This is a genomic window from Psychrobacter sp. AT9 (assembly GCF_047272965.1).
Classification (GTDB): domain Bacteria; phylum Pseudomonadota; class Gammaproteobacteria; order Pseudomonadales; family Moraxellaceae; genus Psychrobacter; species Psychrobacter glaciei.
Genome location: NZ_JBKOTW010000001.1, coordinates 3,344,403 through 3,428,510 on the forward strand (window position 1 = coordinate 3,344,403; position 84,108 = coordinate 3,428,510).

Genomic DNA, 84,108 nt, shown 5'->3' on the forward strand with positions numbered 1-84,108 from the left:
GAATTCTTGCTGACCGAATGCCATCTATAAGGAGGTGATCCAGCCGCAGGTTCCCCTACGGCTACCTTGTTACGACTTCACCCCAGTCATCAACCACACCGTGGTGAACGCCTCCCCGAAGGTTAAGCTATCCACTTCTGGTGCAATCAACTCCCATGGTGTGACGGGCGGTGTGTACAAGGCCCGGGAACGTATTCACCGCGGCATTCTGATCCGCGATTACTAGCGATTCCTACTTCATGGAGTCGAGTTGCAGACTCCAATCTGGACTACGATAGGCTTTTTGAGATTCGCATCACATCGCTGTGTAGCTGCCCTCTGTACCTACCATTGTAGCACGTGTGTAGCCCTGGTCGTAAGGGCCATGATGACTTGACGTCGTCCCCGCCTTCCTCCAGTTTGTCACTGGCAGTATCCTTAGAGTTCCCGGCTTAACCCGCTGGTAACTAAGGACAAGGGTTGCGCTCGTTGCGGGACTTAACCCAACATCTCACGACACGAGCTGACGACAGCCATGCAGCACCTGTATTCTAATTCCCGAAGGCACTCCCGCATCTCTGCAGGATTCTAGATATGTCAAGACCAGGTAAGGTTCTTCGCGTTGCATCGAATTAAACCACATGCTCCACCGCTTGTGCGGGCCCCCGTCAATTCATTTGAGTTTTAACCTTGCGGCCGTACTCCCCAGGCGGTCTACTTATTGCGTTAGCTGCGTCACTAAGTCCTCAAGGGACCCAACGACTAGTAGACATCGTTTACGGCGTGGACTACCAGGGTATCTAATCCTGTTTGCTACCCACGCTTTCGAGCCTCAGTGTCAGTATTATGCCAGAAGGCTGCCTTCGCCATCGGTATTCCTCCAGATCTCTACGCATTTCACCGCTACACCTGGAATTCTACCTTCCTCTCACATACTCTAGCTCAACAGTATCAGATGCAGTTCCCAGGTTGAGCCCGGGGATTTCACATCTGACTTATCGAGCCACCTACGCTCCCTTTACGCCCAGTAATTCCGATTAACGCTTGCACCCTCTGTATTACCGCGGCTGCTGGCACAGAGTTAGCCGGTGCTTATTCTGCAGCTAATGTCATCGTCCGTGGGTATTAACCACGGAGTCTTCTTCACTGCTTAAAGTGCTTTACAACCAAAAGGCCTTCTTCACACACGCGGCATGGCTGGATCAGGGTTTCCCCCATTGTCCAATATTCCCCACTGCTGCCTCCCGTAGGAGTCCGGGCCGTGTCTCAGTCCCGGTGTGGCTGATCATCCTCTCAGACCAGCTACAGATCGTCGCCATGGTAGGCCTTTACCCCACCATCTAGCTAATCCGACTTAGGCTCATCTAATAGCGAGAGCAGTAAACTGCCCCCTTTCTCCCGTAGGTCGTATGCGGTATTAATACGAGTTTCCCCGTGCTATCCCCCACTACTAGGTAGATTCCTAAGTATTACTCACCCGTCCGCCGCTCGACGCCTGATAGCAAGCTATCATCGTTTCCGCTCGACTTGCATGTGTTAAGCCTGCCGCCAGCGTTCAATCTGAGCCATGATCAAACTCTTCAGTTTAATCTTGCTATGAAGTCCTTTAAAGAGACTTCTAAACTTGGCTCATCTAATCTGGCAAAATCGCTAAAAATTATGTTCGTAATGAATTAACTTTGAGTTTTTCTGCTGTCTTAAATGATAATTTTTATAGTTAGAATGAACTCCGAAAAGGAGCTAAAACCAACTTTATTTTTTAGCATTCTGAATCAGCAAAAATCCACACAAGTTGTTCTTTAGTTATGCTTTTAAATAGTGCTCAATCACTGTCGTCCAGTAACTGATATATTGGGTATCTCTCTTGCTGTTTAGTCTCAAACCCTTGCGGGTTAAGCTATCTAGCGAGCCGACTATCTTATCATAATGATTGGGATTGTCAAGCTTTTTTATAATTTGTTTCATCAGGTTAACTGGGTTATTAATGTGTAATCTACACACTAGTTACTTCCAGCTCGTCTTGATGAGGGCGTATTATAGACGCTTTAAATTCTGTGTCAACCATTTTACTGAAGGTTTTTAAATTAATTTTTCGATACCTATAATACTTTATATATTTCAATTATTTAGCTAAAAATTATTAAAAGTTGAAGTTAGATTCTAAACATAGTCTTTGGCGTTTAGCTCCTGTCTATTATAGATAAGCTAAGCCTACTTATAAATAAGCTCAGTCTGCCCCTCAAAAACTGTGAATCATTTTATTACGCTATGAAATATACAGTTCATCTGTAGCTACGGATCACCCCTATATTCATCACTCTTGATATTGATCACAGCGCACCTATATATAGAAGCTGACCTAATCCCTTGCTATCTAGTGTTTATAGACGGTTTTTGCTATAATAGCCGCTTTTATAACATTGCTTAAGAGCAGTTCTGCTTAACCTTAATATAGAAGGCAGCTTGTTTTCTATTATCGTGACGCGATTATATGTCTGCGCTTTTAAGTAATGCCTATCTCTTACAACATATCACAGTGGTTGGATATAATTGACGCAGTCTTACGGTTACATGATTGATTGTTGCAATCATCACTGCCAACGGACGCAAAAAGGTGAATAGATTATGGTAGCGATTACTTTACCCGATGGTAGCGTAAAACAGTTTGAAGGCAACACGACTGTCATGGAAGTGGCGCAAAGTATTGGTGCAGGACTTGCCAAAGCGACGGTTGCGGGACGTGTAGATGGTCAGTTGGTTGATGCCTCTGATCCAATTACCCGTGATGCCAAGGTGGAAATCGTTACCCCAAAAGATGCTGATGGTGTCGATATCATTCGTCACTCGGCGGCCCATCTATTAGGGCACGCAGTCAAGCAGCTCTATCCTGATGTAAAAATGGTCATCGGTCCAGTAATCGAAGACGGCTTTTATTATGACATTTATAGTGAGACGCCATTCACACCTGAGAATATGGAAGCCATAGAAAAACGTATGGTGCAGTTGATAAAGCAAGACTATGACGTCATAAAGAAGATAACGCCACGTGCTGAAGTGATTAAGATTTTTGAAGAGCGCGGCGAAGACTATAAGCTCAAGCTGATTAATGATATGCCCGGTGAAGAAGCTTTCGGTCTATATCATCATCAAGAATACGTCGATATGTGCCGTGGCCCTCACGTGCCAAACACGCGATTCTTGAAAGTATTTAAATTGACGAAAATGTCTGGTGCTTATTGGCGCGGCGATGCTAAGAATGAGCAGCTGCAACGTATCTATGGTACAGCATGGGCGGATAAGAAAGATCTAAAAGCGTATATCCAGCGTATTGAAGAGGCTGAAAAACGCGACCATCGTAAGATTGGTAAAGCGCTTAATTTGTTTCATATGCAAGAGCAAGCACCCGGCATGGTGTTCTGGCATGCCAATGGCTGGACGATCTATCAAGTACTTGAGCAATATATGCGCAAAGTACAATACGATAATGGCTACGAAGAAATCAAAACGCCACAAATTGTTGATCGTAGCTTGTGGGAGCGTTCTGGACATTGGGGTAACTATGCAACCAATATGTTTACAACCTCAAGTGAAAACCGTGATTATGCAGTGAAGCCAATGAACTGCCCTTGCCACGTACAAGTCTTTAACCAAGGTCTAAAGTCTTACCGTGACTTGCCTTTACGTATGGCAGAGTTTGGCTCATGTCACCGCAACGAGCCATCAGGCTCATTGCATGGTTTGATGCGTGTTCGTGGTTTTACCCAAGATGACGCGCATATCTTCTGTACGCAAGCGCAGATTCAGCAAGAAGTCGCTGATTTCATTAAGCTAACACTTGCTGTCTACGAAGATTTCGGCTTCGATAACATTATTATGAAACTCTCGACACGTCCTGAAAAACGCGTCGGTAGCGATGAGTCTTGGGACTTTGCAGAAAAAGCTTTGGCCGATGCACTTGATAATTCAGGGCTTGATTGGGATTATCTGCCAGGTGAAGGCGCGTTTTATGGTCCGAAGATTGAATTCAGTCTCAAGGATTCCTTAGGTCGCGTGTGGCAGTGCGGTACCATTCAGGTTGATCCGAATATGCCAGAGCGCCTCGATGCGGAATTCGTTAACGAGCAAAATGAGCGCGAAGTACCTATTATGCTACACCGTGCAATCTTGGGTTCGTTCGAGCGTTTTATCGGTATCTTGATTGAGAATTATGCTGGTTGGATGCCAGTATGGTTGGCACCACAGCAAGTTGTGGTCATGAATATCACAGATAAACAAGCTGATACCTGCGAAAATGTGGTCAGCGAGCTAAAAAATGCAGGTTTGCGCGCCATTAGTGACTTGCGTAACGAAAAGATTGGATTTAAGATACGAGAGAAAACATTAGAACGTATTCCCTATATGCTAGTATTAGGGGATAAAGAAGTCGAATCGGGCAGTGTTAATGTCCGTACTCGCGAAGGTGAAAACCTTGGCGTGATGAGCGTTCCTGAATTTATTGCATTAGTACAGACAGCTGTCGCTGAGAAAGGTCGACAGAACCCAAAAACAGATGAGGAGTAATACCTATTAAACAGTCCAACCGTTTGAACATCAACGAAGATATCAGTGCCAAAGAAGTCCGTCTGGTCAAAGAAGACGGTGAACAAATGGGCGTGGTCGATATCGACACCGCGATGAAAGCGGCACGTGAAGACAGTCTAGATTTGGTTGAATTGGTTCCTGAAGCTAAGCCGCCAGTATGTAAAATCATGGATTATAAGCATTTCCTCTATGATCAAAAGCAAAAGGCAAAAGAAGCCAAGAAAAACCAGAAGCAGACTCAGCTCAAAGAGATGAAGCTACGTCCAAGTACCGAAGAGGCCGATTATCAGGTTAAACTGAGAAAAATCGTTAGCTTTTTGGAAGATCAAGACAAAGTTAAAATTAGCATCCGTTTCCGCGGACGTGAAATGGCGCACCAAGATATTGGTCGCAAACAACTTGATCGTATCATTGAAGATACCGCTGATATCTCAAACGTCGAGCAGTACCCTAAGATGGAAGGTCGTCAAATGGGTATGCTGCTTGGACCAACTAAGAAAAAGTAATCTATTCGTTAGATGACTGTTAGTGGTGGCTGTGAGTTGACATAGTTGTAAGTCGACGTAGATATTTATAATCTTAACCATCAATATGCTGCGGGATATTGGTGGTTTTTTATTATTTAACCTTACAAATAATAGTGTCATAGATGGTTTCATAGATATATTAAACTGACCGTGATTTACAAAATCTGTCTTCTCAGTCTTTTAATTACAAGGTAGTCTAAAGGTCTGTTGTATATCCATTTCTTCCTATGCAAGAAACCTTGTGCAAATAAAAATTATTAAATGTATAGAGATACCGTGTACCACGACTATTAACGTTGTTGGCAAAAAACACTGCCTCTCTCAGATATTATAGGAAACTTCATGCAAGAATTGACCCCACCCGAAAACGCCTCTACGCCAAGTATCTCTCTAACACCACCTGAACCGGTCAAAGAAATACAAAAAAGTGAAGCTGATCAGATGGTCAAGTTGGATGAAAACCAAATCCCAGAACTTGATGCCAAGGTCGATGCGTTCGTTGATCATGTACTGAATAACTCTGTACGTAGCGCTGAGTTTCAACAAAACGTGCAATCTATTCATAATTTAGGCAATAAAGAAATCCGCGAATCAGCACAAATATCCAATCGTATGTTAGCGTTGCCTGCAAAAAGCCTCAATGACAGCTTGTTCGATAACTCCCCTATTGCAAAATCATTGACTGAGTTACGCGGTATCGTCGAAGATTTGGATCCGAGCAAAAAAGAGCTGACCAGCTCGCGCAAGCTGTTTGGTCTCATTCCATTTGGTAATAAAGTACAAGATTACTTCCGCCAATATGAATCAGCACAATCACATATTAACGCGGTGGTCACCAGTCTATATAATGGTAAAGATGAGCTACTCAAAGACAATGCAATGATTGAGCAAGAAAAAGTCAATATGTGGGAATTGATGCAATCTATCCGTCAATATGTCTACGTCGGCAAAAAAATTGATGAACAGCTAGAGCAAAAAGTCTATGCAATCGAAGCAGCTGATCCTGAAAAAGCTCGTATTATTAAAGAAGAAATGCTGTTTTATGTACGTCAAAAAAATACGGACTTTTTAACCCAGTTGGCGGTTAATGTCCAAGGTTATCTGGCGCTTGATACCATTCGTAGAAACAATCTAGAGTTGATTAAAGGTGTAGATCGGGCAACCACAACCACCGTATCTGCGCTACGTACGGCTGTCGTCGTTGCACAAGCGATGACCAATCAGAAACTAGTACTTGATCAAATTACTGCTTTAAACAAAACGACAAGCAGCTTAATTGAGTCAACCTCAGCCATGCTCAAACGCCAGTCTGGTGAAATTCATGAGCAAGCAACCAGTAGCACTATTGAGCTTGATAAACTACAAAATGCCTTTAATAATGTCTATGATACGATGGATATGATCAGTAATTACAAAATTGAAGCGCTAGAAAATATGAAGCAGACGGTCAATACCTTGACCACTGAAGTCGATAAAGCACAAAAATATTTGGATAAGTCTAATCAAACGACAGTATTAGAAGTATCGAAAGAGATAGACAGTAAAAAGATAACCAATAAATCAGGTACAGTCGATATCGACATTTGATTTTTTGATAGTTGTTGCCGATTAAAGATGACAACTTCCTGCTACCGAATACACTTAAGACAATTGACGCAAGATATTGCCATGTCGTTCGTGTTAAGATAGCCATTATTAATAATTTTAAAAATAGATACGGTAATTTATGAGTTGGAACGATCCAAACGCCTCAAGTGAGGCAAAAAAATATGACAATCCCATTCCTAGTCGCGAGCTGATACTCGGCACGATTAATGAGCATGGCGAAGTCACGCATCAACAATTGGCAAAAGCCTTTAATATTGATGATCCTGATCAGTTTGACGCTTTAGGCAATCGTCTAAAAGCAATGGCACGCGATGGACAAGTAAACCGAGAAGGTCGTCCTTATCGCTACCGCACAGTGACCAAGCAAGATATCGTAACGGGTACAGTATCCGCGCATCCAAAAGGTTTTGGTTTCGTGTTGCTAAGCGACATGCCAGACCTATTCTTGCATGAAAAGCAAATGCGCTGGGTCTTTAATGGCGATACCGTTGAAGCGGTTGGTACCTCAACGGATAACCGTGGTCGTACCGAAGGGCGTATCGTCGATGTCGTCGAGCGTCGTCAAAATAATTTCATCGGTACGCTTGCGCGTGATGAAGATGGCTACTGTGTCGAGCTTGGCAGTCCCAATAACCATCAGCCGATTACAGTGACTGAAGAGAATGTGCAGGCTCTCGAAGTTAAGCAAGGCGCACCAGTCAAAGTAGATATCATCGACTGGCCAAATCAGCATGAGTTTGCTACTGGTAAAATCACTGAAGTCTTATCTGATGATAACGATCGTGAATTAATCATCGAGACTACCCTGCTCAACTACGACATTCCGTCTGATTTCAGCGAAGCGACGCTCAAACAGGCCAATGACTATAAAGAGCCGACTGAAAAAGATATAAAAGGTCGTACAGACTTGCGTGATTTGCCCCTCATTACTATCGATGGTGAAGATGCGCGTGACTTTGATGATGCCGTATTCGCTGAAAAGCGCTCTGGTGGTAACTACCGTGTCTTGGTAGCGATTGCTGATGTGAGTCATTACGTCACCCCAAATTCGCCACTTGATCAAGATGCTTATGAGCGTGGGACGTCAGTATATTTCCCACATCGCGTGATCCCGATGCTTCCTGAAGTACTGTCTAACGGTCTATGCTCATTGAACCCAGACCTTGATCGTCTATGTATGGTTGCTGATATCAAGATATCTCGGGCAGGCAAGGTCACCGGTTATGATTTTTATCCTGGAGTGATTCATTCACAAGCGCGCTTGACTTATAACCAAGTGAATGCTTATCTTGAGGATCCAAAAGATCCTAGTATCCCTGATTCATTAACAGGCAATAAAGCAGTCAAAAAATCTGTCGATACTCTGCATCAATTGTATGAGCTACTGCTGCAAAAGCGTGAAGAGCGTCATGCAATGGAGTTTGAGACGGTTGAAACTTATATCAAGTTCAATGAAAAAGGTGGTATCGCAGCCATCTTGCCGCGTACTCGTGGTGATGCACATAAGCTTATTGAAGAGTGTATGCTGCTCGCCAATACCTGTGCTGCCAATTTTGCGCTAAAAAATGAGCTACCGGTCTTATATCGTAACCATGATAAACCTGATGGCGAAAAATCGTTACGTGTCCATGAATATGCGAAAAACTTTGGTTTAAGCTTCCCAGAAGAAAACCCGACGCAAGCGGATTATCAGCGGATTATCGAAGCCACCAAAGAGAGACCCGATGCGATTAGTATCCACAGCATGCTATTGCGCTCAATGATGCAAGCGAATTATTCGCCTGACAATATTGGTCACTTTGGTTTGGCTTATGACGAGTATAGCCACTTTACCTCGCCGATTCGCCGTTATCCTGACCTCATGCTGCATCGCGCGATTAAAGCAAAAGTGACTAAAAGTCAGCAGCCAGTAATGGACTTCTCTTTAGAAGGTGCTGGCACACAGACTTCAGATACTGAACGCCGTGCTGAGAAAGCATCACGCTACGTAGAGTCTTGGCTCAAGTGTCATTATATGAAAGATCACGTCGGTGAAGAGTTCGACGGTGTGGTGACAACGGTTACTAGCTTCGGTTTATTTGTGACCTTAACCGACCTATATATCGATGGCTTGGTTCATATCTCTAATGTCGGCGATGACTTCTTTGTCTATGATGAGCAGCAACAGCAACTCATTGGTAAAGATAAAGGTACGTTATTTGGCTTGGGCGATTTGGTCAAAGTAAAAGTAGCTGGGGTCAATATGGATCTGCTACAAATCGACTTTGATCTTAAAGCTAAGCTGCAATCTAGCGAGATGAATCAAACGAAAAAAGATCAGCCAAAGAAGAGCACCGCTAGAAAAAGCAGTAGCCGAAACAATAAAGGTGCAAGCAAAAAAAGCTAACTCTCAATAAGAACTGAACGTAATAAAAAAGGCTAAAGTTTATCTTTAGCCTTTTTTTTGTGCGCGATGAATAAGTGATAACTGGTGAACTACTGCGCAGCACTCATCTGCTCTACGCGCTCTTGATTGACCTGCTCGGCTTGCTCTATTTGGGCAGTGGCATTATCGAGAATGGCTTTAGGCTGCTTACCAAGAGGCTGGCTTGCGATATCGGTGTTGGTGTTCACGGTATCTTCAGAGCTGATAGCAGTAGCCGGCGATGTGGTGCTACTGGTCGCCGCCGCTATCCGACTCTCGTGGCGATTGCTATTAAACATGTTAAAACCAATTAAGAGAACAATACCAGCTAGGGCGAATATAATCAGATGCTTCATTTGCATAAAAATGTCTCGTATATTTTATATGATAACTGTCTTATACGTTTCACTGCATTTTTTATGCCTAGTTTTGAGGTTGCTTAGATATTTACTCTTGCGGACTATTATTACTCAACAAATCGGTCTCATCTGAACTTTCAGCAATTTCTTGTTCGACTTTTTCCATTAACTTTTCGTCAGGACGGGCGCTCAACACCTCTTCAGCACTACGTCCTTGCAGAATATATTTAGCGCGGGCTTTGGCTTGTTTTTTGTCTTTGTCATCAGCACTGCTATTATCGACTTTATTAATATCTATAGATTCGGGTGTCGTCGGTGTAATCGTCATATCAGCATTAGTCCCATTAGCTTGGTTAGAGCGGTTATTGCCTTGCAGATGCTCCAAGGCTTTTTCTAACTCATCATTAAAGCGTAGACGATATATGGGTTCAGGGAGACTAAATCCTTCGTTTTCTAAGGCGTGCTTGGTTTCGCGTATGGCAATACTACGTGCTTTGGCAAAATCTGTTTCTGATTGATCCACCCAGATCTGAAACTCTAGAATAATATTGGAGTCGCCAACATTGGTAATGACCGCAATGGCTTTGGGTTCATCTAAGACAAAATCCAGCTGACATATCGCATCGATACCAACTTTAATGGCCGCAAGTGGGTCGTCATTGGCATCGACACCCAACTCAAAGGTAAAGCGCCGTTCAGGGTTTTTGGTGTAATTTAGAATAGTGCCTTTAAAGACCTCCGCATTTGGGATACGTAGCTGATTGCCATCTAAAGTCATCAGAATCGTCGCGCGTGACGTCAAACGCACCACAATGCCTTCTTGCCCGTTGATGACAATCTGATCACGAGCGCGAAACGGCTGACGAATACTCAGCATCAAAGAGGCAATATAGTTTTCAATGGTATCTTTGACCGCAAAACCAACTGCGATACCGATGACCCCAGCACCGCCAAGTAGCGTACCTAAGATCGTCTCTGCCCCTATCAAACTTAACGCTAGAATCAAACCAAAAATGATGAATATCACCTTGACGGTTTGTGCCAACAGCTCAGCGACGAAAGGATTGGGCGTGAGCCGTTGCCACATTTTTTTTCGATTGGAGAACCAACTACCAAACCATGTGACCAAGCCAAAGATAACAATACCAACCAACAGTAAGGGCACGGCTTTGACTAAGTTCTTAACTTGTGCTTTAAGACCTTGATAAACCGTCGTGACATTATCCTGAACATCCAGCGTTCGATTGATATTGTCCTCGACGGTGACCACATCCGTCAAACGGTTGGTCAAATTAATGGCTTGTTGCGCCTTTTTTTCGTTGGGAGTTTCTCCTGCTAACGTCACAACGCCTTGAGTAACGCTGACACTGACCGCCTGCAGCCCTTCTATTTCAGAAAAAATACCGTTGATACGTTGACGAATGTCATTGTCTTTTAGAGGGGTAGGTGTGGTTTCGATTTGAGCATTGTTGGTACTCTCGCCACTAATCACAGGTGGGTCGGCAGGAGGTGGCAAACTTTGTGAGTCGGCTTCTACAGAGGTCTCGCCTTCTGTGGCAACAGGATTAGGCACTTCTTCTAGCGTACTCTCTATACCCAAGGCCGTCGTGACACTGGCTATATCTTCACCAGCAGCATAAGCGGGTAAAGTAAAAACGAGGCTTAGTAGTAACAGCAGCTGACCCCATACCGTTAAAAACTTGCGTGTCATTAGGCGGTCAAGATAAGCGGCCATAAGCATCCTTCGCTCAGTGTTTTTGCTGGGTAATATTACGATTAAAAACTAGCGAGTGTTCTCAATCTAAACGTGAAGAACTTAATGGGAGAGACTAAATGGGCTAAAAATGAATATAGCCCATCATTGATCATTTAAACTCATTAGCTGTCTGAATCAATTAACTGTCTAAATAACGTTGTGCTTCCGCTAAGTCCAACGTGCCTTCATAGATAGCGCGGCCGGTAATAATGCCTTCAATACAATCACCATAAGGCTTAAGCAATTCGATATCTTGCATATTGGTCACACCACCCGAAGCAATCACTGGCAAGCCACCTTCGCGCGCCAAATTGACTGTCTGCTCGACATTGACACCCTGCATCATGCCGTCACGGGCAATATCAGTATAAACGATTGAAGACACGCCTACATCGGCAAAGCGTTTGGCAAGCTCGGTGGCTTTGGTGTCTGTCACATTCGCCCAGCCATGAGTCGCAACCATGCCGTCTTTGGCATCAATACCTACGATAATATGTCCAGCAAACTCGCGGCAAGCCTCGGTCACAAAATCAGGATCTTCAACCGCTTTAGTGCCAATAATAATATAGGTCAGTCCAGCAGTGATGTACTGCTCAATGGTGTTCATATTACGCACACCGCCGCCCAATTGAATAGGCAGCTGCGGAAAAGCTTTGGCGATGTCGTTGACGACTTGCTTATGTACTGGCACTCCATCAAATGCGCCGTTCAAATCGACCAGATGTAACCGGCGCGCGCCCTCATTTACCCAACGTGCTGCTACAGCGACAGGGTCATCTGAAAACACCGTATCATCTTCCATACGGCCTTGTTTTAAGCGCACACATTTACCATCTTTTAAATCAATAGCGGGGATAATGACAGGGACAGCACACATATAGCATTCCTTATAAAACGTAATATTAAAAAATAAGAATAAACGGCAAAGTAAAACAATAAATCAGTTAAACAGTGATAAGCAAGCCTCATTCAACAAATGATCTGATAGAAATTGGCTCTCAAAATCGACTCACGATTATCTTAAAAACTTTATGATCGTGTAGTATGAATAAATAAAAATATCGACAACCATAACCATAAGTTTGAGCACTCGAAGGTACTAGCAACATTAGGTAAATTCAATTACTAACTGGCAATTTTAGGTCAATTTAGCGTATAATCCTAGGTAAATTTGTATTTGTTTCTAAGTGATAGCAACCATGTACTGTGCATTTTTATTCACTCATAAGTGAGCCAATGCAGCATGGCGGTCAGGATGAATCGAACAACAGCCAAATGTGTTTGTAGATAATTGGCTGATATATTGTTGAACGGATGATATTAGAACCCTAAACAGGCAACCTGCGATAGATTGACCTGCGCCATTACGCTCTAAATGACTATCTCGCTTGAATGATACTTTGCATTCATCGGTTATTTATTTGATTCACTCTTGTTTCTAAGCCCATCACTCTGGATGTACAAATTTTAAGATTTTAATAAATCGTATGGCAAAACTGTCTTTTTTAAAGCAATTGCTTTTAGCAACCAGCTTTGACAATAGACTTTGATTGGATGATTTTGCCATACACCTTGGTAGCCAGTCGCCACTTTGGTAATTCGAATAAGACATTAACGTGTTGTTAAGGAGTCTAAGGTCAGCGTTAATACTCTTACTAGTAGTTATGATCAAGCGTTATATTTAAGCACTTTGTCTTCGCCTTGCTATGGGAAGAGATACATGAGGGCTTTATTAAATGACGCAGATGTTCATGCTACCGATATACCAAACAGGACGTCTGGTATCGTTTTAGACTATGGACTAAGTTTTCGCTTATGATTACCATCAAAAAAGGTTTGGATTTGCCCATCACTGGTGAACCCTCCCGCGAGATATCTGAGCACAGACCTGCCCATGTGGCACTCGTTGGCTATGATTATGTGGGTATGAAGCCCACAATGAATGTCAAAGAAGGTGACACCGTAGCAAAAGGTCAGCCCGTTTTTGAAGATAAAAAGCGGGTTGGCGTTATCTATACGGCACCTGCTGCGGGTAAAGTTATCGCGATCAAACGCGGTGAGCGTCGTGTGTTCGAGAGTCTTGTCATTGCGGTCGATCCCAATGGTGAGGAAATAGACTTTCAGCGCTATGACTCCCAGCAACTGGCTGACCTAGACTCAGAAACCGTTGAAACCCAACTGCTCGCCTCTGGCGAATGGACGGCGTTTCGTACGCGTCCCTATAGCCGCGCTCCCGAAATCGGTGCTCGTCCGCATGCCATCTTTGTCACCGCGATGGATACCAATCCATTAGCGTTTGACCCGATGCTGCTGATTAATGAGCAACTGCAAGCATTCAATGACGGACTTGCGGTACTATCGACGCTCAGCCCAAAGACCTTTGTCTGCCATCATGGTGATGCCCAGTTGACGCCAGTTGCGAAAACCGCGGCTAATAATGTCACTGAGTATCATAGCTTTGCGGGCAAACATCCAGCAGGTCTGGCTGGCACGCACATTCACTTCTTGCATCCAATTATGCGCGGCGTGAGCGTCTGGACGATTGGCTATCAAGACGTGATTGCGATTGGTAAATTATTTACCACTGGTCGCTTATATACACGTCGTATGCTTAGCTTAGCAGGCCCTGCGGTCAAAAATCCGCACCTAATCGCAACTGAACGTGGTGCTGATATCACAGCCTTGACGAAAGGTCAGCTGATCGATGGCGAGAACCGTATTATTTCAGGTTCAGTGCTATCGGGTCGCCAGTCATTCTCGAATAGTGCCTATGTTGGTCGTTTCCATGACCAGATCAGCGCTTTACCTGAAGGTCATGAGCGTCCAGCATTTCACTTCTTTAGTCCAGGTGCAAACCGTTTCTCAAAACTGCCTATCTATATTTCGCAGTTTTTTGGTGGCAAAAAGTATAACTTTACCACCACGAGTAACGGCTCACCGCGAGCGATGGTGCCTATCGGGGTTTACGAAGAGGTCATGCCACAAGACTATCTGCCAACGCAACTATTGCGCGCGTTAATCGTTGAAGACATTATCACGGCAGTAGACTTGGGCGTACTTGAATTGGACGAAGAAGATTTAGCATTATGCACCTTCGTTTCTCCTGGCAAATATGAATTCGGTGATATTTTGCGTGATAACTTGACGCGCATTGAACTGGAGGGCTAACCACGATGAAATTTTTACACAATATGTTCGATCGTATGGAGCCGTCTTTCACCAAAGGTGGCAAACATGAAAAATACTATGCCATCTTTGAGATGTTTGATACTTTTTTGCGTCAACCAAGCTCAACGGCATACGCATCCTCACACGTGCGCGACGGTATTGATCTAAAACGCATTATGATTACCGTATGGCTATGTACTTTCCCAGCAATGTTTTGGGGTATGTACAACATCGGTCATCAAGCACTAACTGCTATCACTCAGCTTGGCTTACAACCTGAAGGCTGGCGTACCATTATTACCAGCATGGCAGGCTATAACCCAGACAGTATCTGGGCAAGTTTTGTCTATGGTGCGATGCAGTTTTTGCCAATCTACCTTGTGACCTTTGGTGTTGGTATTCTCTGTGAGATTATCTTTGCCGTCGTGCGCGGGCATGAAGTCAATGAAGGCTTCTTTGTGACCTCGGTACTATTTGCACTATGTCTACCACCAGATATTCCTTTATGGCAAGTAGCCCTAGGTATTATCTTTGGTGTGGTCGTGGCAAAAGAAGTATTCGGTGGTACGGGCAAAAACTTCTTGAACCCTGCCCTATCGGGTCGTGCGTTCCTATACTTTGCGTATCCTGCTTACATGTCAGGCGACTCAGTATGGACAGCAGTTGATGGCTTCTCAGGAGCGACACCACTTGGCCTAGCGGCACTTGGTGTAGTACCTCAGGATTTCGTCGATGTCTATGGTAATGCAATCACTTGGAGTGATGCGTTCTTAGGCAACATGCAAGGCAGTATCGGTGAAGTATCGACGCTGGCTATCCTAATGGGTGCCGCAGTTCTACTATGGACGCGTATTGCCTCATGGCGCATCATGGCAGGTTGTGTGGTCGGGCTGATTGCTACGTCTCTTGTATTCAATATGATTGGCTCTAAAGACAATATGATGATGAGCTTGCCTTTTTACTGGCATCTAGTCATTGGTGGCTTTGCATTCGGTGCAGTCTTTATGGCGACCGATCCTGTCTCAGCTGCGCATACCAATAAAGGCCGCTGGGCTTATGGTATTTTGATTGGTTTTATGACGGTATTGATTCGTGTCATTAACCCAGCTTTCCCAGAAGGCATCATGCTGGCCATTCTATTTGCCAACTTATTTGCTCCATTGTTTGATTATTTTGTGACTCAAGCAAACATCAAACGCCAAACCGCTCGGAGGGTTCGCTATGTCCAAGCCCAAAAGTAACAACGCGAAAACCATCAGCGTAGCGTTGACGCTATGTTTGGTGTGTTCCGTATTGGTCTCAGCAGTCGCGGTGGGTCTAAAACCAGCGCAAGTCGAAAATGCGCGCTTAGACCGCAACAAAAACATTTTAGTCGCAGCCGATATGTATGATGCTGAATCTGATACTGCTGACGACGTTGCTGAGCGATTCAAAGATTTTGAAGTAAAAATCATTGATTTGAATAAAGGCAATTATGTAGATGACGCCGCACTAAAAGCGGCAGGCATCCCTGATCGTAACGCTTATGACGCCAGCCAAGCCACCAAAAACAAAGCACTAAGCGATGACCTAGGTGATAACGATCCAGCCAGTATTGGTCGTAAACCTAAATACGCCAAAGTCTATGTCAAAAACGATGACGCGGGTAAGCCTGAGATGGTTGTACTGCCGATTCAAGGCTATGGCCTATGGGGTACGATTTATGGTTTCTTAACGCTCGAAAGTGACATGAATACCATCAAAGGTATCAGCTTTTATGAGCATAAAGAAACCCCAGGTCTTGGCGCTCGCATCGAAGAGCCAAAATGGCGCGCGATGTGGACTGGTATCCACTCATATGACGAAAACGGTGACGTGGCAACGGGTGTGACCAAAGCAGGCAATCCAAAAGACAACTGGGTTGATGGTATCAGCGGTGCGACGCTAACCAGTCGCGGTGTGAGCAACATGATTCAGTTTTGGTTAGGTGAGCAAGGTTATAAGCCTTACCTAGATTTGCTACGTGAACAGAACGGTCAAACGCTTGATAGCGTTGATGCCCAAGCGAGCCAGTCGACACAACCAGACAATAAGAGCGCTCAACCGACAACCGAACTGGCAGCGACTCTACCAGTAGCAAACGGCAAGGAGGCATAACATGGCTGACACTAAAAGTATTTTAACCTCGCCTATCTTTGATAATAACCCCATTGCCCTACAGATCTTAGGTATCTGTTCGGCATTGGCGGTGACGACCAGCATGGCCAATGCGTTGGTGATGTGTGTGGCGTTGACACTGGTAACGGCGTTTTCGAGCTTCTTTATCTCTATTATTCGTAAGCAAATCCCATCAAGTATTCGTATTATTGTACAGATGACCATCATTGCCTCACTGGTTATCTTGGTCGATCAGGTGCTAAAAGCCGTCGCTTATGATGTCAGCAAGGGCTTGTCAGTTTTCGTTGGTCTGATTATCACCAACTGTATCGTGATGGGCCGTGCTGAAGCATTTGCGATGAGCAATCCACCCGTACCCAGCTTTTTAGATGGTATTGGTAATGGTCTTGGTTACTCTGCGGTACTGTTGTTTGTCGCGACCATCCGTGAGCTTCTTGGCTCAGGTACATGGTTTGGTATCACTATCCTACAGCCTGTCACTGATGGCGGTTGGTATATTCCAAACGGTCTATTACTGTTGCCACCGTCAGCATTCTTTATCATTGGATTATTCATTGCCATTGTTCGTATTTGGAAACCAGAGCAGGTTGAAGAAGCCGAGTTTGTAATGAAGCCGCAGTCTAAAGGCATGGCACATGGAGGCGGTCACTAATGGGACATTATGTTAGTTTATTTATAACCTCAGTCTTTATTGAGAATATGGCGCTTGCCTACTTCCTAGGTATGTGTACTTTCTTGGCAGTATCAAAGAAAGTTTCAACCGCTATCGGCTTAGGTGTTGCAGTTGTTGTCGTAATGGCCATCACTGTGCCATTAAACAACTTACTATTTCAGTTCATCCTAAAAGACGGTGCGCTGGCATGGGCAGGTTTTCCAGATATTGACTTAAGCTTTTTGGGCTTGCTCAGTTATATTGGTCTAATTGCTGCGACCGTACAGATTCTAGAGATGTTCTTGGATAAGTTCGTTCCGAGTCTGTATAACGCCCTTGGGGTATTCTTACCGCTCATCACTGTCAACTGTGCCATCTTAGGTGGTGTACTATTTATGGTTGAGCGTGACTATAACTTTGGCGAATCGATGGTATATGGCGTAGGCGCAGGTTTCGGTTGGGCATTGGCGATTACCGCATTGGCCGGTATCCGTGAAAAGCTAAAATACTCAGACATTCCAGCACCGCTGCGTGGTCTTGGTATTACCTTTATCACAGTTGGTCTGATGTCACTTGGCTTTATGTCTTTCGGCGGTATGTCAATCTAGACCGCTAAGCTTAAAACCTTATTTAGCGATTTGACCTATTTAATTCATTTATTCGGTAGGGGTTCAGGAAAAACGCAATGACGTTCTTTCGCACCCCTACTCCATAGATTAAGGATACCTACCATGGATTACGCTACGGCGATTGGTGGCGTTGCTATGTTTACCTTGATCATCATGGGCCTTGTCGCCATTATTTTGGCGGCACGCTCAAGACTGGTCAGTTCAGGCGATGTTACCATCCATATCAATGATAATCCCGATAATGACGTCGTGACACCCGCGGGTGGTAAACTGCTGCAAACACTGGCGAGCGAAGGTATTTTCTTATCTTCAGCCTGTGGTGGCGGTGGTACTTGTGCGCAGTGTCGTTGCCGCGTTATTGAAGGCGGCGGTTCTATCTTGCCGACTGAAGAAGGCTATTTTACTCAAGGCGAAATCCGCAATCACATGCGCTTAGCTTGTCAGGTAGCTGTTAAGCAAGACATGAAAATCGAGATCGATCCTGAATTCTTTGATGTACAAAAATGGGAATGCGAGGTTGTCTCTAACGATAACGTTGCTACCTTTATTAAAGAGCTGGTACTCAAAATTCCAGAAGGCGAAGAAGTTAACTTCCGCGCTGGTGGTTATGTACAGCTAGAAGCGCCACCGCATGAAGTACATTATAAAGACTTCGATGTGGCTGAAGAATATAGAGAAGACTGGGAAAAATTTGGCATTTTCAACTATGTCTCAAAAGTTGATGAGCCAGTTATTCGTGCTTATTCAATGGCCAACTATCCTGAAGAAAAAGGCCTGATTAAGTTTAATATTCGTATCGCTAGTCCACCGCCACGTGGTCCTGACGGTATCCCACCAGGTAAGATGTCTTCTTGGACATTTAGCTTAAAGCCTGGCGATAAAGTAACGGTTTCAGGTCCTTATGGTGAGTTCTTTGCCAAAGATACCGAAACTGAGATGATTTTCGTCGGTGGTGGTGCAGGCATGGCACCAATGCGCTCGCACATTTTTGATCAGCTAAAACGCTTGAACTCTGATCGTAAGATTAGCTTTTGGTACGGTGCGCGCTCAATTCGTGAGATGTTCTATGTTGAAGACTATGATCAACTAGAAGCAGAGTTTGCAAACTTTGAGTGGCATGTTGCCCTATCTGATCCACTTCCTGAAGACAATTGGGATGGCTATACCGGCTTTATCCATAACGTCTTACTAGAAGAGTATCTAAAAGATCATCCAAATCCAGAAGACTGTGAATACTACATGTGCGGGCCACCGATGATGAACGCGGCGGTAATCGACATGTTACATAGCCTTGGTGTTGAAGACGAAAACATCATGCTTGATGACTTTGGTGGTTAAGCCGACTGGTTAGACAAATACGATTAAATTAATACTATAAAAGAGAGTCTCAATTGAGGCTCTTTTTTTGGCCTCGATTAAGTGCCAAGTTCAAATAATAAGACTACAAATCTAAATAGCAGATTGCCTACGCTCTCCTATATGATTGATTATTTATTGCTTTAAGAAAGGATTCTTATGAAAACCAAAGTGAAAGAACTAACCATTTGGATAACCGGTGCTTCTAGCGGTATTGGCGAAGCCTTAGCCATTGCTTTTGCCAAACGCGGTGCTCGGATTATTTTGAGTGGTCGTAATGAGGCAAAATTAGCAGCGGTCAAAAAAAGCTGCAAGCACAGCAAAAAACACATCATCGTGCCTTTTGATATTAGTGATGCCGAGCAAGCGAAAGAAGCCTATGACGCTGCTATCGCACAGACAGGAAAAATCGACTGGCTGATTAATAATGCTGGTGTCAGTCAACGCTCGCTCATTATGGAAACCAGTGAAGATGTCGAACGGCAAATTATGGAGATAGATTACTTTGCGCAAACCCGTCTGACCAGATTGGTGTTGCCTGACATGATCGCGCAAGGCGGCGGCAAAATCGTGATGATATCAAGTGTCGCAGGCTTACTCGGTACGCAATATCGCGGCGCTTATGGGGCAGCCAAAGCCGCCTTGCATATGTGGGCGAACAGTTTGCGTGCGGAATTGCATGACCAAGGCATAGAAGTTGCGACGATATTTCCAGGATTTATCCAAACCAACGTTTCTATTAACGCGCTGACAGGAGATGGTAGCGCGCAAGGCACGATGGATGAGGCGACCAGTAAAGGACTGAGCGCGACTGAGTTTGCTAAACAGGTCGTGAAGGCGCTTGGTAATAATAAAGAATACATCATCGTTGGTGGCAAACAAGAAAAACTGGCCACTAGGGTCAATCGAGTATCACCGCCAAAACTCTATAAACTTATCCGTGAGTCACAAGTAAAATAAGCTGCTCAACCGAACGAATTGTCATTGAATAGTGCCTTCATTGGTATTTTTGGGCTCAAGGGGTGTAAAATAAGCATGGCTTGTTTTACACCCTACTCATTTTTGCGCCATACCGAAAATATTATGAATAATACCAAATACAGCTCATCTTCTAAAAAAACTATGAATCTTGCCCTATTTGGCATCATTGGTCTTGTCGGCACTTTAATTATTAGTGCCTGCCAGCAAACACCAGACTATAATTATCTGAGTGGTGAGACGATGGGCACAAGCTATCATATTAGCTATCAACTGCCCGATGATGCAGATGAAGCTGACATACAAGCAGCGATTGATAATCGTTTGCAGCAGATTAATGACAGCATGTCGACTTACCAGAGTGATTCAACGATATCTAAGTTTAATCAATTGGGTAGAGATATCCCTATTATTATCGATGCTGATTTTAGTCGCGTGCTCAATGTCTCACGTGTCGTTTATGAACAATCTGGCGGTGCTTTTGATCCTACTGTCATGCCATTGGTCGATACGTGGGGATTCGGCAGCACTATGACCGTCGAGCGTCTACAAAGTCCGCCAACAGCACTTGAGATTGCCCAAGCAAAAGCATTGGTAGACTTTGAAAGCATCATAAAAAAAGATAAATCGATCTATAAAAGCAAAGATGGTGTTGGTCTAGATTTTTCTGCCGTTGCCAAGGGTTATGGGGTCGATGTCATCGCTGATGTGCTTAGAGACGATTATCAGATTCGTAATTATATGGTTGAGATCGGCGGCGAAATTGCGACCTCTGGCGTGAATAACCAGCAGCAACCGTGGCAAATTGCGATTGATGCCCCTATTGAAGGCAGCACCGTCAGCGAACGCCAAACGATATCCGCCATTCGTCAACCTATAAACACTACCACTCAAATGCATCTAGCGACGTCTGGCAACTATCGCAACTCGATCGTCTTTGATGGTAAGCACTATAGTCACACGATCGACCCCACCACTGGCGAGCCTATCGTGGGTGGCGCTCCTTCGGTTACGGTTGCTGCAGACTCGGTTGCATTGGCAGATGCATGGGCAACAGCACTGACTGCCATGCCTTATAAAAAGGCACTGAAAGTCGCTAACGAACAAAATCTAGCCGCACTGTTTGTTGTATTAGCTGATGGTATCAAACCCAGTGATTCTTTGGACAGTATTGATGATTGGCAAATAGTACAAACATCGGCAATGAAAAACTTGCGAGCAGATAAACAACCGTAAATTTCTAGGGCGTGTCCTCATTTTAAAAATGAGGACACGCCCTAGTGTGATGCTGTAAAGCACACCATAAGCATCAACGAGCGGCGTAAAAATTTGCTATACTATTAATAGGTTATCCCTATGGATAACTGCCCCATTTTTAAAACGAGGTCTCCTCTATGCTTAGCCAATTGCTTCCCATGCTTGCTATTACCTTTACCGTATTCGTCCTGTTCTTTCTGTTTATGGGCATCGGTTATATGGTCAAAAAAAAGCCGCTTAGAGGATCTTGCGGCGGTGTTGCTAAACTGATGGGTGATGAAAATTGCTCGTTTTGTGGCAATGATCCCAATAAATGCGACTCAATCATCGCAGAGCACCAAGAAAACGCGCTCAGAGCGGCTCAATTAGGCAAATCAGTCTAACAGCCATGTTTGTTACTATACGCTGGTAGTATTTGTGCCGCCTCTATTCTTATAATAGCGTCAAGTCCTTTAAAATCGACTTGGCGCTATTTTTATTGTGCGATGCCATCTTTTATTATCGCCATCCTTTATTATCACTGTTCTAAAGCAGCAACTCGAAGTAACGCTTCAAAACAATGTCTCAAATAAAGTCTCAAATAAAGTTTCGAAGCAACTATACATACAACTTATTAACCTGCCTGCCGATTTAGCAAAGTCAGTCTAGAAAACTCGTATGTTTTACGCTCTATAGTCGATACTAAATAAAATAGGTACACGACATTATGATGCGTGACTGGCACAAACTTTTCTTGCTGTGCCTACGCAGACAGAGGCTACGAAAAATTTATATCAGTCACGCTGTCTCTTTTTTTTATTGACCTGACTATACAACGATCTCTCATTCTGATTTATGCTGTCGATTGCCGTCTAGGTACGTGTCTGGATAAATGCTCTTTGGTGTTATTTTACAAGCGACGATGTTTCGGCGCTGTTTTATAACGTGTTCTTTTTCATTGTCATCGTTGTGCTGCTATGTCTACCTCATCCAATCTATCCTCTTCATCCAACCTACCCTCCTCACGCTTTACTTTTTGGCTCGTCTTATGTGCCATGATTTTGCTCGCCACCAATATGCGTGCACCGATCGTTGCTCTTGGCTCCATTGCGCCAGTGGTGCAAGAGGCGCTCAATATTTCTGAGACGCAGATTGGTTGGCTAGGGGCAGTGCCCATGCTGAGCTTTGCGATGGGCGCACTTATCGCGCCATCCATTGGTAAGCGTTTCGGGCTTGAGAATACGCTCGTTGCGATGATTGGGTTATTAACGGTAGGAATGATTGTCCGTACCGTTATCCCGACTTGGTCTGGGTTTTTAGTTGGTACATTATTGCTGACCTTGGCTATCGGTTTTGCAAATACCTTAGCTGCTCCTGTTATCAAACAGCGCACGCCCAAACATATTCCATTGATAACAGGGCTATTTAGTCTAACGATGACGGTAACGGCAGGTATCGTCGCAGGAATGGTACTGCCATTATCTGAACAAGTGGGCTGGCAATGGGCACTGGGTGGATGGTCGCTATTGGGTATTTTTGCCATCATTATTTGGATATTTTTACGCTTGCGTCTAGGCTCGTCTAGTCATCAAACGATTGTGCTACCTACGTCCGAGTATTCAGAAATATCCATGTGGCGCACCCCTTTTGCTTGGCAGATTGCGGTCTTTATGGGGTTGCAGTCACTATTATTTTATACCGTTGCCAGTTTCTTGCCGTCTATTTGGGTAAATAAAGGGCTATCCGCAGTCCAAGCAGGACAAATGGCTTCGGTGTTCCAGTTTATGGCACCGATCGCTATCTTAAGCCTAACATGGCTGGTAAACCGTGGCCGCCCTATTCAGGCTCTGGCGGTGTTTGCAGCGGTGTTAAATGTCATTGGTATTTTAGGTATCAGTTATTTATCTACTGAACTCGCTTGGCTGTGGTCAGGCCTGATGGGTATTGGCTGCTCCGCTATTTTTACGTTGAGTATGATGCTGTTCTCGTTACGTACTTATACGACCAACCAATCTAGTGAGCTGTCTGGTATGGCGCAATTCGTCGGTTATTTGATTGCGTTTTTTGGTCCACTAGGGACAGGCTGGCTACATGAGGCGACTGGCAGCTGGGATTTGCCGCTATTCATCATGCTCATTTTGATGATTATCAACGTTGTGATTGCTTGGCTGGTGAGTCGCCCAGCGATGGTTGATGGCAAGAAACTTTAAGATAGAATGAATCTATAGTCAGAGTACTTTTAAACCGATACGGTGTTACCCGGCCTAGATGTACTCAGTGTACTATCTGCGGTCGGTCGCCTTGTAGCGATTCTAAAATTCCTTGACTATACTTGCCGTAACTTTAAGCTAATATTGATTATCCTCTTATTTTGCTACACTGGTTCGATTGATTAAGAGATGTATCTATGATGAAAAATAACAACTTCGACCTACTTAAACGACCTGTTTATAGCACAACTATTTACAAGATGAGTATCGGCATATTGACAGTAGGCTTGATGCTAAGTGGCTGTCAAAAATCTCCTGACACAGAAACGACTAACGAGCCACAAACCACTGAAACGGCAACTATAAATGCGCCTGTAGCAGTTGAAGGAACCACAAGTGCTAGTGCTGCCGCGCAACAAGTCAATTCGTCATCGTTGACTATTTTAGCCCTTGGCGACTCCCTGACGGAAGGTCTTGGGGTGGATAAAAATGACAATTACCCTGCTCAGTTAGAAGATCGTCTGCAAGCGATGGGTTACGATAACGCTAAGGTGATCAACTCAGGATTGAGCGGTGAAACCAGTACAGGGTTGGTCAATCGATTGGACTGGGTATCGCAAACCAAACCAGATATTACGATATTGACTATCGGTGCTAACGACGCCATACGTGGTATCGATGTGGCGACAATTGAAGCCAACATTCGTACTGCTGTAAAGCACTTACAAGACAATGGCAGTGTCGTCATCTTGGGCGGCATGTCGATCTATGACAACCTAGGCAGTGACTACGTCGCCTCGTTTTCAGCCATTTATCCTCGTATTGCTAAAGATATGAACCTGACGCTTATTCCATTTTTCTTAGAGGGTGTCGGCGGTGATCCTGAGCTCAATCAAGCGGATGCGATTCATCCGACTAAAGATGGCTACAAAATTATCGTCAATGACAATATTTTGCCTATCTTAGCGCCCAAACTGGAAGCACTAAAAACAGCCAATGCAGACAGTACAACTGAGACGGTTCAAAACGATATAGTCGATACGAAATAAAATAGATATACGACATTATGAGGCGTGACTGGTACAAATTTTTCTTGCTTGCTGTGCAGACAGAGGCGACAAAAAATTTATATCAGTCACGCTGACTCTTTTCATATTGACCTGACTATATGACAAAAAATACGACAAATGAGACCATGTAATGACATCATCACCTTCGATGGCCGCATCAATGCCACAAGCAGATTCTAAAAAAGAAGCCCTACTCACCGCTAATAAACTCAATAAAACTGTGCAAGTCGGTGAGCAAAAGTTATCCATCATTAAAGACGTAGATATGTATGTCAATGCTGGTGAGTTCGTGGTCATCATGGGCAAATCAGGCTCGGGTAAATCTACTCTGCTAGGGTTACTCGCAGCATTAGACTATCCCGATAGCGGTACGGTGTCGCTGGCAGGTCAAATGCTTAGCAGTCTTGACGAAGATGCACTGGCGGTCATTCGTCAGCAGGATATGGGCTTTGTCTTTCAATCATTTCATCTACTGCCAACACTGACCGTCGCCGAAAATATTGCCTTTCCACTCGATATTGCAAGGCGTCCAAATCAAGCGAGAGTAGACGAACTGATAGATGCGGTCGACTTAGGTCATAGACGTAACAGCTTACCCAACCAACTATCTGGTGGTGAGCAGCAACGTACAGCGGTGGCACGAGCACTGGTATCGCACCCAAAGATTGTGTTTGCGGATGAACCTACAGGTAATTTAGATGAGCAAAATGCCGATCAAGTCATGCAACTGTTATTGGACTTAAGACAGCAAGTCGGTTCGGCACTGGTGGTCGTGACCCATGATCCTGCGCTTGCCGAGATGGCAGATCGCGTCATCACCATGCATGACGGCCACATTGTACCTACATGAATAACTGGATTGTATCTTAATGAATAGTAAGCCCACAGACAATAAATCGACCGATACCAGTATGCGTCAAGAGTCCAGTTATCCTAGCGGCATCCTTAGTCAATTATTTACCCGTACCCTAGGTTTTCAAACACTAGGCTCACAAGCACTCAGCCGCAGCTGGTGGCAGCGCTGGGTATATCCTGTGTTGTTTCTACTGACGCTAACTCTATCGCTTGCAACTTATTTGACCCTCGATTCTGTACAGCAGTCTGTCGATAGCTACATCAATGACAATCAGCGCGCGCTCGTTGGTGGGGATTTAATTCTAAACAGTAAACAAGACTGGCCCAGCGAAGTATTGACACAGGTAGAAACTATCGCTGATACCCAGACGGTGTATGACTATCAGTTTAGCGCCATGCTGGTCAATGATGAACAAACCTTGCTTGCCAGCGTCAAAGCGGTATCGCCGTCGTATCCCTTATACGGTACAGCGGAGCTTGCCTCAGGAAAACCGCTGTGGGAGCAGCTGACGTCTGACAGTGTCATCGTCGCGCCAGAAGTGCTCAGTAGTCTACAGGCCAATGTCGGTGACCGTATCACCATTGGCGATGCGCAATTCACGATCGGTGATGTACTGACGAAAGAACCTGATAGACCGCTGACCACATTTGGGTTCGGTGGTCGTGTCTTAATGCATCAAGACTCGCTTGCAGCGACCAACCTATTGGGTCAACGCAGCCGAATAAACTACCGCATTGAGATGGCAGGCGATCCAGAGCTGATAACCACGCAGCGTGACAAGCTCACAGATATCCTGACCAATTATCCAGATATCGAGCTATCTGACGCAGAGTCCGCAGACACTTCGGTCTCGCGTATCTCTGACAATGTCCTGATGTTTTTAAAACTACTGGTCATCGCGGTATTACTACTATCTGCGGTCGCCATGTATGGCGTCATTAGCGCGTTTGTCAGTAAGCAGCAGTCTAATAATGCCATTCGTTTGGCGCTGGGCGAGCCGCTTGGGTCACTCAAACTTAGCTACTATCAGTTGCTCATTATCACGACCGCCATCGCTTGTATCGCAGCGGTTGCTCTTAGTTTGGGCTTACTCAAAATCGGTCAGCCGTATATGGTGGCCATCTTGCCTGCTGACGTTGGTCTAGCCATCAATCCAATCAGCGCCATCAAGACCATTGTGATTGCCTTAGTCCTGACACTACTGATCGCTCAGCGTGGTTTGAGTACGCTGAGCACCACCAAGCCCGCGACCCTACTTAGTCAAGGTGCGAGCACGCAGACGCAAAATCTGCCTTGGTATCGACGCGTGCCATTACTATGGTATGGGCTGATGCTGGCAGGGCTGTATGCTTTCTTTGCTTATGAAGTTGGCTCACTGTCATTAGGCGCACAGCTATTGGGCGGCTTGATTGCTCTAGTGGCGATATTTTGGTTACTGGCTCGTGGGTGGCTCTGGCTGCTTAACAAGTTGGCGACGAAAACCAAGATCAGTTGGATGCAGCGTATCGCTATCCATAACCTTGCGCGTAAAGGCAACCAATCAGCGTTGTTCTTTGTCACCTTATCACTATCGGTGGCAGTGCTGACGCTTATCACCACGCTCAATCACAGTATCAATGCGCAGTTTATCAATGCCTATCCTGAAGACGCGCCTAATCTGTTTTTGCTCGATGTGCAGAGCGATCAACACGACGATATTGATGCGATCATTGAGGCGCCCGTCACTTATTATCCGGTCATTCGTGCGCGTGTGGAGACGGCCAATGATGTGGTGGCAAAAGATATCGTGCCTGCAGATGGGTTTGATGATCCCACGCGTGTCTTTAACTTGAGCTACGCAGATACGGTCATGGAGACCGAATACATCACTGAGTCACTCACAGATGATGCGCTATATACCCCTATCGATGCGACAAATGAACAAGTCAAACCCTTGTCTATATTGGACACCGCTGCCAGTATGCTCAATGTCGGTATGGGCGATCAGGTGCGCTTTAACATTCAGGGTATCGAGATCGTCGGGCAAATCACCAGTATTCGTACACGCTATGAGCGTGGCCCCAGCCCGTATTTTTACTTCTTGTTTGAGCCATCCGTGCTGTCCGCTGCCCCACAGATTCAGTTTGCTACTGCGCACGTGTCAGAGAGTGCCATTCCAGAACTACAAGGCAAACTGGTACGCGAGTTCCCTGCTGTCACCACGATCGATGGCACTGCTATCGCGAAGCAAATCCAAGAGCTGGTAGTACAAATGAGCCGTTTGGTCTATGTGTTTACCTTGCTTGCCCTACTCACTGGCGTCATGGTGCTGATCAGCTCGCTGCTGTCTACCTCACAAGATCGCATGAAGGACAGCGCATCATTTAGACTGCTCGGTATGCAAAAGCGTGACTTGTATATGCTCAATATCCTAGAGCTGGGTGTGCTTGGTATTAGCGCGGCAACATTTGCCGTTGTTATCGCCAGTGTTGGCGCATGGGCGGCCATCACACAATGGTTTAATCTACAATTTAGTGTGCCGTGGACGAGCTTGGCGATTGGCGGTGCGGCATTAATCGTATTGCTGTTTGCCATTGCTATTATTTATGTGCGATTGGTTATTGGACGCGGGATTATGGCGAGAGTTAGGGCGATGGTTTAGCGCGTTTCTTACCTATGTAACCATTCTAAAATCTAGAGATAAAAATTGTCTATTTCATCAGAATAATTACTGCTATCAAGGCTAAACTTCGCGTTCAACTTACGTTGTATTTGATGAGTTAAAAACATAAAACCAAGCAAAGCAATATGTTTTTACTTGATAGCGATAAAAGTATTATTTATGGTAATGTATGCATTGCTTCAAAATTTTTGAGTATCTTTAAGGGTAATTCAAATGGCTATCGAAAAAATGCTTGATAAAGATATACGTCAGGTTGTAAAAAAGAATGTTATCAGAAACCATATTCATGACCCTACTACATTAGTCATAGAAGAATTAGGACTAAATTTTGGTAGAAGCCGTATCGATATCGCGGTTATTAATGGAGAGATACATGGTTACGAACTAAAGAGCGATTCAGATAACTTGTTGAGACTACCTAGACAAGTTGAAGCCTATTCAGCCGTGATGGATAAAGTTACTTTAGTTGTCGGCTCTACTCATGCCGATAAGGCAATCCAACTAATTCCAGACTGGTGGGGAGTAAAAATAGCTACTCAGGGTAGTAGAGGGGGGATTACCTTAAAAACAGAACGCCGAACTAAGAGAAACAAATCCATTGAGCCTTTAGAGCTGATTAAACTAGCATGGAAAGATGAAGTGCTTGAACTTTTGTCACAACGTATATTAGTAGATTGGCGTATTAAGAAACTAAAAAAACAAGAAATCTACCAGCTAGTGGTAGATAGCTTTTCACATGATGAACTGAGAAATCATATAAGAACTATATTGAAATCCCGTGACGACTGGCGTTCTGTTTAGTGGCATACGTTATGTGATGGTTATGTCCAACTTTCACCCAAGTCTCCATATTTCCACAATTTACTAATTTTTGGGCACAGTCGTATAAATACTTATCACCCCAAGAATAGTTAGCACCTAAAAAATGGGGCGTATTAATTATAATTTGTGATATATCGTGAAACTGACCGTAGCCATCAACATGTGTATGAACTGGATGTCCAACGGCATACATATAATCATTTGCTAAGGTATATCTAATTTTAGCATTAGGGTTTACATAGGTTATAGGCTCGCCTTCACCTGGATAAGTTATAGAGTAGTCAGCGAAAACTATGGCTTTAGTGTCTATTGATAGTGAATTTAAAAAATCACAAAATCCTAGCCAATGAATTCGCTGTTTCAAACCATAAGGATTATAATCTGCTCTTATAAACTCTTCAGGAGTAGAAGAGCCAGCTATGATAAATCTATGAATCTGATTTCCAAAATTACTACTAATAGTATTGTAATAAGTAGAAATATAATGAGCGTGAGAGCTAGAACTGGATTTAATATCTGATTTAAAGTCGAGAAGCACATCAATGCATGTATTACCTTCTAACAGTTCACTCAATAAATTTTGTAACTTTATGACTGTACTGTTGTCAAAGGTACTAATGTCGACCCTTATACAACTGCTTAACCCATTTTGAACAATGTGCCTAATAATTCTTTGGTTGGGATGAAGAATATTTATCACAGGTGAATAATCAACACTATTAATATCAAGTTCATTCAATATAAAGTCTACGTAATTCATTCCTTGAATACTAACATTATCGGCTTGGTCTAAATCAATATATATAGGATTACTACCCCATTTAGACTTGATTGTCTTTGCAAGACTCTCTCCTCTCGCGATAGTTTTTTCTTTAGTTAGTATGATTATCGGTTTAACATACTGTTTTATATTATTACTTAAATCACAGAGAGCATTATACTCCCCTCGCTTAGAGTTCAATAAAGGAGTATATAATAATGGCTTATCATTCATGCTTTGATTCCCTTCAAATTGATATTTAATGAATATAGCAACTTTTTAGTTTCACTAAATTCCAGCGTTTCCACACTGTTTATATTTGTTTGATTAAAAAACTTTCAAGTCAAAACTAAATAATAGTTCGTAAAAAAAATTTTAGCCCTGATTGAAACGATATCTTGGCTACAAAACCCTCAACTCCTGAAACTCAAACTTAAGATGCCTTCTATTCATATAGAGGGCGTTTTTTTGCTTCATATTGCGTATAGGTATACAACCCAATATCAGCCATGCTATTTGCTTATTTATTGGGGGGATTACCTAGCCCTCATTTGCTATACTAGCCTAACTTTTATCAATCAGATTCCTTCTTACAACATCCTCCAAAACAGCATGGTAGTCTTATGAAATTCTCAAAGTTCGGTCAAAAATTTACCCAGCCCACTGGCATCTCACAATTGATGGATGATCTGGGCGATGCGCTAAAAAGCGATCAGCCAGTCAACATGCTGGGTGGTGGCAACCCTGCCAAAATTGATGCCGTCAATGAGTTATTTTTAGAGACGTATATAGCGCTAGGTACGGATAACGATACAGGTGAGGCCAATAGTAGCGCGATTATTAGCATGGCGAATTACTCTAATCCGCAAGGTGACTCAGCCTTTATCGATGCCTTGGTTGGCTTCTTTAACCGTCATTATGATTGGAATCTAACGTCAGAAAACATCGCCCTAACCAATGGCTCACAGAATGCGTTTTTCTATCTGTTTAATTTATTTGGCGGCGCTTTCGCTGATGAAAACAGTCAAGATAAAACAAGCGAATCTATCGACAAATCCATTCTACTGCCATTGACCCCTGAGTATATCGGCTATAGCGATGTGCATGTCGAAGGTCAGCATTTCGCAGCAGTATTGCCGCATATCGATGAAGTGACTCATGATGGTGAGGAAGGCTTCTTTAAATATCGTGTCGATTTTGAAGCATTAGAGAACTTGCCAGCGCTAAAGGAAGGCCGTATCGGCGCGATTTGCTGCTCACGCCCGACCAACCCGACTGGCAACGTGCTGACCGATGACGAAATGTCGCATTTGGCCGAGATTGCCAAACGTTATAACATACCCCTTATCATCGATAATGCCTACGGTATGCCCTTCCCTAACATCATCTATTCAGACGCGCATTTGACGTGGGATGACAATACGATTCTGTGCTTTAGCCTATCTAAAATTGGCCTACCCGGTATGCGTACTGGTATTATCGTTGCCGATGCGAAGGTAATTGAAGCGGTCAGCGCGATGAATGCCGTGGTGAATCTAGCGCCTACGCGTTTTGGTGCAGCGATTGCGACGCCATTGGTAGAAAACGATCGTATCAAACAGTTATCTGATAATGAGATTAAGCCGTTTTATCAAAAGCAGGCCACCCTTGCCGTTAAGCTGTTAAAAGAAGCATTGGGTGATTATCCATTGATGATTCATAAGCCTGAAGGCGCCATCTTCTTATGGTTATGGTTTAAAGACTTGCCGATTAGCACGGTTGAGCTGTACGAGATTTTAAAAGAAAAAGGTACGCTCATTGTGCCAAGCGAGTACTTCTTCCCCGGTGTTGACGTTAGCGATTATCAGCATGCACATGAGTGTATTCGTATGAGTATCGCCGCTGACGAGCAGACGCTGACTGATGGTATTGCAGCAATTGGTGAAGTGGTGCGTGAGTTGTATGATGAAGCTAAGAAATAAGATGAGCTGCTAGAATTATAAATTCAAATAGTAAAACGAAAAAAAACGGACTTATTAATAGTCCGTTTTTTTATGCTATGACCGTATGAGAACAGTTTAGCTAAGCTCTTTTAACAAAGCCTTAGCACTGATCTTACCAAATTCATTAGCGGCTAATGGCCCATCACCTGAAATCAGCTTTCTATCTTGATGCGTCTGTCCTGAGGCGAGCTTATTGCTAATCGTGACACCCAAATCTTCCAACTTTTCACCGAAGTACCAAGGCATAGTTCCCGGCAGGTAACCGAGCTTTGGCATTTGCTTATCCATACCAGTGGGGAACGCTACCATCTTATAGCCTTTAAAGATAAAGTCGCTTTCAGACTTATCCGACCCATTAGGACTGTCGAGATTAGCCGCTAATAAAGCCGCAGGGCCATGGCAAATAGCTAAAGTAAATAAATCTCTATTATGACCCCAACGTAGCAATTCACCGAGGTTTTGGTCTTCGGGCAGACCTAACATTGCGCCATGACCACCCGGAATAAAGATTGCTGCATAATCTTCACTATCAGCCATATCGTTTTTAACAAAGTTAGCGATACTTTTTGGGTTATTCAGCGTTGATTCATATTCAGCATAGATTTTTTTGACGTCGTCATCATTGTCTGGCATTGCCCACTGTTCAACTTTCACAGACTCACCTGTAGGGGTGAAAACGTCTACCTTAAAACCTGCTTGCTTAAAATGCAGTAAAGGCACCATCATTTCAACGGGATGATTGCCGGTATCGAATTTTTTACCATTTTCCATGGTCATGTACTGCTCTTCGGTGCAGACCATTAGAATTTTTTTATCACCAGTGTACGGCGCGTCATACTCCGTATGGTCATAGTTAGTTTTACTTGGTGCGGCAAGTTTCAGTGATGATTTAGAAGGAATAAAAATCCCTGCTTCGGTTTCTTGTGCCTCTAAACCTAAAGTATCTTTCGCCTTGTCTAATAAATCTTGGATATTCATAGTTTTTCCTAGTTATTATTAATTATGGAGGATGGATATAGTCGATTCAATTTAAAAGTAGTACAAGGCAACCGAGTGTAGATGTATATGTGATACTTCAAGCGAGGTTAACGCTGTAATGCTTTTATAGTGGAATGACTATACCTAATCAGGCGATATTTAAAGACAATATGCTTAGAATATACGCCGATACCACTACTCTTTAATCTTAAGATAACAAACTGAGAAAGGGTTAAATAGCTAAGACTTTTTATATTTCGTAAGCTTTGTAAAGAGAGCGTGTTTAATCTGTCAAATTACAACCGCTGCAATAGCTACCTACTTGGGCAGAAGCTATTTTAGAAGTCATTTGTGTGAATATTCTTATAGGAGTATTGTTCTTGACGAACAAACGCAAAAGCATGGTATCAAAGTGATTTGGTGAAGTGGTACGCGAGTTATATGATGAAGCCAGAAAATAAGCAATCATAAACTCAAATAGCAAAACAATAAAACGGACTCTAATAGTCCGTTTTTTGATGTCGTTTAATCATAGGTTTAACTTTACTGACTGACTGAAAATTCTTTGTCCATACGGTAAAACCATATAGTACGTAAGACAGCAGACACGTATTGATCAAATCATGAATGCTGGCTTTAAGCTCTGCGCTGCCTATCGCTGAGAGGCCAAGCTCGGTAATCGTCTGGCGATTATCCAAATACTCGCCCAATAAGGCGATAGCTGTCACCATAATTAAAGCAATAAATGCCCTAACGCTGTACCTCTTAAAAATTGGACGCATCAGGATTAAACTTAATAGATAAACGCTGATACCTACATAAATATGTAAAGCATCTTTTTCCAATCCTGTGGCATTCACGACACTATTTTTGAAGATATAAAAATCCACGATTTTTTTCCGTGTATAAGAGATAGAGAATAGCTGAGCGTATCACGAAATAATGACAGCTAAAAAGTGATGCCTGAGCATAAAAAAGGTAGATTATATAATTGATAACCTACCTTCTGCTAAATTAAATATTCACTTCACGTTTATCAACTACTTACACATTCCACTCTACAAAGTTCTTGAGCAGTTGCAAGCCAGCGGTATGGCTCTTTTCTGGATGGAACTGGGTGGCAAATAAATTGTCTTGGATGACGCTGGCACAAAACGGCTGACCATAATCACAGACAGCAGCGACTTGAGCGCTATCAGCAGGCTCGCAGTAGTAGCTATGCACAAAGTAAAAGTGCGCATTGTCCTCGATACCCGTCCACAATGGATGCTCAAAGTTCATACCACTGATCGTATTCCAGCCCATGTGTGGTACTTTAATTGTAGCACCTTGTTTGTCTTTCCACGTAGGGTTAAAGGCTTCTACCGTGCCGTTCAAGATACTAAGACAGTCTGTACCGCCATTTTCAGATGACTGCTCAAACAATGCCTGCATGCCCACACAGATGGCCATAACGGGCTTGTTAAACACTGCATGGCGTATGACATCATCAATCCCTGCATCGTGCATGCCAGCGATACAGTCACGCATAGCACCGACACCGGGGAAGACGATCTTGTCTGCCGCAGCGACGACTTTTGGGTCATTGGTGATAGAGACGTCTGCCCCGACCACTGACAATGCTTTACTGGCGGAATGCAAATTACCCATACCATAATCTAGTAGTGCAATTTTGGTCACTTTAGCCATTAAAATGCCTCTTTGGTCGATGGCAAGGTATTCAACGCACGCTCATCATATTCACAAGCCATGCGTAGCGCACGAGCAAAGGCTTTGAAGGTTGATTCGATTTGGTGATGGCTGTTTTTGCCTTTTAGATTGTCTAAATGCACCGTCATCCATGAGTGATTGACGAACCCATAAAAGAACTCACTAAACAAATCAACATCGAAACGACCCACATGTGAGCGGGTAAAAGGAATGTCCATATGCAGACCTGGACGACCTGATAGATCGACAACCGCACGCGTCAATGCTTCGTCTAGCGGCGCATAAAAGTGCCCATAACGACGAATACCTTTTTTGTCGCCTAGCGCTTTATTAAAAGCTTGCCCAAGCGTAATACCCGTGTCTTCCACGCTATGATGGTCATCAATAAAGGTATCACCGTTACATTTGATATCTAAGTCAAACAAACCGTGACGCTTGATTTGATCAATCATATGATCCAAAAACGGTACGCCAGTATCTACAGTACCTTGACCCGTACCATCAAGGTTGACGGTACAAGTGATTTGCGTTTCAGCAGTGATGCGTTCAACGGTCGCGATACGTTCAGGGCGACCATGTAGATTTAGGTTTTTTGGTGCAGTTTGCTTAGGTGTGTCAGCGGTCGTCGTTGTATTGGCGGTCATAGCTACTCTCTATCAGTTTTTTATCAGTGAAAAGCGGTCAATAAATAGGGCAAAAAAGCGCCTATTTCATTGTTGCTAGTACCTGAATCAGCACTAGCAAAAAATGTATTAGAAAATGATATATACAAAAGATATCAAGGCATTAGGGTTTATACGTACTAAATATTATATAGCCTCATCATAGCAAACCCTAACATTTACCGCCACGGTCAAGCGGTAAACCACGCACAAAATTACCTCATTCTGCTAAAATAGTGTATTCAGTATTATCAATCATGACTCGCACTGACTTTGAGACATTATATTCTATAGCCTACTCTCTATGGCATAGTGCTGTGTCATACTGCTACTTTATACTATAGAAACCCTTTGTTTATAGGAACTGCCATGCCTTTAGAAGCGATCGCCATTAATAGCTTGGATGCCCCACTTATCAAAAAACCTGCTCGCGACAATGAGCTAGCAGAGCGCTTGCAGGCATTGTACGATAGCGATGACGCGCAGCCTGATGGTCTCGAGGTGTTAAATATCGTTGAGCAAGGCTTTAAGCGTGGGCAATACCTATATGTCGGTATGTTCAATGACAAGCCTATCGCTGCCGTTGCCTGTTTTGATGACGGGCAAACTGATGCCAAGCGCTTACAGTATCTTACTGTTCATACCCAAAATCGTGGTCGTGCTATCGATGCCAAGTTTATTAAACTGGTTTATGATGCCGAAGTGAGAAAAGGCGTGCGTGAGTTTGTCCCTGCTGATGCGGATATTCACCGTATCATGAGCGAGTATGAGCTTTTGCGTGTCAAAGATTAGTTTTAGCGTTAAAAAGCGATATTTTGATAAATAAGTCATTTTTTTAATCTTTTATCGCTTATGATGCAAAAACTACTTGACAGTAACGCCTATATTTAGTTTAATAGCGCCTCAACGAAGACGGCTCGATAGCTCAGTCGGTAGAGCAACGGATTGAAAATCCGTGTGTCGGCAGTTCGAACCTGCCTCGAGCCACCATTCGTTTAAGAATTCTAAAAAGCCCTAAACAGCAATGTTTGGGGCTTTTTTTATGCCTGTCATTAATAGCATTTATTGTTTTATCAATAGCATTTGTTATTAGAGTCGCCGACGCAACAACACCTCGCAACGTTCACGCGAGTCTAAATCATAAACCGTCGCACGGTAATCAATACCGTGACGGCCTTCAAAAAACACCACCCGATCGCCCACTGCCAAAAAGCAAGAAGTACGCGCATCATAGATAAAACCATCAATGACGAATGCCAAATCACGATCTATCTCGCGTACCGTATAGGTTTCACCTTGCGGAATCAAACGCTCAAACCATGCGCTATGAGCAGCATTAGTGCTTAGCACACTTATCAGCAGCAGCGCTGATATCATAAAGGCACTTTTTGACGGCGTCGCAAAAGTCGCGCCGGCTAAGCTGATTTTATTTAGGATATTTTTATCAACTGTCATGACCTTAACCTACTCAGACCTGCTCAATAATTGATTCTGTTCGCTACGCTTCTTATGCTAAACGCTTACTGTCACGGTTGCATAACATTTCTGTGCTGTTTTTTAGACGGCAGTGCTCAGTATACTCGATAGCAATGATAATGATAAATAAGACAGATAAATGCTAATAGGGATAAGCGATGAGAGAATTTGATTATGATTTGGATTATAAAAACTTAGACTTGCGGGCGCAGCCTGAGCTGTATCGCGTCGGTCGCGGTGAGCAAGGCGTATTATTGGTAGAGCCTTATAAGTCTGAGATACTGCCGCACTGGCGCTTTGCCACGCCTGATATTGCGACTGAAAGTAGCGAGGCAATTTATCAGATGTTTTTAGGTTATCTGGCAGCTGATGACTTTATCGGTGCGGATATGGCGCGCAAATTTATTCAAATGGGTTATACCCGCGCGCGCCGCTATGCCAATCATAAGGGCGGTAAAAAATATAAAGGGCCAGTGCCCGATGATAAAAAAGGCCAAAGCGGCGCACATGGTCGCGCAGAGTTACCACGGCAAGAGGAAGACCCAATCAAAGCAGAGTCCGCGCGTATTTTTAAACAAAAATGGGATGAGTGCCGCGAGAACAAAGATTATCTAAGAATGAAAAAAGAGCATCGTGAACGTTACAAAGATATCGAGTGACTGCTGATGTTTATGATATTAAGAACAGTAGAACACTAAATTGACTGGTCTCAAAACACTACTGTGCTAAGGTATGGCGCGATATACCAAAAATAATAAATATAACGACTTCCAATAGTGAGGAACAATGGATAAGCAACTTTTAATTTTTGATTTTGATGGCACACTGATCGATAGCGTGCCAGATTTGGCTGATGCGACCAATGCGATGCTAACCACGCTTGGCAAAGAGACTTACCCTATTGACAGCATACGTAATTGGGTCGGCAATGGCTCAAGAATGCTGGTCGAGCGCGCATTGGTGGGTAAGGTAGAAGTGTTAGAAGGTGAGTTGACGGCCGAGGAAGCTGATCATGCCGAGCAGGTGTTTTTTGAGGCTTACAACAATATCAGCGGTAGCAAAACCGTCGCTTACCCAGATGTCGATAACGGATTAAAGAAGCTGAAAGATGCAGGTTATACGCTCGCCTTGGTGACCAATAAACCCATTCGTTTTGTACCGAAGATATTACAGTCATTTGGCTGGCAGGACTTGTTTGCCGAAGTGCTGGGCGGTGATAGTCTAGCTGTTAAGAAACCAGACCCTGCGCCGCTACTACATGTCTGTGAGGCGTTGAATATTGACCCAGCACAAGCAATCATGATTGGTGATTCTAGAAACGATATCTTGGCAGGACAAAACGCCAATATGGATACCCTTGGACTGTCCTATGGTTATAACTACGGGCAAGACATTCGTGAGCTGAATCCTACCGAAGCATTTGATGACTTTGCCGCCTTGGTTGATTATCTTTTATAAGGATAAATGACAAATAGCTGAACATCACGTCAGCTACTTACTTCGATAGCTCAATGCCTCTGACACGTGGGCACTCGTGATATCGGTACTGTCGGCAAGGTCTGCGATGGTACGTGCAACGCGCAAGACTCGATGATAGCCGCGTGCCGATAGATTCAGACGTTGCTGAGCAAGCTGTAATAGCTGCTGCTCGCCCGCGCCTAGCTGAATATATTTATCAATCTCGCTCGGGCTAAGCTCATTATTGACCTTTTTTTGCCGTTTTAATTGATGCTTGTGCGCGGCAGCGACCCGAATCCGCACTTGCTCGGAGGTTTCACCAGCTTGAGCATTTTGCAAGTCGGCAATCGGTAACGCTGGCACGGTAATATGCAAATCAATGCGATCAAGCAGTGGGCCCGACAGCTTATCTTGATAGCGCTTAATCTGCTCGGGACGACAACGACATCTTGCCGAGCCGTCACCATCATAGCCACACGGACACGGGTTCATCGCCGCTACTAGTTGAAAGTTGGCTGGGAAGGTCATTTGTGAATTAGCACGGCTGATGGTAATTTGCTTCGCCTCTAACGGTTGGCGCAGCACCTCTAACACCGTACGATCAAACTCTGGTAATTCATCAAGGAATAACACGCCTTTATTGGCAAGGGTAATCTCGCCCGGTTTGGGACGTGAGCCGCCACCGACCAAAGCCACGGCTGATATGGTGTGATGAACTTGCCGAAATGGCCTTGTCCCATAATCATAATCACTGTCTGCCACCGAATAAGTACTGGCAACTTCTAACGCATCCTCAGCACTCAAATCTGGCAAAATAGTCGGTAGCCGCGAGGCCATCAGTGTTTTACCCGAACCGGGAGGCCCTGTGAACAATAGCGAATGACCACCAGCGGCGGCAATCTCTAGCGCACGCCTCGCATGATGTTGGCCTTTGACATCAGCCAAGTCTACTTTATAACCCGTGTGTTTTTCTATCGCAGCGGGCGGTACAATCTCTAAGCGCTCGTAAGTGGCATTTGGATTGGTCAAAGATTGCAAATGATCGCAAACGGCCTTTAGACTATCCGCCGCCAATATCTCTACACCCTCGACACGGCTAGCCTCGGTACCATTATCGATCGGGACGATTAACTGCGGCGTTTGTGGCTCTTGACCCTGCTCCGTCAATTCCAGTTCATCATTATCTGCTGTCTGTAAGACTTTGGACGCCAACACTTCCGCCTTTATCGCTCGTGCTACTGCCAAGCTACCAGTGACTTGCCGTAAATTCCCGTTGAGCGCTAACTCACCGATAAACTCAAACCCTGATAGTACTTCTGGATCCAACTGATCGCTGGCTGCCAAGATGCCAATGGCAATGGGCAAATCCAGCCTTGCACCATCTTTTGGCAAATCTGCTGGCGCTAAATTAATCGTCAGGCGACGATTGGGAAACTGAAAGCCAGAATTCAGAATCGCTGAGCGCACGCGGTCTTTACTCTCGCGCACAGCAGCTTCTGGTAGACCGACGATGGTCAATGCTGGCAAGCCTTGCGATAAATGCACCTCAATAATGACCTTGGGTGCATGCAAACCGACGACTGAACGGGTATAGACTTGAGCAAACGACATCAGCGTTTCCTAATAAAGGGAGCTTTTGATCATAAAGTATTATGTATCAGTGCGCAAATGTCGTGTATTTTATAATAAAAATGGTTTGGCTACTGCTAACCCTCATTTTCTTGACGTTTTAACGAACCATTATCTATGGGTTTTTTAAATGCCGAGTTATGATTTTAAAGAATAAAAAGCGCTCCTAACTTTTATTTTTATAAGAAAAATAATTTTATTAAACTACTGGTAAAGTTATTTCTTTTAGGTATATGATTGGTGAGTGTTTGTACACTGAAAGCAACAATAGCAATTTATTGACTATTTAGAGCACGACAGATAAAAGGATTATCCGTGCTTTAAATCGTAAAAATTAACCATGGATGGTAAATACAATGAATATATTGATTAAAAATCGGCGAGTGCCCACGCTCACCCTACTCACAATGGCTGTTTCTTTAGCATTATTCGGCTGTTCTGATAGTGATAATAGCTTTAACGATGACGATACTGATACCCCTACCCCTGCATCGACGTATGAAGCTGACATTCAACGTACCGAGTTTGGTATACCTCATATTACCGCAAAGGATTATAAAGGGCTGGGCTATGGTGTCGGCTATGCTTTTGCTGAAGATAACTTCTGCTCGCTGGCGAAAGAAGTTGTGGTCGCTAGTGGTCAGAGCATGCTGTATCTAGGTGACCAAGGTAATGTTAATAGTGATGTATTTTATACTTGGTACAACTCTCCAGAGAGACGAGCTGGATTCTTAGCAGCTCAAGATCCTGAAACTATCGATGCGGTCACAGGCTATGCAGCAGGCTTTAGCCGTTATCTGCGAGATAAAGGTGTGGCGAATATTGATCCTGCTTGTGCTAACGCTGAGTGGGTTCGAGAGATTACTATTGATGACCTACTGACAGTTTATGGTAAAGCCAATCTACGCGGTGGGCTCTCTAACTTTGTCAGCCCCGTTGTAGCGGCAGCTCCTCCTGCAACTACTGGCATTCAAGGTAGCTCTAGAATGAGTAGCGTCGAGCCTACAGTAGAGTCAGATGAAGAGTTTGACATGACGACTATCAATGTACTGAATGGCGGTAGTAACGCTTATGCCTTTGGTAGTGAGGTGACAGGGACAGATAGTGGTGTCCTATATGGTAACCCACATGAGCCATGGAACGGTGTCCAGCGTTTTTATGAGTTTCATACAACGATACCAGGCGAGCTTGACGTGATGGGCGCCGCCCAACAAGGTCAACCTTTTATCAATATTGGCTTTAATAAAGACGTGGCTTGGAGTCATACCGTATCAACTGCCAAACGCTTTACGCTTTACCAGCTTAATCTAGTAGATGGCAACCCTTTGAAATACAAATACACAAATAGCGCGGGTGTGGTTGAGGAACGTGATATCGAAAAAGTCGATGTGACGGTTCAATTGCCAGACAATCAAACGTTGGTTCAACCTATCTATTTGTCTCAATATGGGCCTATGCTCGCGGCTAACTTGCTTAGTGGTCTTTTGCCAACGTGGGGTGCGAACAATCTGGCTTATACGATTCGTGATGCGGCCTCTGAAAATCCAAGAGCACTTAATCAGTGGCGCAGTATGAACATGGCCACTAGCGTTGAGGATCTCGTCGATAGAATGCAGACTACTTTAGGCCTAGGCTTTGTTAATACCATCGCCACCGATCGTAATGGCAAAGCGCTCTATGCTGATATCTCGACCGTGCCTAATGTCACTAGAGAAAAGCTAGAAAGTTGTGGTACTAATGCGGGGATTTTCCTGAATGCTCTGATTGCATCTGACTTGCCCGCACTAGATGGCAGTAAAGCTGCCTGTGAATGGGGCAATGATGCCGACTCACCACAAGCAGGTATTTTTGGCGGTTCAAACTTACCATTCTTAATTCGTGATGATTATGCGCTTAATTCTAATGACTCTTATTGGTTTAGTAATGCAGAACAGCCGTTGACAGGTTTTTCACCGTTATTGAGACGTGGGTTGTTACCGCTTTCTGAAGATGCCGCGCCATTATCTCCACGTACTCGTATGGCCTTTACTCAAATATTTGATCGGTTAAGTAATAAAGATGGTTTAGGCGGAAATACCTTTAATCTTGATAATATGCAACAAGTCGTCTACGGAAATCGCAGTTATGGTGCTGAATTAGTGCTTGATGATATTTTGGCAGATTGCCAAGCTAATCCGACATTACCTTTGACTGACGGTGGGACTATCGATGCCACTCAAGCTTGTACTGTCTTGAGTAACTGGGATCGTCGTAACAATCTTGATAGTAAAGGTGCTCATGTCTTTAGAAAATTCTGGACCAATTTTGGGTTTAGTAGTTATGCAGGATTTAGTGTTCCCTTCGATAAGGCTGACCCTGTTAACACGCCTCGTGACTTAATCATCAATGATAAAACACGTAAAGCTTTGGGCGACTCTATTAGCTATTACAATAGTAAAAATATTGCGCTTGACGCACCGTTAGGTAGCTTACAATTCGTTATTGATGCGGACAAAAACGGTGAAAAAATCCCTATGCATGGTGGCTTCGGTAGTGAGGGCATCTTCAACGTCGCCAGCTCAAGTCAAAACAGCGACGGCACTTATGGTCCAATTACCAATGGTCCAACTTATATGCAATCGGTAACGTTTGATAGCAAAGGTCCGGTCGTGGAAGCGCTGTTAGCTTTCTCGCAAGCTGGTGATACCACACGTCCTTTCCATCGTGATCAAACCCGTCGTTATGCAGACAAAGACTGGATACGTCTGCCTTTTAGTGCTGGTGAAGTATCTAAACAAGCAGTTGGTGCGAAAGTTGAGTTAAGAGAATAAAATTCTTCGTTATTTTAATATAAGCAAAAGCCCTCAGATAGACTCTGGGGGTTTTTCTATTTTTAAAACAAAGTAAATCCATAGGCTAAGAGAACTTACCAATCACCCTATTATAAGCAAGGATTTGCTATACTATCCTTTACAAACCAAGTCACTACTATCGCTAAAAGACGCTGATACGTTATCGATTATCACTAGTGTATGAGGTTGCTTTAATAGGCGCAAATAGCATCAAAAAGGAATGCCACATGACAGAACACTCTGAAACAAACACCCAGCAGCCTTATAATCGTGCAGGAGAGCAACCCACCACGGTACGCCCTGTCATGCAGCCGGACAACCCTTACGCCAGTACGCGCGGCAGTATTATGACCAAGCAGCTACCTACATTTGATGAATCGATTATCAATAAATACAATCGTTCAGGGCCACGCTATACCTCTTATCCAACGGCATTAGAGTTTTCACCAATCGCTGATGGCATTGAAACAACCATTCTCCAAAATCGCGAAGCCCGTGCGCCATTATCGCTCTATTTCCACATTCCATTCTGTCGCCATCTCTGCTATTACTGTGCCTGCAATAAAATCATCACCAAAAAAAATAGCGATTCAGGCGATTATTTGCAGTACTTAATCACTGAAATTAGCCACAAGCGCCGTTTATTATCTGCACCCGATGACAGCAGCAAACCACTCGTTAAGCAGCTCCATTTAGGTGGAGGCACGCCGACGTTTTTAAGCGATAAAGAGATGGGTCAACTGTGGGATTTTTTACAGACCCAGTTTGAATTTTTACCCGAAGGTGAAGGCGACTACTCTATTGAGATTGATCCCCGTGAGCTGGGTGACGAGACATTGAAAACGCTACGCAATCTTGGTTTTAATCGCGTCAGCTTAGGTGTGCAAGACTTGGACGAAACAGTACAAATCGCTGTCAATCGTGTGCATTCAGCAGAAATGATCGAGAATGTGCTCAGTGAGGCACGCGAGCTTGGTTTCCGTTCTATCAATATTGACCTGATTTATGGTCTGCCGCATCAAACACCTGCAACCTTGGATAAAACCGTACGCCGCATCATTGAGATGTCACCAGATCGTCTGTCGGTATTTAACTACGCTCATTTGCCAGAACGCTTTAAAGCCCAGCGTCAAATAAAAGACGCAGACCTGCCAGACCCAGCGGCTAAGCTTGCCATGCTCGGCAATACCATCAACACACTGACCGAAGCGGGCTATCAATACATTGGTATTGATCACTTTGCCAAGCCTGATGACGAGCTCGCGGTGGCGCAGCGCGAGGGCAAACTGCATCGTAATTTCCAAGGTTATACCATTATGGGTGACTGCGACTTGCTAGGCTTTGGTGTCTCCTCTATCAGTCAAATTGCCAATGCCAATACACGTTATATTTTGCAGAATGATACTGATTTACAAGCGTATCAGGCCAATATCGCTGCGTCGAAAAACAACCCTACTATCATGCCAGCGGTAAAAGTAATTAAAACGTCGATTAAAGATCGCTTACGTGAATATGTAATTATGAAGCTACTCTGTCACGACTATATCGACTTTAAAGATGTGAATCAGAAATTCGGTGTCGACGCCATTACTTACTTCATTGATGAGATTCAGCAATTGGGCGAGATGCAAGATGACAAGCTCATCGATATGGATGCCGCTGGGATTCGGGTCTTACCAAAAGGTCGCCTACTCGGTCGCAACGTCGCCATGGTATTTGATGAGTACTTGGCAAAGAAGCATCAAAATCGCTTTTCTAAAGTTATCTAAACAGAGTGTTTTTGAGTTAATTATTAGCAATAAAAAAGACCTCAAGCGAGGTCTTTTTTATGATAAATGCGGCGGCGTACCATCCCTCACCTATATCTATTCAGTAGGCATGGCGATGTATAGCCTATTGGCATCTATGATCGTTTTTTCTTTATCGAGATATTTATGTTCAACGGTGCTTTTTGGTTTTTTATTATCCCGCCCTACTATCTCAGTATCTGTCATCGCTGAATCTGTGATAGAAAAATCATCATCGTTTAGCAACCCAAGTGAGCCATCTTGGCGTATCCACAGACCTTCAAGCTTGTCATGCGGATAATCTAGAGTAGCAAGTACATCGACGACTAAGGTTTTCTTAACGGGCATAATATTGATGTTTTCAAGTACCTGCCAGTTATCTTCATCAGCTGCAATAAGCTGCTCGAGCGTTTTTCCTTCGACGGTTAGACCAACATGCTCATCTTGTTTAATCGCCTTTAGCTGGTTAGCAGTACTAATGGTTTCTATGTCTGTTGCCTGAGAGAGGTTAATTTTATAAATATATTTTTTTGCCGACTCATCTTGGAGTGGAAATTTACGATCATGTTCAATGAGATAAAATTCATGATCGCTGAGCGCGACTAACCCTGACACCACATGCTCCGCTACATCAAGACGATATAAGTATTGAGCGATTTGGCCAGATTTTAGGTTAATCGTAATAACCCGTGTCACGCTAGAACCGCGCCCTGATTTATCAGGATTGTCCATTGACGATTCTATGATGCCTACCAGCGTGGTTTGATTTGGCGTAATCGTTAATGCTTCCATGCCACGATTGGCGCGGCGCTTGGTAAACTCCATCGGTAATAAAACTGGCTTGCCATCAATCATCACATTGTTACGCTCATCCCTAGAAAATGGGTTAATACGCTCAATCTCTAACCCATCCGCGTCATAGTGGACGAGATGTGGACCATACTCATCACTAATCCAAAAACTTCCGTCTGTAGGTGCAGCGAGTCCTTCGGGGTCTAATCCATTGATATCAGTCTTGATAGGATTGCTTACTTCATCAAAAGGCAAGTTAGGGTTTACGGTCATCGGCTGACCATCGATATCGTATGGCACCTCATTGGTCCCGCCCAATGCTTTTGGATTTGGTAGCCCAGAGATAGGATTGCCATTGCTGTCTTTTAGCACTATCTCTTTTATCTTGATAATTTTGCCGTCCTCATGTAACTCAAATAGCCCGATAGACGGTATATAATTCGGCACTAAAAACTGTTTACCTTTACCCGCAATCCCATCAAAATCAGCATTGGGACCTCGATCAGTAAGTACATAAAACTGATTGGCATTAATTGGATGTGCCGCTGCGTCTGAGCCGTAGCCACCACCACGAATCTCTAATTTTTGCTCAGGATAGGCGGCATTAATATGTGTCGCATCAAGTACGGTATAAGGTAATGGGCTGCCTTGAGGGAAATTTTCTATTGAGATTATTTCAATATTTGGATTTTGCTTGGTCATTGTTTTTTTCCTTGTATCAGTATTTTTATTATTTGAAAAAAGATGTTTCATGTTTCGCGCTTGAAAAACCAGCAAAAATAGTATGATCAAATTTAAGTCAAAAAAATAGCCAGTGCTTCGCATACTCACTGGCTATTTTTATAAGTTGTAGCTATGTGATCAAAGAACATGTGATCAAAGTACATGTAATCAAAGAACCATTGCTTAAACCTTCAATTTATCACCCACCATACCTTTCACTGTACTGAGGATATCAGCAGGTAGTACCACCATTTTTGCGTTATCAGACTCAGCCAGCTCACGAATCGCCTTGATATACTGCTCACCCAGTAAGTAAACAATCGGCATCTCTTCAGTGCCCATGGCATTGGTAATCAAACGAATAGACTCTTCTGACCCTTTGGCAAGCACTACTTGTGCTTCTGCATCGCGACGTGAGGCTTCCAAACGCCCATCTGCCTCTAAGATAGCGGCTTGCTTTTGACCATCAGCACGCGTCACTGTTGCACGGCGTTGACGTTCAGCAGCTGCCTGCTCTTCCATCGCTGTCTGCATGGTCGCTGACGGGTTGATATCTTGAATTTCTACTGTCTTTAGCGTGATACCCCAATCAGAAATATCTTCTGAGATGGCATGCTTGAGTTTGGCCTTGATCTCGTCGCGGCTAGATAGTGCGCTATCCAGATCCATCTCACCAATGATTGAACGTAGCGATGTTTGTACCAGATTACGAATACCGTATTCATAATCTTCGATACCATATACCGCCTTATCAGGACGCACGATATTAATATAAGCGACAGCGTTCGCTATAATAACGACGTTATCTCTCGTAATAACTTCTTGAGAAGGAATATCGAGCACGATGTCTTTGGTCGTCACTTTATAAGACACATCGTCAACATAAGGAATAATGAGGTTTAGCCCTGGTTCTAGTGTTTGGCTATATTTACCAAGACGCTGCACGACCCATTTATACCCCTGCGGTACGATCCGAACACCTTTAAATACGGTAAACACCACCAGCGCGATCAAGACCACCATTACGATATTGAAACTTCCCATATTTCACCCCTATTATATTTGCACACTTTTATTTATCGCTGCCTGCGATTTCATACTACTGACGACCAATTCATTACCAACGATATCGGTCACGATTACCCTATCACCGACCGCCACTTGCTCTCCTTGCGTGCGGCACATCCACTCAGCCGCTCCCACGATAGGCACACTAAACCGTACCATGCCCGCTCTTTCAGGCTGCGGCGGTACGATAATCATACCAGTCTCACCGATAATGACGCTGCCGCCTAGCCCTGCCTTGGTACGATCCACTGACAGAGGCTTAATAAACTTAAACCATGCCAATAGAAACACCGCAGAAAGTACCAGCCAAATAACAATTTGGACGGCGAGCGAGATAGGTAATAGCCACGACAGTGCCGCGACGATAATAGCAGCAGCACCAAACCAAAGGCTGGCAAATGTCGGAACAAACATCTCGACAATCAGTAGCACAAAGCCTAATACCAGCCAATGCCACGGTTCAATCATCCAGAGCATCTCAATCATTGATATATTCCCTGTCTTTGTCATTCTAACTTTCAATGTAGCACATTTTTAGGTTAATAATGTCTTAAAAATCATTAATATACTGCTGACTTTGCCGAGTGGAGGCAAAAGCCTAATGAGTATTTGTAAATGCCTCAACCAAAAAAAACGACCACATCCGTGATCGTTTTTTTATTAATCTCTTTGCAGTCAGGCTAACTTAGAATTTTACATGAGCACCTAAAGTAACGCCACTTACCTCGAGATCATCCACTTCAGGATAGATGTTATACATAGCTTCTACAGAAGCCATAGGAGTGAGGTTATAGCCCAATCCTAAGCTACCAGCGACACCTGTATCAGAAACGCTAAAGCTCTCACTGTTGCTAGCAATAACTTTATCTGTATAGTCTACATCAATTTCATTTTTCGCAACACCTAGGCGGCCTTTGGCGTATAAACCAGTATTTGGAAAATTGTAATCATAAGTCGCATAGAGACCATATACATCAGCACTATATTCTGACTTTTCAAAGGTGTCATCAAACGCATCTGCATCGTTAGTCGTCAAATATTCAGCTTCCACACCAAATTCCGGAGTGAATTTATAGCCGCCATAAACACCGTATGATACTGCATCATCTTCCACATCATCTGGACTGTACTGACCCACTTTTACACCAGCGTATGGCTGCCCAGCGTAGTTAACTGCTGCTTGCGCACTAATACTCATTAGAGAACCAACTGATAATGCGATCAAAGCTTTTTGTAAAGTATTCATATGTCTTCCTATTAAATAAAACTAAAATATAGCCTGAGTGGACATAGCAGAGCACATAAGTTAGCTGAACTATTGTTGAATTCGAGATTCTAGCAGAAGATTATTTTTAATGCATTCTTTTTTAATGACTTTAACCGTAGCTTTTTTCGTACAAAAAAACGACCGCCGAAGCGATCGTTTCTTATTCTATAATTAACTAGCAATCATTTAGAATTTTAGCTGTGCACCAACCGTCATAAGATCAGCATCGCTACCTAGCTTGTCGTATTCAGCTTCGACGCTGAAGTTAGGATTCACTGAATAACCAAGGCCTACACCACCAGCAAGACTGGTATCACTTTCTGAATAAGTCTCAGTTCTGACTTCAGTGTTGCCGATATTGCGGGTGAAGTCACCTTCTATCTCAGTTTTAGCGACCCCTAGTTTACCTTTGGCGTATAAGCCAGTATTTGGGAACTGGTAACGGTAAGTACCGTATGCGCCATAGCTCTTAGCATCGATATCACCGCCGCGATAATCTGCGTCGTCTGAGCCGACATATTCTGCTTCGACACCGAAGTTAGGATCGAAATTATAGCCACCGTATACACCATAAGCGGTTGGATCATCAGCGCCGTCTACGTCTACGTCAAACTGACCGACTTTGGCACCGATGTACGGCTGCCCAGTATAACCATTGCCATAAGAGACGGCAGCTTGTGCACCCATGCTTACTAAAGAACCAGCGGCTAGTGCAAGTAATGTTTTTTGTAGAATTTTCATTGTGTTCTCCTAATATCGTCTTTTTTTAATTGCTTTTATATGAATTATTGGGGTAAGAAACGACCAGTAGACTGACCATTTCTTGCTTTTATCATGAAACTATCTGAGATTTAGAACTTAAGATGTGCGCCAACGGTTAACAATTTAGCATCGACATCACTGTCCATCATTGAGTATTCAGCCTCAACACCGAAGTCAGGGTTTACTGAATATCCAAGACCGACACCACCAGCGATACCTGTGTCACTAGTAGAGTTTGACACTCTAACTGGACCAACAGTATAGTCACCTTCTACTTCAGTTTTGGCGACACCAAGTTTGCCTTTAGCGTATAGTCCCGTGTTTGGAAAAGCATAACGGTAAGTACCGTAAGCGCCATAAGTCTTGGCATCGAGATCACCGTTTCTGTAATCAGCATCATCTGAACCGACATACTCTGCTTCAACACCGAAGTTAGGATCGAAGTTATAGCCACCGTATACACCATAGGCCGTTGGATCATCAGCGTTATCAACGTCTAGATCGAATTGACCGACTTTAACACCAACGTATGGCTGACCGGTATAACCGTTACCATAAGAGACGGCTGCTTGTGCACTGACCGTTAGTAAAGAACCAGCTGCTAGTGCAAATAGAGTTTTTTGTAGAGTTTTCATTATTAGCTCCTTTAACTTATATGGGCAAGCAAGTTATTCTTAATGGCTTTCTAAGCCTCATCGCCCTGCTTGCTAACGATGAATATATAGTAACAAAGTATTTCATACAGTCTGTCTGTGTTTGATGGCATCAGAGTTAAGATTTGCAAGCGTTTGTCAGCCTATGGGTTACAAAGGTCGAGATATGAAATTTTTTGTTACAAGTAGCCGATTTGTGCAATACTTCCTACTTATCAGGCAGTCAATGAATGCTAAAAAGTCAAAAATAAGATAAAGGAAGACATCAATATGACAAGTGCTATCGTTGTGCAACTGCAAGAATCATTGACGCATATGAAATCTCAACAGCAATACCGCAGTTTACCAAGCTTAGAACATCAAGGACGTTATGTGGTCAGCCAAGGTAAGACACTGCTGAATATCGCCAGTAATGACTATTTAGGCTTGGGTAGCGATACAGAGTTACAAGGCGAGTTTCTCAAGCAAATAGATCGGTTACCAGTGGCGCAACGACCAAAGATGAGTGCCACTTCCTCGCGGTTACTCACAGGCAATGATATACAGTTGCAAGCATTAGAGTCTGAATTGCAAAGCTGGTATCAAAATGCAACTGACAAGCAAGACTTATCCACTTCAAAATCGGTGCTGGTATTAAACAGCGGCTATCATGCCAATCTTGGTATCCTGCCAGCTCTGACGGCGCTACCAGTCAAAACGCTTATTTTGGCTGACAAACTGGTGCATGCCAGTATTATCGATGGGATGCGGCTAAGCCAAAGCAAACTGGTCACCTATCGTCGTTACCGTCACAATGATTACGAGCATTTAGCCAGATTTATCGAGCAAGCAGATGAAACGGTTGAGCGCATCATTATTGTCACTGAGAGTGTTTTTAGTATGGATGGTGACCGTGCTGACTTGCTTCAACTGGTACAATTAAAAGCCAAAGATGCTCGCATTGAGCTATATGTTGACGAGGCTCACGCTGTGGGTGTATTGGGCGATACAGGTTTGGGGCTAGCGGAAGAAACACACACGTTAGCAGACATTGATTATTTGGTGGGGACGTTTGGTAAAGCGTTTGCGTCAGTTGGCGCTTATATCATGTGTGATGAGGTCGTCAAACAATGGCTGATCAATGCCATGCGTCCGCTGATTTTTAGTACTGCATTGCCACCGATCAATCACGCATGGACCCGATTTATTTTAGCAAAAATGCCAAACTTGACCCACCAACGCACACATTTGGCGCAGATCTCTATCAAGCTTAGTCGAGCCATCGACCAACAACACCGCGCATCGCCAACTGCTCAAAATATAAGCTATGATTCACCTATTATCCCCTATATATTAGGCGACAATGCGTGTGCGCTTACTAAAGCGAACCAGTTACAAGCCGCAGGTTTTTACGCGCTGCCCATCAGACCACCCACCGTTCCTGCGAACACCGCGCGTATTCGCTTAGTCATGAATGCCAAACTAACCAACGAAGACTGTGAACGGCTAATACAACAGTTATAATTCCACTATCTAGCAAGGACAATGGTCCTACTATAGTCGATTCAATTTAAAAGTAGTACAAGGCAACCGAACGTAGATGTATATTTAATACTTCAAGCGAGGTTAACGCAGTAATATTTTTATAGTGGAATGACTATATCGATTGATAATTGGCTCAATTGGATGTAATAAGATCTATGGAAATACTCGTTACACCTGATAGTTTTAGCGCTAGAAAACAAACCATCGCTCGCCATTTTGCCAGTGCCAGCGACTATGACCAGCATGCCAGTATTCAGCAGACAGTCTGTCAGTATTTATTAGAAAATATTACTCATACCAAACAAAGCAGTGTATTAGAAGTCGGTGCCGGCACCGGTCAAATGACACGACTACTGGCTGAACATGTTCAAAGCCAGCATTGGCTGATCAATGAATTGTGCGCTGAACAAGCGGCTACCTTGCAATCAATTTTACCAATGGCTGACATAGCGATTGGTGATGCTGAAACCATGGACTTGGAAGGAATACACAGCTTGATAGTCAGTGCCAATGCAGTGCAGTGGTTTGATAATCCGTTGAATTTTGTCACGCAATCAGCACACCGTCTACAGACTGCAGGTCAACTACTCTTCAGCACCTTTACGCCCAATAATTTTTTGCAAATTAAAGCGCTAACGGGTCAAGGCCTTGATTACCCAGATATCACTGAGTGGCAGTCAGCATTGACAAATGCTGATTTTGAGCATATCGAGCTTTCAATTGAGCGTTTCGACTTACCATTTATCAGCCCTTATGCTGTGTTGAAGCATATGAAATTGACGGGTGTCTCAACCAGTCAAACGCAAGTATCGTCAAGGAACACGCAACCTTTTAGATGGACGAAAGCGCGTTTACAACAATTTGAGTCAAATTATTGGCAGCATTTTTCTGCACAAAACGAAGATGGTCAGTCTTGCGTCAATTTGACGTATGAAGTACTGACCGTGAGTGCATTCAAACCCTAAATCAGCCATATAGTCAAAATATCCTAAAAACGCGACGGTATTGCGGATATATCGATATTACTTTTCACTGACTATACCTAATATTACTAACAGAAATTATAGCCATAAAAAAACGCACCCCGAAGGATGCGTTTTTTAATTTAACTGCTTATCGATTTGTATCGATTCTACCATTTTCAAAAACTTGAGTAGACTAAGCGAGTTTGACGCAGCTAATCGCATTTTTGGATTTGGTGCTACTTCTTATCTTCGTCTACTTCAGTAAACTCAGCATCAACCACGTCGTCATCAGCTTGGTTGCCACCAGCAGCATCCGCACCTTCTTGGAATTGGCTTGGATCCATACCTTCAGCGCCAGCACCTGCATCAGCGTAGATTTTTTGGCTGATTGGTAAGAAAGTATTGTCTAATGCTTCAAGCTTGGCTTTGATGTCATCATGGTCATCTTCTTTAGCCGCTGTTTCAAGCTCAGTGATAGCCGTTTCTACTGTTGATTTTTCTTCATCAGTCACTTTATCTGCGGCTTCTTTCAGCGCTTTTTGTACGGCATGGATGCGACCATCTGCTTCGTTGCGTACTTGCGCTAGGTTAGCGAATTTCTCATCTTCAGCAGCATTGGCTTCTGCATCACGAACCATTTGTTCAACTTCTTCGTCCGACAAGCCAGAATCCGCTTTGATCTGGATACTTTGTGCTTTACCAGTGCCTTTATCCGTTGCTGAGATGTTCATGATACCATCAGCGTTGATGTCAAAAGACACTTCAATTTGTGGTAGACCACGTGGTGCTGGTGGAATGTCCGTCAAATCGAAACGACCAAGCTGTTTGTTTTGGTTAGCGATTTTGCGCTCACCTTGATATACCTGAATGGTTACAGCTGGCTGGTTGTCTTCAGCGGTTGAGAATACCTGTGATTTCTTAGTAGGAATCATGGTGTTTTTCTCGATAACTGGCGTCATGACACCGCCCATCGTTTCGATACCAAGGGTCAATGGCGTCACATCAAGTAGCAATACGTCCGTTTTTTCACCAGACAATACCGCGCCTTGAATGGCTGCACCAGCTGCTACTGCTTCGTCAGGGTTCACGTCTTTACGTGGCTCTTGACCGAAGAATTCTTGTACTTTTTGCTGTACCAGTGGCATACGAGTCTGACCACCAACCAAGATAACATCATCGATGTCGCCAATTTTTATGCCAGCATCTTCAAGGGCAATTTTACAAGGGCCCATGGTACGTTGTACTAGCGCTTCCGTTAAGCTCTCTAGTTTTGAGCGGCTGATAGTAACAACCAAATGCTTAGGACCATTGCTATCGGCAGTGATATACGGCAAGTTTACTTCGGTGCTTTGAGCACTTGATAATTCAATTTTCGCTTTTTCTGCCGCTTCTTTTAGACGCTGCATTGCCAATGAGTCACCTTTTAGGTTGACGTCTTGGTCTTTTTTGAACTCGTCTACTAAGAAGTCGATCAATGCTGAGTCAAAGTCTTCGCCACCAAGGAATGTATCACCGTTGGTTGCTAGTACTTCGAACTGCTGCTCGCCATCAACGTCAGCGATTTCGATGATTGATACGTCAAAAGTACCACCACCCAAGTCATATACAGCAACAGTGCTATCGCCTTGCTTTTTGTCCATGCCATAGGCAAGTGCAGCAGCGGTTGGCTCGTTGATGATACGTTTTACATCAAGACCAGCGATTTTACCCGCATCTTTAGTGGCTTGACGCTGTGAGTCATTGAAGTAAGCAGGTACAGTTACGACTGCTTCAGTCACGCTTTCACCAAGATAATCTTCTGCTGTTTTTTTCATTTTTTTCAAGATTTCAGCAGAAACCTGTGGTGGTGCTAGTTTTTTACCGTTGACTTCTACCCATGCATCGCCATTGTCTGCTTTAGCGATTTTGTAAGGCACCATGCCGATGTCTTTTTGCACGACTTTGTCATCAAAACGACGACCGATCAGACGCTTAATCGCAAACAAGGTGTTGTTTGGGTTCGTTACCGCTTGACGCTTGGCTGACTGACCAACCAAAATTTCGTCGTCTTTATAAGCGACGATCGATGGTGTGGTACGCGTACCTTCAGCATTTTCGATGACTTTAACTTTGTCACCTTCCATTACTGCAACACATGAGTTCGTTGTACCTAAATCAATACCAATTACTTTACCCATAATCAAATGCTCCTAATTTATTTTAAATATAAATACTTATATGTTCAGACCATAGTTGGTCACTTGTTGCTATATATCGGTTTGCTTATTAATTTTTTCAAGTCAAAAACCGCGCAAAAACTGTCTTTTGTGTGACTTTTTGTGAAAACCCTTACTAATAATGAGGTTTAGCACAGTTAAAAACTGATTGTTCACCACTTATATAATAAACCGATGACTTAAAGCGTTACTGCTTTAGACGATATCAGCTCAAATATTATTGACCGACACGAACCATCGCTGGGCGCAACAGACGACCATTCAAGCTATAGCCTTTTTGTAGTACCGTACCGACGGTATCTGCTTCGGCGTCTGGATCAATGCCTACCGCTTCATGAAAGTCAGCGTTGAATTTCTCACCTTGAGGTTCAACGACTTCTACGCCATTTTTGGTTAGTAGTGCTAATAGCGCTTTGTGCGTTAATTGAACGCCTTCAGCGACTGGGTCATTGGCATCAGCGTTTTCCATGGCACGCTCTAAATTATCAACGATGTCCAGTAGCTCTTTGGCAAATTTCTGTAGGGCGAATTTTTTGCTTTTATCCGCTTCTTGTTCCATACGTTTTTGCGCGTTATAAGCTTCAGCATTGGCACGGGCGGTGCCTTCTTTAGCTTGCTTCACTTCGCCTTCTAGCTCAGCGATACGGGCTTTAAAAGTGTCAAGATTGATGTCATTTTCGATAGTCATCTCTTCACCTGAGTTATTCTGTGGATCAAACTCTTTCAAGGTTTCTTCTAAAATGCTCTCATCGTGGTCAATATTGTCATGTGACACATTTTGCTCAAGAGATTCTTGGGTCGTATTCTGCTCGCTCATGGTAGCTCCTTAGGATTATTAATATAAATATAATGGTTGGTTTTAAGGCACAACAAACCGACCAAGGGCTGATCATTGTGCTTTTATTAATGGCCTAACTGTTTTTGTTCATTCTTTTTTAAATGCGCTTCAATAGCTGCTTGATAAAGGTGATGACCATAAATTTCAAGCCTAATATGAGGAATTTTTCGCTTTAGCCAGATAAATCATTGCAGAGCATAAGGATTATTGTCAATAACGCAATAAATGCTGCGATAAATAATGGGTAGACATGATTAGGTTTTTGTCATCGAGCCATGCGTCACTTTACCGAGTCAGGCTTTTAAGATAGATCTGAATGTAATATAAACTTTGCGATTAGCTGCTATATTAATCGTTCACTTATAAAGCCGACTAACTTTGTTTAAACATCGATTACAAGAGAGGGTTTATGCCTATTTTACCAGTGCCATCGCTCAATGCTTTATTGACAAAAACAATCAAGACCGTAAAAAAGACAGCCGCTAAAAATGTGCACCAGCATCATGCTTTGCACTATGCGCTAAAAGGGTTGGATAATCTGCCAACGCCGCTACTCGAACGTTTTAATCACCAATTAAAAGCGTCTACAGCGGAGCAATATCCCCTTGCTGACGCCCATCTGCGCCTGATACTTGCTGTCAGTAATAAGCTCAAGCGCCCGTTGGCACTGGATAAGCTGCCCAAACTACGGCAGAAATTTGGTACAGATGCGGTGTCGTTGCAAGCGCCTAGCGTTTGGCAACAAAATGCTGAGGCCTCAGGAAATTCAGAGAATGCCGTCAGCTGGCAAGATAAGACCATTGCCAATGCGGATGGTGGTGACATGACCGTGCGCTGCTACCAACAGTCGAAGCAGAATAACGAGGGAAAAAGTACGGATGAAGTCGCCATGTTGTTTTTTCATGGGGGCGGGTTTTGTATCGGTGATATCGATACGCACCACGAGTTTTGTCATACGGTCTGTGCCCAAACTGGCTGGGCAGTCGTGAGTGTCGACTATCGCATGGCTCCTGAGTATCCAGCGCCAACGGCTCTTAAAGATTGTCTAGCAGCGTATGCTTGGCTGACTAAACATTCTCAGTCACTTGGTGCATTGCCATCGCGCATCGTATTGTCTGGTGATAGTGCAGGTGGTTGCTTGGCAGCACTGGTTGCGCAGCAGGTTATTAAGCCTATCGATGCATTATGGCAAGATAATAATCAAGCTACTGAGACTGATAAAAAAGCCAATAATACCTTTAAAAAATCACTGGCTGACTTGCCGCGACCTTTAGCCCAATTGCCGCTATACCCTGTCACTGATTATGAGGCTGAATATCCGAGTTGGGAGCTTTATGGTGAAGGCTTGCTGCTCGATCACAACGATGCAAATATCTTTAATACTGCCTACACTCAGCACAGTGGTTTAACGCAGTCCCACCCGCTTATATCAGTCATGCAGGGTGACAACACACACCTGTGTCCAAGCTATGTCGTCGTTGCGGAATTAGATATCTTGCGAGATGAAGGACTGGCTTATGCTGAGCTTTTGCAAAAAGAAGGGGTTAAAGTAGAAACCTATACAGTGCTAGGCGCACCGCACGGTTTTATTAACTTGATGAGTGTCCATCAAGGTCTTGGCAATCAGACAAGCTATATTATCAAGTCGTTTGCTTGTTTTGTGCAAAACCTACTGACCAGTGAGGGTGATGAGCCAAATCTCTGAGCGCGAGCCTAGTCGAAACGGAATGCCCCAAAAGCCGTAACCAGATGACACCACAAAGTGACTGTCATTGATGACCTCATAGCCATAGCCCAAGCGGTTGATGGCACTGACAATGAAGTTGGCGGGGAATATCTGACCGTTATGAGTATGCCCAGAGAGCTGCAAATCAATCGGCATTTGACTGTGCTCAGTAATATCACTTGGTCTGTGGTCTAACAATATCAGCGGCTCAGCGCTATTGACCTGCGCCAATAGATCAGTCGTCGGGACGCGCTGACGCTTATGATTGTCGAAGCGTCCCATCAGCCAAAGCGCTTGCCCTTGGTGCGTGAGGCGTATGACTTCGTCATTTAACAACTGCACGCCAGCAGCACGCAACGCTTGGACAATCGGCTGCTCGTGCCCGTATAAGTCATGATTGCCTAAAGTCGCATAGACCCCATAAGGCAAGCTTTTGCATAACTCAGCCAAGTTTTCTGCCATTTTATATTTGGTAAATGCCTGTGTATTGTCATCCATGATATCGCCCGGCATCAGCAATATGTCTGCTTTATGCTGCACAATCAGACGATGCAGCCTATCTATCGCGCCAATGCCAAACAATCTCCCGATATGTAAATCGCTAGCGACCGCAATACGTAGCGGCTTAGCCAAAGGCTTATCAATATCAATAGATAACTCACGTACCACAGGCGCATAAGCGCTATATAGAGCATAAACAAACAACCCGATAAACACTGCCAATGCCAATATGCGCAACCCAAAATCGACGGTAGCCGGTGTAGCCAGCACATTAACAGTTAGCGATGTGATTAACCAATAGCCACCATAAAATAGGCTGGTAACTAAAGCCGTCAATAGCATAAAGTGCATGGCCAACATCCAACCACTGATCCAGCGATAGCTATTGGCAAATGCTCTATTGACACTGAGTAGCAGCAAACCGTTGGTAATAATGAATATGATGACCCATACCGAAGTTTGCAAACCTGCTGTCTGCCAAGGCTGTAACCACCATTGCACGCTTAGAGCTGCGCCGACACTAAACAGCTGCAATAGCACAAAAATGGTAATGAAAAATGCGTAGCGCATAAAGAATCCCTGAGTATGATGGCGTCAATGCAGTATGTTTTTAGCTGACTAGACGAGCAAAGTAGCTATTAGCCAGCCTAACAGCAAATAAAAGCCTCTACCATTTAGATATGGTAGAGGCTTTATCATAAGGATAACATTATTTATTTAAATGGCTCATACACCAGACTGCAACGTAATTATCCAAATCTCAGAACGCGTACCCAGTCTAAATGGTACGGGACCGATGCCATAACCAGAGGTCACCAAAAACTGCGTATCGGCTATTTTTTTGCTGCCATAATTTAGCGGTGTCAACCAATTCATCAATATTGTTAGTGGAAATATCTGCCCGCCATGGGTATGCCCAGACAGATGCAAATCAACTGGCAGGGCGCTGACCTCATCCATCGCGCTAGGACGATGTTCCAAAAATAGCACTGGTTTATCTGTTTCTACTTGCGTTAATAACTCCTCAGCTGACAGTCTGGTACGATCGATATCATCTGAGCGCCCCACCAGCCATACCGAGTCATTTAATAACACACTCTCATTATCAAGCGCTTTGATGCCCGCCTCTTCCACCGCCTGTGTGATCTGTTGGTCATAACCGAAATAATCGTGATTGCCTAAAGTTGCATAGACGCCAAGCGGTGCCTTTAGCTTTGATAGCTGCTCATGCATATTCGTATTATCGTAAGCAATGGTATCGTCATTCATAATGTCACCAGCGATAACCACGACATCGGGATGTTGCGCATCGATAAGGTTTACCATTTTTTTTATCTGTCGATTGCCAAACCATCTACCCAGATGCGTATCAGAGACAAGCGCGATATCCATTGGCTTAGCTAGCGGCTTATCAATCGTAACTGTCAAACGATGTACAACGGGCGAGTAAGCATTAAATACCGCTAAGCTAACAATGGCTATATAAGTCGTGACAGCTAGAGCGCGAATGAATATTGGAAGAGATTTTCGCTTAAAGAGCTGATAAACGAGTAGCGCCACCGCAGCAGTTATCAGACCAGCATAAAGCATAAAACCTTGTAAAATACTAACGACCAGATAGACATGAAAGCGCTCACCCCAAAACTCAGTCAAACCATAAATGAGAGCCACATTATTAATAATAAAGACAGCAGCTATCAGCGCGATTTTAGCAGACGTGGTTTTTGGCTTTACAAACCAGCAGAGAAGAACGCTGGTCATAACAGCTAGCAACTGAGTGAAAATGATAAAGAACCACATAATAAGGTCTCATCAGATAAAGAGGATGCTATCTTACGTGAAAAATTTGATGCTCTGAACATAGCGTCTTTTTTTTCACGAAAACTTCATATGCTTTACCTCTAAAGTGCTGTTGCCACAAAACCAAATAGTGGACAGTAAAAGCACTTTAGCGTTTGTCTGGTGCTATTTTACAGACCCCGTTTTCACAAGCCTGCATCAGCGCTTGACCATAGAGCAACTTGGTCACCCAATTCGGAATTCTATAGCGATTGCGCGCGACATAAGGATAAGCCAAGTCACCCAGTTGTTTGACCACTGGCAAAAACAACAAGGGTGACCATTTCACGCCGCCCGTTCTGTAGAGCAGTCGCACGGCATCCATGTACGTATACCAATTGCCGTAGCTGTCTTGCACACACATATAAGTCATCGCATCCTCACGGCTGAATCCTGCGACGGCCAACTCATCAAGCCCTTCTTCCACAGGAACTAAGCGTATCTTCTCTGGTTGACGTTTTTTCATATTATGCGCCTCGGTGCTGCATATCACACACGCATCATCGTAGTACATGATAATGGATAAACTCGCTTGCTCTCTATAGCTGTTGATATGATTTTGAATAATCATGTTATGACTCCTTTATGAGTGATACCTCAGTATTAAGACTATTAGAATTTTTGTTCATGTTAACTACTGGATACTTATTGACTGGTGCTAAAAAAGGAATGACTGGTTGCTGCGTCCACTGTGGAGCGGTAGCATCTAAACGCTTAGCCAGTGCCGGTAAATGATTGGTCGGCACCGCTGGAAACAGATGATGCTCGATGTGATAAAGCAAGTTAAAGGTTAGCAAATTAATCAATGGATGACGCTCACTGCGGGCATATACCACCTCATCACAGCCATGATGGACGCTCCATACGGCAAAGAATCCCACCATCGTATTGGCCAATATCATCACCAATACGTGATACATCAATACGGGATGCATCGTGATAAAAGCGGTGGCAATCACTGCGAAAATAAGCAGCATATCAAAGCCAACGAGCATGCGATTGCGGCTACTACCATGCGTCAAACCAAACCACTGAATCATAATCGAAAAAATACCACCGCCTAATATCGCCTGATACCACGGCAGGCGTGCCCAGTTACCTTCGACATCGCTGTCTCCAAGCGGATCTCTATGATGATTGAGATGAGTGTGCCGAATGGCATGCGTACTACAAAGCATGGTGATACTCAGCATAAATAGCATGAGCTCTGTGGCGACCTTACTCACACCTAAAGTGCGGTGATAGCAATCATGGGCTTGTCTAAGTGCGGCAGTAAAAAAGAAAAACGTCGCAGCCAGCGCAAGTAGCCAAAACCCCTGCCACGCGCTCCACCATGACAATAATAAAAATGGTAACGATAAAAAGATATTGTAAACGGTCTCAGTGGGCTTGAGCTCACGCAAATCTTGCCATTCAATATTGGCTAACGAAGGATGACGCATGATGTTCTCCTTACTTAGTGATAAGCAGTAGCTGTCTTGCTGGCGCGACCACTTAATTTAATTATCTAGTTTTATTTATTTTATTTCTGTCAATAGTGAAATTATTAGATAAATTTTATTTGTATTTAGGTAATGCGATAAGACCTGTGACTACTGCACTTGCGCCACCTATCAAGCTAAAAAGCAAAGCAGATATGATTTTTTCTGAAACAATCTCATCTAGCATTATCCAAACTGAAAATATAAAAGTACTAAACAAACCGATAGCAAATAAAGGCAATATCTTTCTAGCTGAATCAAAACATAATGTGAACTTACAAATAATTATTCCTGCGACTAGCGAAGGTAATAAACCAACCACCGCGCCAATGATACTAACACTTGCCAAAATTTTCCCAATTTCTATAGGATCTAAACTAGCGCATGTTACTGCATCTATTATGATTACAGGCACAAAGACAATTAAGCTACCTATCGCACCACCTAATAATCCATAAATCCCTATTACCTTACCTTTAGGATAGCTAGGTGCTTTGACTGTACTAAACTCAATGTCACTCATAAAAACCTCTATTTTGTTTCACATGAAACAAAGCACCCTACAATGAAGAATCACGTTTCACATGAAACAACCTTCATGATTATTTACAACTTCTGCTCTTCTAAAGCTTGTTTAAGTGTCGGATGCTGGAAATCATAACCTGCGTCCTGTAATGCTTGTGGCAATACTTTTTGACCATCTATCAATAGTGTCGACATCTCACCAAACATCAGCTTGAGTAAAAAATTTGGTAAGGTAAAAAATGTCGGACGGTGTAACCATGAACCCAGTGTTTTGGTAAAAGTATGATTACTTACTGGGTTTGGCGACGTTAAGTTATATACAAACGCTGGTGTATCATTAGTAGGCTGCAATGCATTATCATGTGTAGTGTTAGCATCACTATCGCCCTTACTAGCAAGATGCTGCTCAATAATGAATATCGCTGCCCCTACCCAGTCCTCACGGCTGACCCAACTCATGATCTGCTTGCCATCACCCAATTGTCCACCGACACCCATTTTAAATGGGGTTAATAACTTACCGAGCATCCCGCCATCAGGATGAATCACTACACCTGTACGCACAATAGCCACGGGCATGCTATATTCGGTTGCTGTCAAAGCTAACTGCTCCCATTCATCACATAATCGATGAGCAAAATCAGTCTCAAAACCACTGCTTTCGGTAAGAGGTTTGTCACCTTGTGTGCCATACCAACCAATCGCAGAGCCGCTGACCATTAGCTTGGGCTTAATACTGGTACGCTTAATAAATGCCAATAAGGATTCGGTAGGCTTAACACGGCTCGCCATGAGTTGCTCTTTGCGCTCATCGCTCCAACGCGAGTCAGCGATACCTGCCCCTGCTAGGTTTAAGATGACATCAAAGCTTTTATCCGAGCTCGCCAGCTCATCATAAGTCATCATATTGATATCATTCGGATGAGCTTGGCTACTATCACGCGTCAGCCAAGTAACATGTAGCGCTTTATTTTGGGCACGATAACGCGCCATAATTTCATTGCTAAAGGCACTACCTAAAAATCCTGAGCCACCACTGATTAAAATATTCATGTCCTATTCCTTATATTTTTCGCTTATCGTTTAGTAAAACTTAATCCGTTATAGCTATCGTCTTCTTTTTTAACCTTTATATCAAAACGACTTTTACATGCTTTTGGTAAAGCAATACAGCCAGCGATGGCTGAATTGATAGCACCAAATAGTCCTATACCAATCATAAAGGCCAGTAGCACGCCAACCTCTATCAATGAGTTTATGCCTAAATATAAGACGATTGCGCCCATATAACTTGCTGACGTTATAAACCCAATCAAAAATGTCGTGCGTAGACTCTTATGATCACCGCGCCATATCTGTTGAGTGGCGACAATAATGCCTGTTAATAAAGCAGGAATAAAACCAAGCAGACCGACATATAGCAATGGCTGATAACCAATCTGCGCAAAATCCTCATTCCTAAAAATAAACAATAAACCCAGTTCTGCAATCAACCCACCAACTATGCTGCCAAGCCCTGCAAACAAAATAAGCACTGATAGGTAAGGGTAAGCACCTATATTATTATTCGTTTTCATGATATTTATCCTATTAACATTCGTCGTTAATTGAGTATAAATACGGCGTTGGCAAAGCCAATGAAACTACTGTGGATAATTGATGGATAAGTATCTTGATTTTATTTAGCCTACTTATTAGGCAAAACGTTTACGAATAGGACACTCACTATCGTTACTATTTTGAGATTTGTTCTTTAATTTGTTCCAACGATGATTAATAAAATCTATGACGTTAGCCACACTCGGTAACACATGTGCTTTGGTCAGGTGTGGCGCGGCGGTATCCAAACGCTTGGCAAGTTCAGGTAAATGGTTTGATGGGACGGCAGGAAACAGATGGTGCTCTACGTGATATAGCAGGTTAAAAGTTAGGAAATTGACCACTGAATTACGCTCAGTGCGAGCGATCGTCTCATCACAATCATGGTGCACGCCCCATACAGCAATGATGCCAACGCTAGCATTGGCCAACATCATGGTCAGTAGGTGATATATCAACACTTGCGCTAACATGGTCAGAGCAGGAACAGCGACAGTAAATACGGTCAGTACGAAGGCAACCAAGATAACTAAAGCAATCAAGCCAAATTCTAGCCAAGCCAAGCTTTGATTGCGACGGCTGCTTAGACGCAGTCCTTGACGATAAATATCGAGCCGATAAGTTATCCCGCCGAGCAGTGCTTGCCACCATGACACTTTTGCTAGACTGCCTTCAATATCACTATCACCCAATGGGTCACGATGATGTGCCATGTGAGTGGCGCGAATGCTGTGTAAGCTGGTCATCAGTAACACGCTAAGCAATAGTAATATGGCGGTGGTCGTGCTTTTAGCTGTCCCTAAACTATGATGATAGCCATCGTGCGCTTGGCGAAAAGCAGCAGCAAAAAATAAGTAAGAAGCCCCGCATGCCAGTACATACCATGATTGACTGGCAAACCACCAAGACAACAACAAAAATGTATAAGGCAAAATAACGTTATAAGCGATTTGACCGCGCGTTAACTGGCGCAAGTCTTGCCACTCGACTGCAGCGATAGCCTTTTTAATGGCTTGCTCTTTATTAGCGTGTGTTTGATTGACTGTCATTTTACACATCCATTTGTCGTTGCTGTTTCTTATTGCTGCTACTTTTACTGAAGCTCGTGTCACTTAAACTTAGCTGGCCTTTATATCTATTACATATATTTCTGTCAAAACAGAAATTACATCTCAAATTTTTTATTTTAAATCGTACAGCTTACTGTCAACGCAAAACCTTTTTAATACTGGCGCCAAGTTTGAGGACTTTTTTGAGGATGCTTGTGGGCAGCTTAAGCATCTCAGATGACCAAGTGGTTAGGGTACTGACGAATTCTTGGGTATCACGGATACGTGACTTTACCTCATTATTTTCATGTTCAAATTCAGGGCTGTCCATGAGCTCTTGTAAAAACTGCACTGTTGGCTCAAGCTCACGCTTCTGACGCTCAACGACAATAATACGTGCCAACTCCCAAACATCGGTATTGGTCGTAAAGTGGTCACGACGGTCACCCAATATGGAGACTTTTTGTACCAAGCCCCAATGCTGCAACTCTTTGATACTGTTTGAGACGTTAGAGCGAGCAACACCAAGTGTGTCGGTAATTTCTTCAGCATTTAGCGGCTTACCGATGATGAATAACAATGCATGAATCTGTGACATGGTGCGATTGACGCCCCACTGCGAGCCCATTTCACCCCAATGTAAGATAAATTTTTCGGTCACAGGATTTAGTTTCATAAGAGCCATTCACTTAATTTTTTATACGATTAGATTAACTTATCTTGCGCTATTCTTTTATTTCTGTCAATAGTGAAATAGATATAAGTATCAATCTTTAAATAACTGTAATTTGTCTAGCGAATAATTAATCCTGTCGTTGCATCACGAATTTGACTAGGCAAGGTATAGCCTAAAGTGTCAGCCTGCAAGTAGCTGATTTGCTCGCCAAAATAGGCATAAGCATCGTCGAAGGTCATAGCAGGCAGTTGCCCTGATGGATTACAACTTGTAGAAACCAATAGCCCAAAGGGGTTTTGAACGTCGACCAATTGTTGACACAATTGACGAACCATAGGATGGGCAATGACTCTAACTGCCACTGTTTGATGCTGCCCCGTAATCCAAGAAGGTATCACTGTCGTTAGAGCCTGCGGAATGGGTAGCAACCATGTATGTGCTTGCTTATATTGCAAATTATCATCGTTATTATGGCCACTATCTGTCTGCCAACTCTTGATAATTTGTTGGCGCTGACCGTCTTCTAAAGGCTCTAGTAAAGGCATTAAACGCTCGGCACTGTCAGTAACGACAATCATGCCTTTGGCTTGTGGCCGTTGTTTGATATCCAAAATGCGCTGAACGGCTATCTCGTCGTAAGCATCACAGCCGATACCCCAAACGCTTTCGGTGGGATAAGCAAGCAGCTGCCCTTCTTTTAGCCACGTAGCAGCTTGAGCGACAGAATCAGTAGTAAAGGATGCGGATTTTTTCATGGCTTGAAGGCTTCGAAAAGGTAGGAGTTTAAGCATTAATAATAACATAGGAGAGAAGCTGACTAAGTGAGCCAAATTCAAATATAGTCAAAACATCCTAAAAACGCGACGGTATTGCTGATATCCATTTTTTGTCGCCTCTGTCTGCGCAGGCACAGCAAGCAAGAAAAATTGATATTAGCAGTGCATGATGGTTCGATATTACCTTTGACTGACTATATTTATGAAATTGTACCGTATTCAATCACTTAAAATTAATAAGTAGAAAAACGTAAAAGTAGAGAAAGTACGACTTTAAACGCGTAAATAACGCCCACCTTGCACGCTGATAACACCCAGTAACTCAAGCTCCATTAACTGCCCAATCAGCTGCGGTGGTGTAAGCTTGGTGCTGACCAATAGCGCGTCTAAATCCTGTCCATGCCAGTCAAGTTGCTCATAGACCAGCGTTAAATGCTCAGGGACGACGATAGCGCTTTTAGGGGATTTGATGTTAGACGGTATCGATTGGCTCGTCGCTGGCACAGAAGCTGTCTCTGCGGCATGAGAAGGTTGATGACTATCCGATAGCTTATGATTGGCCTTGGCTGTCTGTTGTGCTGGTCGATAGCCATTATTGTCATAATCCAGCTGACCATTGACGTCCTCGATTACTTGCTGCGGATGATAAATCAGCGTCGCGCCTTCACGTATCAAATGGTGACAGCCTTCAGCATTGCTATTGTCAATATGACTGGGAATCGCAAAAACTTGCTTGCCTTGCTCAGAGGTTAGGCGCGCAGTAATCAGTGAGCCGCTTTGAATCGTGGCTTCCGTCACTATGGTCGCCAAGCTTAATCCAGCAACCAAACGATTCCGGCGTGGAAACGTATGCTTATGCGGCTGCGTGTGTGGTAACAGCTCGCTGATAATACAGCCACCTTGATCGATGATTTGAGTAAATAACTTATCATGATGATTGGGATAATTGACATCAATCCCTGTACCCATGACTCCAATCGTTCGACCTTGATACTCAGTATCTGTCTGAGCCAGCGCACCCAAATGCGCACGCTTATCTACCCCCATGGCAAGACCACTGGTGATGATATAACCAGCTTGCGCCAAATACTGTGCCATATCGAAAGTGATTTTTTGGGCATGGGCGGTGGGCTTTCGACTGCCGACGACGGCTATTTGTGCTTGATGCAGGCGTGCATGATTACCACGATAAAACAATAATGGCGGTGGATCATAGATTTGTAAGAGTTGGGCAGGATAATCAGGCTGATCAGAAAATAGCAGACCGTAGCGTCCCTCGTTGAGCGCTTGCTGAATTTTATCGATACTGGCTTGCGTGTGCTCTGGCTGTTCATGGCGGGCAAGATGCGTATGGTGAATACCCAACTGACGCCATGCTTCTGCTTTGGCTTGCCAAGCAAGCTCCGCCGCACCAAAAGAGGTAATAAGCTTATGATAAGCCGATAATGACGCATTCACCTCGGTCCACAGCGCCAATATTGCACGCTGCTCGTCGGGTAACACTGGAGAAACTGCCGTCATAATGGTCTGACTCGCATTTACGGATTCAACTGACTCAAGAAGTCTGGCTTATAGATAAGGGGGAGGTAATAATTGATCACCCACATTGAGCGGTAGCTCAGAATCAAGCACATAAGCGTAGCTGATATGGTCAAAAGTATTGAACACCATCACCATACCGCTTGGCTCACTAGGTAGACGTACAGAGGCATCATTATCTTTGGTATCGCGTACCAACGCCCCTTTTTGATAGACAGTCAATACATCCCCTGGTTTGGCGCCCTCTGCGCTGCCCAAATTAATCGCGACCACACTGCCCTTCGCCGCTGAACTGATTGAGTCCATGACGCGGACAATCATACCACCGCGGCTAACCGTTGCAGGCGTTGGGTAAAATACGGGCGGGATAGAGTTGTTTAACTCAACAAAAACGCGATCACCTTCACGGACTTCTTTGCCGTAGCTGTCGGTAAGCTGCAAACTGGTAACGCCATTGGTTTCTGTAGACGTAACCAATCCAGTCGCGACTTGTGTGACTTCAAGTCCGATGACTTGCTGAGTCTTTGGCTCGACATACATCTCACCTTCACGGTAGATACCATAACGCTGACCAACGATAAGTGGCACGCCTTTAGCATACACTTTATCACCACTTGCCGTGATTAAGTTGCCTTTTTTAGACGCTAATATATATGGTGTGGTATTAAAATCTGCTGGATTAACGATGATGGTTTTATCTAGCCAATGCTGGATAGCAGACCATGGGATAGGAGGAATGCTATTCGCCGTCGACGTGACTGTTACCGAGGTGGCAACTGCCGTACCGGTCAATTGTTTTTCAATCCCAGCACAGCCCTCACCCGTATCGACACCAATCAAAGTCTTACCTTGAATCACACATAAGATAAGAATGTCGTTAGGATAAATAAGATTGGGGTTTTTGATTTGCTTATTGGTCGCCCAAATTTCTTTCCAGCGCCATGGACTGTCTAGATAGCGTCCTGAGATGTCCCACAATGTATCGCCTTTTTTAACCGTATAGCGATTGGGTGCATCCGCTTTAATAGTTGGTGCTGGATTGTTAGCGTGGGCAGCATTCATTAGCATCGTACTACTAAATGTCGTGATCAACAGGGCTTTTGCTATCGTTTTTAAGCTCATCTTCATTGTTATATCCACAATATGTACCGCTGTTGTCGCCACAATTAATACTATTTAGACCCTTGATTTAATCTTAATCCTTGAGCATTACTAAAATCAATGACAAGCAATTAAGAGCATAAAAGAGCCTAACAGTACAGTTATCATAACGCCTATAGGGCAGCTGTTCAGTGTAATTGGCTGGTGTGATTGCTAAAAAAGCGTCTAGCAAAATGATGAGTCGCCGACGCTGTTTCCAATATTACAATTATATCTACCATAACACAATCATAAACACTTTATTACAATGGCGTAACTTTTATGTGGACGCTTGTTTAATGGTTAAACAAAGCTAATAACAAGTCCAGCGTTAATTCAGGCTGGATTTGGCCTGACATGCTGACGAATTTGCTCAGCGACTTGCTCAGCGTCATTATCTAGCACCACCACGTGCTGTGGTAAGCTCTCCAAGCCTTCGGTATGCGCTGGGCGAGCAATGTCTATTGGCCCAATCGCTTCAACGATCGTGTCAGCAAATTTGACGGGTAACGCTGTCTCCGCACAGACAATGATTTCACCATCCAACTGTAGCTCTTTGGCGACCTTGATACCGTCAGCAGTGTGTGGATCGACCAGTTCACCGTGTTGCTCATACAGTGCTTTGATAGTCTGCAAGCGGTCGTTATGGGTAGACTTGCCAGCAGCAAAACCGTAACGGCTATTGACCGCATCCATCAAGTCAGATAAGTCAAAACCTTGACCAGATTTTACCCCTTCAAACAACTCATGAACGCGCGCGCTGTCTTTTTCTAGTAGCAAATAAACAAAACGCTCAAAGTTGGACGCTTTGGAGATATCCATCGATGGGCTTGAGGTAATGTAAGTTTTTTCAGTCGGGCGCGGCTGATAAGCACCTTGGTTAAAGAAGTCATTTAGCACATCGTTTTCATTGGTAGCGACAATCAAACGATCAATTGGCAGTCCCATTTCACGAGCGATGTGACCGGCACAGATATTACCGAAGTTACCCGATGGCACGCTAAAGCTGACTTTTTCGTCGTTATTGGCAGTCACGGCAAAATAGGCTTTAAAGTAATAAACGATTTGCGCAAGGATACGACCCCAGTTGATAGAGTTTACCGTGCCTAAATTATAAGCCGCTTTAAACTCAGCATCTTGCTGCAATGCCTTGACGATATCCTGACAATCATCAAACATACCTTCGATAGCGATATTATGGATATTAGCATCCGTCAAGCTATACATCTGCGCACGTTGGAATTCACTCATTTTGCCATGTGGTGACAGCATAAAGACTTCGATATTTTCTTTACCACGTAGCGCATACTCTGCCGCACTACCCGTGTCACCACTAGTCGCGCCGATGATAGTAATACGCGCGTCTTTTTTCTTAAGCACATACTCAAAGGCATTGCCCAAGAACTGCATGGCAACATCTTTAAACGCCAATGTCGGACCGTTTGATAATCCTAGAATATACAAATTGTCTTCAAGCTTGCGGACAGGAACAATCTCATCAGAGCCAAACACCTCAGTGGTATAAGTGCGTTCAATGAGGTCTTGCAAATCAGCCGCAGGAATATCCGTGGCAAAACGCTGCATAATCGCCATCGCAAGCTGCGGATAGCTAAGCATACGCCATTCATCGAGTACAGCGCTATCAATGTTTGGGTAGTGCTCAGGCAACATCAAACCACCGTCTGGGGCAAGACCCATCAAAAGCACATCACTAAAATCCATCGGCGCTGTCTGACCACGGGTACTGATATATTTCATTAGATTGTCCTGTCTACAATAATGTTATTCAATAGTTAAAAACGGTTTATTCAGCAGTTTTGTGCAACAACGCATAATAGAAACCATCGCCACTCGCGCTATCAATCGGTAAGCACTGACGACCGATTGCTTGTTCGATACCCCAACTGCATTCCTCGGTAAACTCAATCGCTACCGCATCATTATGATGAGTAATAAAGTCCTGCATTTGCTCGACGTTCTCTTGCTTCAAGATAGAACATGTCACGTATAGCAGATAACCACCAGCTTTGAGTTGTGGCCATAAGTTATGCAAGATGTCTGCTTGCAACAGCGCCGTTTGCTCGATGTCTTCTTCGGTACGCAGGATACTGATATCAGGATGACGGCGAATCACGCCAGTCGCGGTACAAGGAGAGTCCAATAATATCGCATCAAATACAGGTTCATTTGTCGCCGCTTTTTTATTCTTGCCATGCTGCCATCTGGTCGCATCTGCACAGACGATGTTGAGTGCGATGCTGTTATCTGCTTGCTGCAAATCATGCTGACTCAGATTTAGGCGCTGTAAATTCTCACGAATACGCTCAATACGTGGTGCTTCATTATCGATAGCCGTTACCTTGATATTAGCTGTCTCAGGCGACGTTTCAGCATCATCTTGTTTCACGTGAAACAAAGATGATTCGTCATTAGCGCTTATAAGTTCTAACCAGTGAGCCAGCTTGCCACCAGGTGCCGCACATGCATCTAAAATGTGTAGCTCATTATTATTACTTTCAGCACTGTCGTTGTCAGTATTCGCACTTTCAGCGCTGTTATTTTCAGCGCTAAGCTTAGCCATCAATGCTTTATTAATAATTGGTGCAGCTAACTGGGCATGCATGTCTTGGACGCTAGCAACCCCTAAAGCAAACTCAGGCAAAGCGTTAACGGCAGTGCTTTGATGTAGCCGGAGACCTTTGGTTAATAGCGTTGTAGGAGTGGCAGACTCTGGCGAATTCGCTACCTTAAAACCAGTCGTTAGCTCAACGATGTCTGCATCAATTTCTGCCCCATCCAACGCATGCTGATAATCCTCTACCGAAGTAACCGCCGAGTTTACTCGTAAAAACATCGGTGCTGGTTGGCGCAAGCCTTGTGTCAGCTCATCATACTGCTCGCTCCAATCTTGCTTAAGCTGATAAGCGAGCCAATTCGGTAGGCTGTGTTTTTTATCGCACTTCTTACGAAATTTGCTTGGATTCTTGGCGACTTTACGCAAAATAGCATTCACCAAACCAGTCGAATGAGCGAACTCAATCTCTTTCGCCGCTTCAACGGTTTCATGAATCGCTGCATGATCAGCCACCTCTAAATACAGCAACTGTACTAAGCCTACTTGAATGGTGGTACGCACTTCCACTTCATCGATAGGGTTGTCTGCTAAAGTATCGAGCAAACGTGCCAGCGCATGCCATTGACGCAATGTCGTGAGCAATAGCGCATGGGCGAAGCCTTTGTCACCATCATGCAGACTATTCAATAATGGATCAAGGACGCTTGAGAGCGACTGACCGTTTTGAATAGCGAGCAAAGTACGAATCACGCGCACGCGCACACTGCCATTCATGATAAGGTTGCTTGACGGTTTGAGCTTATTGTTTCTTGGCGCAGTGCTGGTTTGTCTCATTAAATTTTATTTCCTTGACGTATGGTCGATAGCGTCTTGTGCAAGTAGGTTAAATATAAGTAAAAGCTATTTTGATTCTGTCGTAAATTGATCGCCATCATTTAGCTGATTGCCATGGCAAATTTGCTCAGCGGTCATCGGCTTACCACCGGCAAACTGTAAGTGAGTTATGGCTAAAGTAGTGGCTGATGATTCAGCTTCGCTCTCTTTGCCACAAGCGACTAAAATCGCTTTGCGTCCGACACTGATAACAGTGCCAACAGGCTCATTGGTTTGCTGTGAGCGGTTCACAGGCAAGCTAGCCAATACTTTGACACGTTGCCCTGCCAAGAAAGTATAGGCACCCGGCCATGGGGTCAGTCCACGAATTTGGCGTTCAATCTCAGTAGCGGATTGCGTCCAGTCGATTTCGCCTTCCGTTTTGACCAGTTTTTCAGCATAGTTGGCTTGGCTATCATCCTGAGATACAGCCTGTTTTTGGTAATGTACCAAGTCTTGTAGCACAGTGCCAATGGCCGTCGAACCAAGCTCAGCCATCTTATCATGCAAACTGGCGGCCGTATCAGTAGGCTCAATACTGGCGCTGACTTTATAAAGCATGTCGCCCGTATCAAGGCCTTTGTCCATCTGCATAATAGTAATGCCTGTCTCATCATCTCCGGCCAAGAGTGCACGATGAATCGGTGCAGCACCGCGCCAGCGTGGTAATAATGAAGCGTGAATATTTAGGCAACCATAAGTAGGCGTGTCCAATACACCAATAGGCAATATCAAGCCATAAGCGGCGACAATCATCACGTCTGGCTGATAAGTACGCAAGGTCTGCCGCGCCGCCATGCCTTCGGTACTAGATTTTTTAAAGGTGAGCGGTTGCTCGACTGCGATATCATTGGCTAATGCCACTTGCTTGACAGCAGAAGCTGAGAGTTTTTGTCCGCGACCTGCTTTGCGATCAGGCTGGGTGTACACCGCGACAATCTCTATATTCAGGGATTCTTGTTGGCGAATCAAAGCCTCTAGGCTAATCGCTGCAAACTCAGGCGTCCCAGCAAATACTATCCTTAAAGGGTTAGTACCCTGCTGAGCACCAAGAATGGGATCTTGCTGAGGTTTAGTAGAATCCATAGACAGATCAGAGACGAAAGCAATTGTGTTCATAGTCATGCATTATAATATATGATTGATGTGCCCATTATAGGTGAGTTTACGACGTTGTGCCATGATTGTAATAGTGTCAATCCAGCGTTACTAATAAGCCCATTTATCTTTATAATAGCAATAAAGCCCATCACGATCTCTTTTTAACACCCTTTTATGAAGAGGTTTATATATAGGAAGTCTTTGTATTTGTACTACGGGAACTTATTATTGACACGTAGTGAATTTTTTATTCAATGATCTCTCGTTTGTCACTAGTAACAACACTAGGGCGTGTCATCATTTATAGTGAGCCAAGCGACTTATTAATTGAGCTAAACGACTTATCAACATAGAACAGACCCATAACAAGTGTCGCGCATTTATCAGATTGGTGACAGACTCATCATAATTGTATTTTATCGTTCCGATATAGGGTCAGGCTTTCATGCAACAGTTTCAGTCTTTACAGCGTTTGCTGCTCTTTTATACAGTGACACTGCTGGCCATGTTGTCACTGTATTACTTCGCGCAGTTTGATGACCTAAACACGCATAATCATCAGCAGAGTATAGACACGTTTGAGTCATTGCAGCATGCCGTTACTGAACACGCAGAACCTCTAAACTCTGACCTTCAAGAAATATTGACTGAGCCTTCTTTTGCAGGTGTCAGTTATCAGATTATTTCTATGATGCCATCTGGGCAGACTCATATTCATCGCTATGTCCGTCCTAATGAGAGTGCATTTGCCACCGTCACCTTCCCTAATGTCCTTACTTCACTGCCTTCTGATAGCAATAATTATAGTGCCTATAAGCTCAACTCTAGTAATTTAACAGGAACCATTGAGCTTGAGAGTGGTCACAAACTCTATATCATATTACGCCACAAACCACTTGAGATAGACTGGATATCCTATCGCTATTGGCTACCGCTAATGACGGCGATCATGTTCTTCATCATGGCGTTACTCTATACATTAAATCGCCAAAGTAACTGGCAACAGCTGATAGCTTATACCGATAATTTAAGTAGCAAGGCGAAAGACGCTTATCTGCCGCCACCGTTTATTAACAAAAATTCTACGGCTGAGTTTTTGCGCCTAGGTCATGCGCTCAGTCGTATCAGTTACCAACTTCATAGTAACCACCGACGTATACAAACGCTGCAACATCGTCTTGAGCGTTTGGTTGAGCAAGCACCGCTACCGATGGTCATGATCATGCGTCACGGTCAGATCAGCTTTTTTAATCAACGTTTTGAGCAGATATTTGCCACCCCATTTCAAAGCGATACCAACTATCAATTGACGGATTTTGTCTCGGCTGACGATGAACCCACCCAGCTACTACTACAAAAACTCTCTAACTTGTATGTCACCCGTACTCTAAACGTTCACGGTCTAGAGAATCAACAAGCCTATCAGTTACACATTACCCCTTGGTTTGGTGAGCACGGACAAGTGCATGGCTTTACAGTGCTGCTTAATAATGTCAATGAAATCATCCATCAGAACGCGCATCTACAACAACAAAACCAACAGCTGCAAGGAAAAATCGACGAATTTAATGGGCTCAAACCCGCTATATATCATGAGTTGCATAGACCACTAGAGACTATAATCGACACTCTTGAAGCCATGAATCCCGAGACTTTTTCTGTCCAGCAGAATGCGGTGTTACAGATGCTAATGAGGTCGAGCGACTCTATGTTAACGAAGCTCAATGACATGCTGGGTGTAGGAGAGTTCGACGTCAAGAAAACCCGTCTTAGGATTGAGTCTGTCGACATCTACAAACTGGGACAACATGTCAATGACTTAGTCACAGATGATACTCGGCGACAAGGGCTCGAGCTGCATTACTTTTTTGCCCCCAGCTGCCCGCGTTATATCAATACAGATCACAAACGCCTATGCCAAATTTTGCTAAATTTATTAGACAGTACCATCACATCCACTCTTGCAGGCTCTGTTTCTCTGACGATTGAAGCCATTACCGACAACCCTTTACCATCAGCTACCAAGAATGAGCCGCTGGCTATCCACGAAGACAGCACAACAAAAAATCCGCATAACTGGGTGAAGTTTAGCCTACAAAGTACTGGGACGAGCAACCCATCGCAGCAGCAAGCACAGCATTTTACTTATATCAATCAAGCAAACAACCCAACCAACTATCCTATACAGCAGCCCTCTATTGAAGCAATTTTAGAACTCAATACGGCAAACAGCTTTGCACAATTATTGGGCGGCTTTATTGAGTCAAATAGCACCGCCGATGAAGGTATCAGCATTGATCTATACCTGCCTTGTCATCGTCCAAACTATCAGCCAGTCTATCGTTTTCATGAACAATTGACTCACATTCATCTGGTTGCAGTGATGAATCAAACGCTGGGTGCGGAACATTTGCAACGTTTGTGCGACTATCTATCCATACCAGCCACTATTCATACCTCGATCAATAGTGCGACCATTAGGCAGTTAACGAAACAGCTCTCCGAGAATGCGCAAACACTGGCACCCATTCTGCTACTAGATTATGAATATTATGAGAGCAACACTATCGTATTTCCTAAACCAGCAGAAGGAGACGATAAAACAATCAGTCATAACCGGCGTAAGGCCTTAAGCCAGTTACTGGCCACTATCTCGATGCCTAAAATACTGCTGAGCATGAAGCCTGAGCGCCGTATCTCCTCTGTACTGTTAGATCAATGTAATGGTTTTTTGGCCAAACCTTTAGACAGTGCTTTATTGTTATCTGAGCTGCTGCGCTTAACTCTTCCAGTCAGACAGACATTTGCACCAATCCAAAAAGTGAATAAAGAAAATGGCGCACCCGTAATAGAAATAGATAACGCGACCACAGATAACGCAATCACAGATACTGTCAACGATGCGATCGCAGCGCCGCTTATTTTAGTGGTAGAAGACAGTCCGACCAATCAAAAAATAGCTTGTAAGATATTAACCAAGCTTGGCTATCGTACGGTGGTCGCAGAAGATGGTCAGCAGGCGTTAAGTCAATTGCAAGCGCAGCATAAAGAGATTGCGCTTATTTTGATGGACTGCCGAATGCCGGTTATGGACGGCTTACAAGCGACTCAGGCCATTCGTGCACAAGGAAATGATATTCCTATTGTGGCGTTGACGGCAAACAATTCGACAGAAGATCGTGACGCTTGCTTTGCCGTAGGGATGGATGAATTTTTGACCAAGCCTATCAATAAAAATAAGCTGCAAATAGTGTTACAGAGCCTTATTAAAAATCATGAGGACACGCCTTAGTCAATATAAAGAATATGCTGAAAAACCCTACTTACTATTTTTACTTACTATCTCATAAAGCCATTATTAGCCAAGAAAGTCTCAGTGATATTACTTGGTGTACTTTGCGCTGTCTTACTGTCAGTTTGTGACTTGGTTAACAGCCGCTCCAAATAGCGCGCGACGATATCCACTTCAACATTAACCTTATCACCTACCAGCCAATGCTGAGCAATATTGGTGACTTGTGCGGTGTGCGGGATGATATTTAACGAGACGATATTATCGCGTACCAAGTTCGTGGTGAGGCTAATGCCATCAAGGGTAATAGAACCTTTGGTCGCTGTATAATGCGCTAGCTCTTGCGGTATCTCGATCTCAATATAGATAGAACGCGCGTCTTTTTGCAACTTACGTACGACACCAACACCATCCACATGACCTGCGACAATGTGGCCGCCAAAACGTGTGGTTGGCAACATCGCTTTCTCTAAATTGACGATATGACCTGGCTTTAAATCTTCTAACGCTGTATGCGCAATTGTTTCACGTGAGACATCAACCGAGTAATGATTGCTGCCAAAATCCACAACCGTCAAACAAATACCATTAGAAGCAATAGAGTCACCCAGTTTCACATCACTGAAATCTAAACCATCAGACTCTATCGTCAAGCGTATATCACCACCCGTAGGCTGCATGGATTTAACCTTTCCGACACTTTCTATAATTCCGGTAAACATATCAACCTCATCTCATTATTATATTGTCGTCATAGACAACGTATTGGCATTTATCAATATTGATGGCAACGTTTGCTTGCCTTAACTTTTAAGTGAAACACACAGCTTTTAAGTGAAACACACCTATTTTAAGCGTAATAGGGGATAAGTTGTGGATAAGTCATAGTAAATCAACCCTTATGTTGTTAAAGACCTATATTTTCACCAAGTTATCCACAGAAAATCAGAGTCGGCATAAAAACCTAAAAACTTTCATAATAAACCATAAAGCATTGATTTTTATACGTATATATTAATATTATTCACAAAAACGGACTCTTCCGTTTCATGTGAAACAAAGTTATACACAGTTCCATGTGAAACCATAAATAGATTTACTAATTTATCCACATTCCGCACACATCTAACGCATATTGTGAGCAGGCCAGTGAGAGACAACCGAGTTATAAAGACAATAAGGTCAGTTTAAGATCAGCGCCAACTTGTTCATAACTATCGATATCAAAACGCAGCTGCTGCGCCAACGATAGTGGATTAAAGTCAACCATTGGGCGAGCCTGTGCTCCCAACAAACAAGGCGCTTGATAAACAATAAGCTCGTCGACCAGTTGCTGGGCTAGAAAGCTGCCTGCCACGCTCGCACCAGCTTCAACCAATACTTCATAACACTGATGCTCGCTGACTAAATTCTTTAATAATGCCATTAAGTTATCTTCGTGCCAATAAATCGTATCCGGTCGACGGCATAACTGATAATCAGACTGTAAGCTGTGCGCTAAGCGCTGACGTCTATCGAGCACGACAACCTTGGGAGCGGGAACTTGCTCAGATAGTACGCCCAATTGAGTTGAGCGTACATTCAGCTGTGGGTCATCAGCGATAACGGTTTCGCTACCCGTGATAATCGCCCCACTACGGGCTCGCAGATTTTGCACGTCTTCTCGAGCAGCAGGGCCTGTAATCCATTTTGACTCCCCTGTCGCCATCGCGGTACGACCGTCAAGACTGGTAGCAATCTTAAGGCGAACATAAGGCATCTGAGTGCGCATTGCTTTCAAAAATCCGCGGTTTAAGGCCTCTGCTTGCTGCGTTAATACACCAATAGTGACGTCAATACCTGCCTCTTCTAGTAAACGTACACCGCGTCCAGCGACTTGTGGATTGGGATCTAGACCTGCAATCACCACTCGCTTAACGTCCGCAGCAATCAGCGCAAGCGCACAAGGTGGCGTACGTCCTGTATGACTACACGGCTCCAAGGTTACATAAGCAGTTGCCCCTACTGCTCGCGTACCTGCTTCTTTCAGGGCAAACACCTCGGCATGAGGCTGCCCTACTTTCGGATGAAAGCCTTGACCGACAATAGACTCTGCCTGAACAATAACGCATCCTACCGCTGGATTGGGCCTCGTAGTATAGAGACCTCGCTTACCCTGCTCGATAGCAAGCATCATAAAATACTGGTCTTTAGCATTTTGTTCATGGTTTGAAAGTTGGTGATTTGAGAGCGTCATAAAGAGGTCACACTTAATAAGAAAGTAGCTAATAAAGACTAGGGTCTGTTGAACATTCAAATGTGGAACTGGCAGTGGCTATTTTTTAGACAATACGCAGTGAAATTTTTGACGCCTAGTCATTCTAGGGTAGACAATTTCGCCATGTATTGGCAAAAAATAGCCCTGCCCTGAAAGGCTGATGCTAAAATCACCCCAAACGTTGTTGTAAACCTAGCTAAGGTCTCGACATTATCATCAGTTTACGCCTAGTTTGATGCGATTTTAGCGATCAGCAGTCCTAATATTTGAATGTTCAACAGACCCTACTTAACGTTATCGTCAGTTTTTTCGGTGGGGCGGATGTTAGCGATTTCTTGATGAAAAGCATCAATGTCTTGAAAGTCACGGTAAACACTGGCAAAGCGTACATAAGCGACATCATCAAGCGTTTTAAGCTCGCTCATGATAATCTCGCCCAAGACCTTGCTGCTAATTTCACGCTCACCCATTTGCCGTACGCGCTTCTCTATCCGGCTAATCATTGCCTCTTGCTCATCAATCGTGATCGGACGCTTTTGTAGCGGCAAAAGTATAGAGCGGCGCAGCTTTTCATTGTCGTAAGGCTCAATTTTACCGCTTGATTTGATAATTCTTGGCATTACCACTTCTACCATCTCAAACGTGGTAAAACGCTCTTGGCAACTATTACAGGAACGGCGGCGACGAACTTGCGCACCTTCTGCCGCCAGCCGTGAATCAATTACCTTGGTCTCTGACGCATTACAATACGGGCAATGCATACTACTTTCCTTGTCTTAATATTAAAGGCGGCAACATCGACGATTTAATCGCGCGGCTCAACAAAGCCATTAATTATGCTGGCTTAAAAAAGCTATTTGCCAATACAAAAGCTGCCAAAAATTTTACCCAGTAGATCATCGGCACTGAACTCACCAGTAATCTCAGCCAAGCTTTGCTGAGCTTGACGTAAGCTTTCAGCCACCAACTCACCTGCCTGAAAGACGGTTAATTGTTCGTGTGCTTCTGCCAAATAGTCTGCTGTGCGTCTGAGTGCATCTAAATGCCGCGTACGGGCAATGAGACTGTTTTCGGGCGGATGAAAACCCACTTTAGCACACAACGCTTCGACCAATGTATCGATACCAGCGCCTGTTTCACATGAAACATTGACTTGTTCATAACCACGATTCTTTATTTCAATCTGTGAAGCGGACATGGCATCCTCGTCACTCAAACCGTTTAGTAAATCGCTTTTATTGGCAATAATCAATAATCGCTTAGCCTCTGGTAGCTTGCCAAATAACTGCTCAGCCAGCTGTAGTGGCGTACTTTCTTCTTCAAGGTCGCGGGTCACATCATAGACCATCATCAGCATATCAGCCTGCGTAATAGCGGTACGCGCGCGCTCAATGCCAATACGCTCTACGGTGTCTTCCGTCTCACGTAGGCCAGCTGTATCGGTTAGGTGCAGCGTCAAGCCATTCAGTACCACGGTCTCTTGTAGCGTATCGCGTGTCGTACCTGCGACATCAGTGACGATAGCGCGCTCTTGTCCTGCTAGACGGTTCAGCAAGCTCGATTTGCCAGCATTTGGTCTGCCTGCCAATACCACGTGAATACCATCACGTAATAGCTGACCTTGTTTTGCGGTCGACAGTACTTGCTGTATCTTTTGTTGCGTGTTCTCAAGATTGGTTTGTATAACGCCATCAGATAAAAAATCAACATCTTCTTCATCGGGGAAATCAATGGCGGCTTCAACATGTAAACGCAGATGAATAAGCTGCTCAAGCAATTCATTAATTTTTTGTGAAAACTCACCACTTAGCGAGCGTATAGCACTACTGGCAGCGGCAGCACTGGTCGCATCAATCGCATCAGCGATAGCCTCTGCCTGTACCAAATCCAGCTTATCGTTGTCAAAAGCGCGGTAAGAAAACTCCCCTGCACTGGCTTGTTTTGCGCCCAATTCAAACACCCGTGCTAGCAGCTGATTTTGCAAAATCATGCCGCCATGCCCTTGCAGCTCAATCACATCTTCACCAGTAAATGAGTGCGGCCCCTTAAAGTACAACACTAAGCCTTCATCAATGGTCGTGCCATCCTCTTGATAAAAACGGCAAAAGCTGGCCATACGCGGGACAAAAACAGACTTACCAGTGAGCTGACAGGCAATGTCATAAGCACGCGCACCTGACAGACGAATAACCCCAACACCACCGCGCCCAAGCGGTGTGGCAATTGCGGCAATGGTGGCCAATCCAGATGACTTATGATTTTTAGAGGAATCAGGCTTTTCAGATGAACCAAGTGCTAACGTCACTTCGACAGAATTCACGCTTACTCTCAATAGATAAAAACCCCATTATAGACGGCTAAAAGCATGCTGACAAAGCAATCTTTACATAGCGGGATTTTGCGCTTTTTAGCGCGTACCAATATAAGCAAATACTAGGTTTGACGTATAAAAAAACCACCGCTTATGCGATGGTTTTTTTATTATAGAACTAACTACTTGTCGATTAGTCGAGCACTTTAACCGTACGTCGCTTTTGCTCTTCGTCAACTTTCTTATTAACGATATATTGCTGAGTCATACTAAACAAGTTGTTCACTGTCCAGTATAAAACCAGACCCGCTGGGAAGAACAGCATGAATGCAGTAAAGATAATCGGTAAGAATTTCATTACCTTTGCTTGCATTGGGTCAGCAGGCTGCGGATTTAGCTGTTGCTGTACAAACATCGATGCGCCCATTAGCAATGGCAAAATAAACCATGGATCCATCGCTGATAGATCTTGAATCCATAGGATCCACGGGGCATGACGCAACTCAACACTTTCAACCAGTACCCAATATAGTGCTAAGAAAATCGGCATTTGCATCAAGATAGGTAGACAACCCGCCATCGGATTGACTTTCTCTTCTTTATAGATCGCCATCATTTCTTGCGACATCTTCATGCGATCATCGCCATGCTCTTCTTTGAGCACTTTAAGTCGCGGTGCGATGGCACGCATCTTCGCCATTGAGTAGTAGCTCTTGTTTGAGAACCACATGAGAGCAATTTTAACCAAGATAGTCAGTACAATAATTGACCAACCCCAGTTGCCGATTACCTTATGAATGCCATCCAAGATAGCAAACAAGATCTTCGATATTGGCCATAACAGACCATAATCGACCGTTTTGTTCAAGCCAACTGCCACATCTTTAAGCTCAGACTGTACTTTCGGCCCAGCATATAACGTTGCATTTAGTGTGACTTGCTTGTTCGGTGCAACATTAACTGGCTGACTGTTAAAGCCGATAAAATACTCATCAGCAGTTTCACGACTGAAGAACTTACCCGTGAAATTTTCAGGCGTCCATGCAGAGACAAAATAATGCTGCACGATGCCGACCCAGCCTTTATCACTGGTTGTCGTTAACTCACCATCACTAAAGTTACCGAACTTCAACTTATTATAAGGATCATCAGGTGTGCCCCAAGCGCCGCCCAAATACGTCGCCATGCTTAGCGCGCCTTTATCAGACATCCCAGGATCTTTACTATCATCACGTTTTAACTGCGCAAACATCTGTCCTTGCCACGCTGCGGCAGAGGCATTTTGAATTTGATAACTGATATCAATCGGATATTTGTCTTGCGTAAAGGTAAAGGTCTTGGTAATCGTCACGCCATCTTTTTTATAAGTAAGCGGTACAGACAACGTTTGTTGCCCTTTTTCCATTACATAGTTATTAGCAGTATGGCTATAATTGGCACGACCTTCTGCGGTATCAATACCGTCTTGACCAATCAGACCAGACTGAGCCACGTAAACGCGATTGCTATTATTTTCTAATAGTACAAAAGGCGTCTCGCTATCGAGCGTCGCGTCATACTGCTTGAGAGCAGCATAAACGATATCACCGCCTTCTGGATTGATTTTTATATCATAGCGATCGGTAGTGACTGTAATCAAACCAGCATCTTTCGCCGGAGTAGCCGTCACAGTGCCGTTAACAGCAGTCGCGTTATCCACAGGTAGTGTCTGTACCGGAATATCACCTGCTGCGCCAGTCGTAGATGGAATGTCAGCACCTACTGACGTTGCAGCTTCTGGTACCGTGTCTACAGCTGGTGCATCGGCATAATCATCTCGCCATGCCAAAATCAGCAGATAAGCGGTGATTAGCATCGCAATGATGATCATCACCCGAAATATCTTTTGCATAAACCTTTCCTAGATTAAAAAATTAGGGAATGAAAAATTAGGGCATGTGTCATGAACACAAAGCACCGTTATCTATTATCGCCATGACAACAGTATTGGCAGTCATTTACATAAAATGTGCATCATTTTACTAAAAATCCACCTCGAATGATACCAAGAGTGTGGATAACTTGTGGGTAACTCTGAAGACCTAACAAAACAGCCAGTCGAGCACCTATTCTATGTGGTCTTCAGCAAATAGTTTAAGCGGCTCACATAACTCTTATCGTCTCGATACACCCCAAAACCAAAGTTTTTAGAACTGCCCAACTTAGTAGAGGGCAAATACTGGTATTTATAGGTCGCTAAGGGCAGAGGCACAAAATCAATACCATGGCCACCTAATGGGTGACAGCGCCCAATACGTTTTAACAACAGCCAACTGCCTCTTCGCACTCCATGCCACGCTAAAGCTTGTTTGCCATAATTAGAACACGTTGGATAATATCGGCAACGGGCAGGAATGATTGGACTTATCATTTTTTGATAAATAACAATAATGTAATAAAAAAAACAATATAACAAAAATTTTATTTTTTTATGAATTAAATTCATTTTATTTTTTTTCTATTTTTTTAAAAATATTAATTATTTCATTTTTTAATTCTTTGTTATCTAATCCTTTAATTGATTTTTTGACAATAAAAACAATATCTTTATTTTCTAACACTGAGGACTTTACACGAAACTGCTCACGTATTTGACGTTTTATTAGATTTCGAGCGACCGCAGTAGGTACTTTACGCTTGGTAATCGCCATACCGACTCGCGGCTGCTCATGCGTATTGGTGCGTACAAAAGCCATGAGATGGCTTTGGTGTAGCTTACGCTCAGGGGCGTCAAATACTTCACGGAAAGCCGCAGGCGTTAGCAGGCGTTGCGCTTTGGTGAAGCGGGCAGTCGATGTAGCTGGGACAGTAGTGGACATAGTACAACCTAGTATAAGAGCTGGTGACAATATCAAAAATAACCATAAAATATAGAGACAAAAAAAGCGCCTATTTGGGCGCTTTTGATATACGGCTACGTGTCAGTTGTGATGATTGACTATCGCAATCTATAAACAATAGAAACACAACAAGCACTATTAGCCATGCTTATCGTTATCTAGTAATTATACAGTAAGACGATGACGTCCTTTAGCGCGGCGACGAGCTAAGACCTGACGGCCTTTTTTAGTTGCCATACGAGCACGGAAACCGTGAGTACGTTTACGCTTGATCACGCTTGGTTGGAATGTACGTTTCATAACTCACCTATCAAAATAATGGACTAAATTCGTAATAACGGAGGATTATACCATTGCATTGTATTTTGGTCAATAAACTAATTTTTTGTTGTCAACGTGATGATTAAATTCTTTCAACTGACTGCAGAATTCCATTAATTTATTAGTTACTGACTGGCTGATCTCAGTTTTAATTTCATAAAGTTATCCACAGAAATCGTCGTGCTCTATAATAATTAATGATTAATATATATAAGTATTGTTGTTATTGGGAGCACGATTATCTGGGGTTAAGTCTTATTTATCCTTTATTATCAAAATATTAGGCTATGGGTAAACCTGTGGATAACCTGTGGGTGAAATATGGATAACTTGGGTTGTTGACTTATCCACAAAACTATCCACAGCCTTATCCACAAAAAACAGGATGTTATCCACAGGGTATTTGTGTTAGATTAGCCCCCTGCTTGATATATGATTTTGGCGTATTCTCTAATGGTTTTTTTGAGATAGTACTCAGCGACAATATCGGATGCTGGTCGACCAATTATGCCGTTTAGGCACCTTTATTATTTTGGATTATGGGGTTATTGTTTTTC

General features: G+C 43.8%; 69 protein-coding genes, 1 tRNA gene and 1 rRNA gene. 29 read left to right on the plus strand and 42 right to left on the minus strand.

Annotated features, from left to right (window positions below):
• Window positions 1-27 precede the first annotated feature (27 nt).
• Window positions 28-1,566, minus strand: a 16S ribosomal RNA gene (locus tag ACMFL8_RS13990).
• Between the two features lie 1,038 nt (window positions 1,567-2,604).
• On the opposite strand from ACMFL8_RS13990, the gene thrS reads away from it, so the two are divergent.
• The 4 genes from thrS (at window position 2,605) to rnr (ending at window position 9,081) form a co-directional block, all read left to right on the plus strand.
• Window positions 2,605-4,539: a threonine--tRNA ligase gene (thrS, locus tag ACMFL8_RS13995; protein ID WP_413191308.1), complete on the plus strand. Its 1,935-nt coding sequence runs from the start codon at window positions 2,605-2,607 to the stop codon at window positions 4,537-4,539.
• Window positions 4,540-4,562: 23 nt separating this feature from the next.
• Window positions 4,563-5,066 (plus strand): translation initiation factor IF-3, encoded by a 504-nt coding sequence (gene infC, locus ACMFL8_RS14000; RefSeq protein WP_010197324.1) that lies wholly within the window; start codon window positions 4,563-4,565, stop codon window positions 5,064-5,066.
• Window positions 5,067-5,429: 363 nt separating this feature from the next.
• Complete coding sequence (locus tag ACMFL8_RS14005) at window positions 5,430-6,674, plus strand: toxic anion resistance protein (RefSeq protein WP_413191309.1); 1,245 nt, start codon at window positions 5,430-5,432, stop codon at window positions 6,672-6,674.
• 139 nt (window positions 6,675-6,813) lie between these two features.
• Complete coding sequence (gene rnr, locus ACMFL8_RS14010; protein WP_413191310.1) at window positions 6,814-9,081, plus strand: ribonuclease R; 2,268 nt, start codon at window positions 6,814-6,816, stop codon at window positions 9,079-9,081.
• Window positions 9,082-9,170: 89 nt separating this feature from the next.
• Here rnr and ACMFL8_RS14015 read toward each other — a convergent pair whose 3' ends face one another.
• The 3 genes from ACMFL8_RS14015 to hisA all read right to left on the minus strand — a co-directional run bounded on the left by ACMFL8_RS14015 (window position 9,171) and on the right by hisA (window position 12,091).
• Window positions 9,171-9,461, minus strand: a complete 291-nt coding sequence (locus ACMFL8_RS14015; protein WP_413191311.1) for a hypothetical protein — start codon at window positions 9,459-9,461, stop codon at window positions 9,171-9,173.
• 85 nt (window positions 9,462-9,546) lie between these two features.
• Window positions 9,547-11,193 carry a mechanosensitive ion channel domain-containing protein gene (locus tag ACMFL8_RS14020; RefSeq protein ID WP_413191312.1) on the minus strand — a complete coding sequence of 549 codons (1,647 nt, stop codon included), beginning with the start codon at window positions 11,191-11,193 and terminating at the stop codon, window positions 9,547-9,549.
• A 160-nt stretch (window positions 11,194-11,353) separates the two neighbouring features.
• Entirely contained in the window at window positions 11,354-12,091 is a 738-nt protein-coding gene (gene hisA / locus ACMFL8_RS14025) for a 1-(5-phosphoribosyl)-5-[(5-phosphoribosylamino)methylideneamino]imidazole-4-carboxamide isomerase (protein WP_010197307.1), read from the minus strand.
• A gap of 938 nt (window positions 12,092-13,029) precedes the next feature.
• Here hisA and ACMFL8_RS14030 point away from each other — a divergent pair.
• From ACMFL8_RS14030 to ACMFL8_RS14095, 14 genes are all read left to right on the plus strand, one after another.
• Complete coding sequence (locus ACMFL8_RS14030; protein WP_413191313.1) at window positions 13,030-14,382, plus strand: Na(+)-translocating NADH-quinone reductase subunit A; 1,353 nt, start codon at window positions 13,030-13,032, stop codon at window positions 14,380-14,382.
• A 5-nt stretch (window positions 14,383-14,387) separates the two neighbouring features.
• Window positions 14,388-15,623: an NADH:ubiquinone reductase (Na(+)-transporting) subunit B gene (locus ACMFL8_RS14035; protein ID WP_010197303.1), complete on the plus strand. Its 1,236-nt coding sequence runs from the start codon at window positions 14,388-14,390 to the stop codon at window positions 15,621-15,623.
• Entirely contained in the window at window positions 15,604-16,518 is a 915-nt protein-coding gene (locus tag ACMFL8_RS14040) for a Na(+)-translocating NADH-quinone reductase subunit C (protein ID WP_413191314.1), read from the plus strand. The genes ACMFL8_RS14035 and ACMFL8_RS14040 overlap by 20 nt, the downstream gene beginning before the upstream one ends.
• A 1-nt stretch (window position 16,519) precedes the next feature.
• Window positions 16,520-17,191 (plus strand): NADH:ubiquinone reductase (Na(+)-transporting) subunit D, encoded by a 672-nt coding sequence (locus ACMFL8_RS14045; protein WP_010197301.1) that lies wholly within the window; start codon window positions 16,520-16,522, stop codon window positions 17,189-17,191.
• Window positions 17,191-17,799, plus strand: coding sequence for an NADH:ubiquinone reductase (Na(+)-transporting) subunit E (nqrE, locus tag ACMFL8_RS14050; RefSeq protein WP_010197300.1), 609 nt, complete (start codon window positions 17,191-17,193; stop codon window positions 17,797-17,799). Before ACMFL8_RS14045 ends, nqrE begins: the two co-directional genes overlap by 1 nt.
• A gap of 123 nt (window positions 17,800-17,922) precedes the next feature.
• Window positions 17,923-19,158, plus strand: a complete 1,236-nt coding sequence (nqrF, locus tag ACMFL8_RS14055) for an NADH:ubiquinone reductase (Na(+)-transporting) subunit F (RefSeq protein WP_010197298.1) — start codon at window positions 17,923-17,925, stop codon at window positions 19,156-19,158.
• Between the two features lie 177 nt (window positions 19,159-19,335).
• A complete protein-coding gene (locus tag ACMFL8_RS14060) occupies window positions 19,336-20,136 on the plus strand; it encodes an SDR family oxidoreductase (protein ID WP_413191315.1) in 801 nt (266 codons plus the stop codon).
• A 123-nt stretch (window positions 20,137-20,259) separates the two neighbouring features.
• Window positions 20,260-21,390 (plus strand): FAD:protein FMN transferase, encoded by a 1,131-nt coding sequence (locus tag ACMFL8_RS14065; RefSeq protein WP_413191316.1) that lies wholly within the window; start codon window positions 20,260-20,262, stop codon window positions 21,388-21,390.
• A 158-nt stretch (window positions 21,391-21,548) separates the two neighbouring features.
• Window positions 21,549-21,794 (plus strand): (Na+)-NQR maturation NqrM, encoded by a 246-nt coding sequence (gene nqrM, locus ACMFL8_RS14070; protein ID WP_010197291.1) that lies wholly within the window; start codon window positions 21,549-21,551, stop codon window positions 21,792-21,794.
• 573 nt (window positions 21,795-22,367) lie between these two features.
• Window positions 22,368-23,600: a CynX/NimT family MFS transporter gene (locus ACMFL8_RS14075; protein WP_413191317.1), complete on the plus strand. Its 1,233-nt coding sequence runs from the start codon at window positions 22,368-22,370 to the stop codon at window positions 23,598-23,600.
• 197 nt (window positions 23,601-23,797) lie between these two features.
• Window positions 23,798-24,649: an arylesterase gene (locus tag ACMFL8_RS14080; RefSeq protein WP_413191318.1), complete on the plus strand. Its 852-nt coding sequence runs from the start codon at window positions 23,798-23,800 to the stop codon at window positions 24,647-24,649.
• Window positions 24,650-24,800: 151 nt separating this feature from the next.
• Entirely contained in the window at window positions 24,801-25,520 is a 720-nt protein-coding gene (locus ACMFL8_RS14085) for an ABC transporter ATP-binding protein (protein WP_413191319.1), read from the plus strand.
• A gap of 19 nt (window positions 25,521-25,539) precedes the next feature.
• The gene (locus ACMFL8_RS14090; RefSeq protein ID WP_413191320.1) at window positions 25,540-28,167 is read left to right on the plus strand and encodes an ABC transporter permease; all 2,628 of its coding nucleotides are present in this window, start codon (window positions 25,540-25,542) and stop codon (window positions 28,165-28,167) included.
• Between the two features lie 234 nt (window positions 28,168-28,401).
• Window positions 28,402-28,989 (plus strand): sce7726 family protein, encoded by a 588-nt coding sequence (locus ACMFL8_RS14095; RefSeq protein WP_413191321.1) that lies wholly within the window; start codon window positions 28,402-28,404, stop codon window positions 28,987-28,989.
• Here the strand turns inward: ACMFL8_RS14095 and ACMFL8_RS14100 are convergent.
• Entirely contained in the window at window positions 28,952-30,004 is a 1,053-nt protein-coding gene (locus ACMFL8_RS14100) for a beta family protein (RefSeq protein WP_413191322.1), read from the minus strand. The genes ACMFL8_RS14095 and ACMFL8_RS14100 overlap by 38 nt on opposite strands.
• Before the next feature lie 389 nt (window positions 30,005-30,393).
• On the opposite strand from ACMFL8_RS14100, the gene ACMFL8_RS14105 reads away from it, so the two are divergent.
• Complete coding sequence (locus tag ACMFL8_RS14105) at window positions 30,394-31,731, plus strand: valine--pyruvate transaminase (protein ID WP_413191323.1); 1,338 nt, start codon at window positions 30,394-30,396, stop codon at window positions 31,729-31,731.
• 96 nt (window positions 31,732-31,827) lie between these two features.
• Here the strand turns inward: ACMFL8_RS14105 and ACMFL8_RS14110 are convergent, their stop codons facing one another.
• The 4 genes from ACMFL8_RS14110 to hisB form a co-directional block, all read right to left on the minus strand.
• On the minus strand, window positions 31,828-32,730 hold the full coding sequence (locus ACMFL8_RS14110; RefSeq protein ID WP_413191324.1) for a DJ-1/PfpI family protein: 903 nt from the start codon (window positions 32,728-32,730) through the stop codon (window positions 31,828-31,830).
• A 500-nt stretch (window positions 32,731-33,230) separates the two neighbouring features.
• Window positions 33,231-33,461, minus strand: a complete 231-nt coding sequence (locus ACMFL8_RS14115; RefSeq protein ID WP_413191325.1) for a hypothetical protein — start codon at window positions 33,459-33,461, stop codon at window positions 33,231-33,233.
• Between the two features lie 313 nt (window positions 33,462-33,774).
• The gene (gene hisH, locus ACMFL8_RS14120; protein WP_413191326.1) at window positions 33,775-34,419 is read right to left on the minus strand and encodes an imidazole glycerol phosphate synthase subunit HisH; all 645 of its coding nucleotides are present in this window, start codon (window positions 34,417-34,419) and stop codon (window positions 33,775-33,777) included.
• The gene (gene hisB, locus ACMFL8_RS14125) at window positions 34,419-35,084 is read right to left on the minus strand and encodes an imidazoleglycerol-phosphate dehydratase HisB (protein WP_413191327.1); all 666 of its coding nucleotides are present in this window, start codon (window positions 35,082-35,084) and stop codon (window positions 34,419-34,421) included. The genes hisH and hisB overlap by 1 nt, the downstream gene beginning before the upstream one ends.
• A gap of 387 nt (window positions 35,085-35,471) precedes the next feature.
• On the opposite strand from hisB, the gene ACMFL8_RS14130 reads away from it, so the two are divergent.
• On the plus strand, window positions 35,472-35,894 hold the full coding sequence (locus ACMFL8_RS14130) for a hypothetical protein (protein WP_413191328.1): 423 nt from the start codon (window positions 35,472-35,474) through the stop codon (window positions 35,892-35,894).
• Between the two features lie 122 nt (window positions 35,895-36,016).
• Window positions 36,017-36,092 (plus strand) — tRNA-Phe (locus tag ACMFL8_RS14135).
• 99 nt (window positions 36,093-36,191) lie between these two features.
• Here ACMFL8_RS14135 and ACMFL8_RS14140 read toward each other — a convergent pair.
• Window positions 36,192-36,557: a hypothetical protein gene (locus ACMFL8_RS14140; protein WP_413191329.1), complete on the minus strand. Its 366-nt coding sequence runs from the start codon at window positions 36,555-36,557 to the stop codon at window positions 36,192-36,194.
• A 179-nt stretch (window positions 36,558-36,736) separates the two neighbouring features.
• Here ACMFL8_RS14140 and ACMFL8_RS14145 point away from each other — a divergent pair, with 179 nt between their 5' ends.
• Together ACMFL8_RS14145 and ACMFL8_RS14150 are read left to right on the plus strand one after the other, a co-directional pair.
• Window positions 36,737-37,237 carry a DUF4385 domain-containing protein gene (locus tag ACMFL8_RS14145; RefSeq protein ID WP_413191330.1) on the plus strand — a complete coding sequence of 167 codons (501 nt, stop codon included), beginning with the start codon at window positions 36,737-36,739 and terminating at the stop codon, window positions 37,235-37,237.
• 127 nt (window positions 37,238-37,364) lie between these two features.
• Complete coding sequence (locus ACMFL8_RS14150; protein WP_413191331.1) at window positions 37,365-38,036, plus strand: phosphoglycolate phosphatase; 672 nt, start codon at window positions 37,365-37,367, stop codon at window positions 38,034-38,036.
• A 33-nt stretch (window positions 38,037-38,069) separates the two neighbouring features.
• Here ACMFL8_RS14150 and ACMFL8_RS14155 read toward each other — a convergent pair whose 3' ends face one another.
• A complete protein-coding gene (locus ACMFL8_RS14155) occupies window positions 38,070-39,647 on the minus strand; it encodes a YifB family Mg chelatase-like AAA ATPase (protein WP_352310833.1) in 1,578 nt (525 codons plus the stop codon).
• 374 nt (window positions 39,648-40,021) lie between these two features.
• Here ACMFL8_RS14155 and ACMFL8_RS14160 point away from each other — a divergent pair, with 374 nt between their 5' ends.
• Entirely contained in the window at window positions 40,022-42,475 is a 2,454-nt protein-coding gene (locus ACMFL8_RS14160) for a penicillin acylase family protein (protein ID WP_413191332.1), read from the plus strand.
• A gap of 248 nt (window positions 42,476-42,723) precedes the next feature.
• Window positions 42,724-44,265: an oxygen-independent coproporphyrinogen III oxidase gene (hemN, locus tag ACMFL8_RS14165; protein ID WP_413191333.1), complete on the plus strand. Its 1,542-nt coding sequence runs from the start codon at window positions 42,724-42,726 to the stop codon at window positions 44,263-44,265.
• Between the two features lie 96 nt (window positions 44,266-44,361).
• Here the strand turns inward: hemN and ACMFL8_RS14170 are convergent, their stop codons facing one another.
• The 6 genes from ACMFL8_RS14170 to ACMFL8_RS14195 form a co-directional block, all read right to left on the minus strand.
• Window positions 44,362-45,777, minus strand: a complete 1,416-nt coding sequence (locus ACMFL8_RS14170; protein ID WP_413191334.1) for an esterase-like activity of phytase family protein — start codon at window positions 45,775-45,777, stop codon at window positions 44,362-44,364.
• 204 nt (window positions 45,778-45,981) lie between these two features.
• Window positions 45,982-46,842 carry an SPFH domain-containing protein gene (locus ACMFL8_RS14175; protein ID WP_189583983.1) on the minus strand — a complete coding sequence of 287 codons (861 nt, stop codon included), beginning with the start codon at window positions 46,840-46,842 and terminating at the stop codon, window positions 45,982-45,984.
• A gap of 12 nt (window positions 46,843-46,854) precedes the next feature.
• The gene (locus ACMFL8_RS14180; protein WP_413191335.1) at window positions 46,855-47,352 is read right to left on the minus strand and encodes an NfeD family protein; all 498 of its coding nucleotides are present in this window, start codon (window positions 47,350-47,352) and stop codon (window positions 46,855-46,857) included.
• Between the two features lie 199 nt (window positions 47,353-47,551).
• Entirely contained in the window at window positions 47,552-48,112 is a 561-nt protein-coding gene (locus tag ACMFL8_RS14185; protein WP_010197230.1) for a porin family protein, read from the minus strand.
• Window positions 48,113-48,319: 207 nt separating this feature from the next.
• A complete protein-coding gene (locus tag ACMFL8_RS14190) occupies window positions 48,320-48,874 on the minus strand; it encodes a porin family protein (protein WP_201592803.1) in 555 nt (184 codons plus the stop codon).
• A 110-nt stretch (window positions 48,875-48,984) separates the two neighbouring features.
• Window positions 48,985-49,530, minus strand: a complete 546-nt coding sequence (locus tag ACMFL8_RS14195) for a porin family protein (RefSeq protein ID WP_010197225.1) — start codon at window positions 49,528-49,530, stop codon at window positions 48,985-48,987.
• Between the two features lie 288 nt (window positions 49,531-49,818).
• Here ACMFL8_RS14195 and ACMFL8_RS14200 point away from each other — a divergent pair, with 288 nt between their 5' ends.
• Both ACMFL8_RS14200 and ACMFL8_RS14205 read left to right on the plus strand, forming a co-directional pair.
• Window positions 49,819-51,051, plus strand: a complete 1,233-nt coding sequence (locus ACMFL8_RS14200; protein WP_413191336.1) for an 8-amino-7-oxononanoate synthase — start codon at window positions 49,819-49,821, stop codon at window positions 51,049-51,051.
• Window positions 51,052-51,227: 176 nt separating this feature from the next.
• Window positions 51,228-52,037 (plus strand): methyltransferase domain-containing protein, encoded by an 810-nt coding sequence (locus tag ACMFL8_RS14205; protein WP_413191337.1) that lies wholly within the window; start codon window positions 51,228-51,230, stop codon window positions 52,035-52,037.
• A gap of 236 nt (window positions 52,038-52,273) precedes the next feature.
• Here the strand turns inward: ACMFL8_RS14205 and dnaK are convergent, their stop codons facing one another.
• Both dnaK and grpE read right to left on the minus strand, forming a co-directional pair.
• Window positions 52,274-54,214 (minus strand): molecular chaperone DnaK, encoded by a 1,941-nt coding sequence (gene dnaK / locus ACMFL8_RS14210; protein ID WP_413191338.1) that lies wholly within the window; start codon window positions 54,212-54,214, stop codon window positions 52,274-52,276.
• A 256-nt stretch (window positions 54,215-54,470) separates the two neighbouring features.
• Window positions 54,471-55,070 carry a nucleotide exchange factor GrpE gene (gene grpE, locus ACMFL8_RS14215; protein WP_194620493.1) on the minus strand — a complete coding sequence of 200 codons (600 nt, stop codon included), beginning with the start codon at window positions 55,068-55,070 and terminating at the stop codon, window positions 54,471-54,473.
• A gap of 430 nt (window positions 55,071-55,500) precedes the next feature.
• On the opposite strand from grpE, the gene ACMFL8_RS14220 reads away from it, so the two are divergent.
• On the plus strand, window positions 55,501-56,796 hold the full coding sequence (locus ACMFL8_RS14220; protein ID WP_413191339.1) for an alpha/beta hydrolase: 1,296 nt from the start codon (window positions 55,501-55,503) through the stop codon (window positions 56,794-56,796).
• Here the strand turns inward: ACMFL8_RS14220 and ACMFL8_RS14225 are convergent.
• The 15 genes from ACMFL8_RS14225 to fmt all read right to left on the minus strand — a co-directional run bounded on the left by ACMFL8_RS14225 (window position 56,761) and on the right by fmt (window position 72,509).
• Window positions 56,761-57,888 carry a metallophosphoesterase gene (locus ACMFL8_RS14225; RefSeq protein WP_413191340.1) on the minus strand — a complete coding sequence of 376 codons (1,128 nt, stop codon included), beginning with the start codon at window positions 57,886-57,888 and terminating at the stop codon, window positions 56,761-56,763. The genes ACMFL8_RS14220 and ACMFL8_RS14225 overlap by 36 nt on opposite strands.
• A 156-nt stretch (window positions 57,889-58,044) precedes the next feature.
• Window positions 58,045-59,118, minus strand: coding sequence for a metallophosphoesterase (locus ACMFL8_RS14230; RefSeq protein WP_189583943.1), 1,074 nt, complete (start codon window positions 59,116-59,118; stop codon window positions 58,045-58,047).
• Window positions 59,119-59,266: 148 nt separating this feature from the next.
• Complete coding sequence (locus ACMFL8_RS14235; RefSeq protein ID WP_189583940.1) at window positions 59,267-59,728, minus strand: thiol-disulfide oxidoreductase DCC family protein; 462 nt, start codon at window positions 59,726-59,728, stop codon at window positions 59,267-59,269.
• A 1-nt stretch (window position 59,729) separates the two neighbouring features.
• Window positions 59,730-60,599, minus strand: coding sequence for a fatty acid desaturase family protein (locus ACMFL8_RS14240; protein WP_413191341.1), 870 nt, complete (start codon window positions 60,597-60,599; stop codon window positions 59,730-59,732).
• A gap of 115 nt (window positions 60,600-60,714) precedes the next feature.
• A complete protein-coding gene (locus tag ACMFL8_RS14245; protein WP_413191342.1) occupies window positions 60,715-61,161 on the minus strand; it encodes a hypothetical protein in 447 nt (148 codons plus the stop codon).
• 83 nt (window positions 61,162-61,244) lie between these two features.
• Window positions 61,245-62,216, minus strand: coding sequence for an epimerase (locus ACMFL8_RS14250; protein WP_413191343.1), 972 nt, complete (start codon window positions 62,214-62,216; stop codon window positions 61,245-61,247).
• Between the two features lie 23 nt (window positions 62,217-62,239).
• Window positions 62,240-62,740: a hypothetical protein gene (locus ACMFL8_RS14255; protein WP_413191344.1), complete on the minus strand. Its 501-nt coding sequence runs from the start codon at window positions 62,738-62,740 to the stop codon at window positions 62,240-62,242.
• A 117-nt stretch (window positions 62,741-62,857) separates the two neighbouring features.
• A complete protein-coding gene (locus ACMFL8_RS14260; RefSeq protein WP_413191345.1) occupies window positions 62,858-63,811 on the minus strand; it encodes a fatty acid desaturase family protein in 954 nt (317 codons plus the stop codon).
• A 157-nt stretch (window positions 63,812-63,968) separates the two neighbouring features.
• Complete coding sequence (locus tag ACMFL8_RS14265) at window positions 63,969-64,487, minus strand: GbsR/MarR family transcriptional regulator (RefSeq protein ID WP_194620509.1); 519 nt, start codon at window positions 64,485-64,487, stop codon at window positions 63,969-63,971.
• Between the two features lie 116 nt (window positions 64,488-64,603).
• Window positions 64,604-65,242 carry an L-threonylcarbamoyladenylate synthase gene (locus ACMFL8_RS14270; RefSeq protein ID WP_413191346.1) on the minus strand — a complete coding sequence of 213 codons (639 nt, stop codon included), beginning with the start codon at window positions 65,240-65,242 and terminating at the stop codon, window positions 64,604-64,606.
• A gap of 294 nt (window positions 65,243-65,536) precedes the next feature.
• A complete protein-coding gene (dprA, locus tag ACMFL8_RS14275) occupies window positions 65,537-66,784 on the minus strand; it encodes a DNA-processing protein DprA (protein WP_194620513.1) in 1,248 nt (415 codons plus the stop codon).
• Window positions 66,785-66,832: 48 nt separating this feature from the next.
• Window positions 66,833-67,930 carry a LysM peptidoglycan-binding domain-containing protein gene (locus tag ACMFL8_RS14280; protein WP_227669967.1) on the minus strand — a complete coding sequence of 366 codons (1,098 nt, stop codon included), beginning with the start codon at window positions 67,928-67,930 and terminating at the stop codon, window positions 66,833-66,835.
• 348 nt (window positions 67,931-68,278) lie between these two features.
• Window positions 68,279-69,700: a threonine synthase gene (thrC, locus tag ACMFL8_RS14285; RefSeq protein ID WP_194620516.1), complete on the minus strand. Its 1,422-nt coding sequence runs from the start codon at window positions 69,698-69,700 to the stop codon at window positions 68,279-68,281.
• A gap of 46 nt (window positions 69,701-69,746) precedes the next feature.
• Complete coding sequence (locus tag ACMFL8_RS14290; protein WP_413191347.1) at window positions 69,747-71,351, minus strand: transcription antitermination factor NusB; 1,605 nt, start codon at window positions 71,349-71,351, stop codon at window positions 69,747-69,749.
• A 66-nt stretch (window positions 71,352-71,417) separates the two neighbouring features.
• A complete protein-coding gene (fmt, locus tag ACMFL8_RS14295) occupies window positions 71,418-72,509 on the minus strand; it encodes a methionyl-tRNA formyltransferase (protein ID WP_240216410.1) in 1,092 nt (363 codons plus the stop codon).
• A gap of 427 nt (window positions 72,510-72,936) precedes the next feature.
• Between fmt and ACMFL8_RS14300 the strand changes: the two genes are divergently transcribed.
• Complete coding sequence (locus ACMFL8_RS14300) at window positions 72,937-75,783, plus strand: response regulator (protein WP_413191348.1); 2,847 nt, start codon at window positions 72,937-72,939, stop codon at window positions 75,781-75,783.
• Between the two features lie 47 nt (window positions 75,784-75,830).
• On the opposite strand, the gene ACMFL8_RS14305 is transcribed toward ACMFL8_RS14300, so the two are convergent.
• From ACMFL8_RS14305 to rpmH, 8 genes are all read right to left on the minus strand, one after another.
• On the minus strand, window positions 75,831-76,505 hold the full coding sequence (locus ACMFL8_RS14305) for a riboflavin synthase (protein ID WP_194620520.1): 675 nt from the start codon (window positions 76,503-76,505) through the stop codon (window positions 75,831-75,833).
• Between the two features lie 443 nt (window positions 76,506-76,948).
• A complete protein-coding gene (ribD, locus tag ACMFL8_RS14310; RefSeq protein WP_194620521.1) occupies window positions 76,949-78,019 on the minus strand; it encodes a bifunctional diaminohydroxyphosphoribosylaminopyrimidine deaminase/5-amino-6-(5-phosphoribosylamino)uracil reductase RibD in 1,071 nt (356 codons plus the stop codon).
• Between the two features lie 305 nt (window positions 78,020-78,324).
• Entirely contained in the window at window positions 78,325-78,801 is a 477-nt protein-coding gene (gene nrdR, locus ACMFL8_RS14315; RefSeq protein WP_010197173.1) for a transcriptional regulator NrdR, read from the minus strand.
• 92 nt (window positions 78,802-78,893) lie between these two features.
• The gene (gene mnmE, locus ACMFL8_RS14320) at window positions 78,894-80,282 is read right to left on the minus strand and encodes a tRNA uridine-5-carboxymethylaminomethyl(34) synthesis GTPase MnmE (RefSeq protein WP_413191403.1); all 1,389 of its coding nucleotides are present in this window, start codon (window positions 80,280-80,282) and stop codon (window positions 78,894-78,896) included.
• A gap of 262 nt (window positions 80,283-80,544) precedes the next feature.
• The gene (gene yidC, locus ACMFL8_RS14325; protein WP_189583885.1) at window positions 80,545-82,242 is read right to left on the minus strand and encodes a membrane protein insertase YidC; all 1,698 of its coding nucleotides are present in this window, start codon (window positions 82,240-82,242) and stop codon (window positions 80,545-80,547) included.
• 219 nt (window positions 82,243-82,461) lie between these two features.
• Window positions 82,462-82,836 (minus strand): membrane protein insertion efficiency factor YidD, encoded by a 375-nt coding sequence (yidD, locus tag ACMFL8_RS14330; RefSeq protein ID WP_413191349.1) that lies wholly within the window; start codon window positions 82,834-82,836, stop codon window positions 82,462-82,464.
• 1 nt (window position 82,837) lies between these two features.
• Window positions 82,838-83,209 carry a ribonuclease P protein component gene (gene rnpA / locus ACMFL8_RS14335; RefSeq protein WP_413191350.1) on the minus strand — a complete coding sequence of 124 codons (372 nt, stop codon included), beginning with the start codon at window positions 83,207-83,209 and terminating at the stop codon, window positions 82,838-82,840.
• 186 nt (window positions 83,210-83,395) lie between these two features.
• Window positions 83,396-83,530 (minus strand): 50S ribosomal protein L34, encoded by a 135-nt coding sequence (rpmH, locus tag ACMFL8_RS14340; protein WP_007394757.1) that lies wholly within the window; start codon window positions 83,528-83,530, stop codon window positions 83,396-83,398.
• Window positions 83,531-84,108: the final 578 nt, after the last annotated feature.

What these genes read in the sequence shown, in the direction of transcription:
- thrS (WP_413191308.1), top strand. Translation starts at nt 2,605, where the DNA reads ATGGTAGCGATTACTTTACCCGATGGTAGCGTAAAACAGTTTGAAGGC.
- ACMFL8_RS14005 (WP_413191309.1), top strand. Translation starts at nt 5,430, where the DNA reads ATGCAAGAATTGACCCCACCCGAAAACGCCTCTACGCCAAGTATCTCT.
- rnr (WP_413191310.1), top strand. Translation starts at nt 6,814, where the DNA reads ATGAGTTGGAACGATCCAAACGCCTCAAGTGAGGCAAAAAAATATGAC.
- ACMFL8_RS14015 (WP_413191311.1), bottom strand. Translation starts at nt 9,461, where the DNA reads ATGCAAATGAAGCATCTGATTATATTCGCCCTAGCTGGTATTGTTCTC.
- ACMFL8_RS14020 (WP_413191312.1), bottom strand. Translation starts at nt 11,193, where the DNA reads ATGGCCGCTTATCTTGACCGCCTAATGACACGCAAGTTTTTAACGGTA.
- hisA (WP_010197307.1), bottom strand. Translation starts at nt 12,091, where the DNA reads ATGTGTGCTGTCCCTGTCATTATCCCCGCTATTGATTTAAAAGATGGT.
- ACMFL8_RS14030 (WP_413191313.1), top strand. Translation starts at nt 13,030, where the DNA reads ATGATTACCATCAAAAAAGGTTTGGATTTGCCCATCACTGGTGAACCC.
- ACMFL8_RS14035 (WP_010197303.1), top strand. Translation starts at nt 14,388, where the DNA reads ATGAAATTTTTACACAATATGTTCGATCGTATGGAGCCGTCTTTCACC.
- ACMFL8_RS14040 (WP_413191314.1), top strand. Translation starts at nt 15,604, where the DNA reads ATGTCCAAGCCCAAAAGTAACAACGCGAAAACCATCAGCGTAGCGTTG.
- ACMFL8_RS14045 (WP_010197301.1), top strand. Translation starts at nt 16,520, where the DNA reads ATGGCTGACACTAAAAGTATTTTAACCTCGCCTATCTTTGATAATAAC.
- nqrE (WP_010197300.1), top strand. Translation starts at nt 17,191, where the DNA reads ATGGGACATTATGTTAGTTTATTTATAACCTCAGTCTTTATTGAGAAT.
- nqrF (WP_010197298.1), top strand. Translation starts at nt 17,923, where the DNA reads ATGGATTACGCTACGGCGATTGGTGGCGTTGCTATGTTTACCTTGATC.
- ACMFL8_RS14060 (WP_413191315.1), top strand. Translation starts at nt 19,336, where the DNA reads ATGAAAACCAAAGTGAAAGAACTAACCATTTGGATAACCGGTGCTTCT.
- ACMFL8_RS14065 (WP_413191316.1), top strand. Translation starts at nt 20,260, where the DNA reads ATGAATAATACCAAATACAGCTCATCTTCTAAAAAAACTATGAATCTT.
- nqrM (WP_010197291.1), top strand. Translation starts at nt 21,549, where the DNA reads ATGCTTAGCCAATTGCTTCCCATGCTTGCTATTACCTTTACCGTATTC.
- ACMFL8_RS14075 (WP_413191317.1), top strand. Translation starts at nt 22,368, where the DNA reads ATGTCTACCTCATCCAATCTATCCTCTTCATCCAACCTACCCTCCTCA.
- ACMFL8_RS14080 (WP_413191318.1), top strand. Translation starts at nt 23,798, where the DNA reads ATGATGAAAAATAACAACTTCGACCTACTTAAACGACCTGTTTATAGC.
- ACMFL8_RS14085 (WP_413191319.1), top strand. Translation starts at nt 24,801, where the DNA reads ATGACATCATCACCTTCGATGGCCGCATCAATGCCACAAGCAGATTCT.
- ACMFL8_RS14090 (WP_413191320.1), top strand. Translation starts at nt 25,540, where the DNA reads ATGAATAGTAAGCCCACAGACAATAAATCGACCGATACCAGTATGCGT.
- ACMFL8_RS14095 (WP_413191321.1), top strand. Translation starts at nt 28,402, where the DNA reads ATGGCTATCGAAAAAATGCTTGATAAAGATATACGTCAGGTTGTAAAA.
- ACMFL8_RS14100 (WP_413191322.1), bottom strand. Translation starts at nt 30,004, where the DNA reads ATGAATGATAAGCCATTATTATATACTCCTTTATTGAACTCTAAGCGA.
- ACMFL8_RS14105 (WP_413191323.1), top strand. Translation starts at nt 30,394, where the DNA reads ATGAAATTCTCAAAGTTCGGTCAAAAATTTACCCAGCCCACTGGCATC.
- ACMFL8_RS14110 (WP_413191324.1), bottom strand. Translation starts at nt 32,730, where the DNA reads ATGAATATCCAAGATTTATTAGACAAGGCGAAAGATACTTTAGGTTTA.
- ACMFL8_RS14115 (WP_413191325.1), bottom strand. Translation starts at nt 33,461, where the DNA reads ATGGTGACAGCTATCGCCTTATTGGGCGAGTATTTGGATAATCGCCAG.
- hisH (WP_413191326.1), bottom strand. Translation starts at nt 34,419, where the DNA reads ATGGCTAAAGTGACCAAAATTGCACTACTAGATTATGGTATGGGTAAT.
- hisB (WP_413191327.1), bottom strand. Translation starts at nt 35,084, where the DNA reads ATGACCGCCAATACAACGACGACCGCTGACACACCTAAGCAAACTGCA.
- ACMFL8_RS14130 (WP_413191328.1), top strand. Translation starts at nt 35,472, where the DNA reads ATGCCTTTAGAAGCGATCGCCATTAATAGCTTGGATGCCCCACTTATC.
- ACMFL8_RS14140 (WP_413191329.1), bottom strand. Translation starts at nt 36,557, where the DNA reads ATGACAGTTGATAAAAATATCCTAAATAAAATCAGCTTAGCCGGCGCG.
- ACMFL8_RS14145 (WP_413191330.1), top strand. Translation starts at nt 36,737, where the DNA reads ATGAGAGAATTTGATTATGATTTGGATTATAAAAACTTAGACTTGCGG.
- ACMFL8_RS14150 (WP_413191331.1), top strand. Translation starts at nt 37,365, where the DNA reads ATGGATAAGCAACTTTTAATTTTTGATTTTGATGGCACACTGATCGAT.
- ACMFL8_RS14155 (WP_352310833.1), bottom strand. Translation starts at nt 39,647, where the DNA reads ATGTCGTTTGCTCAAGTCTATACCCGTTCAGTCGTCGGTTTGCATGCA.
- ACMFL8_RS14160 (WP_413191332.1), top strand. Translation starts at nt 40,022, where the DNA reads ATGAATATATTGATTAAAAATCGGCGAGTGCCCACGCTCACCCTACTC.
- hemN (WP_413191333.1), top strand. Translation starts at nt 42,724, where the DNA reads ATGACAGAACACTCTGAAACAAACACCCAGCAGCCTTATAATCGTGCA.
- ACMFL8_RS14170 (WP_413191334.1), bottom strand. Translation starts at nt 45,777, where the DNA reads ATGACCAAGCAAAATCCAAATATTGAAATAATCTCAATAGAAAATTTC.
- ACMFL8_RS14175 (WP_189583983.1), bottom strand. Translation starts at nt 46,842, where the DNA reads ATGGGAAGTTTCAATATCGTAATGGTGGTCTTGATCGCGCTGGTGGTG.
- ACMFL8_RS14180 (WP_413191335.1), bottom strand. Translation starts at nt 47,352, where the DNA reads ATGATTGAGATGCTCTGGATGATTGAACCGTGGCATTGGCTGGTATTA.
- ACMFL8_RS14185 (WP_010197230.1), bottom strand. Translation starts at nt 48,112, where the DNA reads ATGAATACTTTACAAAAAGCTTTGATCGCATTATCAGTTGGTTCTCTA.
- ACMFL8_RS14190 (WP_201592803.1), bottom strand. Translation starts at nt 48,874, where the DNA reads ATGAAAATTCTACAAAAAACATTACTTGCACTAGCCGCTGGTTCTTTA.
- ACMFL8_RS14195 (WP_010197225.1), bottom strand. Translation starts at nt 49,530, where the DNA reads ATGAAAACTCTACAAAAAACTCTATTTGCACTAGCAGCTGGTTCTTTA.
- ACMFL8_RS14200 (WP_413191336.1), top strand. Translation starts at nt 49,819, where the DNA reads ATGACAAGTGCTATCGTTGTGCAACTGCAAGAATCATTGACGCATATG.
- ACMFL8_RS14205 (WP_413191337.1), top strand. Translation starts at nt 51,228, where the DNA reads ATGGAAATACTCGTTACACCTGATAGTTTTAGCGCTAGAAAACAAACC.
- dnaK (WP_413191338.1), bottom strand. Translation starts at nt 54,214, where the DNA reads ATGGGTAAAGTAATTGGTATTGATTTAGGTACAACGAACTCATGTGTT.
- grpE (WP_194620493.1), bottom strand. Translation starts at nt 55,070, where the DNA reads ATGAGCGAGCAGAATACGACCCAAGAATCTCTTGAGCAAAATGTGTCA.
- ACMFL8_RS14220 (WP_413191339.1), top strand. Translation starts at nt 55,501, where the DNA reads ATGCCTATTTTACCAGTGCCATCGCTCAATGCTTTATTGACAAAAACA.
- ACMFL8_RS14225 (WP_413191340.1), bottom strand. Translation starts at nt 57,888, where the DNA reads ATGCGCTACGCATTTTTCATTACCATTTTTGTGCTATTGCAGCTGTTT.
- ACMFL8_RS14230 (WP_189583943.1), bottom strand. Translation starts at nt 59,118, where the DNA reads ATGTGGTTCTTTATCATTTTCACTCAGTTGCTAGCTGTTATGACCAGC.
- ACMFL8_RS14235 (WP_189583940.1), bottom strand. Translation starts at nt 59,728, where the DNA reads ATGATTATTCAAAATCATATCAACAGCTATAGAGAGCAAGCGAGTTTA.
- ACMFL8_RS14240 (WP_413191341.1), bottom strand. Translation starts at nt 60,599, where the DNA reads ATGCGTCATCCTTCGTTAGCCAATATTGAATGGCAAGATTTGCGTGAG.
- ACMFL8_RS14245 (WP_413191342.1), bottom strand. Translation starts at nt 61,161, where the DNA reads ATGAGTGACATTGAGTTTAGTACAGTCAAAGCACCTAGCTATCCTAAA.
- ACMFL8_RS14250 (WP_413191343.1), bottom strand. Translation starts at nt 62,216, where the DNA reads ATGAATATTTTAATCAGTGGTGGCTCAGGATTTTTAGGTAGTGCCTTT.
- ACMFL8_RS14255 (WP_413191344.1), bottom strand. Translation starts at nt 62,740, where the DNA reads ATGAAAACGAATAATAATATAGGTGCTTACCCTTACCTATCAGTGCTT.
- ACMFL8_RS14260 (WP_413191345.1), bottom strand. Translation starts at nt 63,811, where the DNA reads ATGACAGTCAATCAAACACACGCTAATAAAGAGCAAGCCATTAAAAAG.
- ACMFL8_RS14265 (WP_194620509.1), bottom strand. Translation starts at nt 64,487, where the DNA reads ATGAAACTAAATCCTGTGACCGAAAAATTTATCTTACATTGGGGTGAA.
- ACMFL8_RS14270 (WP_413191346.1), bottom strand. Translation starts at nt 65,242, where the DNA reads ATGAAAAAATCCGCATCCTTTACTACTGATTCTGTCGCTCAAGCTGCT.
- dprA (WP_194620513.1), bottom strand. Translation starts at nt 66,784, where the DNA reads ATGACGGCAGTTTCTCCAGTGTTACCCGACGAGCAGCGTGCAATATTG.
- ACMFL8_RS14280 (WP_227669967.1), bottom strand. Translation starts at nt 67,930, where the DNA reads ATGAAGATGAGCTTAAAAACGATAGCAAAAGCCCTGTTGATCACGACA.
- thrC (WP_194620516.1), bottom strand. Translation starts at nt 69,700, where the DNA reads ATGAAATATATCAGTACCCGTGGTCAGACAGCGCCGATGGATTTTAGT.
- ACMFL8_RS14290 (WP_413191347.1), bottom strand. Translation starts at nt 71,351, where the DNA reads ATGAGACAAACCAGCACTGCGCCAAGAAACAATAAGCTCAAACCGTCA.
- fmt (WP_240216410.1), bottom strand. Translation starts at nt 72,509, where the DNA reads ATGAACACAATTGCTTTCGTCTCTGATCTGTCTATGGATTCTACTAAA.
- ACMFL8_RS14300 (WP_413191348.1), top strand. Translation starts at nt 72,937, where the DNA reads ATGCAACAGTTTCAGTCTTTACAGCGTTTGCTGCTCTTTTATACAGTG.
- ACMFL8_RS14305 (WP_194620520.1), bottom strand. Translation starts at nt 76,505, where the DNA reads ATGTTTACCGGAATTATAGAAAGTGTCGGAAAGGTTAAATCCATGCAG.
- ribD (WP_194620521.1), bottom strand. Translation starts at nt 78,019, where the DNA reads ATGACGCTCTCAAATCACCAACTTTCAAACCATGAACAAAATGCTAAA.
- nrdR (WP_010197173.1), bottom strand. Translation starts at nt 78,801, where the DNA reads ATGCATTGCCCGTATTGTAATGCGTCAGAGACCAAGGTAATTGATTCA.
- yidC (WP_189583885.1), bottom strand. Translation starts at nt 82,242, where the DNA reads ATGCAAAAGATATTTCGGGTGATGATCATCATTGCGATGCTAATCACC.
- yidD (WP_413191349.1), bottom strand. Translation starts at nt 82,836, where the DNA reads ATGAATTTAATTCATAAAAAAATAAAATTTTTGTTATATTGTTTTTTT.
- rnpA (WP_413191350.1), bottom strand. Translation starts at nt 83,209, where the DNA reads ATGTCCACTACTGTCCCAGCTACATCGACTGCCCGCTTCACCAAAGCG.
- rpmH (WP_007394757.1), bottom strand. Translation starts at nt 83,530, where the DNA reads ATGAAACGTACATTCCAACCAAGCGTGATCAAGCGTAAACGTACTCAC.